Origin of the sequence: Kitasatospora sp. NPDC085879 (genome assembly GCF_040686255.1) — a bacterium.
Classification (GTDB): Bacteria; Actinomycetota; Actinomycetes; order Streptomycetales; family Streptomycetaceae; genus Kitasatospora.
In genome coordinates this window covers 1-111,561 of the sequence record NZ_JBFBJZ010000010.1, presented here as the reverse complement: position 1 = coordinate 111,561, position 111,561 = coordinate 1, and the positions used below count along the sequence as shown (strand labels likewise).

The window sequence follows — 111,561 nt, the reverse complement described above, 5'->3', positions numbered from 1 at the left end:
TACACCGTGATCGCCGCCGACGGCACCCGGCCCGCCTGGGCCCCCGGCAGCTTCGACCGCGTCCTGGTCGACGTGCCCTGCTCCGGACTCGGCGCGCTGCGCCGCCGCCCCGAGGCCCGCTGGCGCCGCCGCCCCGAGGACCTCGCAGGCTTCGGCCCGCTCCAGCGCGACCTGCTGCGCGGCGCGATCCGGGCCGCGCGGGTCGGAGGCGTGGTCGGCTACGCCACCTGCTCGCCGCACCTCGCGGAGACCCGCGCGGTCGTCGACGACGTGCTGCGCGGCGAGAGCGGCGTGGAGTGGATCGACGCCCGTCCGCTGCTGCCCGGCCTGCCCGCCCTCGGCGACGGCCCGGACATCCAGCTCTGGCCGCACCTGCACGGCACCGACGCGATGTACCTCGCACTGCTGCGCCGCACCGCCTGACGGCCGCGCACCGTCCGGGCGGGGAATTCATCCACCGCCCGAACGAAATCCTGGACAGCGGCGGCCGGGGTGGCCGAGGGTGGGAGCCATGGAGTTCACCCACCTCGGCCGCACCGGCCTCACCGTCTCCCGGCTCTGCCTCGGCACCATGAACTTCGGTCCGCACACCGAGGAGGCCGACGCCCACCGGATCATGGACACCGCCCACGAACTGGGCATCAACTTCTTCGACACCGCCAACGTCTACGGCTGGGGCGAGAACAAGGGCCGCACCGAGGAGATCATCGGCAGCTGGTTCGCGCAGGGCGGCGGCCGCCGCGAGAAGACCGTCATCGCCACCAAGCTCTACGGCGACATGGGGGAGTGGCCCAACGAGGGCCGGCTCTCGGCGCTCAACATCCGCCGCGCCGTCGACGCGAGCCTCAAGCGCCTGCAGACCGACCACATCGACCTGTACCAGATGCACCACATCGACCGGGCCACTCCGTGGGAGGAGATCTGGCAGGCGATGGAGGTGCTGACCACCCAGGGCAAGATCATCTACGTCGGTTCGAGCAACTTCGCCGGCTGGCACATCGCCCGCGCCCAGGAGACCGCCAGGGCCCGGAACTTCCTCGGCCTGACCAGCGAGCAGTCGCTCTACAACCTGCTGGAGCGCAGCGTCGAGCTGGAGGTCCTGCCCGCCGCGCAGCACTACGGCCTCGGCCTCATCCCGTGGTCCCCGCTGCACGGCGGCCTGCTCGGCGGCGTGCTGCGCAAGGAGCGCGAGGGCGTGCGCCGCGCCTCCGGCCGGGCCGCCGAGACCCTGGAGCAGCACCGCGAGCAGATCCAGGCGTACGAGGACCTCGCCGCCGAACTCGGCCACGAGCCCGGCGACGTGGCGCTCGCCTGGCTGCTCTCCCGTGAGGGCGTCACCGCGCCGATCGTCGGCCCGCGCACCCTGGAGCAACTGCACGCGGCCAACCGCGCGCTGGAGGTGACGCTGGACCAGAAGACCCTGGAGCGCCTCGACGAGATCTTCCCGGGCCACCGCACCGCCCCGGAGGACTACGCCTGGTAGCGCGCCTGGTCGTACGCCTGGCAGACGGCGACCGGCGGCAAGGCCCGGCCGAGGCCCGTCCCCTCCGCGGGGGCGGGCCCCTTCACTGCGCGAGTTATTGACGGTCAATCTAATACGGTCTACGGTCTCGGCAGACCCCACCCGAGCGACCGAGGAGCCGACCCTCATGGCGACCACCGCGCGCAAGGCCACCACCGCCGTCCTGGAGGAGCGCGACCGGCAGCGCCGGCGGACCGCCGAACGCCTCCTCGCCTCCTCCGCCAAGCTCTCCTTCGACCCGCTCAAGGACGTCGACTGGGACGTCCGGCCCGTCCCCGGCGCCTACTACATCGCCCCGCAGCGGATCTCCCTCTACGGCACCGACCTCTGGGAGCGCCTCAGCGAGGAGCAGCGGATCGAACTCAGCAAGCACGAGGTGGCCTGCGTCGCCAGCGTCGGCATCTGGTTCGAGGAGATCCTCATGCAGATGCTGCTCCGGCACGCCTTCGACCGGGACCCGACCACCGCGCACGTCCAGTACGCGCTGACCGAGATCGCCGACGAGTGCCGACACTCGGTCATGTTCGCCCGCATGATCGCCTGGATGGGCGCGCCCGCCTACGGCCCGGGCCGCCTCGCCCACGAACTCGGCCGGGTCTTCAAGGCGATCTCCACCCACAGCCAGACCTTCGGCGGCACCATGTACGTCGAGGAGATCCTGGACGCCTTCCAGCGCGACATGATGGCCGACGAGTCGCTGCAGCCGCTCTCCCGCCAGGTCGCCCGGATCCACGTCATCGAGGAGTCCCGGCACATCACCTACGCCCGCGAGGAACTCGTCCGCCAGGACCTCGGGCCGATCCGCCGCCGGATCGAGCAGCTGCTCATGGGCATCGTCATCCACGTCGCCACCACCCACCTGATCAACCCGCGGGTGTACGCGGCCGTCGGCATCGACCCCAAGGAGGGCCGCCGGGCCGCGAAGCGGAACCCGAACTGGCGGGCCGCCAAGACCGAGATGGCCGCCAAGGTGGTCGGCGTGCTGGACCGGGCCGGACTGGTCGGACGCACCAACCGCTGGCTGCTGCGCGGCGCCGGCATCCTCTGACGGCCGCCGCCGGGCCTGCGACAATCCGTGCCCAACATGGGTGAAGAGCGGAGCAGTTGAAGTCGGAGGGTGATGGATGGCTCCGGCCGGCCGGCAACTCGGCGTGTTCCGCGAGCGGTTGGCGCCGAGCAGTTGGTGACGGGCGGGTGGCGCCGAGCGGTTGGCGAACTCTCCGTGACGGCCGCGGCGGGCCGGAGCCGGACCGCCGCGACGGCCCGGCGCACCCGACAACTCAGCGTGCATCACCGGCCGTTGGCGGCACTCTCCGTGACGGTCGGACGGGTCCGGGGCCGGCCGTCCGCGGCCGGCGGAGCGCGCTGCCGCATCGCAGCGCCTCGGGCGCGGCGTTAGAATTCTGCCGACGGTTCTGATAACGCGACGGCGATCCGGCCCGCGGGTGCAACGGCTGCGGCTACTGCCCGCCCCACCTCGACACGGGCTGAAAGGCGGCCCGTGATGCACCGTGACACTCTCCGGGGCCGGCCACTGGCTCCCCCCGACAAGGGGAGGCTGCCCTCGCCGGCGGTGCGGGCCGCAGTGGCCCGGCGCACGTGGGCCGAGGTGCGGACCGACGGCCTTGCCGCCTCGCTCGTCGGCCAGGTCTCGGCGGACGCCCTGCGGGACACGGTCGAGGTGCTTGCCGCCTTCCACACCCGGCACACCTTCTCACCGCTCATCGACGGGGCGGCCGACGAGATCGCAAGCCGGCTGGTGGCGGCGGGCTGCCCGGACGTCGCCAGAACGACCTGGTCCAACCTCGGCCACAGCGCCGACAACGTCATCGGCACCAAGCCCGGCACGACGGCCGGCCGGCCCGTCGTCATCCTGTGTGCCCACTACGACAGCCGCGCCGAGATTCTGGACGACGCTACGGCACGCGCCCCAGGGGCCGACGACAACGCCAGCGGGGTCGCCGCCGTGCTGGAGGCGGCGCGGCTGCTCGCCCCGGTCGCGCTCGCGTCCACCGTCCGGTTCGTGGCGTTCTCCGGCGAGGAGCAGGGCCTTTGGGGGTCTGCGGCCTACGCCGAGGAACTCCACGCCGCAGGCCCCGAGGTCCACTGCATCGTGAACCTGGACATGGTGGGCAGGCCCCCGTCGGACGGCTCCGTCACCGTGGAGCGCGACCTGGGCAACGAGGTGCCCGGCAACGACGCCGCTTCGCAGGCGTTCGGCGCGGTCATGGCGCAGGCAGCCGCCGACCACACCGACCTGCCCGTCCTGCTCGGGCCGATCTACGCCAGTGACTACATGCCCTTCGAGGCCCTCGGCGACGTGGCCATCGGCGCGTACGAGGGCGAGGGGAACCCGCACTACCACCGGACCTCCGACACCCCCGCCACCCTCGACTACGGCTACCTCGCCGACGTCACCAGGTTCACCGTGGCGACCCTGCTCGCCGACGTGCTGGACGCCTGATCCGTGCCCGGCCGGCTGCCGAGCGCGCCGGAGGGCGGAAGGCCGCAGGCGCACGATGCGGCCCGGCCTGCGCGCATGCGCGTCCGGGCCCACCGGCTGGGCGGGGCGTCCGGCCGTGCGTCAGAATGATCATTGTGCAGCCGATCAGCCACCCGGTCCCCTACTACGCGCAGTGGGAGTCACCCGACCTCGTCCCCGACATCCTGGCCGGCACCGTCCTCGCCGAGGACGACCCGCGCTGGGAGGAGTCGGGCGCGCCCGACCGGGAGGAGTACGCCTACTGGTCCTGGCGGGCCTGCGGGATGGCCTGCCTGCGGATGGCGCTCGACCACTGGTGGGGCGTCGCCCCGCCGATCGTCCGGCTCGCCGAGGAGAGCCGCGAGGCCGGGGCCTACATCCGGCACCCCGACGGGCGGCTGGACGGGCTCGTCCACGCCCCCTTCGCCGGCTACGTCCGCAAGCGGTGGGGCCTGTTCGCGGACGCCCGCTCGCCGCTCCCCGCCGCCGACCTGCGCAGCCACCTCGCGGCCGGCCGGCTGCCGATGATCTCCGTCCACCCCTCGATCCGCACCCTGGAACCCGCGCCGTCCAGGACCGGCGGCCACCTGGTGCTCGCCGTCGGCGCCGACGACGACGCCCTGCTGATCCACAACCCGTCCGGCTTCCCCGGCCAGTCGCAGCAGCACGCCCGGGTGCCCTGGTCCGAGCTCGACCGCTTCTACGCCGGCCGCGGCATCGTCCTCGGCCCGCCCACCCCCGGCCGCGCCGAGTGAGACCGTGGCCGGGCCGAGTGGGACCGCAGCCGGGCCGAGTGGGACTGCTGCCGAACCGGGCGGAGCCCCCGCGGGGCCGCGGTCGTCCCTACCGTGAGCTTTCCCGGCGCCCGCCCCGGCCCGCTGCTAGCGTGGCCGCGCCCCGGGGCCCGGCCGGCCGTGCGGGCCGCGACCACCCCGGGAGGCTGCCGTGACCAGTGCCGAACCGCTGCCCGACGCGCCGCTGTTGCGCGCCCGCACCGTGGACGTGGTGCGCGACGGCCGGTACCTGCTGCGGGACGTCTCGCTCACCGTCGAGGCCGGCCAGCACTGGGCCCTGCTCGGCGCCAACGGCGCCGGCAAGTCCACCCTGCTCGCCCTGCTAGGCGCGGTCTCGCACCCCACCCACGGCGAGGTCCACGTGCTCGGCCGACGCCTCGGCCGGGTCGACATCCGCGCCCTGCGCACCCACCTCGGGCACGTCAACCCGCGCCATCCGCTGCGCTCCCCGCTGCCCGTCCGCACCGTGGTGCTGACCGGCCTCACCAACAGCATCGAGCCCGAACCCCGCTGGCGGCCCACGGCCGAGCAGGCCGCGCACGCCGAACACCTGCTGGACACCATGGGCATGGCTCACCGCGCCGACGACCCCTGGACCACCCTCTCCCAGGGCGAACGCGGCCGCGCCCTGATCGCCCGCGCCCTCATGCCGCAGCCCCGGCTGCTGCTGCTCGACGAGCCCGCCACCGGACTCGACCTCACCGCCCGTGAACTCCTCCTCGGCAGCCTCGACCTGCTGCGCCGCCGTCACCCCGGGCTCGCCACCGTGCTCGTCACCCACCACCTGGAGGAGCTGCCGGAGACCACCACGCACGCCCTGCTGCTGCGCGAGGGCGGCTGCGTGGCGGCCGGACCGGTCGACGAGGTCGTCACCACCGACCTGATCAGCGCCTGCTTCGGACACCCCATCAGCATCGCCCGCCACGACGGACGGTGGACCGCCCGCGCGGCCAGGACCACACCGGCCGCCCTGTGAGCGGCGGGCCCGGGAAGACCGTCAGACCGGCGCCTCGATCCAACTGATGCACCGGTGCTGCCAGTCCCAGTCCTTGCAGAGCCGGCCGGAGGCCCGCACCACCGGGTCGTCGCGATCCACGAACCGGGTCACGATCGTCCCGTCCTTGATCTCCGAGATCCCGACCTGGCGCTCCAGGTCGATCTTCAGCCGTTGCGCCAGCTCGAGGCCGGTGATCGCGTACCTTCCCTTCGCCTCCGGATACTTCTCGAAGACCTCCCTCACGGCCTCGAAGAAGGCGGTGTCCCGCTCGGCGTAGACCTGTTGTCCTGTCGTCATGCTGCGCTCCTCGCTCGGCGGGCCCCGCCGCGGCACCGCGGCCGCACGCCACCACCCGCGCAGCGAAGTTCCGCGCAACGGAGTTCCGCGCAGCGAAGACCCGCGCAACGGAGTTCCGCGCAACGGAGTTCCGCGCGGGCGGGACGGGGGTGCGGTGGAACGGTGAGGTCCGGGGTCGTCACGGCAGACCCTCCGGTTCCCTCCCCTTCCATGCTGAACCGCCCGTCCCCGGCCCGCCAGTGCTCAGCTCGCTGTCGGCAGGCCGATCGGGTTGAACTGCGGGAGCTCCGCCCGGCAGGCCGTGGAGATCGGGCGCAGGGCGGCCGCCAGCTCGTCCAGCTCGGCGCGGTGGAATCCGTCCCAGACCCGCGCGGCCGCCAGGTCCGTGACGGCCTCCAGCGCGCGGTGCCGGGAGCGGCCCTCCGGGGTGATGCCGCCGTCCTGGTGCAGCCAGCCCCGCTCGACCAGCCGGGCGGTGGCGGCGTCCCACTGCTCGTCCGTCCAGCCGCGGTGCGGCTGCAGCACCTCGCGGCGGGTGTCCAGGGCGCAGCGCAGCACCAGGGCCTCGCAGCCGTCCAGGTCCTCCGAGACCAGGGCGGCGACATGGCCGTCACCGCGGTGCTCGCGCAGCACCGTCGTCGCCTGCCAGAGCCGGCCCAGCCGGCCGTCCGGGCGGGGCAGCGCCGCATTCGCGGCGGCCAGCACCCGGCCGCAGCAGTCCAGGCCGTCGACCGCGCGCTCCAGCAGCTCCACCGAGCGGTCGACCAGATCCGGCTTCACCGTCTCCAGCACCCGCTCCAGGGCCGCGGTCGCACCGGCCGCCCGCGCCTCCAGCGCGGCCTCCGGCGAGGCCCGGTGCCAGATGTCGGGCAGCGCCCGCTCCACCATCGCCGGCGCGAAGTTGAAGAACGCGGCGACCACCGGAGCCGCGTCCACCGGGCCGAGCGCCGCCGCCCGGCCGCCGAAGTAGCCGCGCCAGTACCCGCGCAGACCGACCGCCTCGTAGGCGGCCCGCCCCTCGGGGGAGAAGTAGGTGAGGGCGTGCACCGGCTCGAAGAGCCACCACAGGGCACGGGCGGGATGGACGTGTTCAGCCACGGACTGACAGCCTCTCTGGAACCTCACGGCTCCCGACGCGGGCCGAGGCCGCACGCGGTGTGCTGCCGGCGCCCCCCTGAGCGAACCTGCTGTGATGCGGACCTGCTGTGATGCGGGTCACCCGGGAGCCTCGGCGTTCCCCTCCGTCCACCGCTTCACGCGATGATGGGAGAAGGTGGCCGCAGACCACCGCCCGCACCGAGCTGTGAAGGTACCCGGATATGGCGCAGATCAACCCCAGCATCCTCTCCGCCGACTTCGCCCGCCTGGCGGACGAGGCCGAGGCCGTCCGCGGCGCGGACTGGCTGCACGTGGACGTGATGGACAACCACTTCGTCCCCAACCTCACGCTGGGCGTGCCGATCGTCGAGTCCCTCGCCAAGGCCACCGACACCCCGCTCGACTGCCACCTGATGATCGAGCAGCCCGACCGCTGGGCCCCGCAGTACGTCGAGGCCGGCGCCGGCTCGGTCACCTTCCACGTCGAGGCCGCCGCCGCGCCCGTCCGGCTCGCCCGCGAGATCCGCGCCAAGGGCGCCCGCGCCTCGATGGCGCTGCGCCCGGCCACCCCGATCGAGCCGTACGAGGACCTGCTTCCCGAGCTCGACATGGTCCTCATCATGACCGTCGAGCCCGGCTTCGGCGGCCAGGCCTTCCTCGACATCATGCTGCCCAAGATCCGCCGCACCCGGGAGCTGATCTCCAAGCACGGGCTCGACCTGTGGCTGCAGGTCGACGGCGGTGTCGCCCCGTCCACCATCGAACGCTGCGCCGAGGCGGGGGCCGACGTCTTCGTCGCCGGCTCCGCCGTCTACAACGCCGCGGACCCGGCCGAGGCCGTCCGCGCCCTGCGTGCCCAGGCCGAGGCGGTGACCGCCACCGCCCCCTGGGCCTGCCGCCACTGAGGGGCGGGCACCGGGCCCGGTGCACGTACCCGGTCCGAGCCCTGGGCAGCCGCGGTGCCGAGGGCGGCCCGGACGGCGGGAACTGACGGCCCGTAGAGTAGAGGCCCAAGATCGACCGGGGGAGGGGCCTTGGGGGCCAGCGGGGACGAACGGACAGCCGGCGTGACAGCTCCGGCCGGGAGGATCCCGGAGCAGACCCGTGGGACGGGGCCGGCAGCGCCCGGCGCGCACGGGGACACCGCGCGCCGGGCCGCCGAGGACCGGGCCGCCGCGGACCAGGACGCCGGCGAAAGGGCCGGCGGGGAACGGGCCGGGGCGGAGCCGGCCGAGACCGGCCGGAGCCGCCGCAGATTCCTGCGGGCGCTGCTGGTCGCCGGCGTCGGCGCCGCCGCGGTCGGCGGCGCGATGATCGAGGACGTCCTGCCCGGCGGGGACCGGCTGCGCCGCGCCGTCGGCATGACCGGCCCGGACGGGACCGTCCCCGCCGTGGAGCCAGGGCCGGTCCGCACCGTCCAGCTCGCCTCCAAGGCCCGCGGCCGGCGCATCGAACTCAGCATCGTCTCCCCGCCGGGCAGCGCGCCCGGCGCCGACCTGCCGGTCTGCCTGGCCCTGCACGGCCGCGGCGGCTCGGCCGCCGCCCTGCTCGACCTCGGCCTGCCGCAGTTCCTGGCCGCCGCCACCGCCAAGGGCGTGCCGCCGTTCCACCTCGTCGCGGTGGACGGCGGCGAGACCAGCTACTGGCACCGCCGCACCCCCGGGGACGACCCGATGGCCATGCTGCTCGACGAGGTCCCCGGCTGGCTCACCGCCCGCGGACTGGCCGCCCCCACCGGCGTGCTCGGCATCTCCATGGGCGGCTCCGGCGCCCTCCAGTACGCCCGCGCCCGGGACGGCGGACTCGCCGCCGCCGCCCTCCTCAGCCCGGCCCTCTTCACCTCCTGGAGTGCCGCCCGGCCCGTCGACGCCTACCAGGACGAGGCCGACTGGCTCGCCCACGAGCCGCTGCGCCACCTCGACCGCCCGCTCACCCGCCGCCTCGCCGTCTGGTGCGGCACCGAGGACCCGTTCTGCCCGGCCGCCCGAAAGCTCGCCGACCGGGCCGCCGAGACGCACTTCCCGCGCGGCGCCCACACCGACGGTTTCTGGCGCCGCGTCCTCCCCGACGCCACCGCCTTCCTCGGCCAGGCCCTCGCCCGCCGCCCCTGACCAGGCCGCCGTTCCCGACCCGGGCCGGTTCCCCTTGCGCCTCCCGGCCGCCGGCCGGGGCGCGGGGCATACTCGCGGCATGAGCAACCTCGACCTCCGCCCCACGGCCGCCCGCTGCGGCGGCGAGGCCTCCGAGGGGCCGGTCAAGCAGCTGGTGACCGGCCGCCTGGTGCCGCTGGGCGAGTCCACCGTCGTACGCCGGCTGCTGCCCACACTCGGCCGGCGGATGGTCGGTGCCTGGTGCTTCGTCGACCACTACGGGCCCGACGACATCGCCGACGAGCCCGGCATGCAGGTGCCCCCGCACCCGCACATGGGCCTGCAGACCGTCAGCTGGCTGCACGAGGGCGAGGTCCTGCACCGCGACAGCCTGGGCAGCCTGCAGACCGTCCGGCCCCGCGAACTCGGGCTGATGACCTCCGGCCGGGCGATCTCGCACTCCGAGGAGTCGCCCCGCGACCACGCCCGCCTGCTGCACGGCGCCCAGCTGTGGGTCGCCCTGCCCGACGCGCACCGGCACACCGAACCCGCCTTCGAGCACCACGCCGAGCTGCCGGAGGTCACCGCGGGCGGGCTGCACGCCCGGCTGATCCTCGGCACCCTGGACGGCGCGGCCTCGCCCGGCACCACCTACAGCGCCCTGGTCGGCGCCGACCTGGCACTGCGCGAGGGCGCCGCCCACCGGCTGCCGCTGGACCCCGGCTTCGAGTACGCGGTGCTGTCGATGACCGGCAGCGCCGACGTGGACGGCGTCCGCGTCGAACCGGGCTCGATCCTCTACCTCGGCTGCGGCCGCCGCGAACTCCCGCTGCGCGCCGTCACGGACGCCGCCCTGCTGCTCCTCGGCGGCGAGCCCTTCGAGGAGAAACTCGTCATGTGGTGGAACTTCGTCGGCCGATCCCGTGAGGAGATCGAACAGGCGCGCCAGGACTGGGAGGGAGGCGTTCGGTTCGGCGAGGTGCACGGCTACGGCGGTGATCGCCTGCGGGCTCCGGAGTTGCCGGCGCTCCCTCTGAAGCCTCGAGGGCGTGAGCGCTGACCTGCGGAAATGGTGCCTGGCACTTCTCTCCTGTGGGGAGCCGAGAGGCGGCTCGCCCTGTTCTCGACCGCGGTGAGGCGCCGTCCCAAGCCGCGCCGAGTCTCGCGTTCGGACTCGTGCGGCAGGGTGTGGTCATGACGGCCTTCGCCCGGTGGACGTGCCCTCGGAGTCGGTCAGCAGCTTGACCTCGCCTGCGCCTGGGCCCGCATGTTGTCCATCAGGTCCGGGCCGTCGATGCCGTTCGGGAAGCCGGGGGAGTTCTCGACCTCGGTCGTGGTGGCGAGCGAGCAGCCGACGAAGATGGAGCTGCCGAACAGCATCGGCTTCAGCTGGGCGCGCGCGGTGTAGAGGGCGGCGGTGTACCCGGCGGGGCCGGAGCCGATGATGACGACCTAGCGCACGCCGGTGTTCTCGCTTACTTGGCGTCGATCTCGGCGATCAGGCCCTCGATGAGGCGCTTGATCTCGTCGCGGATGGGGCGGACCGCCTCGACGCCCTGGCCGGCCGGGTCGTCGAGCTTCCAGTCCAGGTACTTCTTGCCGGGGAAGTACGGGCAGGCGTCGCCGCAGCCCATGGTGATGACGTAGTCGGACGCCTGGACGGCGTCGGTGGTCAGGACCTTCGGCTTCTGGTCGGAGATGTCGATGCCGAGCTCGGCCATCGCGGCGACCGCCGACGGGTTGATCCGGTCTCCGGGCATGGAGCCGGCCGAGCGGACCTCGACGCGGTCGCCCGCGAGGTGGCGCAGGAAACCGGCCGCCATCTGGGAGCGGCCCGCATTGTGGATGCAGACGAACAGCACGGACGCGGAAGCGGTGGTGGGCATGGCTCTTCCTTCATCGCGGCCCGCGGCGGGGCGCGGCGCATCTCAGGCCCGGCAGGGCCGTGTGCTTGGGATTTCCCCCGACGACCGCTAACGTATCAGCCCATGGTGATGTCAGTCGACAGTGACGTGTTGAAGGCCCTGGCCGACCCGCTGAGGATCCAGATCCTCGCGCTGCTCGCCAGGGAGGCCTTGTGCACGACCCACCTCGTCGAGGAGACCGGCGCCCGGCAGACGAACCTGTCGAACCACCTCAAGATTCTCCGGGACGCGGGGCTGGTCGACACCGAGCCCTGCGGCCGCTTCACCTATTACTCGCTCCGCCCCGACGCCATCGAGGCCGTCGCGGCGGAGTTCGCCGGGCTGGCCGCCACCGCCCGCGAGGCGGCAGGCCGCAAACGCTCCTGCTGAACCCCCCTACAGCCCCCATCCGGCGGCCTGTCCCGCCCTGTACGAGGAGTGTCCTTGAGCGTCATGGACGAGGCGAGATCCGAGACTGACCCCGTGAGCCATGCAACTGCGGAAGGCCCCGACGAGCCGCTGGCGGTCGAGCCGCCCGCGGTGCCGCTGCTGAACCGGGCGGCGGCCGAGCTCGTCGGCACCGCGGCCCTGGTCGCGGTCGTGGTCGGCTCCGGTATCCAGGCCACCGAGCTCACCCAGGACGTCGGCCTGCAGCTGCTCGCCAACTCCCTGGCCACCGTCTTCGGCCTCGGCGTCCTGATCCTGCTGCTCGGCCCCGTCTCCGGCGCGCACTTCAACCCGGTCGTGACGCTGGCCGAGTGGTGGTCCGGCCGGAAGGATCCGAAGGGTCTCGGAGCGCGGGAGGTCGCCGCCTACATCCCGGCGCAGATCGCCGGTGCCATCGCGGGTGCGGTCCTCGCCGACGCGATGTTCGGCCAGGCCCTGGTGAAGTGGTCAACCCACGACCGCTCTGCGGGACATCTGCTGCTCGGCGAGGTCGTCGCCACCGCCGGCCTCGTCCTGCTGATCTTCGGCCTGGCCAAGAGCGACCTGCTGCGGTTCGCCCCCGTCGCGGTCGCCTCCTACATCGGCGCCGCGTACTGGTTCACCTCCTCCACCTCGTTCGCCAACCCGGCCGTCACCATCGGCCGGGCGTTCACCGACACCTTCGCCGGCATTGCGCCGTCCTCGGTGCCCGGGTTCATCGGCATGCAGTTGATCGGCGGGGTGGTGGGTCTGGTGTTGGTGGCGCTGATCTTCACGCACCGCGCGGGCCGCAAGGTCGACGCTTCGTGAGCGCCGTCCGGCGCGCCCAGGTCCTGGTCGTCGGAGCTGGCCAGGCCGGCCTCGCCGCCGGGTACTACCTGCGGCGCGCCGGACTGGACTTCGCGATCCTCGACGCCTCCCCGTCGCCCGGCGGCGCGTGGCAGCACTACTGGGACAGCCTCCGTCTGTTCTCCCCGGCCGCCTACTCTTCACTGCCCGGCCGACCGATGCCGGGCCAGACCGGCAAGGAATGGCCCGACGCCGACCACGTCGTGCAGTACCTGACCGAGTACGAGAAGCGGTACGAGCTGCCCGTGCACCGCCCCGTGCACGTCCGCGCCGTGGAGACCGCCGCAGACGGCGGCCTGACGGCCCGTACCGACGATGGCACCTGGCACACCCGTGCCCTCGTCAGCGCCACCGGCAACTGGTGGCGGCCCTTCGTCCCGGCCGTCCCCGGCCGCGAATACTTCACCGGCCGCCAGCTCCACACCCGCGACTACCGCCGGGCCGAGGACTTCACCGGCCGACGGGTGGTCGTCGTGGGCGGCGGCAACTCCGGCGCCCAGATCGCCGCAGACCTCACCATCCCCCAGCCTTCGGCCGGGGGTGCCCCCATAGCCGCCGCCGTCCGTTGGGTCACCCGCCGACCCGCCCGCTTCCTCCCGGACCACATCGACGGCCGCGCCCTGTTCGAGATCGCCACCCGTCGCGTCCAGAACGGTGGCGAACGGATCTCCGACCTCGGCGACATCGTCGCCACCCCGCCCGTCCGTGAGGTACGGGACGCTGGCCTCCTCGCCGACCACCGCATGTTCCTGGCCCTCACCGCGGATGGCCCGCAGTGGGCCGACGGCACCGTCTGGCCTGCGGATGCCGTGATCTGGTGCACCGGCTTCCGCCCCGCCCTGCACCACCTCGCCCCGCTCGTTCTGCGTACCGGTGAACGCGGCCGGATCGCCACCGTCGGTACCCGAGCGGAGACGAACCCGCGCATCCACCTGCTCGGCTACGGCGACTGGACCGGCCCGGCCTCCGCCACCCTGATCGGCGTCGGCCGGACGGCCCGCACCGCAGTCCAGGAGATCAGAGACCGGCTGAGCTGAGCCCTCACGCGCGTGCCACCGTGCGGAGGCGATCCGGACTCCCCAAGGGATCAGATCGGGTCTCCGGCGAACCATTCGACGCGCGATGGGTGGACGGCCGCACACAGTGGCTGTCCTCGGTATCGGTAACACCAAGGCGGGCGACCAGCCACCCCGAACGTGCGGCAGCGGTGAGGACGGCCGGGTCGCCGATCGAGTGACACCTCCCTGACCGACGACCACGACTTGGCGCATGTACTGAGCTGTTGGTCATCTCCGGGAGCGATCTAGGCTGACAACAGCCCCGGGGGTCGGATCCGCATGAGGAGCAGCGATGCATGAGGGCCGGGAGCTTGCCGAGGCTCAGCAGGAACACTGGCAGCAGACGTACGGAGCCCATCCCGGCATGTACGGCGACCAGCCTTCGGACCCGGCGGTTCACGCTGCCGAGACGTTCCGGGCCGCAGATGCGGACGACGTGCTGGAACTGGGTGCCGGCCATGGCCGTGACGCGCTGTTCTTCGCCCGCTCGGGGTTCACCGTGCTGGCCACCGACTTCAGCCCTGTGGGCCTGAACCAGCTCCGCGCGCAGGCCAGCGCCGAGGGCCTGGCCGAGAAGGTCACCACCGCAGTGCACGATGTGCGCGAGCCACTGCCGCTCGCCGACGCCTCGGTGGGCGCCGTGTTCGCACACATGCTGCTGTGCATGGCGCTGTCCACCAAGGAGATCCATGCCTTGGTCACGGAAGTCCGCCGAGTCCTGCGGCCGGGCGGCGTCTTCGTCTACACCGTCCGCCACACCGGCGACGCCCACTACGGTGCGGGCGCCGGATACGGCGACCACATCTGGGAACACGGTGGCTTCGCCGTCCACTACTTCCCCCGCCACCTGGTCGACGAGCTCGCCGAAGGTTGGACCCTCACCGACGTCCACCCCTTCGAGGAAGGGGACCTGCCGCGTCGCCTGTGGCGCATCACCCAGACCCTGCCCCGGTGATCAGCACTGCACCGCCCGCGTGGGTGGTCGACGGCGCCTGCTCTACGCCCCGGTGCGCCACCGCCTCTGCCACCAATCCGGTCGTCCGTGACGCGACAGACGTCTGCCGTATCAACAACCGGCGACTGATGCCCCCGATCTCGACGCCGGACGACTGGAAGTCTGTGAGACGGGCATCCTGGCAACCTCATGGGCGTCCAGGCGCATGCGGGTCGACGGAGAGGACCGGTGACCATGGCCAAAAGCGGGCCGCTGGATCGGCAGGTGGTCCACGACGAGCTGGAGCGTGCACGCTCGGAGTTCCACCAGCTGGTGGAGGCGGCGAGTACGGACGACCTCGCCCGGCTCACCCGCGGCACGCGGTGGACGAACGAGCAGCTGCTGTGGCACATGCTGTTCGGCTTCATCGTGGTGCGGGCGCTGCTGGTGCTCGTCCGCCTCTTCGGGCGCCTGCCGCGCGGCGTCAGCCGGGCATTCGCACGCGTACTGGATACGGCGACCGTTCCGTTCGACCTCGTCAACTATCTGGGGCCGTGCGGGGCGGTGAAGGTCATTGGTCCCCGGCGGATGGGCGCCCAGTTCGACCGCGTCATCGCCGCCCTGCACCGCGGGCTGGACCACGAGTCGGACGCCGATCTCGCTCGCGGCATGCACTACCCCGTGCGTTGGGACCCCTTCTTCAAGGACTACATGACCCTCGCGGACATCTACCGCTACCCCGCCCTGCACTTCGACTTCCACCGCCGCCAGCTCACCCTCGACGACCGACGCTGAAATCCCGACCCATGGCGGTCGGACCTGACGAGGTCAGTCGACGATCGGGCAGCGGCGCTCGATCAGGAGGACGTCGCGCCAGACGCCCTGGTGGCGGCCGATGCGTTCGCGGGTGCCGATCACCCGGAAGCCGGTCCGGGCGTGGACGGCGAGGCTGGCGGTGTTCTCCGGGAACACGCCGGACTGGATCGTCCAGATTCCCGCCTCCTCCGTGGACGCGATCAGCGCCCGCAGCAGCCGGCCGGCGACGCCGCGGCCGCGGGCGTCGGGACGGACGTAGACCGAGTGCTCCACCACACCTGCGTAGGCGCAGCGATCGGAGACTCGGCTCGCCGCGATCCAGCCGAGGACGCGGTCGGTGCGGTCGACGGCCACGAAGCGGTGCTCGGCCAGTCTGGCCGCGTCGAACGCCTGCCAGGTGGGTGCAGCGGTCTCGAAGGTGGCGATGCCCTCGTCGATGCCGGCCTGGTAGATCGCCAGGACCTGGTCGGCATGCTCGTCGGTCATCGGTACGACCCGGGTGTCAGCAGCCACGATCGTCCTCCTGGGGCAGATCGGTGCGGGGCTCGGCGAGGATGGCCGCGACGGCTGCCGGAAAGACCGTCAGACAGGCGCGGTTCACCTGGTAGCGGGTGGATGTGCCCTGCTTCTCGGGGAGGACGAAGTGCACCTCTGCGAGGACCTTCAGGTGGTGGGAGACCGTCGACTGGCCCACCGGCGAGCGTTCGACGATCTCGCCGACGCTCATCGGCCGGCCTTCGGCCGCGAGCAGGTGCAGCAGCTGGATGCGGGTGGGGTCCGCGAGTGCTTTGAACCACGACGCGTACAACTCGGCGGCCTCGGCATCGACAACGGTGCTGGTGCAGTTCGACTGGTTCATCGATAATCGACGATAGTCGATCGAGTAAACCTTGGGAACGCCTGCTGCCGCCTCAGCCCGTGGCGGCGGTGAGCATGCCGGCCATGGCGGCGAGCACGCTCGGGGCGACGCGGTAGTACACCCAGGTGCCGCGCCGCTCCGAGGTGAGCAGGCCGGCCTCGCGGAGCTTCTTGAGGTGGTGGGAGACGGTGGGCTGGGAGACGCCGACGTCCTGGATGTCGCACACGCACGCCTCGCCGCCCTCGTGGGAGGCGACGCGGGAGAAGAGCCGCAGGCGGACCGGGTCGGACAGGGCCTTGAACATCGCCGCCATCCTGACCGAGTCCTCCTCCGAGAGTGGGGCGGAGGTCAGCGGCGGGCAGCAGGGTGCAGCGGCCTCAGGTTCGAGCAGTGGAAGGTTGACCACCTCAAGATTCGACATGCATCTATGTTGACACTTGCCGAATCACATCGGAAGGGCGGCCTACTGTCGGCCCAGCCCGCACAACGACGCCGAGAAGAGGCTGCGCTGCCACTCCAGGCCGACGTCGGCGAGCAGCGAGTGGGTGCGGGAGAGGCCGCCGCGGTGCAGCGGTGCACCATCGCCGCCCAAGGCGTCCAGGCTGCGCAGGTACGGCACGTCGGGCCGGTGGCCGGTGGCGAGGATGACGGCGTCGGCGTGCTCACGCCGCCCGTCCCGCCACAGCGGCGTTCCGCCGTCCGCGGCTGTGAACAGCGGCCGCCGCTCCGGAGCGCGGGCTCCAGTGCGGCGCGGTAGGCGCCAGTGTCGAAGGCGGGCGCGGTCGGCGGGCGTCGCAGCCGGCGCGTGACGGGTGGCCTCTTGATTCGACAAGCACCTATGTTGACGTCCATCGAATCAGGTGCCATGCTGGCCGCACAACAGGACATCGACAAACTTCGAAACAAGAGACCCTTGGAGGCAGCCATGACCGAGCACACCACCGACGACCGCGCCACCAGCTGCTGCACCAGCGGCCCGGCAGAGACGCACCACATCCAGCAGCCCGCGGCCGCCACCCCCTGCTGCGGCACCGCCCAGGACGCCGCTGCTGCCGGAACCTGCTGCGCCCCGGACGCCAAGCGCGAGGCCACCGGCGCCGGCGCCGGTTGCTGCTGATCCGGCCCTTCCACAGCCAGCCACCCTCCTACCGACCGCGGAGAGCCGAGATGACCGAGAACACCCTTGAGGACCTGCCCGTCGCCGTCATCGGCGCCGGACCGATCGGCCTCGCCGCCGCAGCCCACCTGATCGAGCGCGGCATCGAGCCCCTGGTGCTGGAGGCCGGATCCTCGGCCGGAACGGCGGTCCGCGAGTGGGCGCACGTGAGGCTCTTCTCGCCGTGGGCGGAGCTGATCGACCCGGCCGCCGAGAAGCTCCTCGCCCCGACCGGCTGGACCCGGCCCGACGGCAAGGCCTACCCGTCCGGCGGCGACTGGGCCGAGCAGTACCTGCAGCCCCTCGCCGACGTGCTCGGCGACCGCGTCCGCTACAACGCCCGCGTGACCGGCGTCGCCCGCGCCGGCCGGGACCGCATCGTCGACTCCGGCCGGGACGAGCAGCCCTTCACCGTCCACGTCGAGCACGCCGACGGCCGCGAGGAGCGCATCCCTGCCCGCGCGGTGGTCGACGCCTCCGGCACCTGGTCGACCCCCAACCCGCTCGGCGCCAACGGCCTGCCCGCTCTCGGCGAGCGAGCCGCCAACGGCCGCATCTCCTACCGCGTCCCCGACCTTGCAGACCCGGCGGTTCGGGAGCGGTTCGCCGGCAGCCGCACCGCCGTGGTCGGCACCGGCGCCTCGGCGTTCACCGCTCTCGCCTACCTTGCCGACCTCGCGGAGGCCGAGCCCGGCACGCACGCCGTCTGGGTCCTGCGCCGCGGCATCAACGGCAGTACGTACGGCGGCGGCGAGGCCGACCAGCTGCCCGCCCGCGGCGCCCTCGGCCTGCGCGCCAAGAAGGCCGTCGACGACGGACACGCCACCGCGCTCACCGGCTTCCGCACCGCCGCCGTCGAGGCCGACGGCGACCGCCTGGTCCTCGTTGCCGAGGGCGGCCGCCGCAGCGAACCCGTCGACCAGGTCGTCGTCCTGACCGGCCTGCGCCCGGACCTGTCCTTCCTCTCCGAGGTCCGACTCGGCCTCGACGAGCGTCTCCAGGCACCCACCGCCCTCGCCCCGCTGATCGACCCCAACCAGCACTCCTGCGGCACCGTCTACCCGCACGGCGCAGGCGAGCTCGCCCACCCCGAGAGCGACGTCTACCTGGTCGGCATGAAGTCGTACGGCCGCGCGCCGACGTTCCTCGCCATGACCGGCTACGAGCAGGTCCGCTCCGTCGCCGCCCAGCTCGCCGGCGACCACGAGGCCGCTGCCCGCGTCGAACTCACCCTCCCCGAGACCGGAGTCTGCGGCGGCGCAGGCCTCTTCGACGAGCCTGACGCGGCACAGAACGGCAGCGGTGGCTGCTGCTCGGTCCCGGCCGCGCCGCAGCTCATCACCCTCGGCGCTCCCGCCACCGAATCCTCGTCGTGCTCCACCAGCGGCGGGTGCTGACTTCTCACGTGACCACCACTCACCTCAGCGGGGCCGCGACCGGAACAGGGGACCGGTCGCGGCCCCGCGCCGCCCTGTGCATCACCCAGATCACCGGCTGGGGCGTCCTCTACTACGCCTTCCCCGTGCTCGCCCCGCGCATCACCGCCGAGACCGGCTGGAGCACGCCGCAGGCCACCGCCGCGTTCACCGCCGCCCTTCTCCTGTCGGCTCTGGTCGGTATCCCCGTCGGCCGCATCATCGACCGCCACGGCCCCCGCAGGGTGATGACCGCGGGCTCCGCCCTCGGCGCCGTCGCCCTCGTCGGCATCGCGCTCGCCCCTGACCTGCCCGTGTTCTTCGCCGCCTGGCTGCTCGCCGGCACCGCCATGGCCGCGACCTTCTACCGGCCTGCCTTCACCGCCCTGACCCGCTGGCACGCACCCGACCACGCCCGAGCCCTCACCACCGTCACCCTCGCCGGCGGACTCGCCTCCACCGTCTTCGCCCCCGTCACCGCCGCCCTCCCCACTCACCTCGACTGGCGGACCACGTACCTCCTCCTCGTCACCGCCCTCGCCGCCCTCACGATCCCGCTGAACGCACTGGCCCTGCGTCACCCCTGGCCCCAGGCGCCTCGCGCGACAGTGCAGCCCATCGGCCACGGTGGGAGGAGCAGCCCTGCGCCGGCCCGCATCAATTACTGGCTTGAGGCCGGTCGCCGGCGCTGAGCCATGACGACGTGACCCTGAGCCGCCCAGGAAGATCAACTGTGGTCGAGTCGCCGGGAGTGGCCCCGAATGCGCGCGCCGGGGCCGGGCCGGCCGGGCGAGGGGCAGCCGGCTGCCGGGAGGCTCGGCGCGTTGACAGGCATCCTCACGCAGCGTGTCGGATAGTGAACGGGCCGGAATCGCTCGCGGGATGGGACGCTGATGGATCGTTATCCGCCGATCGCCGATCACGGGCTGGTGGGCGACCTGCAGACCGCCTCCCTGGTCTCCTCGCAGGGCGTGGTGAACTGGTTCTGCTCGCCGAGGTTCGACTCGCCGAGCGTGTTCGCCTCGCTGCTCGACCACGATCGCGGCGGGTACTTCCGGCTGGCACCGGAGCACTCGGACGTGACGTGCAAGCAGCTCTACTATCCGGACACCGGTGTGCTGGTCACGCGGTTCATGTCGCCGGACGGCGTCGGCGAGGTCGTCGACTGGATGCCGGCCAACGTCAGCCGCACACCCACCGACCGCCACAGCCTGATCCGGGTGATCCGCGCGGTGCGCGGCACCGTGCGCTTCGTCCTGGAGTGCCGGCCGCGGTTCGACTACGGCCGGGCCGACCACGAGCTCGATCTGCGGCCGCAGGAGGCGGTCTTCCGCGCACCCGGCATCACGGGCCACCTGCAGTCCAGCTTTCCGCTGGAGCGGGACGGGCAGGACGTCCGCGGCACGGTCACCCTCGGTGTCGGGGAGTCGGCCGCAGCCGTGTTCACCACCTGCGATGCCGGCGGTGAGGCGCCGCCTCCCCTCACGGTCGAGGACGTGACGGCGCGGCTCTGGCAGGAGGTGGACTTCTGGCAGAAGTGGCTGCACACCTCCCACTACCGGGGCCGCTGGGCCGAGATGGTGAACCGCTCGGCCATCACGCTCAAGCTCCTCACCTACCACCCCTCCGGTGCCCCGGTCGCCGCGGCCACCATGGGCCTGCCCGAGCAGGTCGGCGGCGAACGCAACTGGGACTACCGCTACTCGTGGGTCCGGGACGGCTCGCTCTCGGTCCGTGCACTGCTCGACCTCGGGTTCGTGGAGGAGGCGTCCTCGTTCACGAAGTGGCTGGGCGACCGGATGCGGGACAGGGCGGACCTGCCCGGTGAGCGGCTGCAGATCATGTACCGGGTGGACGGCGACCCGCATCTCTCCGAGGAGATCCTCGACCACTGGGAGGGCTACCGGGGGTCGCGCCCGGTCCGGGCCGGCAACGCCGCCGCCGACCAGTTGCAGCTGGACATCTACGGCGAGTCCCTCTACGCCATGGCCGAGGGCCTGGACGTCGGCGTGGAGCTGGGATACCACGGGTGGAAGGGCCTCGCCAGGACGCTGGACTGGCTGTCCGACAACTGGGACCGCCCGGACGAGGGCATCTGGGAGACGCGCGGCGGGCGCAACGACTTCACCTACAGCCGGGTGATGTGCTGGGTGGCGTTCGACCGGGGCATGCGGCTGGCGACCGAGCTCAGCCGGCCCGCCGACATCCCGCGGTGGCGGGCCGCCCGCGACAGCATTCTCGAACAGGTCATGGACAAGGGCTGGAGCCGGAGCGAACAGGCCCTCGTGCAGCACTACGGCGGCGACGTCCTGGACGCCTCCCTGCTGCTGATCCCGCGGGTGGGGTTCCTCGCCGCGAAGAGCCCGGGCTGGCTCTCCACCCTGGACGCGATGGAGCGCAAGCTCGTCTCGGACAGCCTCGTCTACCGCTACGACCCGGCGGCCTCGCCGGACGGTCTGCGCGGCTCGGAGGGCACCTTCAGCCTGTGCACCTACCTCTACGTCGACGCCCTCGCGCGTGCCGGGCGCGTCCGGCCGGCGCGCTACACCTTCGAGAAGATGCACACCTACGCCAACCACGTCGGCCTGTTCGCCGAGGAGATCGGGCCGAGCGGTGAGCAGCTCGGCAACTTCCCGCAGGCGTTCACCCACCTGTCGCTCATCATGGCGGCGTCGACCCTGGACGAGGCCATTGACCGGCCGCGGGGCTGACCCCGCGCCCGGGGGGCCGGTCGCGGCCGTACAGAGCCTCGCCGAGTTCCGTCGCCTGTACGCGCGCCTGCGGGCACGGGCGGTGGAGGCCGTGGAGGCGGCCGGCGCGACCGGCGCGGCGGTGACGCGCGACGTCGGCCCGGCGGGCGTGCGCGGGGCTCTGGCGGCCATCACGCCGGACACCGTCCGGCACGCGGCGGCGGAGGTCCGTTCGGGTCTGACCGTGTCGCTGTCCTCCCCGATCGAGACCGCCGCCGCACCCGACAACCCGCACCCGGCCGGCCACCGGCTCACCAGCCGGCCCGAGAGCGAGGCGGCGGACACCGGACTGCACTTCGCCACCGACCACTTCGCCATGAACGTGCACGGCGACGCCGACAGCCATCTCGACGCGCTGTGCCACGTCGTCTGGGACGGCACCCTGTACGGCGGCGTCCCGGCCGACACGGTCACCGCGGACGGCGCCACCGCGCTCACCGTCGGGCTGGCCCGCAACGGCATCGTCGGCCGCGGTGTCCTGCTCGACATTCCGCGGCTGCGCGGCGTGCCGTGGCTGGAGCCCGGTGACCACGTCACCGCCGACGACCTGCTCGCCGCCGAGGCCGCGCAGCACGTCCGGGTCGGCACCGGGGACATCCTGCTCGTCCGGGTCGGCCACCGCCGCAGGCGGGTCGAGGCGGGGCCCTGGGACGCCGCGCGCAGCCGGGCCGGCCTGCACCCGTCGGCGATGGAGTTCCTGGCCGAGCGGCGGGTCTGTGCGCTCGGCAGCGACGGCAACAACGACACCGCCCCCAGCGCCACCGAGGGTGTGGCCTTCCCGGTGCACGTCCTCGGGGTCCACGCCCTCGGGCTGCACCTCATGGACTACCTGCAGTTCGAGGAGCTGGTACCGCTCTGCGAGCAGGAGGGCCGCTGGTCCTTCCTGTGCGTGGTCGCACCCCTGCGGCTGCCCGCGGCCACCGGCTCGCCGGTCAACCCGATCGCCGTCCTCTGACGGTCCGTCCACCGTATTCGGCCCCGCGTCCCCCAACACGACCCTAGGTGACCACCATGGCAGGAACCAGCGAGCACTACGACGTCATCGTCATCGGCACCGGAGCGGGCGGCGGCACCCTCGCCCACCGCCTCGCCCCCACCGGCAGGCGCATCCTCATCCTGGAACGCGGCGACTACCTGCCCCGCGAGCGGGACAACTGGGAGTCCACCGCGGTCTTCGTCAAGGGCAAGTACCGCGCCCCCGAGTTCTGGTACGACAAGCACGGCGAGGCGTTCCCGCCCGAGGTCAACTACTACGTCGGCGGGAACACGAAGTTCTACGGCGCCGCGCTCTTCCGCCTCCGCCCCCAGGACTTCGGCGAACTGCACCACCACGGCGGCATCTCCCCGGCCTGGCCGATCCGCTACGAGGACCTGGAGCCGTACTACACCCAGGCCGAACACCTGTACCTGGTGCACGGCCGTCACGGCGAGGACCCGACCGAGGGGCCGGCCAGTGCCCAGTACGCCTACCCGCCGGTGCAGCACGAGCCGAGGATCCAGCAGCTCAGCGACGACCTGGAGAAGCAGGGCCTGCACCCCTTCCACCTGCCCATCGGCGTGAACCTCACCCAGGACGGCGACGGCCGGGCGACCCACGAGAGCGTGTGCATCCGCTGCAACCGGGTCGACGGCTTCCCCTGCCTGGTCCGGGGCAAGGCCGACGCCCAGGTCGTGTGCGTCGACCCTGCCCTGGAACACGACAACGTCACGATGGTCACCGGCGCGAACGTCCGCAGGCTCGAGACCGGCCCGACCGGCCGCAGCGTCGACACGGTGGTCGCCGAACTCGCCGACGGGACGGTCGCGGAGTACTCCGCCGACATCGTGGTGGTCGCCTGCGGTGCCGTCAACTCCGCCGCGCTGCTGCTCCGGTCGGCCGACGACCGGCATCCGGACGGCCTGGCCAACAGCTCCGGCGTAGTGGGCCGCCACTACATGCGGCACAACAACCTCGCCCTGATGGCGGTCTCCAAGGAGCCCAACGACACGCAGTTCCAGAAGACCCTCGCCCTGAACGACTGGTACTTGGGCGCGGACGACTGGGACTACCCGCTCGGCGGCATCCAGATGCTCGGCAAGTCCGACGCCGACCAGATCCGGGGCGAGGCGCCGCGCTGGGCGGGCATGGCCTCGCCCGACCTGCCCTTCGAGGTGCTCGCCCACCACGCGGTGGACTTCTGGCTCTGCGGCGAGGACCTTCCGAACCCCGACAACCGCGTCACCCTGGACGCGGACGGCGGCATCCACCTCGCCCTGGACGAGAAGAACAACGTCGAAGGGCTGAGGAGGCTGCAGCACAAGCTCCGCCAGATGCTCGGCCGGCTCGGCATGCACGAGCACCACCTGCTGCCGCACAGCCTGTACCTGCACAAGGGCATGCCGATCGGCGCCACCGCCCACCAGGCCGGCACCGTACGCTTCGGCACCGACCCGCGGAGCTCGGCCCTCGACGTCGACTGCCGGGCCCACGACCTCGACAACCTCTACGTCGTGGACACGAGCTTCTTCCCGAGCATCGGCGCGGTGAACCCGTCGCTGACGGCCATCGCCAACGCCCTGCGGGTCGCCGACCGCATCGCCGAGCGCCTCGCCTGACCATCGCCCGCGCAGGACGAGGGCGAGCGGCCGGACCGATCGGCGACGGCCTCGCGGAGAGCCGGCCGGACGCGATCGACGAGCTCGACGCCCGCGTCCTCGCCCTGGTGCTGGCCGGTCTGACCGACCAGGCCGCCGCCAGCCAGCGGCATCTCCCGTCGCACCGTCCAGCGCCGGGTCACGACCTGATGTCCCGGGCCGGCGTCGAGGCCCGCATCCAGCTCGGCTGGCAGGCCGCCCGCCGCGGCTGGGCGTGAACCCCGCCCCGTCCCGGCCCGACGGGCGGTCAGGAGTCCGTGTCCCCGCCCGGGCCGGGGCGCCGTCCTCCACCGATGCCCTGCGGGTCCGCCGTCTCGGCGTCGGCCCGGCGGGGCGCATCGGCGAACTCCCGCTCGACCGCGTCCGCGAGCAGCGCGAGCTCGGCCCGCAGAGCCGGCAGGCACGCGTCGGGCAGGGTCTCCAGGAGCCCCTCCAGCATCGCCCGCAGCCGTCGGCAGACCTGGACCGAGCCGGCGCCGTAGTCGCGGATCTCCGTGACGGCGAGCCGGAGGTAGTCCTCCCAGGACCGGCCCGGCACCACGAGCCGGGGCGGGCCGCCGCCGTCGCCGAGCACGTAGTGGCTGCGGAGCCCGACCCGCCCGACCGCGTGCAGGAACGTCTCGACGTGGTTGAGCACCTGCACCGCGGTGGTGGGGTCGTTGACCGCCGGGGAGAGCGCCCTGATGGCGATGTCGACCAGGATGCGCAGGGCGAACGCGGGGTCCTGCTCGATGGTCCGCTCCACTCCGAGGGCCAGGCGCCCGGCCACCTCCCGCGGGTCGGGTGCCGAGGTGGTGCCGTGGACCTCGAAGACGACGGCGCCGGGCGACACGAAGTCGCCCACCACGTGGGCCATGACGAGGACGCAGTCGTGCCGGGCCGCCAGCGACACCAACCCGGCCGCGTCGAAGGCCTGGATCACCCCGCCCCGCTGGGTCCGGATCCGGGTCGCCGACCCGCCCGGCAGGAGAGGGCCGGGCTCTCGCACGGCCGCCTCCCGGACTCTCGCCGCGGCGCGGTGCAGCACGTTCTCGCCCATCCGTCCCACCAGGTCGGCGATCGCCACCGGGCGCAGGTTGTGGGTGAACCGGTTGAGGTAGATCAGCAGGAGCAGCAGGCTGACGGAGACGGCGATGCCGGCCAGCGTGACGCCGAGGTTGGGGACGGAGTCGGACTCGATGCTCCGCAGCAGCGTGTAGGCGAACGAGAACGTGCCGGTGAAGGTGGCCAGCACGGCCTTCTGCAGCCGGTCGCGGTACCACAGCCGCATGTAGCGCGGGGACAGCGTGCCGGTGGCCTGCTGGATCACCAGGACGCCGATGGTCACGACGAAGCCGAGCAGCGCGATCATCGAGCCGACGACGGAGCTGAGGACGCTGCTCGCGGTCGTCGCGGAGTAGTCCCAGGTCTTCGGCAGCCACGACGCCCCGTCCGCGGCGGTCGCGGCCTCGGCCAGCGCGACACCGAGCACGAGCCCGAACAGCGGAACGATCCACAGGCTGGCCTTGGCGTACTGCCGCAGCCGGAACCTGGCCGCCCAGGTCGTCATGCGGGGCCCAGCAGCACGGCGGTGTCGTCCGGCGACAGGGTGGCGGGCCGCGACTCGGTCACCGGGTCCAGTTTGCCGTCGGTGCGGACGACGAACAGGATGACGTGGTCCGGCGGGATCGGACGGGAGGCCGGTTGCACGTGGAAGCGGTCACCCTGCGCGTAGCGGTCCGCCAGACGGTGCCGGACGAGGTCACGGCCGAAGAGGATGTCGCCGCCCGTGTACGGGGCGACCACGCCGTGGCTGTCCTGCGGCGGCCCCACCCGGTAGACCGGCCCCTGGACGTTGTCCTTGACGACGACCGAGGCGAGCGCGTTGAAGTCGTCGTCGTCGGTGAGCAGGAACACCGCGGTGACGCCCTCCAGACGTGCCCGCGGGTTGGTGGCGGTCGCCAGCATCTCCCCGTGCGCGAGTTCGAGGCCGGCCGCCCTGATCCGTTCGCGTTCCTCGTCCAGGCCCGCCCACATCAGCACGTCGAGGCCCGCCGACCCCAGGGCCCGGCCCAGGCCGACCACCCACGGGTCGCCGCCGACCAGGAGCGGCCGGGTCCGGCTCGGCCGGACGACGCCGAGGCGCCGGGCCACCGGCCCGGCCGTCAGCGCGTAGACCAGGACCGTGCCCACGATCACGAGGAAGGTGATCGGGAGGATCTTGGAAGCGCCGGGCAGGCCCTTCTCCACGAGGGTGGCGGCGAAGGCGGACGCGGTCGAGGCGGCCACGATGCCGCGCGGCGCCATCCACCCGATGAAGCCCCACTCGCCCGTGGTGAGTCCCGTGCCGTGGGCGGCCGCCCACGCGACGAACGGCCGGACGAGGAGGACGAGGACCGCGATCAGGATCAGCGAGGGCACCAGCACGGGCACCACCGACGAAGGGGGGACGGCGGAGGAGATGGAGATGAACAGCAGGCCGATGATCAGCTGAACGAGTGTTTCGAGGAAGGGCCGGCGGGCCGGCATGTCCAGGCCCGGCAGGTTGGCGACCGCGAGCCCCGTGACGATCGCCGCGATGAGGCCGGTGTCGTCCCGGGCGATGTCGCAGCCGGCGGAGACGACGACCACCGTCGCCAGCTGCGCCAGCGTGCCGAGCGTCTCGCCGAGCCGCAGCTTGCGCAGCGCCAGCCAGAGGATGCCGGTGCCGACGGCGCCGCCGGCGAGGCCGACACCCATGCTGATCAGGAACTGTCCGATCTGGTAACCCCGACCGATGTCGATCCGCCCCGTGGTCGCCACGGCGTGGAAGACGACGGCCCCGAGGATGCCGCCGATCGGGTCGGTCAGCGTTCCTTCCCAGATCAGGATGCGCCGCACCTTGTCGGTCGGCCGCACGAACTCCATCAGCGGCCCCACGACGGTCGGGCCCGACACGACGAGGATCACGCCGATCATCGCCGCCACCCGCAGTGGGATGCCGAACAGCGCCGGGCCGATGCCCGACACGGTGAAGAACGTGACCAGGATGCCGATGACCAGCAGCCGTCCGACGATCGCCCGGGTGCGGCCGGTGAGATTGCGCAGGTTCAGTCCGAGGCCGGCGTCGTAGAGGATCACCGCGACGGACAGCGACACCAGCGCGGGGAAGTCCGGCCCGACGAGCCGTGCGGGATGGATGACGTCGGTCAGGGCGCCCGCGGTGAACCCGACCGGCAGCAGCACGATCAGGGCGGGGACGCGCAGCTTGTTCGCCAGGACCTGCGAACCGGTGGCGAGGGCGACGGTCAGGGCGATACCCAGCAGGATCTCTTCGTCGGTCACAGCCGCCTCCCTGTCGAGCGCCCGGGGCACCGTGGGATTGAATCGCATGTCGCAGATCTGCACTGCCGTGCCCGGGCAGACACGGCGACCGTCACTCGATCGGCTCAGCGAACCCCACCGAAGGTGGTTCGTGGGTGGATCACTGTCCGTCGGGGTCCTCGAACCGGGCGATGGCGGCCTCGGCCTGACGCAGAATCGTCTCGGCGTCGCCGTCCGCGTCCAGTGTCACGCCGGCCTCATCGGCCTGCAGGGGTTCGAGCGCCTGGTACTGGGAGTCGAGCAACGCGCTCGGCATGAAGTGGCCGTGGCGACGCGAGAGGCGGGCGCGGGCCTCGGCCGGGGTGAGCGCGAGGTGCAGGAAGAAGACGCCGGGGCCGGCCGCGCGGAGGATGTCGCGGTAGCGGCGCTTGAGGGCCGAACAGCTGATCACCCTTCCGGTGGGGGTGAGGCAGGTCTGCCGGATGACGTCGGCGACGGCGTCCAGCCATGGTCTGCGGTCGGCGTCCCCCAGCGCGGACCCGGCGGTCATCCTGGCGATGTTCGCCTGGGGGTGGAGGTCGTCGCCCTCCGTGAACGGGACGCCGAGTCGGTGGGCGAGCCGCCCGCCCACCGTGCTCTTACCGGCTCCCGAGACGCCCATGACCACGACGACGGTGCGGCCGTGTCCGTGATGTTCCACCTGTCACCTCCGATCTCCACGGCCTTCCGCGGGGCCTCTGCGGTCGATCCTGCGTTCCTGGCCGGGCTCGAGCTCCCCGAGGCGCTGTCGGGTCGACGAGGCTCACCCGTCCGGCCGAACGCCGGGCTGCGGTGGTGCCACCCGGGCCGGGGGTTTGCCCCGGCTGCCGATCGCTGGTGGGATCGCGGTATGAGCGGCATGAGCGGTGCGGACGACGGGCCCGCCGGGGCGCCTGCGACGGCCGGCCGGATCCTGCTGCCGTACCCGCCCGACCGGATCGGCGGTCTGCCGCACGTGCCGGTCGCGGTGTGGGACGGCCACGGTGAGGCGCCGCCGCAGCAGGTCCTGGACACGGTGGAGTTCTTCGTCATCCCCTACACCCGTGCGGCGGCCGCGCTCCCGCTGCTGCCCCGGATGCCGCGGCTGCGGGCCGTGCAGAGCCTCTCGGCGGGAGTCGACGACCTGCTGCCCGCGGTACCGGCGGGGGTGGCGCTGTGCAACGCCAGAGGGGTCCATGACACGAGCACCGCCGAGCTCGCGGTCACCCTGGTCCTGGCGTCGCTGCGCGGGGTGCCGGGGTTCGTTCGGGCGCAGGACGCCGGAGTCTGGCGGGGCGGGCCGTCCGCGTCGCTGGCCGACCGCACGGTCCTGGTGGTCGGGTACGGTTCGATCGGTGCGGCCGTCGAGGAGCGCCTCGTGCCGTTCGAGTGCGAGCTGCTGCGGGTGGCCCGCAGTGCCCGGACTGCCGCCCGCGGGCCGGTACACGCCCTGCAGAGCCTTCCGGAGCTGCTGCAGGCCGCCGACGTCGTGGTGCTGACCGTTCCGCTGACGGAACACACCCGCGGACTGGTCGACGCGCGTTTCCTGGCCGCGATGCGGGACGGCGCGCTCCTGGTCAACGTGGCGCGGGGCGCGGTGGTGGACACCGATGCGCTCCTCGCCGAGTTGCAGCGCGGCCGGCTGGCCGCGGCCCTGGACGTCACCGACCCGGAGCCGCTGCCCCACGACCACCCGCTGTGGCGAGCGCCCAACACGCTGATCAGCCCGCACGTCGGCGGCAACAGCGCGGCGTTCCTGCCGCGTGCCATGCGGCTGATCCGTGCCCAGGTCGGACGCTTCCTCGCAGGCGAGCCCCTCGAGAACGTGGTCGCGGGCCCCGGCGCCTGACCGGTCGGCTGTCCACCCGCGCCACTGCGCCGTCCGGGTGGCATCGCCGCGCCCGACCGGGGGGTACCGCGCGTCCCCGATCGCATGTGCGGCCCCGGCGGGAATGGTGGTCGGTCGGTAGTGGTGTGCGGCCGACGACAGGAGAGAGCTGTGGCTTCAGCGGCGGATGGGCAGCGGTGGCCGATGCCGCAGCTCCTCAAGGGGCAGAAGGCGCTGGTGACGGGAGCCAACTCCGGTATCGGCCGGGCGACCGCGATCGGTCTGGGCCGGGCGGGCGCGGACGTGGTCGTCAACTACGTCTTCGGCCCGGAGACGGCGGACGACGTCGTCCGGGAGATCAAGTCGTTCGGGGTGCAGGCCTACGCCCACCAGGCCGACGTCTCCGAGGAGGACCAGGTCGTCGGGATGGTCGGGCGGATGGTCGAGGAGTTCGGCACGATCGACATCATGGTGGCCAACGCCGGGCTGCAGCGGGACGCCGCCATCGCCGACATGACGGTCGAGCAGTGGCACAAGGTTCTGGACGTCAACCTCACCGGCCAGTTCCTCTGCGCCCGCGAGGCCGCGAAGGAATTCGTCCGCCGCGGCGTCGTCCCCGAGGTCTCCCGCTCCGCCGGCAAGATCATCTGCATGAGCTCCGTCCACCAGATCATCCCCTGGTCGGGCCATGTGAACTACGCCGCGTCCAAGGGCGGCGTCCTGATGCTGATGCAGACCCTCGCCCAGGAGCTCGCCCCGAAGGGGATCCGGGTGAACGCCGTCGGACCGGGCGCCATCCGCACCCCGATCAACAAGTCCGCCTGGGACACGCCCGAGGCCGAGACGGCCCTGCTGCAGCTGATCCCCTACCGGCGGGTCGGCGACCCCGAGGACATCGCCGACGCAGTGACCCTGCTGGCCTCCGACCTCATGGACTACGTGGTCGGGACCACGCTGTACGTCGACGGTGGGATGACCCTCTTCCCCGGCTTCGCCACCGGAGGCTGACCCTTGATGCCCGCGCCGACGACCGCCCGGACGAACACCCACCCGACGCCGAGGACGGCAGCCGCACCGGCCCGCCGACCGATCCCGGCGGCCACGCCGTGCGCACCGGGAGTGAGATGAGCGCGGTCGCCGCCCTGCTCGCCGACTCCACGCCCGCACAGCTCCTGCCCGCGCGGGAGATGATGGCGTTCACCCTCGCCTCCCACATCATGCTCGTACCGTTCGGTGTGGCACTGCCGTTCATCACGCTGGTGATGCACCACCGCGGTTTGAAGCGCAACGACCCGGTGGCGCTCCTGCTGGCCCGTCGGTGGTCGGCCGTGATGGCCGTGCAGTTCGCCATCGGCATCGTCACCGGCACCGTGCTCTCGCTCGAGTTCGGCCTGCTGTGGCCGGGCATGATGGGCCGCTGGGGGGACGTCTTCGGCCTCGGCTTCGGCGTGGAGGCCTGGGCGTTCTTCCTGGAGGCGATCCTGATCGCCATCTACCTGTACGGCTGGCGCAGGCTGAAACCGCGCACCCACTTCTGGCTCGGTGCGCCGCTGCCACTGGCGGCGCTGATGGGCGCGTTCGGGATCATCGCCGCGAACTCGTGGATGAACACCCCGCAGGGCTTCACCCTCGACTCGGACGGCAACCCCGTGGACGTCACCGTCCAACAGGCGGTCTTCACCCCGATGTTCGGCCCGGAGTACTGGCACTTCGTGGTCGCCATGTTCCTGACCGCCGGGTACGTCGTCGCCGGCGTGTACGCGGTGGGCTGGCTGCGAGGCCGCCGCGACCGCTACCACCGGCTCGGCTTCACCGTGCCGTTCACCGTCGCCGCGATCCTCACGCCGATCCAGTTCTTCCTCGGCGACAACATCGCCCGGCAGATCTACCACAAGCAGCCGATCAAGTTCGCCGCCGCCGAACTCGTCTGGAACACCGGCGACCACGTTTCCGAGTACCTCTTCGGCCGCCTCCAGGAGGACGGCACCGTCAAGGGCGGCCTCAAGATCCCCCAACTCGACTCCATCCTGGCCGGGTTCAGTCCCGACACCCAGGTCACCGGGCTCAGCTCGGTGCCCGCTGCCGACCGCCCCACCGCCACCCAGGCCACCATCGTGCACTGGGCCTTCGACATCATGGCCACCATCGGCAGCCTCCTCATCCTGCTCGCCCTCTGGTACGCCTGGTGCTGGTGGCGCCGCCGCGACCTGCCGAAATCCCGCTGGTTCTTCCGCTGCGCCGCCGTCGCCGGCGTTGCCAGCGTGATCACCGTGGAGTGCGGTTGGATCACCACCGAGGTCGGCCGCCAGCCCTGGATCGTCTACCAGTACATGCGGGTCTCCGACGCCGTGACCCCCACTGCGGCCGCCTCGCTGTGGACGATGTTCGGCATCGTCGCCGTCGTCTACCTTCTGATCTTCGGTGCGTTCCTCGCCGTGCTGCTCAAGATGCGCACCCGCTGGCGCCTGACCGACTCCGGTGCCGTCACGGCATCCGCCGAGGGGCCCGAGAGCGACACCCCGTACGGCCCGCGGGCCGAACACGCCGCCGCGGCCACGGACACCGGCCGAGAACCGGGGAGCGAGCCGTGACCGCCACCGTCGTCGCGTGGATCCTGCTGATCGCGGTCGCCGCCTACGCCTGCGGCGGCGGCGTCGACTACGGCGCGGGCTTCTGGGACCTGCTGGCCGGCGGCGCCGAGCGCGGCAGCCGTCCGCGCCGGCTGATCGACCACGCCATGGCCCCGGTCTGGGAGGTCAACAACGTCTGGCTGATCTTCGTCCTCGTCGTCATGTGGACGGGCTTCCCGGTGTTCTTCCAGACGGTGTTCACCGCGCTCTGGCTGCCGCTCGCGCTCGCCGCCGTCGGCATGGTGCTGCGCGGTGCCGGCTTCGGCCTTCGCAAACCCAGCCGGCGCCTGGCCGCACGGCGCGTGTACGGCGCGGTCTTCGCGATCGCCTCGCTGGTCACACCGTTCTTCTTCGGCGCGGCCGTCGGCGCCGTGGCCTCCGGTCGCATCGCCCCCGGCACCACCGCCTCGGCCGACGCCTGGGCCAACACCACCTCGATCCTCGCCGGCCTGTTCGCGGTCGCCGCCACCGCCTTCCTCGGCGCCGTCTTCCTCACCGTCGACGCCCGCCGGTTCGGCGCCGACGACCTCGTCGGCTACTTCCGTCTGCGCGCCTGGATCGGCTGCGCCATGGTGTCGGCCGTCGGCGTGATCGGCCTGAGCGTCACCGACCCGCACGCGTCGTACGTCCACCACGGGCTCACGCACGGGATCGGGCTCGTCCTCGTCCTCGCGGCCGTGGCCGCTCTGGCGGTGACGGCGATCCTGGTGGCCGGTCCCGCGGCCGGCTGGACGCGCTACTCGGCGGTGGCCGTCGTGGCGCTGACCGTGGCCGCCTGGGGTTTCGCCCAGCGGCCCTACCTCGTGCCGACCTCGCTCACCGTGCAGCAGGGCGCCGGGGCCAGTGCACCGCTCCAGTGGATGATCATCGTCGCGGCCGTCGCCCTCGTGTTCATCGGTCCCGCACTCGTCGTCCTCTACCGCCTCGACACGCACGGCGTGCTGGAACCCCTCACCGACCAGGACACCGAGACGTGACCGTGCCGCGCCCGGCGGACGGCGAGGGCCGGCCGTAGCATCCACGAGCTTGCACGGGCGGGGGCGCGTATCCCCCGACGGGGGGTGCTCGTTGTGCCGCCCGGGGTCGCGCCGTGCGATCCCGGGAACGGGGAGAAGCGGATCGTGGGAGTCGGGAAGTGCGGCACCGCGCGGGGACGTGGCCGCAGTGTGCTGGTGACCGGCGCGACCGGCGGGATCGGCCGGGTCACGGTCCTTCACCTGGCGTCCCGGGGATGGGACGTGATCGCCGGTGCCCGTGATCCGGCGAAGGCGGCCGACCTGACGGCGCACGCCGAGCGGGCGGGGGTACGGCTGCGCACCGTCGTGCTGGACGTCGCCGATCCGGCGTCGTGCCGGCAGGCCGTGGACCAGGCCGAGGAGATGACCGCTGGCGGCCTGTGGGCGCTGGTGAACAACGCCGGTGTGCCGCAGGCCGGGGCCGTGGCCGACGTCGGCGACGAGCAGGCCCGCCACGTGCTGGAGGTGAACCTCCTCGGCGCGGCCCGCCTGTGCCGTCTGGTCCTGCCCGCGATGCACCGCCACGGCAGCGGACGGATCGTCAACATCTCCTCCGGGCTGGGCCGGGTCCCTTGGCCGATGGGCGGCTGGTACAGCGCCGCGAAACACGGCCTGTCGGCCCTCACCCACTGCCTGCGCGTCGAAGCCGCCCACCTGGGCGTGCAGGTGTGCCTGGTCGAGCCGGGCGCGTTCGCCACCCCGATGCTCGCCACCGCCACCGCCGACCTCGCCGCCGTCCGCACCCCGGGCGCCCCCGGCTACGATCGCACCACCGCCCTGTTCAACGCCGTGGACCGCCGTGTGCCCGGCCCCGAACCCGTTGCGCGCACCATCGAGAAGTGCCTGACCGCGACCCGCCCGCGGCCCCGCTACACCGTCGGCCGCGACGCCCGCCTCCTCGTCCCCCTCCACTCCCTCCTCCCGCTGCGCGTGACCGACCTGCTCAAGCACGCCGTCTGCGGCCTGCCCCGCACTGCGGCCACCCGCACGCAGCGGGCCGTCCCCGACGGAAGCACCGCGGCCCGCCCACCCGAGCCCGAGCCCGAGCCCGAGCCCGAGCCCGAGACCGCGGCCACCGCCCGCAGCGCCGCACCGCCGACGGAATGCGCGCCGTGACTCCCTACAGCCGCATCACCCGCGCCACCGCCCACCTGCCCGAACACCGCCAGAGCACCCGCGCGATCGAGGAACGGATGCGCCGCAGCAGCCCCGGCCTGCGCATCCCCGACGGCCTGATCGAGCGGACCTTCGGCCTGCGCGAACGCACCCTCGCGCGCCCCGAGGACCTTCCCTCCGACCTCGCCGCCCGCGCCGCGACCGGTCTCCTCCACCAGGCCGGCCTCGACCCCGGAGACATCGACCTGCTGCTGTTCGCCGCCGTCAGCGCGGACGTCCGCGAACCCGCCAACGCCCACATCGTCGCCGCCAAGACCCGCCTCACCTGCCCCGCCTTCGACGTCTCCAACGCCTGCAACGGCATCCTCAACGCCCTCCAGGTCGCCGACGCCCTCATCCGCACCGGCCAGCACCGCCGCGTCCTCGTCACCTGCGGCGAGACCCTCACCCGCCTCTCCCGCTGGCACCTCACCCGCGCCACGCTGCGCACCGGCCTGACGTCGCTGACGGGGGCGGACGCGGGGGCGGCCCTGCTGCTGGAGGCGTCCGACGTGCCGGGCATCAGGGCGTCGGCGTTCTGGGCCAACTCGGAGGGCTGGCCGGCGGCGACGTTGTTCGATCCGCACCACGCGCCCGGCCAGTCCCAGGGCCTGCACGTCGACTCGGACCGGCTCCTCGCCTCGTTCCTCGGCCTGGACGAGCAGGCACGCCTGTGGCTCAAGGAGCAGCGGGTGGACGTCCGGGCGCTGGACCTGCTGTGCGTCCACCAGCCGTCGGTGCCGTTCGCGGACACCTTCTGCCGCCGCATGGGCGCCGACCCCGCCCAGGTGGTCGCCACGTTCCCGACGATCGGGAACGCCGCCGCGGCGAGCCTGCCGCTGCAACTCGCCCTCGCCACGGAGCAGGGACGCCTGCGTCCCGGCACCGAGGTCGCCCTGTTCGGTCTCGCCAGCGGTGCCAGCGCAGGGGTGATGCTGCTGCGTTGGTGATGACGACCGCCCAGGCCTCCCGGCCCTCGTCCACCCGGCCCCGGTCGGGCGCCATGCGTGGCCTGCGCCGACGGGCCGTGCACCGTCGCCGGGGAGGCGGGAGCCGCAGACCGACCTGCGGCCGCTCCCACGCGAGCCCCGCGGCCGGGAGCGCTGACCGGTCGTCCGGTGGACCGCCGATCGGCGGTGTGACGGGGCGTCCGGAGTGACCGGGCGGGTCGGCCTCCCGAGTGCGGCGGGCGGGCGCGCTTACGCTGGCCTGGTCGTCCACCGGGTGGGCCCGGTGCCCACGTCCTGACGGGAGTGCAACGGTGGTCTCAGCTCCGTCGGGCCAGGGCGCGGCACCGTCCAGACGGCAGCGTTTCCGGGCCTGGCTGCTCGAAGGCATGGCGGACACCGCCAAGCAGCACCCCGGCCCGCACGCCGAACTGCCGGAGGAGCACGGCCAGCGCTGGTGGCGGGTGATGTGCCTGACCGGCCTGGACTACTTCTCCACCCTCGGCTACCAGCCCGGCATCGCCGCCCTCGCGGCCGGCCTGCTCTCGCCGGTGGCGACCATCGTGCTCGTGCTCGTCACGCTCTTCGGCGCCCTGCCGGTCTACCGGCGGGTCGCGAAGGAGAGCCCGCACGGCGAGGGTTCGATCGCGATGCTGGAGCGGCTGCTGAGCTTCTGGCAGGGCAAGCTCTTCGTGCTGGTGCTGCTCGGCTTCGCCGCCACCGACTTCCTCATCACCATCACACTGTCGGCCGCCGACGCCACCGCCCACCTGGTGGAGAACCCGCACCTCCCCAGCAGCCTGCAGGGCCGCGAGGTGCTCATCACGCTGCTGCTGATCGCGCTGCTCGGCGCCGTCTTCCTGAAGGGGTTCGGTGAGGCGATCGGGGTCGCGGTCGTCCTGGTCGCGGTCTACCTGGCGCTCAACGTGGTGGTCGTGGCGACCGGCCTGTGGCACGTGCTGACCGATCCGAACCTGATCACCGACTGGACCCACGCGCTGACCGCCGAGCACGGCAATGTGATCGCCATGATCGGGGTCTCGCTGATCACCTTCCCCAAACTGGCCCTCGGCCTCTCCGGTTTCGAGACCGGCGTCGCCGTCATGCCGCACATCAAGGGCGACCCGGAGGACACCGAGGAGAAGCCGGTCGGCCGGATCCGCGGCGCGCGCAAGCTGCTCACCACGGCCGCCCTGATCATGAGCGTCTTCCTGATCACCAGTAGCTTCATCACCACTCTGCTCATCCCCGCGCCCGCATTCGAACCCGGCGGCGCGGCCAACGGGCGTGCCCTCGCCTACCTCGCGCACGAGTACCTGGGCAGCGCCTTCGGCACCGTCTACGACATCTCGACCATCGCCATCCTCTGGTTCGCCGGCGCCTCAGCCATGGCCGGCCTGCTCAACCTGATGCCCCGCTACCTGCCGCGCTACGGCATGGCCCCGCACTGGGCGCGGGCCGTCCGGCCGACCGTGCTGGTGCTGACGGCGGTGGCCTTCCTGGTCACCTGGATCTTCGACGCCAGCGTGGACAAGCAGGGCGGCGCCTACGCCACCGGTGTCCTGGTGCTGATCAGCTCCGCTGCCGTCGCGGTCACCATCGCCGCGCACCGGGCCGGGCAGCGCCGGCTGACGGTCGGCTTCGCGGTGATCGCCGCGGTCTTCCTCTACACCACCGGGGCCAACATCGCCGAGCGCCCGGACGGTGTGAAGATCGGTGCCTGCTTCATCGCGGCCATCATGATCATCTCGCTCGCCTCGCGGCTCGCCCGCGCCTTCGAACTGCGGGTCACCGACGTGGCCATGGACACGCTCGCCGAGCGGTTCGTCCGCGACGGCACCCACCGCGAGATCCGGCTGATCGCCAACGAGCCGCACCGCCGCGACCTCGCCGAGTACCGCGACAAGATCCACCAGATCCGCTCGGACAACGCCATCCCAGCCGAGGACGACCTGGTCTTCGTCGAGGTCACCATCCGCGACCCCTCCGACTTCGAGGCGGAGCTGCAGGTGCGCGGCGAGGTCCTGCACGACCGCTACCGGGTGATCACCCTGGAGCACTCCAGCGTGCCCAACGCGCTCGCCGCGCTGCTGCTGCACATCCGGGACGCGACCGGACAGCAGCCGCACATCTACTTCGAGTGGACCGAGGGCAACCCGTTCGCCCAGTTCCTGCGGTTCTTCCTGTTCGGCCAGGGCGAGGTCGCGCCGGTCACCCGCGAGGTGCTGCGCGAGGCCGAATCCGACCCGGCGCGCCGCCCGCACGTCCACGTCGGCTGACCGCGGACTGCTGCCCGCTGACCCGGGGACCGGGGCTCAGGCCGCTGGGGCCCAGGCCGGGGTGCGGCCGTGGACGTGCGGGCGGCGCAGCGGACTGCAGAACCTCGCGGAGCGGGCGCGGGGCGTGGGCGGCGGCTTCGAGCTGTCCGTCCCGCAGGACGGCGGCGCCCGACTGGTGTGGTCGGCGCCGCTCGTCCTGCGCTGAACGGGCGTCCGCAGCCCGCCCCGTCCGTGCGGCGGTCAGCGCCGCTCGCGGCCGAACTCGCAGCGCAGCGCCCGGTCGACGCCCATCAGCCGGATCACCCGGGACGGCTGGCGGGGGATCGCCCGCAGGATCACCGAGGCGTCCGCGGCGCAGCGGCCGTTCAGCCGCAGGAAGAGCTCGACGCCGGAGCTGTCGCAGAAGGTCACCCCGGCGAGATCGAGCACCAGCTCGCCGCCTCCGCGCTCCAGCAGCGGCAGGAGCCGCGGCTCCAGTCGGCCGGCGGAGTGCAGATCGAGCTCGCCGCGCAGGGCCACCACGGTGCGGCGGCCGGGGAACTGGCGGCTGACCGAGGCGATTCCGGCCTCGGTGTGCGGTGCGGGAACGGGCAAGGAGGCCTCCTGTGCGATGCGGCTCGAGCAGTCCGCCGCCGCCTGGCGTCCTCGCAAACTCCGGCGGCGGCGGACCGGCTGACACTTCATCAGATCGACGGTGCGGCGGGCGAGGGCCGAAGGTCCCGGCTGCGGGCCGGATCGGCGGCAACCCTGGGCGGAGCGGCGGCAACTGAGGGACGGACACCATCCCTCACCTCCACGGAGTCGCGCCATGTCCGATCCTTCGCACCGCCGTCCCGCCACCCGCCGCCGGCTCGCCCTCGCGGGGGCCGGAGCGGTGGCCGTCCTCGGTCTGGGCGCCGTGCCGCTGGCCCTGCACGCCGGTGCCTCCACCGGCAGCGCGTCCAGCGGCGGCGCGTCCACCGGCACGGCGTCCACCGGCGGTTCGGCGGCGGCCGATCTCGCCCACGCGGTGCTGCCCGCCAAGGACGGGTGGGCGGCCGAGGGCGCCGGCACCACCGGCGGCCGGTCCGCGGACGCCGCGCACACCTTCACCGTCTCGACCCGCGCCGAGCTGGCGAAGGCGCTGACCGCCGGGCCCGCGGGGGCGCCGCGGATCATCAAGGTCAGGGGCGTGATCGACGCCAACACCGACGACGCCGGGAAGGCCCTCGGCTGCGAGGACTACGCCGCCGGCACCGGCTACTCGGCCGCCGCGTACGCCAAGGCCTACGATCCCGCCGTCCGGGGCCGGACCAGGCTCCCGTCCGGCGGCCAGGAGGACGCCCGTCGCGCTGCCCAGGCCAAGCAGGCCGCGAGGGTCGTCCTGACGGTGCCCTCGCACACCACGATCGTCGGGGTGCCCGGCACCGGCGCCGGCATCACCGGCGGCAACCTGACGGTGCGGAACGCCGAGGACGTGATCGTCCGCAACCTCGCCCTCACCGACGTCCGCGACTGCTTCCCGCAGTGGGACCCGACCGACGGCCCCACCGGCAACTGGAACTCCGCCTACGACGCCGTCTCGCTGCGCGGTGCCACCCACGTGTGGATCGACCACAACACGTTCTCCGACGCACCGCACCTCGACTCGGCCAACCCGACCCGGTTCGGCCGCGAGTACCAGGTCCACGACGGGGCACTGGACATCACCAACGCCTCCGACCTGGTCACCGCGTCCTACAACCGCTTCACCGACCACGACAAGACGATGCTGATCGGCAGCAGCGACAAGGACACCAAGCTCCGCGTCACCCTGCACCACAACGTCTTCCAGGGCGTCGTGCAGCGCGCCCCGCTCGCCCGCGTCGGGCAGATCCACCTCTACGACAACTACTACGACACCGCGAAGCTCGACGGCTACACGCACGGGTACAGCGTCAACTCCCGGGCCGGAGCGCAGATCGTGGCGCAGAACAACCACTGGCGGCTGTCGTCCGACCGGAAGGCCTCCCAACTGCTCAGCGGTGACGGCACGGGAGCCTTCGCGGGCAGCGGAAACCTGGTCAACGGCGGCGTGGTGGACCTGGTCGCCGCGTACAACGCCGCCAACTCCAGGAAGATCAGGGCGACCGTCTCCTGGCAGCCCGCCCTCGCCGCCGGGCTGGAGCCCGCCGCGGCGCTGCCCGAGCAGCTGCCGCGGAAGGCCGGCGCCGGCGTGCTCACCGAGAGCGGCGGCGCCGCCACCGGCGCGGCGAGCGGCCGTACCCTGACGGTCGCCGCCGACGGCTCCGCCGCGTACCGCACCGTGCAGTCAGCGGTGGACGCGGCCGCGCCAGGGGACACCGTCCTGATCGCGCGCGGCACCTACCGCGAGACGGTGAACGTGCCGGCCTCGAAGAAGGGGCTGACCCTCAAGGGCGCCACCGGGAACGCCGAGGACGTGGTCCTCACCCACGACAACGCGGCCGGCACCCCGCGGCCCGGCGGCGGAACGTACGGCACCGAGGGCAGCGCCACCCTCACCGTCTCGGCGAACGACACCACCGTCACCGGCCTCACCGTGCAGAACACCTTCGAGCGCGCCGCCCACCCGGAGACCACCGCCACCCAGGCCGTCGCCCTGGCCGCCCGCGGAGACCGCCAGCAGTACCTGAACTCCCGTTTCATCGGGCACCAGGACACCGTGCTGAACTGGGCGCCCACCGCCACCGGCCAGTACCGGCAGTACTTCCGGAACTGCTTCGTCGCGGGCGACGTGGACTTCCTCTTCGGCAACGCCACCGCCGTCTACGACCGGGTGAACATCACCCTGCGCGACCGCGGCGCCGCCGCCGGCGGCAACAACGGCTACCTGGCCGCGCCCAACACCGACGCGGCCAAGCCGTACGGGATCCTCGTCACCGACAGCACGATCACCAGCACCGCCAAGGCCGACACCTTCCACCTCGGCCGCCCCTGGCGGACCGGCTCCACCGCCGTCGGCCAGTTCGTGGTCCGCAACACCGTGCTGCCCGCCGCGGTGAAGCGGACCGCCCCCTGGACGGACATGGGCGGCTTCTCCTGGAAGTCCGCCCGCTTCGCCGAGTACGCCGACTCGGGCCCGGGTGCCGCCGTCACCGCCGGCCGCCCGCAGCTGACCGCCGCCCAGGCCGCCACGTACACCGCCCGGGCCTACCTGGCCGGCACCGACGGCTGGAACCCGGTCGGCTGACCGGCCACTGACGACACCTCGGAGAGCCCCTCGGAAACATCCACGCCGCCGCGGCAACCTTCCTCCGCCGGGCGGCAACCAGGGAGCGGACACCGGCCGGCCCGCCCTCGCGGGCGCGGCGGTCCGGTGCCGGGCGGCCCCCGCGTCGGCGGGGCCACGCGCCCTCCCTGTCCCGACAGTTGCCAAGGAATCGTGAGACGTGAGCAAGCGAGCGATACGCCCCAAGCGCGGCAGGATCGCGGCCCTGGGCGGCGTGGCCGCCCTGGTGACCGCCGGCATCGCGGGCGGCCTGTGGGCCGGCGCGGACGCGGCGGCCCCGGCCCCGGCCACCGGTGGCTCCTACACCCTGGTGAGCGCCGCCGGAGGACTCTGCCTGCAGGCGCCCGCGGAGGGCGCCGGGGCCCAGCTGGCGCAGCAGAACTGCGGGGCCCGGGGCCAGACCTGGCGGCTGGCCGCCGCCGACGGCGGCTACCGGCTGGTCGCCGCCGGCACCGGCCTCTGCGCGGGTGTCCGGGACGCCGAGTCCGGTGCGGGCGCGGCCGTGCAGCAGGAGGCCTGCGACCCGGCGGCCGCCTCCCAGCGCTGGACGCTGACGGCGGTCGAGGGCGGCCACCGGATCGTCAACACCGGCAGCGGCAAGTGCCTGGCGGTCAAGGACGGTTCGACCGCGGCCGGCACCCCGGTGCAGCAGAACTCCTGCGACTCGGCCGCCGCCAAGCGGTGGACCTTCAAGGCGGTCACCGGAACCCCGGCCCCCACCGCGAGCTCCTCCGCGAGCACCACGGCCACCACGAAGCCCACCGCGACGGCCAAGCCCACCGCGACCGCCACCGCCAAGCCCACTGCCACTGCCACCGGCGCCACCGGCACGGTCCCGGCCTGGCCGGTGCCGCAGGGCGCCGATGTGCCGCTGACCGAGACCCGGAAGGTCGCCACGCTCTTCGACGGCGGCGGCCGCCGCTTCGTCGGCAAGGGTGGGCTGGGCACCGGCGGCCAGTCCGAGAACCAGCCCGCGATGTTCGAACTCGCCGACGGCGCGGTGCTGCAGAACGTGATCCTCGGCGAGCCGGCCGCCGACGGGGTGCACTGCAGCGGCAGCTGCACCCTGCGCAACGTCTGGTGGGAGAACGTCGGCGAGGACGCGGCCACCTTCAAGGGCACCTCGGCCTCCCAGGTGATGACCGTCGACGGCGGCGGTGCGCGCGGCGCCGCCGACAAGGTCTTCCAGCACAACGGCCCCGGAACCTTCGTGATCAAGAACTTCCGGGTGGAGGACTTCGGCAAGCTCTACCGCTCCTGCGGCAACTGCAAGACCCAGTACCCCCGCCACGTGGTGATCGACAACGTGATCGCCACCGCCCCCGGCAAGAGGATCGTCGGTATCAACGCCAACCTCGGCGACACCGCGAGGATCACCCGGCTGACCGTCGTCGGCGACAGCGGCAAGAAGATCACCGTCTGCCAGCGCTACACCGGAGTCACCTCGGGCGAGCCCGAGGAGTCCGGCAGCGGGCCGGACGGCGCCAACTGCCGCTACACCGCAGCCGATGTGACGTACCGTCCCTGAACCGCCGTCCGGCCCGGCCGCCGCGGGAGCGCGTTCGGCGTTCCTGTGGCGGCCGGGGCGGCGGCGCCGCTACGGTGTGCGCCATGGGGTTGGGATCTTGGTGGCGCGGCTCCGCCGCGGCCGCCCGCAGACAGCAGGGCGACACCGCGCCGCTCTCCGAACAGGCCGTACTCGCCGCGGTGGCCGATCGGTTGACGGAACTCAGCGGCGACACCTGGACGTTCGAAGGGGACCGGGTCACCGGCCCGGGCGGCACCGCGGTGGCCGTCGGCGCCCCGCACGGCGAGGGCCCGGCCCACCTCGACCTGATCCTCCTGCCGGACGCCGGGCGGCCGCAGCAGAGCGCGGTGCGGGACTGCGTGTCCGGCATCGAGGCGGGCGCCGAGCCGGCACTGCGCCGGGCGGTCGAGGTCTGGGCCGCCACGACCGGCGTCACCCTGCTCGAACTCCTCGCCCACAACGGGCGGTTCGCCGGCCACCTGCACCCCGACGACGCGGACGCGCTGCCCGGCTGGCACGCCGTGCACGGCGGAATCGTCGGCTGGGGTGCCGGCGACCGGCAGGGCGCCGTCCAGGACTGGATGCTCGCCCGGCCGGTCCTGCCGCGGCTGGCCGCCGCTCTCGCGGACGGCTTCGACCGGGACCGCCTGGTCGGGATCTCGCTGCTGTTCGGCGGCGGGGCCGGCCGGGAGACCGCCGAGGTCCGGGTCGACGGCGAACTGCACGAGCAGGCCTCCAAGGAGCTGCTCGCCCTGGACTGGCCGCGGGTCGCCGAGGGCACCGCGTACGCCAGGACCTTCGTGCTGCTGGTCCGGCCTAAGGGTCGCTGAGCGCCGCGGCCACCGCACGGCCACCCGCTCGTAGGGGCTCAGGCTCCCGCGAGCGGGTAGACGTGCGCGCCGTCCGGGCCCGGGTAGCCGGGTAGCCAGCGGGCCAGCACCAGGCCGGACGGGTGGAACATCGGGGTGGGCAGCGCGTCCACCGGGAACCGCTCCCAGCCCGCGCAGCTGTGCGGCTCGGTGACGAGGGCCGGAGCGTCGCTCGGCGGGGCGAGGACGGCCGCGGTCAGCCGGGGCCGGCCCAGCTCGTGGTCGAGCAGCACGGCCAGCACCCGCATCCGCGCGGCGGGCAGCACGATGCCCGTCTCCTCGGCGAGTTCGCGGGCGGCGGCCTCCTCGAAGGACTCGCCGGTGCCGTCGACCTTGCCGCCGGGCAGGCTCCAGGTGGGCGGCTCCCCGGCGGTGGTGCGGCGGCCGACCAGGACCCGGCCGTCGGTGGTCGGGACGATGACGCCCGCGCCGATGATCGGGCCGGTCACCAGGCGGCCTTGGCGTAGTCCTTGAGGAAGCAGCCGTACAGGTCCTCGCCGAGCTCGCCGCGGACGATCGGGTCGTAGACCCGGGCCGCGCCGTCGACCAGGTCGAGCGGGGCGTGGAAGCCTTCGTCGTGCAGCCGCATCTTCTCCGGGTGCGGGCGCTCGTCGGTGATCCAGCCGGTGTCGACGGCGGTCATCAGGATGCCGTCGGTCTGGAACATCTCCTGGGCGCTGGTGCGGGTGAGCATGTTCAGCGCGGCCTTGGCCATGTTGGTGTGCGGGTGGCCGGCGCCCTTGTAACCGCGGCTGAACACGCCCTCCATGGCGGAGACGTTGACGACGTACTTGCGGCGGGCGGGGGAGGCGGCCATCGCCGACCGCAGCCGGCTGATCAGGATGAACGGCGCGGTCGAGTTGCAGAGCTGCACCTCCAGCAGCTCCATCGGGCCTACCTCCGAGACGGTCTGCACCCAGCTGTTGGTGGACGCGAGGTCCGGCACCAGGCCGCCGGCGTCGATGGCGGTGCCCGCCTCGATCCGGGCCGGCGAGGCGGAGCCGGTGACCAGGGCGAGCGAGGTGACGTCCTCGGCGGTGATCCGCTCGCTGCCGCCGGTGGCCTGGCCGGGCAGCGCCGGGAGGTCCACGCCGCCGCTGCCGAACCGCCCGATCACGGTGGACGGGGGCAGCACGCCGGCCGGCAGCGGGGCCGACTCGGCGGCCACCAGCTGGCGGTACGACTCCGGCGGGCGGCGGACGGTCTGTGCCGCGTTGTTGATCAGGATGTCCAACGGGCCGTCCGCGGCGACCTCGTCGGCCAGCGCCATGACCTGCGCCGGGTCGCGCAGGTCGATGCCGATGATCTTCAGGCGGTGGATCCACTGGTCGCTGTCCGGCATCGCCTTGAAGCGGCGGATCGCATCGTTGGGGAAGCGCGTGGTGATCGTGGTGTGTGCGCCGTCCCGCAGCAGGCAGAGCGCGATGTACATGCCGATCTTCGCGCGGCCGCCGGTGAGCAGCGCACGCCGCCCGGTCAGGTCCGCACGCGCGACGCGGCGGGCGTGGTTCAGCGCCGCGCAGCTGCGGCACAGCTGGTGGTAGAAGGCGTCGACCTCGACGTACCGCTGCTTGCAGGTGTAGCAGGAGCGGGGGCGCTCGAGGATCCCGGCGATCTCGGTGGTGGTCTCGGTGGTGAGGCCGAAGGCGCCGGCCGTCTCGTCGTCGATCCGGCCGGGCGCGCCGGTCGCCGTCCGTGCGGTGACCGCCCGGTCGTTCGCGGTCTTGCGGGCGCGGGTCTCCTGCCGGCGGCGCTGCTTCAGCGTGCGGAAGACGCCGCCGACGGCCTGGCGGACGGTGATCGCGTCCGGGTGGTCCACGTGCAGGGTGTCGAGCTCCGCGAGTACGTCCAGGCACATGGCCAGGCGCTCGGGGTCGATACCCGGGCCGAAGTCGACCTCCTGGTCGTCGTCCTGCTCGATCTGGATCTGAGTGTCCGGGCCCGCCGTCATGCCTGTTGCCGCTTCCCGTTGTGCGCCGCCTGTACCGGCGAATGCTACGGGAGTGCGTGGAATCCACGCGAAAGGTAATGGCTGAAAAGCGCTTGCGATGGTTACCGATGGCTCGTAGTGTAAGAGATGCACCGGCAATCCGGCCATTACCGACGGGAGTGGGGCATGACGACCTGGCACGACTGGCAGCGCAGCTGGGACCGGCAGCAGGAGTGGTACCTGCCCGACCGCGAGGAGCGGTTCCGGGTGATGCTCGACCTGGTCGAGGCCACCGCCGGCCCGGCGCCGCACGTCCTCGACCTGGCCTGCGGCACCGGCTCGATCAGCGAGCGGCTGCTCGCCCGCCTCCCGGGGGCCGTCTCGGTCGGCGTGGACGTCGACCCGGCGCTGCTCGCGATCGCCCGCGGCCACTTCGCCGACGAGCCGCGACTCACCCTCGTCACCGCGGACCTCAACGACCCGCACTGGGCGAAGCGGCTGCCCGACGGCGAGCCCTTCGACGCCGTGCTGACCGCCACCGCGCTGCACTGGCTCACCACCGACGCCCTGGTGCGGCTCTACGGCGATCTCGCCCAGGTGGTCCGCCCCGGCGGGCTCTTCCTCAACGCCGACCACATGCCGCAGCCGGACACGCCGCTGCTCAACGCCGCGGACGCCGCCCGGCAGCGCGCCCGCCAGGAGCGGGAGCGTGCCGAGGGCGTCCTGGACTGGGCCGGCTGGTGGCGGGCCGCCGCCGCCGACCCGGCGCTCGCCGAGGCGGTCGCCGCCCGCTTCGCGATCCACGGCGAGCACGCCGACGGCGACAGCCACCCCGCCGAGTGGCACGCCGCCCGCCTGGTCGAGGCGGGCTTCCGGGAGGCCGGGGTGGCGTGGCGCTCGGTCAGTGACGCGCTGGTCGCAGCGGTGCGCTGACTGGCAGCTCGTCCAGCTCGATCCCGAAGTGCTCGCGGTAGGCGGCGAGCGCCTGCTCCGCGGTCAGCTCCCGCTCGCTGCGTGAGCCGTCCGCGCCGGTGCGGATCAGCCGGGTGCCGGCGAGGGTGATCCGGCCCTCGGCGGTCAGCCGCGAGCAGGTCGTCGACCGGGTGAAGTGCGAGTCCGGCGAGGTCGCCTGCCACCAGCAGGTCGGTCCGAAGTCCGCCAGCGCGTACGGCCGCAGGTCCAGCCGGTACTGCGGATCGCCGTCCATCAGCACGTCCAGCCCGGGGCCGTGCTCGGCGAGCGTGAACCGCCCGGCCGGGTCGGCCTGCGGTCCCCGCTCGTCGAGCCGCAGCGGGTGGTGGCTGAACCGGCCGAAGCCGACGTCCACCAGCCAGGGCCCGTCCAGCTCGACCCGCAGCGCCATGTGGTCGAACGGCGGACCGACCCGGCCGTCCTTGCCGAACACCCGTGCCGCCAGCAGCTCCACCCGGTAGCCGAGCGCCCCGAGCAGTGCGGCGAAGGCGCCGTTGAGCTCGTAGCAGAAGCCGCCGCGCCGCCGCTCCACGAGCTTCTCCCAGAGCGCCTGCTCGGTCAGCACGATCGGCTCGCCCCGCGCGACGCTCAGCGTCTCGAACGGCACCGCGGAAAGGTGCGCCAGCTGCAGCGCGCGCAGCGCCGCCGCGTCCGGCTGCCCCGGCCGCGGCAGGCCGATCCGGTCCAGGTAGGCCGCCACCTGTCGCCCGTCCACCTGTTCTCCTCTTCGTCCGTGCGCGGACGGCCCGTCAACCGGGCCGGCCATCGCGGTCCTGACACCTCGTCCGAAACCAACGACGAAAAAATGTTTGAGATTCCTGTTATCCCCTCCCGCCCCACGGATCTCCCAGGTGTCGGCAAGCACCAATCCTCCGAGGGCCGACGAGGAGAGACACGTGTCACGCAGGAAGACGTCGCACCGTCGCCGAAATCGCCGTGGACTGATGTTCACCGCAACCGCCGTCACCGCGGGACTCATCGCGGGAGCCTTCACCATCGGCTCCGTGATGGAGGGCGGCAAGCCGCTCCGGACCTCCGCCGACGCGGCCATCGCCCAGGAGCTGGACCCCTCGCCCGCCGCCGGCCCGCTCCACAACGAGGCGCCCGCCCCGGTCACCTCCATACCCAAGGACGACCCGGCCCGCGGCCTGGTCTACGGCGGACTCGTCCCGGCCGCCAGCGGTGACAAGTGCGTCGGTGTCTACAAGGTCGACAACCAGGGCCTGTGCACGCACGGCCCGGACGCCCCGCCGCGCGGCGTCGACGTCCACAAGAACACCGCGCCGGCGGTGGCCACCACCGAGCAGCCCGCCGACCTCACCCCGCCCGCGGCCGCCGCCGCACCGTCCGCCTCGGAGCTGCTGAGCGACGCTCCGCCCGTGCTGGACCTGCAGAGCGGCAAGGCACTCGGCGGTTCCGCCGCGCCCGCCGGCACCCCCTCGGCCGGAGCGGGGGCCGCGGCCGAAGGCTCCAAGGTGGTCTGCGACGGCGACGGCTCGACCGGCAACCGCGTCCAGGTGATGTACGTCCACGCGCCGGGCAGCGACCGCTTCGCGCAGTACCTCGCCTCCTTCAAGAAGTGGGCGGCGGACACCGACACCATCTACAACGCCAGCGCCCAGGAGACCGGCGGCGTCCGGCACATCCGCTTCGTCACCGAGGCCGACTGCACCGCCTCGGTGCTGAACGTCGAGCTGTCCGCGGCCTCCCTGCAGGAGTTCGGCGCCACCAACAAGGCGCTGGCCGCCCAGGGCTTCAACCGCAAGGACCGCAAGTACATGATGTTCGCCGACGCGAACGTGTACTGCGGCATCGGCACCTTCAACGGCGACGAGCGCCCCGGCCAGGACAACCTGTCCAACTTCGGCCCGTCCTACGGCCGCACCGACAACGGCTGCTGGGGCGGCTCCACCGCCGCCCACGAGCTCGGCCACAACCTCGGCGCCGTCAACAACAGTGCCCCGCACACCAGCAAGGGCGCGCACTGCGTCGACGAGTGGGACATCATGTGCTACTCCGACTCGCCGTACTACCCGAAGATGCAGACCCTCTGCCCGAACCGGGCCGAGGACGACCGCCTCGACTGCAACCACGACGACTACTTCAACACCAGCCCGCAGCCGGGCAGCTACCTGACCACGCACTGGAACATCGCCAACAACCAGTTCCTGTTCGCGAACGGCGGCACCAACCCCAACCCCAACCCGACGCCGACCCCGAGCCCGACCTCGGCCGACCCGACCAAGTCGCCGACGCCGACCCCGAGCCCGACCAACCCGACGCCCACCCCCAGCCCGAGCCCGACCGGCGGCACCACCGCGCCCAAGGTGACGGTCGGCCAGATCACCGCGAACTCGGCCGTGCTCAGCTGGACGGCTGCCACCGGCGCCACCGGCTACGACCTGCAGGTCAACGGCCGCTCCATCGCGACCGTCACCTCCACCGTCGTCCGCCTGGTCAACCTCAAGGCCGACACGGAGTACAAGGTCGCCGTCGCGGTCAAGGACGCCTCCGGCAAGACCGCCAAGCCCGGCCGCACCACCACCTTCCGCACCGCCAAGGAGGCCGGCCCCGCGCCGACCAAGCCCGGCACCCGCTACCTGATGATCAACAGCCTGACCGGCCAGGCCGCCGACATGTGGGGCGGCTCCACCCGCGACGGCGCCGTGCTCATCGGCTACCAGCGGCACGGCTACTCCAACCAGCAGTGGCTCTTCGAGGACACCGGTGACGGCTTCCTGCGGATCCGCTCGGCCCGCTCCGACAAGTGCCTCCAGCTCGGCGGCCAGGCCGTCGCCGGCCAGTACGTGATGCAGGAGCCCTGCTCCACCGCCGACAACCAGAAGTGGAAGATCGACTCCGCCGGCAGCGGCTACGCGCTGACCGCCAAGGGCTCCTCGCTGGTCCTCGGCACCAGCAAGCGCTGGTACTACGGCGGCTGGCTGCTGGAACTGCAGCAGCCCAGCGGCCAGTCCTACCAGAACTGGACCATCCAGGCCGCCTCCTGACGAGGCGCCCCGGGCCCGGTGGGGCGGGAGTCTCCCGCCCCACCGGGCCGCCCCCGTCCCGCCCGGCCCGACCAGGAGCCACCGTCATGCGCCTGCGCACCATCACCGCCGCCACCGCCCTCACCGGACTGACCGTGCTCGGCACGGCCCACTCCGCGGCCGCCCACGGCGACACCATCGCCTTCACCGTCTCCAGCCTGGCCGACGGGCACCTCACCGCCGTCGCCACCTGGGAGAACGACCACGACCCAGTGGACGAGAAGGTCGCCGGCACCCTGAGCGCCACCGCGCAGGACGGCCGCGCGGTCGGTCCCTGGCCGCTGGTCGCCGTCGCCGACAAGCCCGGCACCTACACCACCGCCCGCCAACTCCCGCCCGGCCACTGGAAGGTGGTCGTCGAGTCGGGCTTCCCCGCGCTCGGCCGCGGCGAGGCCGAGTTCGACGTCACCGCCGTGCCCGGCACCGCGCCCAGCAGCGGCCCGGTGGCCCCGGTCGGCACCCCGTCCGCCGGCGCCTCCGCCGAGCCGGTCCGGACCACCGAGGCCACGGCGGACTCCGACAGCGCCTGGACGTGGGCGGTCGCCGGCGCGGTGGTGCTGGCCGCCGCCGCGGCCGCCGGCACCCTGCTGCTCCGGCGCCGCCGCGCCGCCCGCTGAGGCCCGTTGAGGCACGTACCGCCCGTGCCGGGCCGGCCGGCTGCGGCGCCCCGCCACCGGGCCCGCCGCAGGCCGGGGGCCGCTCCGCGCGTCCGGGCCGAACGTCTCCCGCCGGATACAAGGGCGACAAGTCGCCTCGTCTATCTGTCGACAGCTGGCCACGGCCGACGGGTTGTGCCGTCCCTGCCACCACGGGCCACCATGAAGACATGGACACCGACACGATCGTCCGCACCCGCCGGGCCCTGCACGCCGTCGCCGAGACGGTCCTCGCCGGGCCGCAGTACCGGGAGAGCGGCACCATCCGACTGCGGGCCTACCCCGGCGGCTTCGCCACCAGCGCCGAGCCGTTCCTGCAGGTCATCGGCGACCAACTGATAGCCCCCGGCCACCACCTCGTCCTCCGGCGCACCACCTGCGCCGCCCTCGCCGCCGCCGTCGGTGTCCAGCCCGGCCCGCCCGAAGGCCTCTACCACGACGGCTCCGGCGCCGCCGCCGACGACCCCGTCGACACCGACCCGCAGGCCGCCCAGTGGATCGCCCACTGCCTCGGCGCCGGCGACACCGCGCTGCGCCGCCTCGCCCCGGACGAGGAACCGGTGCTCTGGCCCGAGCACTTCGACATCGGCATCACCGTCGACGAGGTCAACTACGGCGTCTCCGCAGGCGACTCCTACCAGCCCGAGCCCTACGCCTACGTCGGCCCGCACACCGCGCGCACCGGCCCGTTCTGGAACGCCCCGTTCGGCGCCGCCCGTACCGTCCGCGAACTCGGCGGCGCCGACGCCCTCACCCGCTACTTCGACGAGGGCCGGCGGCTCGCGGCCGACTGAGCCGGCCCGCCCGAACGGGCCTCCCGGCGGTAGCGGTCCAGCACGTCCTGACGCAGCAGCGCCCCGAACCCGGCCGCCTCCAGCCGCAGGCCCAGCTGCGCCTCCGTGCCGTTCAGCGCGGCCGCCGCCGACGGCAGGTGCCAGTCGTGCGCGGCCAGCGTGTCCAGCAGGAAGCCGCGCCGCACCTGCGCCTCGGAGAGCCGGAAGGTCTTCAGGTAGGCGATCCGACCGTCCTCGTCCGTGATCGTCTCGCCGATGTGGTTCTCCCGGCCGGGCCGGAACTCCGGCAGGAACCGTCCCAGGGTGAACCGTCCCATCCGCCGCACCGGCCGGATGCGCAGCTCTGCGGCGAGCAGTCCCGCCGCCATCGTGCCGTCGTGGAACTCGGCCCAGGCCCGCTCCTGTTCCTCCACCGCCGCCCGCAGATCGGCCGGCGTGCGGACGCCCGGGCCCGGGATGCTCGCCCGGAAGTCCGGCACCGGGGCCGACAGCAGGGCGTAGTGGTGGATCAACTCGCCGAACAGGTCGTGCACCAGCGTCGGGTGCAGCGCCCGGTAGTCCTCCGGATGCGGCACCGCGAAGGCCGCCGCCAGGGCGTCCGCGGTGTACACCAGCACCCCGCACTGCCCGCGGTGGATCTCGAACACCCGCAGCGCGTCCGCCAGTCCGCGCACCTCGGCACCCCGGTACGCCTCCTCGGCCCGCGGCGAGAGGCCGGCCCGCACCGCCCGCTGCGACCACTCCTCCCACACGATCGTCGGCCCGCCGAAGTGCAGCGCCAGATAGCCCTCCAGGGCCAGGTGCAGCGGCAGGAACCGCAGCCGGTTCGAACCCTCCCGGCGGGCCGTCCGCCGGTGCGGGCGCACCGGGACGCGCGCCGGCGGCTGCTCGCCCAGCGAGGTGCCGTACGCGGCCGCGGAACCGTCGTCCGTCCAGTCCGCGACGAAACCGTGCGGCACATAGGACACGTAGTGGGTGCGGGGGCCCAGCGACACCGGCGTGTACGCGTCCCCGTACACCCGGCGGTGCAGCCGCAGGTCGACGACCGGCTCCTCGCGCAGCAGCGGCACCAGCCGCACCCCGCCCCACACCTGGGCGGGGCCGGTGGCCAGGCCGGTCAGGTCCAGCGTGCTCATCGGGGTCCCTCCCCGTCGTGGTGCCCGCGCGCCGCGCCGCCGGCCGCCAGGAAGGCCGCCGTCCGCTCGGCCAGGTACGCGGTCAGCTCGGCCAGGCCGGTGCGGCCCTCCGCGAAGCGGGCGATCCCCACCAGCGGCACCAGGTCCTCGGCGTCCCGGATACCCGCGGTCGGCACCCCCGGTGCGAGCCGGCGCACGTCGAAGCCGTCCGCGTCCCAGACCGGGCTGAGGTGCACGATCCGGGTCGCCCCGTCCGGGTCCAGCCGGGTGCGCCACACCCGCAGCACCTCGGCGGCCAGCCCGGGCGGGGCGTTGTCCCAGCCGTCCGAGACGACGACCAGCTGCTCGGGGCCGGTCTCCAGGGCGTCCAGGATCCGCCGGCCGAGCGGGGTCGCCCCGGACGGCCGGGCGAGCAGCGCGTCGGTGCGGCCCGAGGTCCACCGCGCCGTGTACTCCCCGGCCAGCACCGCCAGCAGATGGTGGCAGGCCAGCGCCACCGCCAGCGGCCGCCGCCGCTTCTGCCCGGAGCCGTACGAGGAGAAGCTGTCGTCCAGTACCGCCGCCACCCGGCCCCAGCTGCCCGCGCGGGCGCCCGCCGTCCGCCGGGCCGCGGCCTCCAGCGCCGCGGTCAGCTCGGCCCGGCGGGCCACCCGATCCGCCACCGGCAGGCCCAGCACGTAGCCGGCCAGCCGGGTCAGCGGCATCCGCGTCAGATCCGCCGCCACCGCCGACGCCCCGGCGTCGCGCGCCGACTCCTGCAGCCGCAGCCGCTCCAGCCGGGTCATCCGCGGAGCGATCCGCTCCAGGAAGGCCGCCCGCGGGATGCCGTGCTTCGCCGCGAACCCCTCCGCGACGGTGTACGGCAGCTCGTACACCGCCGACTTCTGGTAGTGCGCGCGCCGCCAGGCGTCCAGCAGCGGCGTCTCGAAGTGCCCGTTCCGCGCGTCCGACGTGCCGCGGAAGGCGAAGTCGCCCAGTTCGGGGCCGGGCGGGGCCAGGTGCGCGTGCCGCAGCGCGGTGCGGAAGCCGCCCCGGTACTTCACCGCGTCCAGCGCCGGGTCCGGCCGCGCCGCGATCCAGTCCCGGATCAGCGCCCGCGTCCGCCGGTTGTTCACCCCGGCCCGGCGCAGCTCGCCGAACAGCCGGTACACCCGCTGCGGCGGCATCAGCGCCAGGCGTCGCGAGATCAGCCGGCCCTCGGTGCGGCGCTGCTCCGCGGTGGCGTCCCGGGCGGACTCCAGCAGCCGGCGCACGATCAGCGCCGCATTGTGGTCGTTCACGTCCAGCGCCAGCACCGCGGCGTACAACTCGCGGTAGTTGCCCAGCATGTAGGCGTGCAGGAAGTCCAGCGAGAGGCGCTGCTCGGCCGCGTCCGCGTGGAACTCCCGCTGGCCGGTCGCCGTCACCGCCGCGTTCACGAACAGCAGCACGTCCTCGGCGGCGACCAGATCACCCAGGGTCTCCATGGCCCAGCCCCTCGTCGGTGCCTCGTCGATGTGGAGGCCGGCCGGGGAATGGGGGCACGAGCTGCGAATTATCGCTGTAGAGGCGCCTTCCGGAAGTCGCACCGGAGTCCCGCGGCCGGCCGGACGACGGTAGCAGACCGCCGGAGGGTGCCTCAGCGGCTTTTTCGGCGGCCCGGGCCACGGCTCTTGTTGACGAATCGTCAGCAAGTTCTGCGCAGTGTATTGACGGTGTACCGCCACAGATCTACAAGAGAAAGGAGCTCCGGCGCCCCCGACCTGCCCGGAGCGGCGAACGTGCGTCTTCTCGAACCCCTCACCGAGGAAGAGGCCCACCCATGCGACCGTCCAGCCGCCCTGCCCTGCTCGCCGCCGCCGTCCTCGCGGCCTGCGCCGCTGTCGCCGCCCCGGCCGTCCCCGCCGCCGCGACACCCGGGACGGCCGCCGCCGTCCCGGTCCTCACCGCCGGAGGCGCCGACGGCGCCGCGGTCGCGGAGGGCGACGCGCTCGCCGCACCGCTCGCCACCGGCACCCGGGCCACCTTCTACTCCACCGCCACCAGCACCACCGGGGTCACCTGCGCCACCTCGCAGTTCACCGCCAAGGTGCTGAGCAACCCCGCCGCACCCGGCACCGCCACCGAAGCCCTCACCGGCATGGCCTTCGGCTCCTGCACCAGCAACGTCACCGGCGTCACCTCGGTGAAGAGCCTCACCGTCGGCAACCTCCCGTACACCGTCGCGGTCGACGACGGCGCCGGCCTCCCCGTCACCCTCACCCCCGGCACGGCCGGACCGATCCAGGCGAACGCCGTGCTCGCCACCTGGTTCGGCACCATCACCTGCACCTACCAGCTCAGCGGCGCGTTCACCGGCACCGCCGACAACACCGCCCACAGCCTCGCGTTCCACAACGAGCACTTCGCCAAGAGCGGCGGCTCCGGCCTGTGCCCCGCCGACGGCTACTTCTCCGCCACCTACGGCCCCGTCACCGACTCCAGCCTGCCGGGCAGCCCCGCCGTCCACATCAACTGACCGACCACCGCCCCGGCGGGCCCGCGGCCACCCGCCACGGGCCCGCCGGGGCCCCGCACCCGGGACGGCACGCCGACCGGCCGGCGATCAGGCCACGGCTACGCGTCGGAGCCGTTGCGGCCGCCCGCGCGGCCCGTCCAGGTCGGCTCGACCACCGCCCAGTCGGTCTGCCACTCCTCCTCGGCCCGCCGCTGCAGTCGGCTGCGCCGCACGCTGTAGCCGACGGCGCAGGCCAGCGCCGCGCCCGCCCAGCCGCCCAGCACGATGAACCCGGTGGTCGCCACGATGTCCGAGGTGGACCGCGGCCCGGCCGTGGCCCGCCCCGCGTTGTCCACCCACACCTGGACCTTCGAACCCGGCCCGGCCGAACTCGGCACCGCCGCCTCCTCCGTCACCGTGTGCCCGGCCGGATACGTCCACGTCGCCATCGCCCGGTAGCCGCCCGCCGGCGCACCCGAGGCGCTCAGATCCGCCTGCTGCGGCTCACTGCGGACCACCGCCGGCACCCGGTGCAGCCGGGCCGCCGCCTGCGCCGCATCGTGCTGCGCCGACCAGTACAGCAGCAGCGCCGCCGCCCCCGCGCCGACCGCCGCCACCACCACGGCCAGCCACGCCGCCAACAGGGCACGACTGCGCGACCGGTCCACCGGCCGCCACAGCGGCCCGGCGTTCGCGCCGACCGCAAGCCGCAGATGCACCACCAGGCGCCGCCACCGGGCATGCCCGCAGCGGCCGGGGAAGTGGGTGCGCATAGTACGCCTCCTACCGCCGGCTTCGGACTCAAGCGTCTCTCCAACCGGCCCCACCGGCACCCCGCCACGCGCACCCCGCCACGAGCACCCCCACTCGGCCCACTCCCACCTGCGGCGACCACCGACACCGCCGCAGGCGGTCACTCAGGGCACATGAGGGTGGCTCCGCACGGGCGGTGCAGGCTCCTCCGCTCCACGGCCGCACCCGCCGTCCGCCCGCCGCGCCCGTCGGCACGGCTGCCCGGCCCGCGGCGGCGGTGCATGCTGGAGGCGGAAGCCGCACCCTGTCCGCCGCCCGGCCGCCGAGCCGGGAGGCCGTGCCGACGGGAGGCCACAGTCGATGGCTGCCGATACCGGGACGAGCACCGGGACCACCACCGCCTGGGTCGTCGACCACCCCGCCCCTGCCGCCGACCGCCCGCTGCGCCGGGTGGAACGGCCGCTGGAGCCGCTCGGCCCGCGCGGGCTGCTGCTGGAGGTCCGGGCCTGCGGGGTCTGCCGGACGGACCTGCACCTCGCCGAGGGCGACCTCGCCCCGCACCTGCCGGGCTGCCCGCCGGGCCACGAGATCGTGGGCCGGGTGGTGCGCGCCGGGCCGCAGGCGGAGGGCTTCGCCGCGGGGGACCGGGTCGGTGCGGCGTGGCTGGCCGGGACGTGCGGCGTCTGCCGGTACTGCCTGTCCGGGCGCGAGAACCTCTGCCCGGACTCCCGCTACACCGGCTGGGACGTGCCCGGTGGCTACGCCGGCCATGCCGTGGTCGACGCCGACTACGTCTACCGGCTGCCCGAGGGTCCCTCCGACGAGGAACTCGCCCCGCTGCTGTGCGCGGGCATCATCGGCTACCGCGCGCTGGAACGCGCCGAACTCCCGCCCGGCGGCCGCCTCGGCCTCTACGGCTTCGGGGCGTCCGCGCACCTGACCGCCCAGCTGGCGCTGGCCCGCGGGGCCCGGGTCCACGTCCTCACCCGCTCCGCGGACGCCCGCCGGCTCGCCCAGGACCTCGGCGCCAGCTCCGCCCGCGGCGCCGACGACAGCCCGCCCGAGCCGCTCGACTCGGCGATCCTCTTCGCACCGGTCGGCGACCTCGTCCCGGTCGCCCTGGCCGCCCTCGACCGCGGCGGCACCCTGGCCGTCGCCGGGATCCACCTCACCGACATCCCACGGCTCGACTACCGCCAGTACCTGTTCCAGGAGCGGACCCTGCGCAGCGTGACCGCCAACACCCGGGCCGACGGCCGCGCCTACCTGGCCGAGACCGCGGCCCACCCGCCCACCGTGCACGTCCGCCGCTACCCGATGAGCCGCGCCCCCGAGGCCCTCGCCGACCTCGCCGCCGACCGTGTCACCGGAGTCGCCGTCCTCGTCCCCGACTGACCATCGACGTTCCGGCACGACGTCCGGGCCGGGCTTCCGGGCGATGGTTCGTGAACGGGCCGTTGGGCCCTACCGTTGGGGGCGGGGAGGGGCAAGGATCGGGGCACGGCAGTTGGGAGGCGGACATGGGGCACCGTTCGGTGGAGTCGGTGATGAGCCGGGACGTCGTCCGGGTGATGCCGGCGACCGGATTCCGGGAGATCGTGGCGGTGCTGGCCGAGTTCGAGATCACGGCGGTGCCGGTGGTGGACGGCGAGGACCGGCCGGTCGGCATCGTGTCGGAGGCGGACCTGCTGCGCACGCTGGCCGCGCAGGACGACGGCCTGCCGGCGGGCGGCGGTCCCGGCTGGGAGGGTGCCCTCGACGACGGCCGTGCCGCGGTGACCGCAGCGGAGCTGATGACCGGCCCGGTGGTGTGCACCGCCCCGGAGGCGAGCGTGGTGGCGGCGGCCCGGCTGATGACCGGGCACCGGGTGAAGCGGCTGCCGGTGGTGGACGCGGACGGCCGGCTGGTCGGCCTGGTCAGCCGGGGCGACCTGCTGCGGGTGTTCCTCCGCGAGGACCGGCTGATCCACCGCGAGATCGTCGAGGAGGTGCTCGGCGCGGTGGACGGCGTGAGCCCCGCCCTGGTCGGTGTGGAGGTGGTGCAGGGCCGGGTGGTGCTCAGCGGCACCATCGACCCGCCGCAGCTGGCCCCGCTGGTGGTCCGGCTGTGCCGCTCGGTCGACGGCGTCGTCTCGGTCACCGACCGGACGGGCACCGGGCCCGCCGAGCACGACCGGGTGCCCGAGCCGGTGCTCTGACCCCGGTGGCCCGGCCCGCGGAGCCGACCCGCCGCCGAGCGCGGCCCCCGCTCAGCCGCGCAGCGCGGCCAACAGCGCGCAGGTGAACACCGCTGTCACCCAGGTCCACAGCACCGACAGGGCGACGTGCGCGGCGGTGCGCAGCCGGTCGCCGCGCCACAGCTTCGGGGAGAAGACCGCGAACTCGAAGAGCCAGCGGATGCCCCAGAAGAGGGTCTGCGCGGTGAGCAGGGCGGTGCCGAGGCGGCCGCCGGCGAGCAGGTCGGGGGCGAGCAGCAGCGGCAGCAGGCCGAGAACGGCGCAGGTCAGCCCGATGAAGAAGAGGTGGGCGTAGGAGACCTGACGGGTCAGCAGGGTGGTGCCGGCCAGGTCGGCTGGCCAGCCGATGAGCCGCGGCAGTACCGCGTGCAGGGCGCCCATGCCGATCAGGGCCGCGCCCACCAGTCGCAACTGGCCCTCCAGGGTGAGCAGCTGGCTCACTGCGTGCCTCCGCTCCGCAGGTCGGGTCCGGGCGCCGCGAAGGCGAAGGCGGTGACCAGGCCGCCGATCCGGCGTTCCGCGACCGGGTGCAGGCCCGCACCGGCCGCGGCCGCGAGCCAGTCGTCGCGCCGGAAGAAGTGCCAGGCGCCGGGGCCGAACACCGCCGTGTTGGCGGCGTCCCGCAGGTGTTCGACCAGCACCAGCCGCCCGCCGGGGCGCAGCACCCGGGCGCACTCGGCGAACAGGGCCCGCCGTTCGGCGGGTCGGCGCAGCTCGTGGGCGGCGAAGACCAGGAACACGGTGTCGGCCGAGCCGGTGGCGGCGGGCACCTTCTCGGGGCGTCCGGCGGCCGTGCCGGGGACGGGCGGTACGAGGCGGCGGGCCCTCCGGATCGAGCCCTCGGTCATGGTCGCCGGGTCGTAGAGGTCCACCCGGCGCTGCGGGTGCCCAGGCCAGCGGGCCGCGAGCGGCCGGCTGGCCTCGTCCAGGCCCGAGGAGACGACCAGGTGGTCGCCGGGTCCGGCGGGCAGCAGGTCGTCCAGCCAGCTGAAGGCGTGCAGCTCCGAGCGGTCGTACACCCACCAGCTCGCGGCGATGCTGCTCGCCAGCAGCCCCGCCGCGGTGGCGGCCCCGGCCCGGGCGAGCCGGGCGGCCGGCCCGGGCAGCCTGCGGGCGAGCGCCCAGCCGGCGCCGGCCGTGAGGCAACCCGCGGTGTACATCGGCCAGTTGTACCGGACCACGGCCCGCGCCCCGGACGGGCGCGGCACACGCGGGTCACCGCTGCCCGGCGTCACAGCTCGGCCCCGTTCTCGGCGCGGCGGTAGCCGGCCTCCCAGCCGTACTCCAGGTCGGCGACGTGGAAGGCGTTGGCGAGGACGGGCCGGCTGCCGGCGAAGGGGCCGTGGTCGAAGAAGGTGGGCGGGGTGGGCAGGTCGACCGCGACGGGGGTGGGCTCCCAGTGCGTCCGGGTGGCCTTGACCACCACGATCGAACCCGTCTCCGGCTCGTGCTCGAAGGTGTAGGGCAGCGGCCCGGCGAACCGGCGGGCGTCCTTCGCGGTGGCGAACGGGCTGCCGGCGGGCAGGTCCGCCGGGGCGCTGCCCAGGTCGGCCCGGACGTGCAGGTCGGCGCGGCCGTCCCGGCTGACGATCCGGAACTCCAGGGTGTCGCCGACCACCCGGCTGCCGATCCGGGCGAGCCGGTAGTGGTAGCGGGAGAGCAGGTTGCCGCCGAGGGTCATGATCCGGCTGTCGGTGTCGCTGCGGAGGATCTTCAGCCCGCGCATGGTCCGCCCGCCGGGGGTGCGGAAGCGGGTGAAGATCCGGTACCCGGTGAGGATCCGGTCGGTGCCGAACCCGGCCGGCAGGAAGGCCGGCCGCAGGTCCCGGGTGTCCACCAGCGCGGCGGCCACGAAGCCGTGCTCGGTACCGGCCGGGTCGGTGTACGTGTCCAGGGCGAGGCCGGGCGGCAGCAGCGGCTCCAGCACCTGTGGCGGCAGGGCGTAGGTCAGCACCAGGGAGTGCGCGAACCGGGTCCGCATCGGGACGGGATGGCGTTGCAGCAGGTGCCTCATGCGAGGGTTCCCCCGTTCGGTCCGGTGCGGACGACCCGCACCACGCCCCAGATCGCAGAGCGGTCCTCGGCGGCGAGCCCCGGGCCGGCCGGGCCCGGCTCGCGGAGGCTGCGGAGCACGGCCACGCCGCCCGGCCGCACCGCGTGCTCGACCGCGGCGCGCAGCCGGCGGGCGAAGTCCGGCCCGGGCCCGTCCACCACGTTGGAGAGCGTCACCGCGTCGTAGGCGCCGGCCGCGGAGCGCTCCAGGTGTTCGACGACCTCGCCGAGCACCAGTCGCACCCGGCGGCGGTCGGCAGCCGGCACCGCGGCGGCGCCTGGGCGTTCGCGGCCGAGCAGCAGCCGCCACGCCCAGTCGTTGCCGGCGTTGGGGTGGCGGGCGACGGTCCGGGAGATGCGGCGGAGCAGCACGGTGTCGAAGCCGCGCGGCAGGGCGCAGCGGAAGCCCGGCCGCAGGGCCGCGGCGAGCGCCCCGGCCGGCCGCAGTGCGGCTCCGGCGAGCAGGCGGAGCCCTGGGCCGTCGAATCCGTCCGTCCAGCGGCGGTGCTGCTCGGCGGGGTCGTCGAGGCACAGGAAGTCCGTCACGGCGGCGGGCCGCCAGGTGGGCAGCAGGGCGGCCGCGGCTCCTCGGCCGAGGCCGGCCAGCCGTTCGGCGGTGCCGGTCAGCGCGGGTGCGCCGTCGTGCAGGCGGGTGCGGGCGTAGGCGAGCTGGACGGGGTTGAGGTCGAGCGCGGTGACCTCGTACCCGGCGGCGGCCAGGGCGGCCGCGGTGTCGCCGGCGGAGGCGATGCACAGCACGCGGGCGCCCGTCGGCGGGAACACGGCGAGTTCGACGGCCGGGTCCTCGTACATTCGGCCGAACAGCACGCGGGGTCGTCCGGCGGGCCCGGCGAGTATGCGGCCGGCGCTCCACGGGGTGGCCGCCAGAGCGTCGGTGCGGGCCGGTGCGGCGTCCGTGCCGGCCGGTACGGCGTGCGTCGTGGCGCCCGGTGCGGCGGGGGAGGGGTTCACCGGGCCACCGCCCACCGCGGTGCGCGGGTCTCGGCGCCCCTTGCGGCGACGAGCCAGATCAGCGCGAGAAAGGCGATGTCCTGCACGACCAGCCGCCCGGGCTCGGCGATGTGCTCGGCGCCGAAGACCAGCCCGCCGGTGTTGAAGCCGGTCACCAGCGCGGTCTGGACGGCCGCCGCCGCGTACGGGCGGTGCCCGAGCAGGACCCACACGCCGAGCGCGACCTCGGCGAGTCCGATGGTGACGAGCAGTGGTGTGACCGCGCCGGCGGGCAGCAGCGGCACCCCCTCGACGATGGCGCGCTGGTCCGCCCGGCCCGGGAAGACCTTGCACCAGAAGCCCTCGTACCACCACATCAGCGCGACTGCGGCGGCCGGGAGTCGTGTGGTCCGGATGCCGGCCACGAGCCCCCTCTCCTCCCCTTGCCGCTCGCGCGCAGGCGCGGCGGCACCGGTCCGGGTGGGTCCCGGACCTCGTGGGCAGGATCATGCCGGATAATTTGAACGCGTTCAACTAGGTCTTGGGCGGGGCCGGTTCGTAGCTTCCTCCAAGGCCGGGCGGCGGCCTGCCGGCACGACTTGTGTGGATCTTCAGGATTTCCGGGTGGACTGGCGTTCGCCCCCGGGTATCGATGAGCATTGACGGTTGGGTGCGGGGCGCCCGAGTGCGCCCGGCGGCCCCGCCGCAACCGCACCCCAGGTGTACCTACCGCCCAGCCAGAGAGCCCTTTCATGCGTTTCCTGAACGACCTCAAGCCCGCGTACGACCTCACGTACGACGATGTCTTCATGGTCCCCAGCCGCTCCGCCGTGGGCTCCCGGCAGGGCGTCGACCTCTCGTCCCACGACGGCACCGGCACCACCATCCCGCTGGTGGTCGCCAACATGACCGCGATCGCCGGCCGCCGGATGGCCGAGACGGTGGCCCGCCGCGGCGGCCTGGTCGCCATCCCGCAGGACATCCCGATCGAGGTCGTCTCCGAGGTGATCGGCTGGGTCAAGCGCCGCCACCTGGTGCACGACACCGCGCTCACCCTCAGCCCCGGCGACACCGTCGCCGACGCGCTCTCCCTGCTGCCCAAGCGTGCGCACGGCGCCCTCGTCGTGGTCGAGGACGGCAAGCCCGTCGGCGTCGTCACCGAGGGCGACTGCCACGGCGTGGACCGCTTCACCAGCCTCGCCGAGGTGATGTCCCGCGACCTGCTGCTGCTCGACGAGAGCATCGAGCCGCGTGCCGCCTTCGACCGGCTCAACGAGGCCCACCGCAAGCTCGCCCCGGTGATCGCCGCCGACGGCAGCCTGGTCGGCCTGTTGACCCGCCGCAACGCGCTGCGCGCCACCCTCTACACCCCGGCCGTCGACGCCAGCGGCAAGCTGCGGATCGCCGCCACCGTCGGCATCAACGGCGACGTCGCCGGCCGCGCCAAGGCGCTGATGGAGGCCGGCGCCGACGTGCTCGTCGTCGACACCGCGCACGGCCACCAGGAGTCGATGATCAGCGCCCTGCAGGCCGTCCGCGGCCTCGATCCTCAGGTGCCGATCGTGGCCGGCAACGTGGTCTCCGCCGCCGGTGTCCGCGACCTCGTCGCCGCGGGCGCCGACATCCTCAAGGTCGGCGTCGGCCCGGGCGCCATGTGCACCACCCGGATGATGACCGGCGTCGGCCGGCCGCAGTTCTCCGCCGTCCTCGAGTGCGCCGAGGAGGCGCGCCGTCTGGGCAAGCACGTCTGGGCGGACGGCGGCGTCCGGCACCCGCGCGACGTCGCCATGGCGCTCGCCGCCGGCGCGTCCAACGTGATGATCGGCTCCTGGTTCGCCGGCACCTACGAGTCGCCCGGCGACCTGCAGACCACCGCCGACGGCCGCCAGTACAAGGAGAGCTTCGGCATGGCCTCGGCCCGTGCCGTGCGCAACCGAACCTCCGAGGAGTCCGCCTACGACCGCGCCCGCAAGGCGCTGTTCGAGGAGGGCATCTCCACCTCGCGGATGTTCCTCGACCCGGCCCGCCCCGGCGTCGAGGACCTCATCGACTCGATCGTCGCGGGCGTCCGCAGCTCCTGCACCTACGCCGGCGCCTCCAGCCTCGAGGAGTTCCACGAGAAGGCGATCATCGGCATCCAGAGCGCGGCCGGCTACGCCGAGGGCAAGCCGCTGCACTCCAGCTGGGCGTAACGGGACCGGGCGTAGCGGAGCCGGACTAAACGGAGCCGGGCGTCAGGGAGCCGGGCTTAGAGAGCCGGGCGAAACGGTTCTGCGGCCGGGCGCTTCTCACTCCACCGGGGTGAGCAGCGCCCGGCTCACCATGCCGACCGAACGGGACAGTGCGGCGGCCACCGCGTCCTCCACCAGCGGCGCCTGCCGTAGCTCCCAGAGCGCCAGCACGCTCGCCCACGCCGCGTCCCGGGCCCGGTCGATGCTCCACACCCCGACCACGTGCAGCAGCCGGTCGGCCGCGTGCAGCTCGTCCGGGCAGGGCAGCAGTTCCTCCCGGACCTCCGCCTCCACCTGCGCCAGCAGGTCGTTGATGCGGTGGTAGTCGGCCCGGACGTCCTCCGGCTCGTGGCCGAGCAGCCGGCAGGTGTCCAGCACGGACAGCGGCAGGTCGTGCTCGATGTGCGCGTTCATCCCCGCCAGCGCGAACTGCAGCGGGTGGATGCCCGCCCGGCCGCGCAGCTCGAACAACGGCCGCCAGCAGTGCGCCGGCCGCCGGCCGCTCGCCGCGGCCTCCACCGCCTCCAGGTAGCGCGCCGCGAACACCGCGTCCAGCTCGGACATCCCCGCCGGATCGGCGAAGAAGCGTTCCGTGAGCCGCTCGGCGACCAGCCGGGTCACCCGCAGGTACATGTCGTTGAACACGCCGACGCCGTCGCCGGCCGGGAGAGTCTCCTGCAACCACTGCATCCGGTCGATCACCTGGTCGACCGTCAGGGCCTCGCTGATCGTCATGGCGTGCGCAGCCTTCCGCATCGGGCCGGTGGATCATCCGGGCGGATCGTCTGATGATAGGTCAGTGTGCGACGCATGCCCAGAAGCCGCGCCCGGTGAGTCCCGCGCGCCCCGGCGCACACCCGGCCGCGACCCGGTGGCCGCGAAGTCCGGCGGGCGGGACGTCCGGCTGGTACTTGTCGAGGGGAGCGGTCCTTGACCACGACGAGGGGACGGACAACGGATGAGCCGCCTGATCCTGGCGATGCAGACCTCCATCGACGGCTACGTCGACAGCAGCCTGCCGGACGCCGCCTGGCAGCTGTGGAACTGGGGTCCCGACTGGCCGTGGAGCGAGGACCTCCGCGCGTCCTTCAACCGCCTGCTCGCCGAGGCCTCCGGCATCCTGCTCAGCCGGCCGATGGCCGACGACGGCTACCTGGCGCACTGGGCCCGGGCGGCGGAGCAGCACCCCGACGACCCGGACTGGGCGTTCGCCCGGGCCGTCGGCGCGCTCCCCAAGTTCGCGGTGAGCCGCGCCGGCCGGCCCGCGCAGGACTGGCCACGCACCACCGTGCTCAACGGCGAACTCGCCGACACCGTGGCACAGGCCGGGAAGCTCGCGGGCGGAGGCCTGGTCTGCTTCGGCGGCGCCGGCCTCGCCTCCGCCCTCCTCCGGGCGGGCCTGGCCGACGAACTCCGGCTGTTCACCAACCCCGGCTTCGCCGGCACCGGCCGCACGATCTTCGGTCCCTGGCTGGCCACCCGCACCTACCGCGCCGCCACCTCCACCGCCCACGCCTGCGGTATCGCGGAGACCCGCTGGGTGCGCTGACGGAGCACGGCCCTGCGGTGCGGGGCTCCGGCCCGCGGCGCTGCCCCGTGCCCCGCGCCGGGCCGTGGTCGAGGCGCGCGGCGGGCCGCCCTACGACCGGGGCCGTAGGGCCAAGGGACCCGGGGTACCCCGGCCGGCGGCCGATCCGCCCGGGACCGGTGCGGCGCCAGAGTGAGGCCATGGACACCGCCGCTGCACCGGCAGCCACCGACCGCCCGCAGATCCCGCCCGTCGCCGTCGTCACCGGAGCCTCCCGGGGGCTCGGCCTGGAACTCGCCCGCGCCCTCGCCCGGGACGGCTGGCAGCTGGTGATCACGGCCCGGAACACCGCCGAACTCGCTGCCGCCGAGGCCGAACTCGCCGCCCTCACCAAGGTCGCCGCTCCGGCCGGCTCGGTCGTCGACGACGACCACCGCGAACGCCTCGCCGAGGCCGCGGCCGCCCTCGGCGGTGCCTCCCTCCTCGTCAACAACGCCTCCACGCTCACCGGCTACGAGTTGAACGGCGCGCCGCTGCCCGCCCTCGCCGACTTCCCGCTGCCCGGCCTGCTGGAGACCTTCGAGGTCAACGTGCTCGGTCCGATCGCCCTCACCCAACTGCTGCTGCCCCAGCTCCGGGCCCGCCGCGGCGCCGTCATCGACATCAGCTCCGACGCCGCCGTGGAGGCCTACGCGGGCTGGGGCGGGTACGGCGCGTCCAAGGCCGCCCTGGACCACGCCTCCGCCGTGCTCGCCGCCGAGGAGCCCGAGGTCGCCGTCTGGGCCGTCGACCCCGGCGACATGCGGACCCGGATGCACCAGGAGGCCTTCCCCGGCGAGGACATCTCCGACCGGCCGCTGCCCGCCACCGTCGTCCCCGCGCTGCTCGGCCTGATCCGCGACCGGCCCGCCGCCGGCCGCTACCGCGCCGCCGACCTGCTGACCGAAGGCGTGCCGCGTGCAGACCCGTCGACCCCGGCGGCCGCCGCCGCGCCGACCCCGGCCGGTGAGTGAGATGGCGACCGCCGTGGACACCGGCTACGACTTCACCGTGCCGCCCGAACTCTCCGCCCGGGCGCCCGCCGAGGCCCGCGGCCTGACCAGGGACGGCGTCCGCCTGCTGGTCGGCCGGCGGCAGGGCACCGTCACCTCCCACCACCGCTTCGCCGACCTGCCCGACCTGCTCCGCCCGGGCGACCTGCTGGTGGTGAACAACTCCGCCACCCTGCCCGCCGCACTCACCGGCACCCTCCCGGACGGCGCACCCGTCGCCCTCCACCTGTCCTCCGCCCAGCCCGACCCGCGCGGCCGCCACCTCGTCGAACTGCGTCGCCCCACCGCACACGCCACCGCCCCCTGGGAGCCCGGTACCTCACCCGCCCGGCCCGGCCTGCGGGTCACCCTGCCGGGCGGCGCGAACGCCGAACTCACCGCGCCGTTCACCGCCCGGCTCTGGTACGCCCGACTGACCCTGCCCGGCGAACTCACCGGCTACCTCGCCCGGCACGGCCGCGCCGTCCGGTACGGCTACGTGGACCGGGACTGGCCGATCGAGGCCTACCAGACGGTCTTCGCCGACGTCCCCGGCAGCAGCGAAATGCCAAGCGCGGCCCGCCCGTTCACCACCGACACGGTGGCCCGGCTGGTCGCCCGCGGCATCCTGGTCGCCCCGATCACCCTGCACACCGGCGTCGCCTCCCCCGAGGCGCACGAGGCACCGTACGCGGAGCGCTACCGCGTCCCGGAATCCACCGCGCGGCTGGTCGATCACGTCCGCGCCGCCGGCGGCCGGGTGATCGCCGTCGGCACCACGGCCGTCCGCGCCCTCGAGTCGGCCACCGGTCCGGACGGCCGCCTCGGCGCCGCCGACGGCTGGACCGACCTCGTCATCACCCCCGAACGCGGCGTCCGCACCGTCGACGGCCTGCTGACCGGCCTCCACGAACCGCTCGCCTCCCACCTCCTGATGCTCGAAGCCGTCGCCGGCCGGCCCCTGCTCACCCACTGCTACGCCGAGGCCCTCGAACACCGCTACCTCTGGCACGAGTTCGGCGACGTCAACCTGCTCCTCCCGTCCTGACCCCGGCGTCCTGCGCCACCGGACGGTCCTGCGCCACCGGACGGTGCTGCGGCGCCGGTGGACCTATGGGCGGGCGCGCGCTGCGAGCGGCAGCGGGCAGCAGGGTGTGGCGGCACACTCGGCCAGGTCGTCGCGGCCGGCGGAGACGGCCGCCGAGAGCAGGGAACGGACCTCCGCCAGCCCGGCGATCCGGGCGTCGATCTCGGCGATCTTCGCATCGGCGCGGGCCCGCAGACCGCCGGAGCCGCGCCGGCGGCCGCTCCCCGGCAGCAGCTCGGCGACCTGCCCGCTACGCAACGGTCCCCCGTTCATCGGTCCGCCGCTCATCGGCCCGTTCCGGAGGCGGCCCGCGCCCGTTCGGCGAGGGCGTCCAGCACCGCCTGCCGGTCGGGCGGCACGCCGATCTCCATCACCAGCCGGCCCCGAGCGTCGGTCTCGAAACGGAACGAGAAGAAGGAGCAGCAGGCCTGCTCCCGCGCGGCCAGCTCCCGGGCACGCGGCTCCACCGCCCTGTCCAGGAGCAGTCGGACGAGGCCCGGCCCGGCCCGTTCCACTCCGGCCGTCGCACCGGCGAACAGTGCATCGAACTCGGCCACCCGCAGCGGCCGCTCCACGGTCGGCAGCGTGCACTCCTGCGGCACCCAGGTCATCGGCCCGACCTCCGTCCGCCCCCGATCGTCGCCCCTGTTCGGGCGGCCACGCTCTCGACGGTAACCCCGTACCCGGGTACCGGTTGCAACCCGGCAATCGTCCGACAAGCCGATGAACGGTCAACTGTCGAGGTTGTCCACAGGCTCGTAGCCCTGTCCTGCCGGGCCACTACGGTGGCGATCGACCACCGCCGGACCGAGCAGACTGAGAGGCTGCGACATGACCAGCCGTGCCCTGGACGTCCTCCGCACCAGCCCCGAGGCGGCCGAGCTTGCCGCCTACCCGTTCAATGTCGACCTCGGCCGCGCCGACCACCTGGAGGCCGTCCATCTGGCCTCGGGCACGCCGATGGCGCCGTGGGCCGGCGACGACACCGGCGGCACGTACTTCCACTGCGCCGGCGGCGGGGTCCTCTACGCCTCCTCCGACGGCGCCGCCGGGCTGATCGCCGACAGCATCGACGAGGCGCTCGAGACGCTCATCGGACTTCACTGCTGGCACGATCTGCTCCACCACCTCCCGCCGGACGCGGACGATGCCACCCTCACCGCAGCCGTCACCGAGGCGGAGGAAGATTTCGCCGAGTACTACGGCGCGGGGCTGGACGCCGACCGGCGCAGGCTGCTCGGCCTCCTGGGGTTGCGCGAGCAGGCGCCGGCCGCGCTCGTCCGCCGCCTGCACGATGCCTTGCTGCGCACCGAACCCGATTTCCTGCTGCTCAACTCGGCCGAGGGGTTGGCCCACGCCCTGCTGGACGGGCTGCCGCGCCGGCCGCTGTGGGAGTCCGTGCTCGCGCCGGGCCGCTCCGACCTGGCGGCGCTCCGGTCCGACCCGGGCGTCCTCGCGGCCGTCGCTGCCGACCCGGCCCGGCGGGCCGGAGTGCTGTGGGCCGCCCGGTACGACCCCCGGGCGGACGACCTCCCGGCCCTGCGAGACCTGGCGGCCGCCGGCTTCGGCGCGGACCCGCCCCTTTCGGCCGCGGCCTTCACCGAGCCGGGCGTGCTCCCGGACGGCGTGCCGCCCGATCCGGCCGACGCGAATCCGCTGATCTGGACGGCGCTCGCCCTCCGGCAGGGCCGGACCGAACTGGCCCGGGCCGCACTGATCCGCCTGCTGGACGACGCCGGTCCGCGCGACGCGGCGCTGCTTGACGGGCTGGCGGCCCAGTTCGGGCGGATCGGTGACCACCGGCAGGCCGCGCGTGCCCGGCACCTGTTCGCCGCGCTTCAGGACGATCCGTCCGAGCGCGCCGCCGCGCTCGCCGACCTCGCGGCTCACCGGCGCCGCGCGGGCGACCCGGAAGAGGCGGGCCGCGCCCTGCGGCAGGCCGCGGCGCTGCTCACGCACGCGCCCTCGGCACCGCCCGGGGGAGGGGCATCGGCAAATGCCCTGTTCGTGCTGGAGCAGAGCCACCGGCCCCGGCCCGACCCCGGCGCGCTCCGTGCGGTGGCCGACCAGTGCTTCCGGCTGGCCGAGGTCAGGGCGGCCGCCGCGGGCGTCGACCCGACCGGCGACGTGTACGCAGTGTTGGCAGGCACCCTGCCGGCTGCGCCTGCGGACGCCGGAACCGAGCGGCACTCGGACGGCGAGGCGGCGGGCGCACCGGCCGGGCCGGGGTGACCGAGCGCGAGTCGCGGCGTCGGCGGGCCTACTCGGTGTCGGCGGGCACCGTCACGATCGGGCACAGTGCGCGGTGCAGCAGGCCGTGCGGGACGGAGCCGAGCCGCAGGCCGGTGAAGCCGCCGCGGCCGCGGCGGCCGACGACCAAGGCCAGCGCGTGTTCGGAGGCCGCGGCGAGCTGCTCGACGGGGTGGCCGGTGACGACCTCGTGGGTGAGCCGGACGTCGGGGTAGAGGGCGGTGCGGCCGGCGGTGGCCGCGTGCAGCTGCCGCTGGATCTCGCGTACTGCGGTGGCCTTGTCGATCGGCAGGATGGTCGGCGCCTGCCACACCCAGACGGCGCGCAGCTCCGCACCGCGCCGGGCCGCCGCGTCGAAGGCGTGGTCGATGGCGGCCACGGAGCCCGGGCTGCCGTCCACGCCGACGACGATGTACGGCGGGTCCTGGACGACGTGCTCGACGCCACGGACGACGACGACCGGGCAGGATGCCTGGGCGGTGACCGGCACGGTGACGGAGTAGGTGCTGAGCAATTCCTCGACCCGGGAGAGCCCCCGGGAGCCGAGGACGATCATCTCGGCGTTCGCGGCCCGCCGGCACAGCACCTGCCCGGGCTGGCCGTCCGCGAGGACGATGCTGACGTCGAGCCCCGAGTACCGCTCCTCGACCGCGAGCCGGGCCTCGCCCAGTGCCGCCTCGCCCGCCTCGTGCATGGCGGTGCGGTACTGGCCCTCGTCGAATCCGCGCGCGTCGCGGCTGCTCGGCGGGACGGCGTGCACCAGGCGTAGCGGCAGGCCTCGGCGGACGGCCTCGTCGGCGGCCCAGGCGAGGGCCGGCGAGGCGGGGTTCTCCGCGTCGACGCCGACCACGATCTGGTGGCTTCCCACGGCTGACGTCATGGATCCTCCAGCGGTGTCCCGAGCAGGACGGCGGCGGCCGACAGCACTGCACGGCGTCCGACATGCAGCGACGGGAAGGGGCTACCCGCTTCTCGCGGATCCTGATTGCGCGGTGCACGGTTTTGGCCGCTACCCCGCGTCTTCCTGGGGCCCTTCCCGTCCATTCCAGGACACCACCACCTCCCGGATTGCGCGAGCCGCCACGCCCTGTCACCGCCGCAAGTCCACCGGCGTAGCCTGACCGGCATGGACGAGGAGCCGAGCGACCGGCCGTTCGATCAGCCGGACCGCCCCGGGGGCGACGGCCGTGACGAGGGCGGCGAGCCCGCCTGCCTGCTGGCGCGGCTCTGCCCGTCCTGCGACGCGGTGCCGGATCCCGGTGCCGCAGCGTGCTGGCGCTGCGGCACCGACCTGCGGGAAGGGCGCTAGGCCGGCGTCAGCCCGCCTCGGCGCCGATCTCCCGGAGGAAGGCCTCGACGGCACGGAGGTACTCCTGCGGCCGGTCCATGCTCGGGAGGTGCGCGGCCCCCTCGACGGCGGTGGTGCGGCCGTCGGGCACGGCGGCGGCGAGGTCGTCGGCGATCGCGACGAGGTCCGGTGAGTCCAGGGCGCCGTTGAGCGCGAGCACCGGCACGCCGATCTCCTTGGCCCGGGCGGCGGTGTCGGGGACGGACACGCTGTGGTCGACCTCGTCGGCGGTGTGCTTGGCCAGCGTCCGCCAGGCCATCTCCTTGACCCGCCGGACGACCTCCGGGTCGACCTCCTCGAGGCCGCGGTGCGGGCCGGCGGCGATGCGGGCGAAGCCGTCCACCCAGCCCTGGATGTCGCCGGCTGCCATCGCGGCGGCTTTGCCGGCCTCCAGCTCCAGCAGCCACGGGTCGTGGAACTCCGGAAGGCCGGTGCCGCCGCCGCTGACCACCAGGGCCCGGACCAGATCCGGGTGCTCCAGGGCGGTGTCGACGGCGATGTTGGCGCCCATCGAGGTGCCGACCAGGACGGCCGGGCCGGTGCCGAGGTGGCGCAGCAGAGCCGCGAGGTCGTCGGTCTGCCGGAACGGCACGGTGGCGTTGGCGGACCAGCCGTGGCCGCGGGCGTCCGGCGTGATCACCCGGTGGCGGCGGGCGAGTCGGGGCACCAGCTCGTCGAACATGGTGTGGTCCATGAAGCCGGCGTGCAGCAGGACCACGGGCAGGCCACTGCCGGTGTCGCGGTAGGCGAGCGGGCCGTCGTGGGAGGGGAAGGTCGCGATGTTCGAGGCGTCATTCATGACAACCAAGGTGCCATAGTGAGTCCATGGTGACAACTAGGTTGTCATTTTTTCCGGTCGATGTGGCACCCCGGGTGTCATGATGGCCGGGTGACCGAGACAGAGCCCCCGCAGCCGCCCGACGACATCGCCCCGCGCCTCATGGAGGTGTTCGCCCTGGTGGGCCCGCTCTACCGGCGGGTGCAGCGCAAGATCGAGCAGGACGCCCCGCTGCAGGGGCTGTCCGTCGGGGTTCGCGCCGTCCTGGACCTGCTGCGCGAGAACGGGCCGATGACCGTCCCGCAGATGGGGCGCGCCCAGTCGCTGAGCCGCCAGTTCGTCCAGCGCATGGTCAACGACGCCGCGGCCCGGAACCTGGTCGAGGCCGTCCCCAATCCGGCCCACCAGCGCTCCTCGCTGATCCGGCTGACCGAGGAGGGTCTGGCGGCCATCACCGCCGTGACCGCCCGCGAGTACGCGCTGCTGCGGCAGGCCGGCGGAGACCTGACGGCGGCCGACGTCGCCACCTGCGTCAGGGTGCTCGCCCGGATGCTCGCGCTCTTCGACGACGTCGACGTCGACTGACCGGCCGGACGCACGGGCCGGACGCACGGGCCGGACGCACAGGCTGGGCGTGCAGGCCGGACACCGGTCGGCCGAGGCGGAAAACCGCTCGCCCGAGGTGCCTCCGACGGCCTAGCGTGCGCCGGATGCACACCGGGTGCACACCGTGAAGGGGGAGCGATGACGATCCATCTGGTCGGCGGGGGCCGCGACGAGGCCTGGTACGCGGAGCTGTACGGGCCGTTCCTGGCCGAGGCCGGGCCGGAGCCCGAGGTGGCCTGCCTGCTGCTCGACGAGGGCGACGTGCCGGAGCAGTTCGAGCGCTGGTCGGCCGCGCTCGCCGCGGCGGGGGCCTGCCGTCCGCGGGTGGTGCCGGTGCTGCCGGGCGCCGGCTTCGATCCGTCCGCGCTCGACGGGGCGGACGCCGTCTTCGTCGGCGGTGGCCTCACCCCGGAGTACGCGGCGGCCCTGGCCGGCCCGCTCGGTCGTCGGCTGGCCGAGCGGCCGCTGCCGTACGCCGGCTTCTCGGCCGGTGCGGCGATCGCGGCCGAGCGCGCGGTGGTCGGCGGCTGGCTGTCCGACGGGGTGCCGGTCTGCCCCGAGGAGACCGCCGAGGACCTCGCGGAGATCGAGGTCCGCGACGGACTCGGGCTGCTCACCCCCGCCGTCGACGTGCACGCCGCCCAGTGGGGCACCCTCGGCCGGCTCGTCGAGGCGGTCGCCCGCGGCGCGGTGCCGTACGGCCTCGCGATCGACGAGAACACCGCCCTCACCGTGGACGGCACGACCGCCCGGGTGCGCGGCGCCGGGCGGGTGCACCTCGTCCGCCCGGACGGCGACGGGGCCGCCGCCGTCCGTTCCTACCGTGCGGGGGAGGACCTGCCGCTCTGACCGGGCAGCGGTCGCGCGTTCACTCGTAGCGGTACAGGAGCGCGTCCCGCTCGGCCTGCTCGATCTGTTCGATCGTCAGCTCCGGGTCCCGTAGGTGGGAGAGGGTGACCTGGGCGGAGGTCGGCTGGGCGTCCTTGGCGAGCCACTGCTCGGGCTTCCACGCGAAGCTGCGCAGGAAGGCCTTCGGGCAGTGGCCGTACACCTCGTCCACCTCGACCACGATGGCGCTGCGCGGCGGCTTGCCGACCGCGGTCAACTGCGTCAGCAGCCGTTCGTCGGTGCTGACGCAGGCCCGGCCGTTGACGCGGAGCGTGGTCTCCCGGCCCGGTACCACGAAGAGCAGGCCCACCCGCCCGGTCTGCACGATGTTCTGCAGGCTGTCCAGGCGCTTGTTGCCGGTGGCGTCGGGGATCGCGAGCGTCCGGTCGTCCAGCACCGCCACGAACCCGGCCGGGCCGCCGCGCGGCGACACGTCGCAGCGACCGTCCGCGTCCGCGCTCGCCACCATCACCAGGGACGAGCAGCCGATCAACTCCCGGGCCACGTCATGGATCCGGTCCACCTGCTTGCGACGGGCGTGGTCACCGGGCTGCTCGTACACCTCCCGCAGCTCGACCACCTCCCGTACGGCGGAGGACTGCAGGGCGTCGAAGAGGCGGCCGGTCGCCGCGGGCTGTGTGATCACATACCGGAAATCTAGCCGAGCACCGCCCGCCACGGAACGGCATTTCCCGCGCGGGCTGCCACCCCGGACGGCGCCGACCCGCCCCGCTGGACCGGGCCGGCCGCGCCGGTGGACCGGGCCGGCCGCGCCGGTGGAGCGTCCAGCAGGCGGGTCAGCGCGCGGTCGCGCCGCCCGCCGGTGCGACCAGCGCCCACACCGTCTTGCCCGCCCCGGCCGCGCCCGGCAGCCAGCCCCACTCCGCCGCCAGTGCGTCGACGATCGCCAACCCGCGCCCGCCCTCGGGGAATTCCTCCGCGATCCGGGCCGCCTCGGCCGGCCCGTGGCCGCCGTCCGGGTCGGACACCTCCACCAGCAGGCCCGGAACGCCGTAGCACAGACGGATGTGCACCCGGTCGCCGCGGCCGTGGGCGTGCACCACCGCGTTGGTGGCGAGTTCGGACAGCACCAGGCAGCCGTCCTCGGTGAAGTGCCCGGCGGTACGGGCGTCCCACGGCTCGCAGACCGCCATCAGATCGCGCAGCCGCCGGCGCGCCTCCCGCACCGAGGCCCGACGTCTCGGCAGCCAGAACTCGAGCCGCCCGCCGAACCCGTCCGCCCCGCCCGTCGTCGCAAACGGCGGCCGCTCGGTGGCGGGGCGGGCGGGGACGTCGTACATCAGGGCACTCCAGCGGTCACGGGCCGGCGCGATCTGCGCCTGTCCGTCACAAGATTCGTCCTGCGGCGATACGCTCGGTAGTGCTCGGCGCTCAACAACGGGCGCTGTAGGCCGGGGGAGGACGCCGATGGCTTCGACACGTGACCTGGACCCTTCGTCGTCCGTGCTCGGCTTCTTCGGCTCGGAACTCCGCCGCTTCCGCGAGGCCGCCGGACTCACCCAGGACCGGCTCGGCGAGGTCATCAACTACACCGGCTCACTCGTGGGGTTGATCGAGACCGCCCGCCGCAAGCCGTCCCGGGAGTTCACCGAACGCTGCGACGCGGCCCTCGGCACCGACGGCGCCCTGGCCCGCATCTGGCCGCTGTTGAACCGGGCGGTGTTCCCGCCGTGGTTCCGCGGCTTCGTCGAGCTGGAGGCGACCGCCACCTCGATCCGCAAGTACCAGGCCCAGACCGTGCCGGGACTCCTGCAGACCGAGGAGTACGCGCGGGCCCTGCTGCGCAAGGGCCTGGTCGGCGAGAGCGACGAACGGGTCGAGGAGGGCGTCGCCGCACGGCTCGGCCGCCAGACCATCCTGGACGGCCCCGACCGGCCCTACCTCTGGGTGATCCTCGACGAAGCCGTTCTGCGCCGACCGGTGGGCGGACCGGAGGTGATGAGGCAACAGATGCTCCGGTTGGTCGAGTGCGCGCGGCACCCGCGGGTGGTCGTCCAGGTCCTGCCTTTCGCCAGCGGCGAGCACACCTCGGTGGAAGGGCCGCTCACCCTGCTGTCGTTCGCCGAGGGGCCCGACGTCGCCTACGTCGAAGGCCCGAACTTCGGCCAGGTCATCGACAATTCGAGCGATCTGGCGCTGTGTGTCTTGGCGTACGATCACCTCCAGGCCGACGCCCTGCCGCCGAGTGCGTCGCTGGCCGTGATCGAAGCGGCGATCGAGAAGGGGTACGAAGCGTGAGCAACACACCCGATCTGTCGGCCGCGATCTGGCGGAAGTCGACGTTCAGCGGAGGTACGGGCGGTGACTGCGTCGAGGTCGCCGACGGCTTCGACGGCCTCGTGCCGGTGCGGGACAGCAAGGACCCGGCGGGGCCGGCGCTGGTGTTCACCGCCACGGCCTGGCAGGCGTTCGTCGACGCGGTCAGATCGGGCCGCTTCGCGTGACCGTGCCCGCTGCCGCCCTGCCCGGCCCGCGGACCGGACGGGACGCTCAGGAGACCGCGGGCCGCCCGTAGTGCAGCAGGACGACGCCGTTGCCGAAGGTGCGGGTCTCCATCAACCGCAGCGGCCGGTCCGCCTCGGCGGCGGGGAAGAGCGGCTTGCCCCGGCCGATCAGCACCGGGTGGACGAGGATGTGGTATTCGTCCACGAGGTCGTGCTCCAGGAAGGTCGCGGCGAGGTCCGCGCCGCCGAGCGCGAGGTCCCCGCCGGGCTGCGCCTTGAGTTGCTCGATCTCGGCCGGGACGACCTCCCGCCGGATCTCGGTGTTCCAGTCGGCGTGCTCCAGGGTCCGGGAGAAGACGATCTTCGGCATGGACCGCCAGATTCCGGCGAACTCGGCGACCGGCCCGGCGTTGGCCGGGTCGGCGTCCGCGGTCGGCCAGTAGGCGGCCATCAGCTCGTGCGTGACCCGGCCGCCCAGGAAGCCGCTCATTCGCCGCAGCACGTCGTTCATGTACTGGTGCAGTTCCTCGTCGACCAGGTGCCAGTCGATCCGCCGGTCCGGCCGCTCGAAGTAGCCGTCCAGGGACACCGACATCATCAGGACGATCTTCCGCATTGCGCACCTCTCGGCTCCGCACGCCAGGACCGCCCCATGCTGGCATGCGGCCCCGCTCCGGCCCGGCAATCCCGGTGGCGGCGTGTCAGGCGGCCGCTCTCACGGCGCGGTCTCCGCGGCCACCCAGTCCAGGTACGCGTCCGAGCCCGCCACCACCGGCACGGCCACCACCTCCGGCGTCTCGTAGTCGTGGTGCGCGCGGAGGAAGGCGGTGAGCCGGTCCGCCAGGTCGGCCCGGGTCTTGAAGTCGATCCGCCACTCGGGGGCCGACTGCACCTCGCCGTCCCACCAGTACACCGAGCCGATGGGATACACCTGGGCGCAGGCGGCCAGCCGCTCCCGCACCACGAGTGCGGCCAGGACGCGGGCCTTCTCCTCCGCGTCATGGGTGGTGGTCACCACGAGGACGTCACGCTTCGTCATGCCGCCGAGCCTACGCGGGGCCGCCCCCGCCGGCCCCGCCGCGGCGGACGGCCGGGCCGGTGGGCGCGGGGTTCGTGGGGACGGCGCCGGCGGGACGCCTGGTTCGTCGGGACGGTGCCGGCTCAGAGGCCGGGGATCTGCCGTGCCGCGAACGCCTGGCGGACGGACTCGGCCGCGCTCGCGCCGTACATCCGGCGCGCGGTGTCCACGGTCGCCAGGGCGGCGGCCGAGAAGGAGGTGTCCGGGGCGAAGGAGAACTGGGCGTTCACGATGATCCGGTCGGCCACGCGGGCGCCGAGCGCCTTCCGGATGTCGTACAGCGCCTGCGACCAGATCTCGCCGTCGGCGTGCACCTCGCCGACCTTGTCGCCGTACACCTTGCCGGTGTCCAGGCGCCGCAGGCAGTGCACCGGGCCCGGGGTGTAGCCGGTGGAGTCCCAGTCCGCCACGCAGGCCTCCGGGGTGCGCGCCGCCCAGCCGTACTTGGCGTCGGCCGCCGCGCCGACCGCCACCGCCAAGTAGTCGCCGAAGGCCTCGCCGATCGCCCCCGCCTCCGGGGAGGAGCCGAATCCGGGCACCTGCGCCTCGTGCACCGCGTGCCCGTACTCGTGGACGATCACCTCGGCGTCCTCCGCGTCGTCGACGCCGCCCTTGCCGAAGCGGATCTCGTCCTTCTTGTCGGTGAAGAAGGAGTTGTCCGAACCCCACTGGTTGATCCGCACCGGCTGCGGCCGGGCGTTCGCTCCCGGCAGCTCGCTGCCGAAGCCCAGGCTCTGCAGGTACTCCTGCGCCTCGTCGACCCAGAAGTACGCCATCACCTGCTCGAACCGGTCGGAGTCCCGGGTGTAGCGGAAGTCCCCGGCGGCCGAGAACGCGGGCGCCCCGGTCTCCGAGCGGACGACCGCCCAGCGGCCGGACAGGTAGCCGCTGCCGTCCAGGTTCCGCAGGGCGACCTGGGCATACGCCGAGGCGGGCACGGCCGAGGCGGCGTCCTTGGCGTCCGCCAGGGCTTCGTCACCCGAGGACTGCACCGGATTGACCATGAAGACCTGGCCGACCGGACCGGCGGCGGCCGGAGCGGGCTTGGCGGCAGCAGGCACGGCACCGACGCCCGCCACCGCGGCGAGGACGGCGGTGGCGGCGGCAGTGGTGGCGGCGAGACGTGGCGCACGGACGGAACGGGGCACGGTTCCTCCAGAACGGGTCGAGGGTTGCTGCGGGATCATTCCGTACCGTCGCACCCCCTGGCCAGAGGTCGGAACCGGTGGATTTCCCGGCCGCCGCCGGAAATCCTGCGCCGAAGCGGCTCATCGGCCGCAATCCCTGCACCAGGGGGAGCGGGCCGCCGCGCGCGGGCACACCCATCGGAGAAGCATGGAGGCGAGCGCCGATGCGATCACTCCGCCCGGGTCGACGCCCTGGCCGAGCGCACCGGCGGCGACGCCTTCTTCCTCACCGAGGTCCTGGAGTCCCCGCAGGAGATGCCGGCAGGTGTCCGGGCCGCCGTTGCCGCACGCCTGGAAGCCGTCGGAGCCGAGACCCGCCGGGCCGTACGGACGGCCGCCGCACTCGGCACCCGCTTCGCTCTCGACACCCTCGCCCGTGTCCTCGGCACCACCCCTGCCGACCTCCGCCCCCGGCTCGCCGACGCCGTCGACGGCGGGCTGCTCGCCGAACTCGGCCCGGACACCGGCGCATTCCGGCACGACCTGCTGCGCGAGGCCGTCCAGGCCACCGTCCCCGCCGCCGACCGCGCCGACCGGCACCGGCGGATCGCCGACGCGCTCGCGGCCGACACCCGGACCGACCCTGCCGAGACCGCCCGCCACCTGCTGCTCGCCGGTCCCGAACACCGCCAGCCTGCGGCCGCCGCGGCCCGCCGGGCCGGCGACCGGGCCGCCGCCCTGCTCGCCTTCGAGGACGCCGCCCACTGGTACGGACGCAGCGCCGAGGCCGACCCGGACTCCGACCCCGCCGAACTCCAACTCGCCCTCGGTGAAGCCCTGCTGGGCGCCGGAGAGACCGCGGCCGCCCGCGCCGCCCACCTACGCGCCGCCGACCATGCCCGCACCGCCGGCCGCCCCGACCTGCTCGCCCGCGCCGCCCTCGGCCTCGGCACCGGCCCGGTCGGATTCGAGGTCGCCCTCCTCGACCGCGAGCAGCTCGCCCTCCTGGCGGAGGCCCGTACAGCTCTCACCACGGCACATCCCGAGGAGCGACGGGCCGCCGGTCGTCCGGCCGCGGAGGCGGCGGCGAAGGCCGACGTCGCCCAGGACCGCGCAGGGTGGTTCGAGAGCCGTCGGAGCACTGCGCTGCTGGCCGAGGTCACGGCGCGGCTCTCGGTGGCCGCCGCGCTGGTGGAGAGTGACGAGGACCGGGTGGCGCTGGCCGAGGAGGCCGTCGGGTGGGCGCGGGCAGCGGAGGATGCCGCGGCGCTCGGGTCGGCCCTCGCGGCGCTCTGTGACGCCCGCTCGGGGCCCGACCACTGTCGGGTGCGGGCGGAGTGGGCGGCGGAGATCGTGGCGCTGGCCGGGGCGGCGGGCGATCCCGTCCTCGAACTCCTCGGCCGGCGGCTCCGCCTGGTCTCGCTGCTGGAGACCGGCGAGTCGGCCGCCGCCGATGCCGAGACCGCCGCCTTCGACGCGCTCGCCCGCTCGCTGCGGCGTCCGCTCTACGGCTGGTACGCGCCGCTCTGGCGCGGCGCCCGGGCGCTGCTGGAGGGCCGCCACGACGACTGCCGCCGCGAGCTGGCCGAGACCGAGGCGGTCGGCCGCCGGGCGGGCAGCGCGAACGCCGCGATGCTGGCGGCCACCCAGCGCTGGTGCCTGCTCGCCGCCGAGCGGGACACCGCGGGGCTGGCCCGGCTGATCGAGGGGTCGCCGCCGCTGGACCATGAACCGGGCGTCTGGCCGAGGGTGGCCCTGGCGCTGCTCGCCGCCCAGTTCGGTCGCACCGAGGAGGCCGCCCGGCGGCTCGCCGCCGTCGCGCCCGCGCTGCCCGGGGCGCCGCGGGACAGCGAGTGGCTGCCGATGCTCGCCCAGGCCGCGGAGACCGTCGGCCTGCTCGGCGCGCACCCGGTCGCCCGGCAGACCGCCGGTCCGCTGTACGCGGCGCTGGCCCCGTATGCCGGGCTCTTTGCGGTCGAGGGCATCGGGGCCGCCGTTCGCGGGCCGGTCGACCACCACCTCGCGCTGCTCGCCGCCGCGGCCGGCGACCCTCCGGCGGCCGAGCGCCATGCGGCCGCCGCCCGCGCCCTCGCCGTCGCCGCGGGCATGTCCGCCCTCGCCCCCGCCCCTGCACCGCGGCCACCCCGGCCACCCCGGCCCCCGGGGGCGCCGGACGGCGACGACCCCGCCGTGTTCCGCTTCGACGGCGGCCGCTGGCTGCTGCGCTACGCGGGCCGTGAGGCCGGGCTGCCGGACAGCAAGGGCCTGCGCGACCTCGCGGTGCTGCTCGCCCGTCCCGGCAGGCCCGTCCCGGCGCTCGACCTCGCCACCGCAGTAGGCCCGCCCGTCGGCCCGCCCGTCGGCCCGCCCGTCGGCCCGCCCGGCGGCTCGGTACAGGGGCTCCACCGGCCCGCCGACACCGGCGAGTTGGTCGATGCCACGGCCCGAGCCGCCTACCGCCGCCGGCTCCGTGAACTGGCCGCCGAGGCCGAGGAGGCGGACGCCGCCGGGGACGCCGAGCGCTCCGCCCGGCTCGCCGTCGAACAGGACGCGCTGCTCGGCCAGCTGTCGGCGGCGTACGGGCTGGGCGGCCGGGTGCGGCGCACCGGCTCGGCGGCGGAACGGGCGCGGACGGCCGTCACCGCGCGGATCAGGGCGGCCGTGGCCCGGATCGGCTCGGTGCATCCCGAACTCGGCCGGCACCTGGCGGCCGCCGTCCGCACCGGCACCTTCTGCGAGTACCGGCCGGAGCAGGCCCCGCCGTGGCGGCTGTGAGCGCGGGTGGCCGGGCGTGAGACCGGACCGCACATCGTGCCGTCCGGTCTCACGCCCCAAGGGCAGAAGCAACCGCCCGAGGAGGACGCCATGACCACCACGACCACCACCACGACCGCCGCCGCCGCCCCCGACGAGGAGACCGTCCGCCGGCTCGCCGCCCTCCTGGTGGACTTCCTGCAGACCGGCGTCCCGCCGCAGGGACTCTTCACGCCCGACGTGTTCTGCGACCTCACCGTGCCGCAGTGGCGGCTGCAGGCCGCCGGCCCGGACGGGGTGGCCGCGCTGCGCCGGGCCGGGCACCCGGCCCGGGGCGCCGTGCCGCGCAGCCGGGTCGACCGCACGCCGACCGGCTTCACCATCGAGGTCGAGGAGCGCTGGGAGTCCGGCGGCGACCACTGGTACTGCCGCGAACTGATGCGCGCCGACGTCCGGGACGGCGCCGTCGCGGAGATCTCGGTCTACTGCACCGGAGACTGGGACTCGGCGCAGCAGCGCCGCCATGCCGAGGAGGTCCGGCTGCTCCGCCCGTGAGGCACCGCGGTTGACACGCGGTCAGGCCGTGCCGGGCCCCGCAGCCGGGGCCCGCCGGCCTATTCCCGTGACCGGCCGGTCGCCGAGTGAAACAGACCACAGCCCGACCCCCTGCTGCCGGGCCGCCGATCATGGCAGAATGACGGCAGTAGTAGTGACGTTCAGCGCACTCCGGGGTCGGTGAAAATCCGAACCGGCGGTTACAGTCCGCGACCCGTCCGCAGCCAGCGGCCGGTTGACCAGGTGAAATTCCTGGACCGACGGTTAAAGTCCGGATGGGAGGCGTGCGCGGCGGACGAGCAGGTCCACGTCCCGGCAACGGGTCGTGGCGGTGAAGAGGTGCAGGAGAGCTCTCCTCGGCAGTGCTGCCGTGGGTCAGGGCCCCGCTCCTCGTCGTGCTGTCCGCGTCATCTCCCATGCCGCCCCGGAGTCCGCGCCCCTAAGCGCGAGGAGAACCCGGGTGTTCACCGGCATCATCGAAGAGCTCGGCGAGGTCGTCTCCATCGAGGAGATCGGCGACTCCTCGCGTGTCCGCCTGCGCGGCCCGGTGGTCTGTTCCGGTGCGAAGCACGGCGACTCCATCGCGGTCAACGGCGTCTGCCTGACCGTCGTCGACAGCCCCGAGGAACTCGCGGCCGGCACCGGCGAGTTCAGCGCCGACGTGATGGCCGAGACGCTGCACCGCTCCAGCCTCGGCGCGCTGAAGCCCGGTTCGAAGGTCAACCTGGAGCGGGCCATGGCGCTCGGCGCCCGGCTCGGCGGGCACCTCGTCCAGGGCCATGTCGACGCCACCGGCGAGCTGCTCTCCCGCGCCCCGGGCGACCTCGACGCCGACGGCAACCCCCGCTGGGAGGTACTGCGCTTCTCGCTGCCGCAGTCCATCACCCGCTACCTGGTGGAGAAGGGCTCGATCACCGTGGACGGCGTCAGCCTGACGGTCGTCGACGCCGCCCTCGACTCCTTCAGCGTCTCGCTGATCCCCGCCACCCTCGACCTGACCACGCTCGGCACCAAGGCCGTCGGCGACCCGGTCAACCTCGAGGTGGACGTCCTCGCCAAGTACGTCGAGCGCCTGCTCGACACCCGCACCCTGCCCGACCACCTCACCCGGGACGCCTCGTGAGCGCGCTGACCGGGGTCGCCTTCACCGCCTTCGGCGAGCCGGTGAAGTGGGCCGACATGATCGGCAACCTGCTGGGCCTGACCGCCCTCGCCCTCGGCTGGCGCCGCTCGGTGCTCAGCTGGCCCGTCCAGCTGCTGTCCGGCGCCGTCCTGGTCACCGCCTACCTCGGCGGCCACGTCCCCGGCCTGATCGGCAAGCAGCTGATCGTCATCGTCACCGCCGCCTGGGGCTGGACGCAGTGGCAGCGCGGCCGGCGCGCCACCGGCGAGATCGCCGTCCGCTTCGCCTCGTGGACGGAGCGCGCCGCCCTGGCCGGAGCCACCGCCGCCGGCACCGTCGGCCTCGCGCTGCTCTTCCGGGCCTATCCGGACCTGTCCTGGAGCCCCTGGTCGGACGCCTACATCTTCGTCGGCACCCTCGCCGCGATGTACGCCCAGGCCCGCGGCTGGATCGAGTTCTGGTTCGCCTGGATCGCCGTCGACATCGTCGGTGTCCCGCTCGCCTTCAACAGCGGCTACGCCTTCTCCGGCCTCACCTACAGCATCTACTTCGTGCTGGTGCTGCTCGGCCTGCGCGCCTGGTGGCAGAGCACCCGTACGGCCCGTCCTGCAGTCACCAAGAACCCCCAGGGAGTCACGGCATGACCATCCAGCACTCCGACGACGACCTGGTGCTCGACCCGGTCGAGCGCGCCATCGCCGACATCGCCCTCGGCCGCGCCGTGATCGTGGTCGACGACGAGGACCGCGAGAACGAGGGCGACATCGTCTTCGCCGCCTCCGCCGCGACCCCCGAACTCCTCGCCTTCACCATCCGCTACAGCTCCGGCGTGATCTGCGTCCCGATGACCGGCGAGGAGCTCGACCGGCTCAAGCTGCCCCCGATGACCGCCGTCAACGAGGACCGCAAGGGCACCGCGTACAGCATCTCGGTGGACGCCCGGGACGGCGTGGACACCGGCATCTCCGCCGCCGACCGCGCCCGCACCATCCGGCTGCTCTCCTCGCCCGGCACCGAGCCCGCCGACCTCACCCGCCCCGGCCACGTCTTCCCGCTGCGCGCGGTGGACGGCGGCGTGCTCGTCCGCCCCGGCCACACCGAGGCCGGCGTGGACCTCGCCCGGCTGGCCGGCCTCGCCCCGGCCGGCGCGATCGCCGAGGTCGTCAACGACGACGGCACCATGGCGCGGCTGCCCGAGCTGGTCGCCTTCGCCCGCGAGCACGGCCTCGCGATCATCTCCATCGAGGACCTGATCGCCTACCGCCGCCGCACCGAGCTGCACGTCGACCGGGCCGCCGTCACCGCGCTGCCCACCGAGTACGGCGACTTCACCGCCGTCGGCTACAAGGGCACCATCGACGGCGTCGAGCACCTCGCGCTGGTCGCCGGCGGCCTCGACGCCGACGGCCGCCTCCCCGAGGGCGAGGACGTCCTCGTCCGGCTGCACTCCGAGTGCCTCACCGGCGACGTGCTCGGCTCGCTGCGCTGCGACTGCGGCCCCCAGCTGCAGGCCTCGCTGCGCCAGGTCGCCGAGGCCGGCCGCGGTGTCGTCCTCTACCTGCGCGGGCACGAGGGCCGCGGCATCGGCCTCGCCCACAAGCTGCGCGCCTACGAGCTGCAGGAGCAGGGCCGCGACACCGTCGACGCCAACCTCGACCTCGGCCTGCCCGCCGACGCCCGGGACTACTCGATCGGCGCGCAGATGCTCGCCGACCTGGGCGTCCGCTCGCTGACCCTGCTGACCAACAACCCGCACAAGCAGAACGCGCTCACCGAGTACGGCCTCAAGGTGAAGGGCCGGCTGCCCGTCGAGGTCCGGGTCGGCGAGCACAACGAGCGCTACCTGCGCACCAAGCGGGACCGGATGGGCCACGACCTGCCGTGGCTCGACTCCGACTCCTGACACACCCCTTGCACGACCACCCGCACAGCCTTCGAGACAGAGGAAGTACGCACGTGAGCGGCCACGGAGCCCCCGAGCTGAGCATCAAGAACTGCGCCGACCTGCGGGTCGCGGTGATCGCCGCACAGTGGCACGACCAGGTCATGAACGGCCTGCTGGACGGCGCCCACCGCGCCCTGAAGGAGCTCGGCATCGAGGAGCCGACGGTGCTGCGCGTGCCCGGCACCTTCGAGCTTCCGGTCGCCGCCAAGCACCTCGCCGAGCGCGGCTACGACGCCGTCGTCGCCCTCGGCGTGGTCATCCGCGGCGGCACCCCGCACTTCGACTACGTGTGCCAGGCCGCGACCTCGGGCCTCACCCAGGTCGCCGTGGACACCGGCGTGCCGGTCGGCTTCGGTGTGCTCACCTGCGACAACGAGCAGCAGGCGCTGGACCGTGCCGGCCTGCCCGAGTCCGCCGAGGACAAGGGCCACGAGGCGGTCACCGCGGCCGTCGCCACCGCCGTGGCGCTGCGCGGCGTCAGCGAGCCCTGGCGGTAGGACGGGGGAGGGGCAGTGATTGTCCCACCGGACTGTCCACGGTCCGGAACTGTTTACCGTCGGTCAGCCCGCACCCCGTATGGTGAGGTCATCATGGCTTCGAAGACATTCGAGGAGCTCTTCGCCGAGCTCCAGCAGAAGGCCGCCAACGGCGACCCCTCGTCCTCCCGCACCGCGCAGCTCGTCCAGCAGGGCGTCCATGCGATCGGCAAGAAGGTCGTCGAGGAGGCCGCCGAGGTGTGGATGGCCGCCGAGTTCCAGTCGGACGAGCAGACGGCCGAGGAGATCTCGCAGCTCCTCTACCACCTTCAGGTGATGATGATCGCCCGCGGGCTGACGCTCGACGACGTGTACGCCCACCTCTGACCGCAGCCGTGTCAGTGACCCCTCCCACAGTGAAGGACTCATCTCCCATGCTCCGCATCGCCGTTCCCAACAAGGGTTCTCTCTCGGGTCCCGCGGCGGAGATGCTGCATGAGGCCGGCTACCGCCAGCGCAAGGACCCGAAGGAACTCGTGCTGGTCGACCCGGAGAACCAGGTCGAGTTCTTCTTCCTGCGGCCGCGCGACATCGCCGTGTACGTCGGCTCCGGCCGGCTCGACGTCGGCATCACCGGCCGTGACCTGCTGCTCGACTCCGGCGCGGACGCCGAGGAGGTGCTGGCCCTCGGCTTCGGCGGCTCCACCTTCCGCTTCGCCCGCCCGGTCGGCATCCAGGTCCAGGACGTGCAGGGGCTGGAGGGCATGCGGATCGCCACCTCCTACACCGGCCTGGTGGAGCAGCACCTCGCCGAGCGCGGGGTGAAGGCCACCGTCACCAAGCTGGACGGCGCGGTCGAGACGGCCGTCCAGCTCGGTGTCGCCGACGTGATCGCCGACGTCGTCGAGACCGGCACCAGCCTGCGCAACGCCGGCCTGGAGGTCTTCGGCGACCCGATCCTGATCTCCGACTCGGTGGTGATCCGACCCAAGGGCTCCGTCGAGGACGCGGGCGTCGAGCAGTTCCTGCGCCGCCTCCAGGGCGTCCTGGTGGCCCGCCGGTACGTGCTGATGGACTACGACATCCGCGCCGAGAAGGTCGGCGACGCCGTCGCGCTCACCCCCGGCCTGGAGTCGCCGACCGTCTCGCCGCTGCACACCGAGGGCTGGGTGGCCGTCCGTTCCATGGTGCTCCGCAAGGAGGCCCAGCGGATCATGGACGACCTGTGGGCGATCGGCGCCCGCGCCATCCTGGTCACCAACATCCACGCCTGCCGCCTCTGACCGAAACCACTCAGGGCGGGGGCCGGCCGGCCCCCGCCCCGCGTACTGGAGCCACCCCGTTGTCCACCCCCGCCGCCGTCCTGCCGGTGACCTGGGCGCCTCGCCGCAACCGCTTCGTGCTGCTGCCGCTCTGCGTCGTCCTGGTGATCGTCTTCACCGTCCTCGCCTTCATCCTCCCGGCGAACTGGCACACCAACGACCGCGCCATGATGGTGGCCAGCGGCCTGGCCTTCGCCGCCGTCGGCCTGATGCTCGCCCGGCCCAAGGTGAGCGCCGACGCCGACGGCGTCACGGTGGTCAACTTCGTCCGCAGCCGCCGACTCGCCTGGGCGGAGATCGTCCGGGTCAACCTGCGGGCCGGCGACCCCTGGGTGATCCTCGACCTCGCCGACGGCACCTCGCTCGCCGCGGTCGGCATCCAGCCCGCCGCCGGCCGTGAGCAGGCGATCACCGCCGCCCGCACGCTGCGCGACCTCGTCGACGAGCACGGGACGGCGCGTCGCTGAACCCCCACGGGGCAAGATCCCTGCCCTCGTTCGGTATCGTCTACGCTGGTGAAGGCTGGTAAAGCCAGGGCAAAAGCGCCCGCCACCCCCGAACCGACCTGAGGAGTGAATCTCCCCATCCATGGACGATCCGTCCGGTAGTACCTGCGCCGCGCTGCCTCAGCCCCCCGGAAGGCAGACGGCCCGATGATCACCGCCTGGCTGCTGCTGCTCGCGGCCTTTCTGCTCATCCTCGCGAACGGCCTCTTCGTGGCCGCCGAGTTCGCCTTCGTGACCGTGGAACGCGGCAGCGTCGAACGCGCCGCCAAGGCCGGCGACACCCGCGCACAGAGCCTCTCCAGGGCCCTGCGGCACCTCTCCTTCCAGCTCTCCGGAGCCCAGCTCGGCATCACCATCACCTCCCTGGTGGTCGGCATGCTCGCCGAGCCGGCCGTCTCCGTGATCCTCTCCCCGGTGTTCACCGCGATCGGCCTGTCCGACGCGGCCGCGCGCCTCACCGCCGTCGTGGTCGGCATGGTCGGCGCCACCGTGCTGCAGATGGTCATTGGCGAGCTCGTCCCGAAGAACTGGGCGATCTCCCGCCCGCTGCAGGTCGCGTACGCCGTCGTCAGCCCGCAGCGCGCCTTCTCGGCCGCCTGCCGCCCGCTGATCAGCTTCCTGAACGGCTCCGCCGACCGCATGGTCCGCGCGCTGGGCATCGAACCGCAGGAGGAGCTGGGCCACGTTCGCACCCCCGCCGAACTCGTCGCCCTGGCCCGGCACTCGGCCCGCGCGGGCGCCATAGACCAGCAGTCCGCGACCCTGTTCCTCCGCACCTTCGGCCTCGGCCGGCTCACCGCCGAGTCCGTGATGACCCCGCGGGTCGACGTGGTCGCCCTGCACCACGACGCCACCGCCGCCGACGTGGTCAACCTCGTCCGCGCCACCGGCCTGTCCCGCTTCCCGGTGTACGTCCACAACCTGGACGAGGTCACCGGCACCGTGACCCTCAAGGACGCGCTCGCCGTCCCCGAGGACCGCCGCGGACACACCCGGGTCGCCCACCTCACCGCCCCGCCGCTGCTCGTCCCCGAGACCCTGCCGGCCGAGCAACTGCTCGACCGGCTGCGCCGCCAGCAGCCGATGGCCGTCGTGGTCGACGAGTACGGCGGCACCGCCGGCGTCGTCACCGTCGAGGACATCGTCGAGGAGATCGTCGGCGAGGTGCAGGACGAGCACGACCCCGCGGACGTGCCCGACCTGCGGCCGATGGCACCGGAGAACGGCCTGCCCGTCTGGGAGGCCGACGGCCTCACCCGCACCGGCCAGCTGGAGAGCATCGGCCTGCAGGCCCCCGACGGCCCCTACGAGACCCTCGGCGGCCTGCTCGCCGACCTGCTCGGCAAACTGCCCGCCGTCGGCGACACCGCCGACCTGCCCGGCTGGCGCTTCACCGTGCTCGCCGTCGACCGCCACCGCACCGGCCGGGTCCGCATCCGGCGGACCGATCCCGGCCTCGCGGGCGACGACACCGCCGCGGACGGGGGGAAGAACCGATGACCGCGCTCCAACTGGCCGCAGCCGTCCTGCTGCTGCTCGGCAACGCGTTCTTCGTCGGCGCCGAGTTCGCCGTCATCTCGGTGCGCCGCAGCCAGATCGAACCGCTCGCCGAGGCCGGCAACCGGCGCGCCCGCACCGTGCTGCACGCGCTCTCCAACGTCTCCGCGATGCTGGCCGCCGCCCAGCTCGGCATCACCGTCTGCTCGCTGGGCCTCGGTGCCCTCGCCGAGCCGACCATCGCCCACCTGCTGCACGACCCGTTCCACGCGGTCGGCGTGCCCGAGTCGATGATGCACCTGCTCAGCTACGCCGTCTCGCTCGCCGTCGTGGTCTTCCTGCACATGGTGGTCGGCGAGATGGTGCCCAAGAACATCGCCCTCGCCGGCCCGGAGAAGGCCGCGCTCTGGCTCGGCCCGCCGCTCGACCGCCTGGCCCGGATCCTCCGCCCCTTCATCGCCTTCCTCAACGCCTTCGCCAACGGCATCCTGCGGCTGTTCAAGGTCGACGCCAAGGACGAGGTCGAGTCGGTGTTCAACAGCGAGCAACTGCTGCACCTGCTGGCCGACTCCGCGGACGCCGGCCTGCTCGACGAGCAGCGCCAGGAACGCCTGGAGGACGCCCTGGAACTCGGCGAGCGCCCGGTCACCGAGGTGCTGCTGCCGTCCGACCAGCTGGTCACCGTGCCGCTCGGCGTCACCGCCCGCGAGATCGAGCGGCTCGCCGTCCGCACCGGCTTCTCCCGCTTCCCGGTGGTCGACGCCGGCGGCACCGTCCTCGGCTACCTGCACGTCAAGGACGTCCTCGACGTGGAGGACCCGGACGCGCCGATGCCCGACCGGCTGCGCCGCCCGATCCCGGAACTGCGGGCCAAGCTGCCACTGGACGACGCGCTCGGCGCCATGCGCCGGGCCGCCGCCCACCTGGCCGCCGTGGTCGACACCGACGGCCGCCAGCTCGGCCTGGTCGCCCTGGAGGACCTGCTGGAGGAACTGGTCGGCGAGGTCCACGACCCGGACCACCGCAGCGCCGCCCTGTAGCGGCCGCACCCCGCACCGCCGGCCCCGCGCTCACCGCGCGGGGCCGGCGTGCTTCTCCCGTCCCCCGTAGACGGCGAAGACCGCGGCGGAGGCGAGCTCCACGGCCGCGGCGGCCGCCAGTGGCAGCGCCGGGCCGGCCCGCAGCAGCAGGGCGCCGAGCGCCGCCCCGCCGCACATCACGACCACGGCGGCGGCCTGCCGCTCGCGCGAGTCCATCTCGGCGTGCACCCGCAGCAGGCCGGTCAGCCCGCGGGTGAGCACGGTGGTCGGCAGGTCCGGGGCGGCGATCCGCAGCGCGATGGCGTTCCGCCAACCCATCGCCAGGGCCATCACGGCGAGCACCGCCAGCGCCCGGCCCGAGGGCAGGTCCTGCTGCTTCTCCACACCGGTCGCGGCCACCGCACCGACCGCCAGCAGCATCCCCACACCGGCCACCGCGACCGGTGTCCACAGCTCCCCGCGCCGCCGCACCAGCCCGTCGTTGATCAGGTGGCCGAGCAGCGCGCCCAGCGAGAACGCGGCGAGGCCCAGCCCGGCGCCGACCACCGACACGTGCGCGCCGCCCAGCCCGAAGCCCAGGAAGAGGATGTTGCCGGTCATCACCGCGGTGTAGACGTGGCCGAGGCCCAGGAAGCTCGCGGCCTCGACCAAGCCGGTGACGGCGGTCATCAGGAGCAGCGCCACGGTGTGCGGGTCGGGGCGCCGGGTCGTCGCGGGCACCCTTGTTGGTACCAGCCCGGGGCACGGGAGGGGCGGCGACCGGGCCGCCGGGGCCGGGCCGCTCACCGGAAAGGCTCAGCCGGTGCGGCCGTCGATGAGTTCGCCGTACGCCTGGAGCAGGTCCGGCAGGCGGAGGGTGGCGAGGTCCTCCCGGCTGGGGAGGTCGCGGAGGGCGCTGAGCCGCAGATCGCGGTAGGCGCAGGACTTCTCGTAGAGGGTGCGGATGAACCGGCCGTTGCCGAGCTCGTCTATCCAGCCCTCGGAGACCACGTGGCCGCAGATCGAGGCGAGTTCCTCCGCCGCGTCCTCGTCCCAGCCGTCACCGCCCGTCAGGGCCAGGCTGCGGCCGATCTCGGTCAGCTCGCCGGGGCGGTAGCTCGGGAAGTCCACTCTGGTGGTGAACCGCGAGTTGAGACCCGGGTTGGCCGCCAGCAGCCGGTTCATGCCCTCCGGGTAGCCGGCCAGGATCACCACCAGCCGGTCCCGGTTGTCCTCGGCCCGTTTCAGCAGCACCTGCAGGGCCTCGTCGCCGTAGGCGTCGCCCTTGCTGTAGCCGGAGTTGGAGAGGCTGTACGCCTCGTCGATGAACAGCACGCCGTCCAGCGCGGAGTCGATCAGGTCGTTCGCCTTGACCGCCGTCTGCCCGAGGAACTCGCCGACCAGATCGGCCCGTTGGGCCTCCACCAGGTGGTCGCCGGAGAGCAGGCCGAGGGCGTGGAAGACCTGGCCGAGGATCCGCGCGACGGTGGTCTTGCCGGTGCCGGACGGCCCGGAGAAGACGAAGTGTCGTTTCGGCGGCTGCACCGGCAGCCCCCGCTCGGCCCGCAGCCGGGACATCCGCAGCTGTGCCGAGAGCGCCCGGACCTGGCGCTTCACCGGGTCCAGGCCGACCATCCGCTCCAGCTCGGCGAGCGCCGCGTCGAGCTCCTGCTGCAGGCTCACCCCGGCGGCGCCCACCGCGGCCGGCCCGCCCGCGGTGTCGGCCTCGCCGGGCGCCCGCGGGGCGGCGGCCGGCACGGCCTCGGCGGCGCCCGAGCGCTCCGCCACCGGCTCGGCGGCGGCCGGCGCCGCGGCACCGGAGGGCTCCGCCCGCCCCATCGCCTCGGCGAGACCGGCGAAGCCGAGCGTGTCGAAGCCGGGCGTGTCGGCGAGGTCGGAGGGCTCCCCGAAGCCGGGCGGCAGGACGAGCGGGGCGATCGCCTCCGGCGCCGTCTCCACGGTGTCCAGCAGGTCGGGGCCGTCCGGCCCGTCGAAGTCCTCCGTCGCGTCCGCCAGGTCGAGCAGGTCGTCCAGCACCCCGTCCTCGGCGGTGATCGCGGCGAGCCGCGTGGCGGTGTCCATGAACGCCGGGTCCGCCCGGTGCACCGCCCGGTACAGCGGCAGCGCCGCGGCGCTGCGGCCCGCCCCCTCGTACGCCCGGGCCAGCCAGTAGCGCAGCTCCTTGCGCTGCGGCTGCTCGGAGCGGCAGCGGGCCAGCGAGGCGGCCAGCGGGGCCTGCGCCTGCGCGCACATGTCGAGCCGGACCCGTGCCATGCCGCCGAACAGGCCGGCCTCGATGCCGAGCAGCGGGTCGTCGAGCAGCCGGTCGGTGTCCCGGATCAGCTGCTCCCAGTCCTTGACCAGGTAGGAGCGGCAGGCGTGCAGGAAGCGCACCGACGGGTCCTCGTCGACCGGCGGGCAGTCCGCCAGGGCGCGGTCGAGCTCGGCGAGGTGCCGGCCGTCCAGCCAGTGCGAGGCGTGTGCGAGGGCCAGGTCGCGGGTGTCCTCCAGCACCGGCTGCACCCACCAGCCGAGCCAGTACCAGGAGCTGAGCGGGCGCCGGTGGCGCAGCCGCTGCTCGCCGAATCTGGCCCGGTGGCGGTGCATGGCGAGCAGCGCGCCCGAGGTGTCGCAGCGCAGTGCGTGCAGGCCCAGCCAGGCGTCGGCCATGCCCGGATCGAGCCGGACGGCCGCGCGGAACTCCTCCTCGGCGCGGGCGTAGGAGCCCGCCGCGTAGGCGTCCATCGCCCGCATCCAGGCCCGGTCGGCCTGCCTGTGCGGTCCTGTGTCGCCCGAACCGTTGCCGCTGTCCACCGTCACCCCACGCCCCCCGCAGTGTGCATCGAGGCCCGGTCGGCCGACGGATCGCCGGACGGACCATCCGTCAGATCGCGCAGCCCCCGGGGCGCATACGCGCCTGCCTGGAATCGTACCGGGGCGGAGCTGATCCGGAAGGGTGCCGCGCCGGGTCAAATATCCGTGGCAGCGCGGGCGTTGAGGGGCCGGCGACGAGGTCGCGGACGCAGAACGGCATCTCCGGCTCACGGGGGAACAAGCCGGAGATGCCGTGTCGAGAGGTTGCGAGATCAACCAATCTCGCGACGCCATGAACTTAAATCCTGGCGATACCCCAGGTCAATAGGGGGATGAGGGCTCACCGTGGGTGCACCGGACGATCCTCCCGGTGATCCCGTCCACCGCCACGTCGGCGTGCGGCCGGCTCGGATCGGCGGCGAAGTGCGCCCGCTCGGCACGGATCCAGCTCTGCCAGAACGCCGCCAGTTCCGGGCCGTCCCGCAGCAGCCCGCGGGCGTTCGCGGACGCGGCGTCAAGCTCCATCCACAACAGCTGGGCGAGGACCGGGCGCACCGCGCGCCGCCCGGCGCCGACCCCCTCGACCAGTACCACCGGGGCGGCCGGCACCGTGCGCTCCGTCCCGAACCGGTGCCGCGCCCAGTCGTAGACCTGGTACGAGGCGTCCTCACCGCGCGCGAACGGCGCCAGCACCTGGTCGTGCAGCCGCCCCGTCCAGCCGAAGGGCTCCTCGTGCGTGGCCAGGTCGTCCAGGTGCACCACGGGCGCCCCGCCGAGCTCCGCCGCCAGCTTGTCCGCGAAGCCGGTCTTGCCCGAGCCCGCGTGCCCGTCGACCGCGACCAGCCGGACCGGGCCCAGGGACGGCGGCAGCGCCGCCAGCCGGATCGCGAGATCACCGAGTTCCGTCATGCCGCCAGCCTACGGCGGCGCACCACCGGGAACGGAGCACCTCGGGAGCGGGCACGCGCGCTGTCGCCCGGGCGCGGCCCTCCTGCGGGCGGCAGCCCGGCGCGGCGCCGTCAACCCGGCCGACCCGTGGATCACCCGCCGGTCCGCGGCGCGGCCGGACCGTGCCCCGTCCGGAGCGGTGGGCGTCGCGCGTCGGTGTCCGGGCACGTCGGAGCCGCACTCGGCGGGCACGGGGGACCCGCCGAGCGGCGTGTGCGTGCGGGGAGACGGCGGTGCCGCACGGGCTTGGACGGCCGGGGCCGCGGGGGCGGCCGGCGGTCGGGCGGCACCCCGCCGGGGGGAGTGCGCCGGGCAGTACCGCCCCGGCGCCGGGGTCACGTCCGCCGGGTGGTCAGCGCCGGCCGGAGCGGGAACGCTGCGCGGGGATCCGCACGGGGCCGTCGCCGGGAGCGCCGGCGTGCGAGAACGGCTGGGTGCGCCAGTCGAGTTCGGAGGGCAGGGAGAGCAGCGCGGCCAGGCCGGCGCCCGCGTCCTCCGCCGGCTCCTCGCACTCGGCGAGCTCGTCGGTCGGCGCGCCGGTGCCCGGGCAGAGCGCCGCGGAGAAGGGGTGCCAGGCGGTGGGCAGCACGGCGTGCTGCGGGAGCCGCTCCTCGTCGCCGATCAGGGCGATCGGGCGGTCGCAGGCCGGGCAATGCACCCGGACGATCTCCCACGTGTCGGCCTCGCCCGGGTCCACCCCCAGGGTGTACTCGAACGCGGTGCGTTCCTCGTCCTCGCTGCGCGGACGCTGGTCAGTAGCAGGCATGTGATCCCCCTCGGATCGGGCCGGGCCTTCGTCGGACCCGGCCACCACCAGCATTTCCCGTCGACGGGGGGTCATAACCCTGCACGGCGGCGCACGGTGATGCACGCACTGTGGCCTTCGCCACATTCCCGCGGCATGTGCCGCCGGGCCCGCCCCCCGTGCGCCCCCGGACGCCGCTCCGGCCCCGGGGTGCGTGGCCGCGGACGGCGTTCCGACGCGGTGGCGACGCGGCCCCGCACCATCGAGTAGGTTTGCGCGTTGTGGAGGATCTCGACCAGCGCATCGTCCAGCTGCTCCTGCAGGACGGCCGGATGAGCTACACCGACCTGGGCAAGGCCACCGGCCTGTCCACCTCGGCCGTGCACCAGCGGGTGCGCCGCCTCGAACAGCGCGGGGTGATCCGCGGCTACACCGCGATCGTCAACCCCGAGGCCGTCGACCTGGCGCTCACCGCCTTCATCTCGGTCAAGCCCTTCGACCCGAGCGCGCCCGACGACACCCCCGAGCGGCTCGTCGGCCTCCCGGAGATCGAGGCCTGCCACAGTGTCGCCGGCGACGAGAACTACATCCTCAAGGTCCGCGTCGGCGCCCCCGGCGACCTCGAGGACCTGCTCGCCCGCATCCGCTCCGCCGCCGGCGTCTCCACCCGCACCACCGTCGTCCTCTCCACCCCGTACGAGGCGCGACCCCCGAAGCTCTGACGGGGCGCCCCCGGGGTGCAGACTGGGCCCATGACCGAACGCACCAACCGCACCGTGCTGCTGCGCGGCGGCAACGTCTACAGCCCCGCCGACCCCTTCGCGACCGCCATGCTGGTCGAGGGCGAACACATCGCCTGGGTCGGCAGCGACGGAGCCGCCGAGGCGTACGCCGACACCGCCGACGAGGTGGTGGAGCTCCACGGCGCCCTGGTCACCCCGGCCTTCGTCGACGCCCACGTGCACGCCACCTCCACCGGCCTCGCCCTGACCGGCCTCGACCTCACCGGCTGCCCCACCCTCGCCGAGGCCCTCGACCGCATCGCCGCGGCCGCCCGCACCACCGACGGCGTCCTCATCGGCCACGGCTGGGACGAGAGCGGCTGGCCCGAGGGCCGCCCGCCGACGCTCGCCGAACTCGACGCCGCCACCGCCGGCGCCCCCGCCTACCTCTCCCGCACCGACGTGCACTCGGCGCTCGCCTCCACCGCCCTGCGCGCCCTCGCCGCCGGCCTCGCCGACCTCCCCGGCTTCGACCCCGACGGCCCGCTCAGCCGCGACGCCCACCACGCCGTGCGCCGCACCGCCCTCGCCCACCTGACCGCCGCTCAGCGCCGCACCGCCCAGCGGGCCACCCTCGCCCGGGCCGCCGCCCTCGGCATCGGCGCACTGCACGAGTGCGCCGGCCCGGACATCTCCTCCGAGGACGACCTCGTCGAACTCCTCGCCCTCGCCGCGGAGGGCGAAGGACCCGAGGTCTTCGGCTACTGGGGCGAACTCGGCGGCATCGACACCGCCCGCCGGCTCGGCGCGGTCGGCGCCGGCGGCGACCTCTTCGCCGACGGCGCGCTCGGCTCCCGCACCGCGTGCCTGCACGCCCCCTACCGCGACGCCGGCACCCCCGACGCCCCCGTCACCGGCACCGCCTACCTGACGGCCGAGCAGATCGCCGACCACGTCGCCGCCTGCACCGCGGCCGGGCTCCAGGCCGGCTTCCACGCCATCGGCGACGCCGCGGTCGACGCCGTCGTCCAGGGCGTCCGCGCCGCCGCCGACCGGGTCGGCCTCGACCGCGTCCGCGCCCTGCGGCACCGCGTCGAACACGCCGAGCACCTCGACGACAAGTCCATCGCGGCCTTCGCCGAACTCGGTCTCACCGCCTCCGTCCAGCCCGCGTTCGACGCCGCCTGGGGCGGGCCCGAGGGCATGTACGTCCAGCGGCTCGGCGCGGAACGGGCCGCGGCCCTCAACCCCTTCGCGGCCCTGCTCCGGGCCGGCGTCCCGCTCGCCTTCGGCTCGGACGCCCCGGTCACCCCGCTCGACCCGTGGGGCACCGTCCGCGCCGCCGCCTTCCACCGCACCCCGGAGCACCGGATCTCCGTCCGGGCCGCGTTCACCGCCCACACCCGCGGCGGCTGGCGGGCCCTCGGCCGGGACTCCGACGGCGTCCTGGTACCCGGCGCCGTCGCCAGCTACGCCGTCTGGGACGTCGACGACCTGGTCGTCCAGGCCCCCGACTCCCGCGTCGCCGGCTGGTCCACCGACCCCCGCTCCGGCACCCCCGGCCTCCCCGACCTCACCCCCGGCCACCCCCTCCCCACCTGCCTCCGCACCGTCGTCCGAGGCCGCACCGTCCACCGGGCCTGAGCGACCGCACCACGCGCAGCGACGCCAGCTGCGCGTGGTGCGGTGCGAAATCCGGACAGGCGCCGGCCCTCCGAACAAGGCGAAGCCACATCAGGTGCCCCCACGCGCCTTTGTTCTTCGCCCGGTCCCCCAAGTAAGCCCGGTCCGTCCGCAGGCGTAGGGTGAGTACGAAACCGTTTCGTTCCTTGCCGTTCGCCGGGAGGTCGCCATGACGCCGGACGCCGAGCCGAAGGTGCGCCGCAGCCGTCTCTCCGAGGAGCGCGAGCGCGAGCTGTACGAGGCCGTGATCGAGCTGCTCCGCGAGGTGGGGTACGACGCGCTGACCATGGACGCGATCGCCGCCCGCACGCGCTCCAGCAAGGCCACCCTCTACCGCCAGTGGAACGGCAAACCCGAGCTGGTGGCGGCGGCCCTCCGCAGTTGCCGTCCGATCACCGCCGCCGACGTCGACACCGGCACCCTCCGCGGCGACCTCCGCGAACTCCTCCGCCTGCGCTGCGCGACCTCCCTCCGGGACGCCGCACTGATGCGCGCCCTCGGCCAGGCGATGCACAAGGACCCGGACCTGCTCCGCGCCTTCCGCACGCTGGTCGTCGAGCCGGAGACGGCGGCCCTCGCCGCGATGCTCGGCCGCGGCGTCGACCGCGGCGAACTCGCCCCGGACTGCCCTGCCGCGCCGTTCGTCCCGCACATGGTGCTCGGCGCGCTCGCCGCCCGTCCGCTGCTGGAGGGCGTCGAGGCGGACCCGGAGTACCTCGCCCGCTACGTCGACGCGGTGGTCCTCCCCGCCCTCGGCCTCTGACCCCACCCCCCACAGCCACTCCCTCCCCCCCAGGACGGACATGCCACCCGCAGACCCGCCGCCATCCGCCTCCCGGCCGCAGACAGTCCGCCCGCACCCCGTTCGCCCCCACCCGGTTCGTGAGCTGCTCCTCATCGCCGCGCTGTACACCGTCTACCGCCTGGGCCGGGTCGCCGCGGAGGGCCACGTGCCGCGGGCGTTCCGCAACGCGGCCGACGTGTGGAGCCTGGAGCGCACCCTTCACCTGCCGGGCGAGGCGGACGTCCAGCACGTGCTGCTCCACAGCGACCTGCTGGTGCACGCCGCGAACGCCTTCTACGCGACGGTGCACTTCCCGGCGACGGTGCTCTTCCTGCTCTGGACGTACTGGCGCCGCCCCGGCCACTACGTGTGGATACGCCGGGTGCTCACCGTCCTCACCGGCGCCGGCCTGGCACTGCACCTGCTGCTGCCGCTGGCCCCGCCGCGGATGCTGGAGGCGACCGGGCTCGTCGACACGGCCCGGGTCTACGGGCCGGCGGTGTACGGGGACCCGGCCACGGACAGTCTCTCCAACCAGTTCGCCGCGATGCCGTCGCTGCACGTCGGCTGGGCGCTGACGGTCGCGGTCGGCCTGATCGCGGCCACCCGCTCCCGCCGGCGCTGGCTGTGGCTGCTGCACCCGGCGGTGACCTTCCTGGTCGTGGTCGGCACCGCCAACCACTACTGGCTGGACGGCCTGGTGGCGATCGCCCTCACCGGCGCGGCCCTGCTGCTGCTCCGCCCGCCGACCGACTCCGCGGCGCCGCCGCCGCTGCGGCTGCCCGGCCAGCGCCGTGCCACCGCCCCGGTCCGACCGGTGCCGAACCCCGCCCCCGCCCCGGCCTCCTGACCGTCCGGGCGGGTCCCGTCCCGCACCCCCCGACCATCCGGAGGCACACTGATCCGGGGTACCGTCTTCGGACGGCCCCCCACCAGGGCGGACCGACGGACCAGGCGGTACAGCCAGAGGGATGGTGCACAGGTGGCACTGCCGGTGGAACAGGAGCGGCCGGTGGCGGACGAGGCGGACACCGCCGCGCGCCCGCGGCCCGAGCGGGCCGATCGCCCCGGGCGGCTCGCCCGCATCCGCGCGGGCCTGCCGAGGACGGGCCTGGCCGTGCTCGCCGGCCTGCTCATGGTCGCCGCGTTCCCGCCGTACGACCTGTGGCCGCTGTCGATCGTCGGCGTCGCGGCGCTGTCGCTGCTGACCCGAGGCCGCACCCTCCGCCAGGGCGCCTGGACGGGCTTCGCCTTCGCCCTGCCGTTCTTCCTCGGCCTGCTCGCCTGGCTGCGGGTGGTCGGCTGGGACGCCACCGTCGGCTTGTCGGTGATCGAGGCGCTGTTCGTGGCGGCGCTCGGCGCGGGCCTCGCGGCGACCTCCCGGCTGCGTACCTGGCCGCTCTGGGGCGCCTGCCTCTGGGTCACCCAGGAGTGGGCCCGGGACCGGCTGCCGCTCGGCGGCTTCCCGTGGGGCCGGCTCGCCTTCGCCAACACCGCCAGCCCCTTCACCCCGCTGGCGGCGCTCGGCGGCGCCCCGCTGGTGACCTTCGCCGTGGCGCTCTGCGGCACCCTGCTGGCCTGGGCCGTGCTGCGGCTGCGCCGCGGCCCCCGGCGCTCGCCGAAGGCCGCCGCGCTGGCGGGCCTCGGCGCGGTGGCCGCGCTGCTGGCCGGCCTGGTCGTCCCGGTGCCGACCGCGGGCGCGGACACCGTCAAGGTGGCCCTGGTCCAGGGCAACGTGCCGCGCCCCGGCATGGACTTCCTGGGCCGCCCCATGCAGGTCCTCGACAACCACGCGAGCGAGACCGAGAAGCTCGCCGCGGACATCGCCGCCGGCCGCGCCCCCAAGCCGGACATCGTCATCTGGCCGGAGAACGCCTCCGACCTCGACCCGTTCTCCGAGCCGGCCGCCTACCAGCGGATCGACCAGGCCGTCCGGGCGGTCGGCGTGCCCACCCTGGTCGGCGCCCTGGTCGACGGCCCGGACGCGCAGCACGTCCAGAACGAGGGCATCGTCTGGAGCCCGGTGACCGGCCCCGGCGCCTCGTACACCAAGCAGCACCCGGTGCCGTTCGGCGAGTACGTGCCGTTCCGCGCGGAGCTGTCCAAGGTGATCGAGCGCCTGCAGCGGGTCGCCCGCGACTTCTACCCGGGTGACCACAACGGCGTGATGCAGCTGGGCCCGGCCCGGATCGGCGACGTCATCTGCTTCGAGGTGGCCTACGACGAGATCGTCCGCGACACCGTCACCGACGGCGGCCGGGTCATCGTCGTGCAGACCAACAACGCCACCTACAACCGCAAGGGCCAGACCGAGCAGCAGCTCGCCATGAGCCGGCTGCGCGCCGTGGAACACGGCCGGGCCGTCCTGATCGCCGCCACCAGCGGCATCAGCGCGGTCATCGCCCCGGACGGCTCCGTGGTCTCCCGCACCCAGGAGCTCACCCCCGCGGTGCTGAACGCCACCGTCCCGCTGCGCGACTCCCGCACGGTGGCCGACCGGGTGGGCGCCGCGCCGGAGTGGGTGATGGCCGTCGCGGGCCTGCTGGCCTGCGGTGTCGTCGCGGCCGGTGCGGTCCGCCGGCGCCGCTCGGGCGGAACACCCGAGGACGCGGAACCGTTGAACCGGGTGGTGCCGTAGTCACGGCCGGAGCGTCCGGCCGGTGGGAGAGCACCGCGACGGAGTGGATTCGTACGTGTCCGAGCAAGCCTCCCCGGTCCGGCCCGCACGCCGCAGCACGCTGCGCCGGGTGCTGCCCCTGCTGGTCGCCGGCTGGCTGGTCCTGGAGATCTGGCTGCTGACGGTGGTCGCCTCGGTGGCCGGCTGGTTCAGCGTGCTGGTGCTGCTGCTGGCCGGCGTGTTCATCGGCGGCTGGCTGATCAAGCGGGCGGGCCTCAAGGCCTTCTCCGCGGCCGTCGAGCAGAGCCGCGACCCGAAGCCGCGCCAGGCACAGACCGCGACGACCCTCACCGTCCTGGCGGGCGTGCTGCTGATCGTGCCCGGCTTCCTGTCGGACGTGCTGGCGCTGACGCTGCTCTTCCCGCCCACCCGGGCGCTGTGGCGGGCCGGTGCCCGCCGGGCGGCCCGCGGTGTGCTGAACTCGACGGCGCCGCTCGGTGAGGACCGCTTCGCCGACGCGATGCGGCTGCAGGAGCAGCTGCGCATCCACCGCCCCGGCGGCACGGTGATCCAGGGCGAGGTGGTGGAGCCGGGCGCCGGTCCGCGTCCGGACACCGAGTACCGCCCGCCGATCACCGACTGATCCGCACAGCCTTCCCCGACGCCCCCGGGCCGCCCGCCCGGGGGCGTCGGCGTGCCGGCCGCCGTCGGTGCGCGGGCATGCCGAAGGGCCCGGACGGATCGTCCGGGCCCTTCGCGGTTGTCGGTGCCGCCCCCCAGCAGCGCCGGGGGAGGACCTCACGCGCTCTTGCGGCTGTCGCGCGGGTGCACCGCGAGGTTCATGCCACCTGACCGGAGCACGGCCAGCCGTTCGGCCAGCACCTCCTCCAGCTCCTCGCGCGTCCGACGCTCCATCAGCATGTCCCAATGGGTGCGCGTCGGCTTGGTCTTCTTCTCCTCCGGCTCCTCGCCGTCGAGGAGCACGGCCTCCTGGCCGCAGAAACGGCACTCCCACACCGAGGGGATCTCCGCCTCCACGGAGAAGGGAACCTCGAAGCGGTGTCCGTTCTGACATGCATACTCGACGGTCTGGCGGGGAGCCAGATCGATACCACGGTCGGTCTCGTAGCTAGTGGCCCCGAGTCGCGTGCCGCGGAGAGCTCGCTCGCTCATGAATCGTGCCTCCCGGGCTTATGGCCCACAGGACTAGTGGTCGCTGTCTTCGTCGTTCGGTCAACGCTCGGCCGTCGACGAAGATTCCCGTCCGGGGACATGCGTCGCCTGTCGTGCCGCCCACGTTTGTACCCATCAGCGCCCGATTTGTCACATCTGATTGGGGATGTCACCCTGCGTACCACTCCTGGCGCACACAGCGATCACCCGGACGACCCACCGGGGGCTCCACGAACGGACGCCCGGCGGTCCGCGGGACCGGCCGCCGCCGGGCCCGCGGACGGCTCACCAGACCGGGCGCGGCCGGACCGTCCCGGCGTCATTCCCGAGCTCCACGCCGAGCTCCTCCGCCCGGTCGGTCGCCGCGGCCGGCGCCGGGGCCTCCGTCCGGGTGTCGCGGTGCGGCAGCAGGGCGATCACCGCGTCCCGGAGCTGGGCGGGGGCGTCCTCGTCCAGCGGGTCCACGGTGGCCGGCACCTGCAGCCGGACGGGGGCGGCGCCGCCCACCCGGGCGTAGCCGCGGCCGGCCGGGGTGTGCGCGGCGGGGGTGATGTCGAGCGCGGCGCCGAGCGCGGCCCGGCCGAGGTGCGGGGTGACGGGGCCGAGCAGCACCTTGGTGCGGGTGGCGGCCCGGACGGTCGGGCGGAGCCGGTCCATCGCCTCCACGTTCTCCGCGATCACCACGGTGACCCGGGCGGCCCGGCCGTGCCGGAGCGGGATCTCCAGCAGGTCCTGCGGGTCGGGACGCTCCTCGGCCTGGGCCAGCTCGCTGAGCTCGGTGGGGTGGTCGAGCAGCAGCCACAGCGGCCGGGTGGCCTCCTCGGGGGCGGCGACCCCGCTGTGCCGGGCCGCGTTCAGCAGCCCGAGCCGCCGTTCCGTCTCCTTGGCCGCCCACTCCAGCGCGGCGACCGCGCCGTGCAGGCTGGTCTCCACGGTGTGCACGCCGGGCCGGTTCACCAGGCAGGCGTGCTCGCCGGTGCCGGCGCCGTCGATCACCACCAGGTCGCCGTGCGGCAGCGCCTGCAGCGCGACCGAGCGCAGCAGGGTGGTGGTGCCGGACCCGGAGGACCCCAGGACCAGCAGGTGCGGCTCGGCGGTGCGCGGGCCGACCCGCCAGACGACCGGCGGCTGCTGGGCGATCGTGCCCGCCTGGTTGACCGGGATGGTGCGGCTGCTGCCGAGCGCGTCGGTGAAGCCCAGCACGATCTCGCCGGGCGCGGTGACGAAGCGCTGCGCGCAGATGTCGGTGGCCAGCGGGGCGAGCGCGGTGACCCGCAGCCGGTTCGACTCCTCGTCCCAGTCGAAGCGGTACTCGCGGGCCCGGCCCGCCTTGCCCTGGACGACCTGCTCGATCCGGGCCCGGGCGGCCGGCTCGGTGTCGGTGAAGTACGCCGGGTAGGCGATCTCCAGGGCGGCGAGCCGGCCGTCGGAGTCGAACTCCCAGCCGCTGAAGGCGTTCTTGTACTGCCCGTCGAGGGTGTAGAGCGGGCTCATGTCGTCCGGCCCGGCGAGGTACGGCGTGAGGGCGGCGTACAGCGCGGCGAGCTTGAGGTCGCCGGCGTCCGGCTCGGGGTCCGGTGCGGCCTTGGGCCGCCGGCCGGTCCAGGCGGCGCTCGCCATCAGGGCGACCAGGGTGAACAGCAGGCCGTGCGGCAGCAGGAAGACGCCGAGCGCCAGGGCGGCGGTCAGGAACAGCGTGGGACCGCGCCGTTCCTTCGGGGTCGCGGCCCAGCGGCTCTTCGTCCATTCGAGGTGGTGGCGCAGCCCGCGGCCGATGAGCGTGAGCGGCGCGAACATGTCGGCGGCGTGGTCGCCTGCGGTGCGGGCGAGGTCACGTCCGCGGCTGAGATGGCGGGTGAGGGACATGGCGGGCTCCCCGAGCGGTGGGACAGGGGTGGGAAGAGGCCGGGCCCGGGGCGGTGGGGTCCGCTCCCGGGCCGCGGCCGAACCGTGGAAGTCAGAACTTGATGCCGCCGATGAGGCTGGCCAGTGTCGCGCCGCCGGCGGTGATGCTCGGGGCGATCGAGGAGCCCGCGACGTAGAAGCCGAACAGCGCGCACACCAGGGCGTGCGAGACCTTGAGCCCGTCCCGGCGGAAGAAGAGGAAGGCGATGGTGCCGAAGAGGACGATGCCGGAAATGGAGAGGATCACGTGGTCAGCTCCTCGTGAGGGGGGTGGGGACAGCGTTACCGAAAGTGTCTTAATCGTGACAAAAAGTAATAGATGATGGAACGTGGCAAACGGATGGATCTGCTCCCGTCCGGTGCATCGGAGGTATGCGTACCGAGCCCCGGCCGTGCGCTCCAAGGCGTCCCCCCACGCGGTGATCGCCCTCGGCGGAACCGGTAAATTCGCTCGAACGGATGCGTGACCCCGGGACCGGGACGGGCCGCGGCCCCGGTCCGCTACGGTGCGTACCGTTATTCGCGCACCCGAGGTGCGCCCGGCAGCGCAGTCAGGAAGGGCCGCTCATGACCGACGACACCCCGCAGACCCCCGACGCCGAGGTCGTGGCGGTGGCCGGCAAGCTCTTCGACGCCGCCCGCGCCGGCGACGCCGACCTGCTCGCCGCCTACCTGGAGGCCGGCGCCCCCGCCGAGCTCACCAACGAGCGCGGCGACAGCCTGCTGATGCTCGCCGCCTACCACGGGCACGCCGCCGCGGTGCAGGCCCTGCTGAAGCACGGCGCCGAGGCCGACCGGGCCAACGACCGCGGCCAGACCCCGCTCGCCGGCGCCGTGTTCAAGGGGCACGACGAGGTGGTCACCGCCCTGCTGGACGGCGGCGCCGACCCGACCGCCGGCACGCCCTCCGCCCTGGACACCGCCCGGATGTTCGGCAAGGACGCACTGGTCGCCCGGTTCGAGAGCCGCTGACCGCCCCCCGTAGGCTGGGTGACCATGGCGAACACCTCGAAGACCTCGGACATGGAGCTGCGCACCACCGGCTACGGACACCCGGACGCGGCCAAACTCGCCGCAGAGGTGCAGCAGGAGTACGTCCGCCGCTACGGGGACATCGACCAGACGGCGATGCACGAGGACCACTTCGACGCGCCCTACGGCCTGTTCGTGGTCGGCTACCTCGACGGCGACCCGGTCGCCTGCGGCGGCTGGCGCGCCAAGGAGTCCGACGCCGACGGGCTCCGCGACGGCGACGCCGAACTCAAGCGGATGTACGTGGTCGAGCGGGCCCGCGGCCGAGGCCTCGCCCGCGCCCTGCTGCGCCACCTCGAGGCGACCGCGCGCGAGGCCGGCCGCACCCGACTCGTCCTGGAGACCGGCACCGAGCAGCCCGAGGCGATCGCACTGTACGCCTCGGAGGGCTACCTGCCGATCACCAAGTTCGGCTACTACAAGCACTCCGAGCAGAGCGTCTGCATGGGAAAGCCGCTCGACGGCTGACCGCGAGGTGGTGGACCATCGGCGGGTGGACCCGAACGACGACCTGCCCGCCGAGCCACCGATCCGCGAGCTCGCGGCCCAACTGGCCGCCGTGGACGGGATCGTGGGCGTCTGCCTGGGCGGCAGCCGGGCCCGCGGCACGCACCGCCCCGACTCCGACACCGACCTCGGCCTCTACTACCGCGGCACGCCGGACACCGGCGCACTGCGGGAGTTGGCCGCGCGGACGGCTGACGGCCCGGTGGAGGTCACCGAACCCGGCGGCTGGGGGCCGTGGGTGGACGGCGGCGCCTGGCTGCTGATCGGCGGCGCCCGGGTCGACTGGATCTACCGGGACATCGACCGGGTGCGCCACCACGCGGCCGAGGCCCGGGCCGGCCGCTACGAGACCGGTGTCCAGCCCGGGCACCCGCTCGGCTTCGCCTCCCACGCCTACCCGGGCGAGCTGGCACTGGGCCGGGTGCTGGCCGACCCGACCGGCGAGCTGACCCGGCTCCGGGCCGAACTCGCCCCGTACCCGCCGGCGCTCGGCGCGGCGCTGGTGGCGGCGGCCCGCTGGGAGGCGCCGTTCACCCTGGCCAACGCCGCCAAGGCCCCGCACGACATCGCCTACCTGCACGGCTGCCTGTTCCGGGTGGTCGGGCTGCTGGCACACGCCCTGCACGGCCGGGCCGGGCGGTGGCTGGTCAACGAGAAGGGCGCGGTGGACGCGGCCGGGCGGCTGCCCGGGGCGCCCGAGCGCTTCGCCGAGCGGGCACACGGGCTGTTCCGGGCCGGGGCCGCCGCCCTGGCGGAGGCCGCGGCGCTGACCGCCGAGGTGGTCGCCGGCGGTCAGCCGGCCGCGCGGGTCACTTGAACCAGTAGCGGACGCCGCCGTGGTGCGAGCAGGTGCCGGAGAAGGTCGCGGAGAAGGACGCCGTCCCGTCGTTGCACTCGGCCGTCTCGCCGCTCGACGCCGGGCTCACGCCGAGGTCCCAGCCGCAGGCGCCGGTGGTGTGGTGGGCGCAGTGGTGCGCGGCCGCGGTGGTGGGCGCAGGCTGGGGGGCGGCGGTCGTCCGGGCCGGCGCGGTCGTCCGGACCGGGGCGGGCGCGGCGGTGCGCGCGGGCGCGGGTGCCGCGGCGGTGGGCGGGGCGGTGCTCGGGGCGGGGCTCGGTGTCGGCGATTCGCTCGGGGACGCGGCCGGGGATCCGGCGGGCGACGGGGCCTCGGAGGAGGCCGGCGCGGTCGGCGCCGCCGAGGCCGCGGCGGGCGGGGGAGCGGCGGTGCCGGTGGTGGTGTCCGCCGGGTCGCATGCGGTACCGAACAGGGCGAGGGCGAGGAGGCCGGCTGCGGGCAGCAGTCTTCGGCTCGGGACGGTTGCAGTCACGGGCGGCCAAGTTACGGCAGCCCGCCCCGGCGGTGGACGGATTTTCGGATTGTCCGACCCGGCGGGCAGCAGGGGGTGTACAGCGGCCGCCGCCGGCTCAGATCACTGTGCGCCAGTAGTACGAGGAGTGACACGTCCCCGATGTGACCGGCAACCCTGTGCCGACCTGCCTCGCTGACCAGCGATCACTGGTGATCGACCGTCAGCGTTGTGCGCTGCCGGCTGCTGAGATCTTCTACGGCGCGTACCTCTGCACGCCCGACGAGATCCTGGTCGCCGGCCCGCTGGGGGAGGAGGCGCGGGCGCGGAAGGGCTGGATCGTGGACAGCTTGCCTGCTGTGGCGCTCCGAGGTCTGAGGCCTCTCCGAGGGACACGAGGGTCGTCACAGCCTGTCGCGGCCTCCTTCGGTCTCGATCGGCTCGCGCCCGTCGCCGGGACACCGTGTCGTTGTGCACACGGACGTATCGGTGCGCACGGAATCGGCTGCACCGGACCCTCAACGGTGAAGAGGAAGACGGAGCATGTCGATACGCGGATTCGCAGCGGGCCGCCGGCGCCGTGCGGCGGCTCTCGCCGCAGCGGTGATCTGCTCGACGGCGGTGACGGTGCCTGAGCTCGCCGGGGCCGACGGTATGCCGTCACCGTCGGTTCCCGTCCCCCAGCTCGACTGGAGTCCCTGCGTAGTCGACAGCCCGTTCGACTGCGCCACCGCCGAGGTACCGCTGGACTACGGCAACCCCGGTGGTCGCACCATCGGCCTGGCAGTCGTCCGGCGGGTGGCGACCGACCCCGGGCGGCGCATCGGCACCCTGTTCGTGAACCCCGGCGGCCCCGGTGGCCCCGGGACGGTGCAGGTGCCCCAGAACTACGAGGACCTCCCGCAGGAGGTGCGGGAACGGTCCGACATCGTCAGCTGGGACCCCCGCGGAGTCGGCAACAGCACTGCGGTCGACTGCTTCGGCGGCCCTGAGGAGGCCGCCGCCCGGGCAGCGACCAGACCGGCAGGGTTCCCGGTGGGCGAGCAGGAGCGGGCGAGCTGGATCGCCGCGTACAAGGAGCTGGGCGAGGGCTGCGAGCGGCGTGACCCCGAGCTCCTGCGCCACGTGTCGACCGCCGACACCGCCCACGACCTCGACCGGCTCCGCCAGGCGGTGGGCGAGCCGCAGCTCAACCTCGGGGTCTCCTACGGCACGATCCTCGGGGCGACCTACGCGAACCTCTACCCCGACGAGGTTCGCGCCATGGTCCTGGACAGCAACATCGACCCGCAGGCCTGGACGAACCACGGCTCGGACGACGCCCGGCTGCCGACCTTCCTGCGGATGGGTTCGGACGTGACGGCCGCGGCGACCCTGGACGAGTTCCTCACCCTGTGCGGGTCCACCACCACCGCGCACTGCGCCTTCTCCGCCGGCGGCCCGGAGGCGACCCGGGCCAAGTTCGACCAGCTGATGCAGCGGCTCCGGACGCAGCCGGTGGGCGCGTGGACCTATGCCGCCACGGTTGGCGACGCGGTGAACAGCCTCTACATCGCCAACCCCGGCTGGGCCGACCTCGCCGGCCGGCTCCAGGAGCTGTGGGAGGGCCGCGCCCCGGAGCCGTCCACCCCGCCGCCCCCGCCGCCGGCCCCGAATCCGACTCCGTACAGGGTGACGAACAAGGGGGCGCCGTCCTCTGCGGCGACAGCCCCAATCCGCGTGACCCCGCCGTCTACCACGAACTGGAGGAGGCCGCCGCCGCCCGTGCGGGCGACGCCGGATGCTTCTGGACCTGGGCCGCGGAGCCGTGTTCCACCTGGCCGGCCCAGGCCGCCGACCGGTACAGCGGCCCGTGGAACAACCCCACGGCGAACACCGTCCACGACCCCTCCACTCCCTACACGAACGCGCAGGCCATGGCCAAGGAGCTGGCCAACGCCCGCCTGCTCACCAACAACGGGTACGGGCACACCGTGCTGTTCAACCCCACCAGCTGCATCCAGGCGCACGAGAGCCGGTACCTCGTCGACGGCACCCTCCCGCCGCCCGGAACCGTGTGCGAGGCGGACACGTCGCCCTTTTCCCTGTCCAAGCCGCACGGCGGCGTCGCCGCCGGCGGGGGCGGGATGGCGGGCACCGTCTCCTGAACCGACGCCGACACCGTCTCCCGCAGGTGGGAGCCGTCAGGAGTGCCGCAACCACCCGAAGGAAGTGCTCTCGGTCACGCCTCCACCGGTGCGGCGACCTCGCCGGTGCGCCGGAGCTTCTGCCAGCGCAGTCGGCCACCGGTCACCGCGGTGATCGCGGACTGCAGCAGGACGATGTACATCAGCTGCCGGTAGACCAGCTGCTGGGTCGGCAGGCTGATCAGGTGCCAGGGCTTCTCGCGGTCGAGCTTGAAGGCGTACCAGGACAGCACGGCCTGGATCGCCAGGAAGCCGCCGAAGCTGGTGAGGGTCAGCTGGGCGTCCGCGAAGAACACGCCGTACAGCAGGAAGATGTCGACCAGCGGCGCCAGCAGCGGGGCGACCACACCGAACATCACGACGATCGGCAGCCCGAGGCGGCCGAAGCGACCGGCCGGCCCGCGGGCGGTGACGGCGCGGCGGTGCTTCCACATCGCCTGCATCGAGCCGTAGCTCCAGCGGTACCGCTGGGACCAGAGCTGCTGGAGGCTGGCGGGGGCCTCCGTCCAGGCGCGGGCGCGCTCGGCGTAGACGACGCGCCAGCCTTCGCAGAGCACCGCCATGGTGATGTCGGTGTCCTCGGCGAGGGTGTCGTCGCTCATCCCCCCGACCGCCTGCAGGGCCTCCTTGCGGAAGGCGCCGACCGCGCCGGGGATGGTCGGGATGATGCCGAGCATGTCGTACATCCGGCGGTCCAGGTTGTGGCCGAGGACGTACTCGATGTGCTGCCAGGCGCCGATCAGGGTGTCGCGGTTGCCGACCTTGGCGTTGCCCGAGACCGCGCCGATCCCCGGGTCGCCGAAGGGCTGGACCAGCTCGCGCACGGTGGACGGCTCGAAGACGGTGTCGCCGTCCATCATCACGACGATGTCGTGCGAGGCGGCCGCGATGCCGACGTTGAGCGCGCTGGACTTGCCGCCGTTGACCTTGCGGATCAGCCGGACGAACGGCAGGTCCATCTCCTCGACGATGTCCGCGGTGTCGTCCGAGGAGCCGTCGTCGATGACGATGACCTCGATCGGGTAGTCGCTGGCGGCCAGCGAGTTGAGGGTGTTGGCGATGCACTCGCGCTCGTTGTAGGCCGGGACGAGCACGGTGACCGGCTCGGTGACGGGCTCGCCCCAGAGGTCCAGCCGCTTGGCGCGGCGGGCGTGGATCGGAGCGAGGACCAGCATCAGCGCGAACCGGCCGAAGTTCAGGAAGCCGACCACGGCCAGCAGCGCGATCAGCACCGGCAGGGTGCGCACTCCCAGCTGGGTGGCCCAGATGTAGCCCCTGCCCGCCCACAGCTGGAAGCCGTGCACCGGCGTGGTGGCACTGGAGGCGCCGAGTGCCTCGGTGATGGTGGCGAAGCGGTAGCCGTCGGCCTTCAGCTTGTCGATGAGCACGCCGAGCGCCTCGACGGTCTGGGAGCGGTCGCCACCGGCGTCGTGCAGCAGGATCAGCTCGCCCGCGCCGGGCTTGGCCGGCACCGCCTCCTTGACGATCGCGTCCACACCCGGACGCTTCCAGTCGTCGGTGTCGTGGTCGATGAAGGCGGTGACGTAGCCCTGGGCGCCCAGGTACTTGATCACCGGGTAGCTCCAGTCGTCCAGCGCGGCCGAGTTGGAGGAGTACGGCGGGCGGAACAGCGAGCTGTGCACCCCGGCGACGCCGGCCAGTGCCAGCTGCGTCTGGGCCATCTCCCAGCTGATCCGGGCGTGCGACTGGAACGCCAGGTCGGGGTGGGTGAAGCTGTGCAGGCCGATCTCGTGGCCGCCCGCCACGATCTTCCGGATCAGGTCCGGGTTGCGGGCGGTCATGGCGCCGGTCACGAAGAAGTCCGCGTGGACGTGGCGGGACTCGAGGATCTCCAGGATCTTCGGGGTCCACTCCGCCGAGGGGCCGTCGTCGAAGCTCAGGACGACTGTGCGGTCCGGGATGCTGTAGCTGACCGGGTGGTCGTTCCGGTCGCCGCGGGCGTCGATGATCGGGCCGCCCTTGAGCAGGTCCGTCGGCACGGTCGTCTTGTCGGCCGAGTCGGCGACCCGGGCGTCGTGGAACACCTCGTTGGTGGCCAGCCCGCGCAGGACGATGAGCAGGAGCAGGCACGCCAGCAGGGACAGCGGCATGAAGAAGCGCAACGGCGGCGCGGCCAGTCGGCGCGGCCTCCGCACGGACTGCCGGCGGCGCTGGTGGCGGGACATTGACGCTCCTGGAGATGGGTGGTGCGGCGGTTCAGCGGTGCTCGGTCTACCGGCCCGAGGGCGTCGACGGCGCGTGCGACGGGGTGGGTGACGGCGACATCACGGGTGTGGGCGACCGGGCGGGCGGCTGCGCAGACCGGACCGGTCGACGAACACCGGTGCGGGAGCGGCCTCTTCGAAGCCCGGCTCGCGCACGTCGGGCTGTGGCAGGTGCGCCGATCCGCGCTCGATGGAGGTGATGACTGGGCGCACCGTGCGACGCCTTTCAGTACGTGGACCGCGGGAGCGTACGGCGAACGTTAGTGCACCGGCCTGAATCGAATTGGGTTCGATGGGTTGGTTTGGCCCGATCTGGCGGGGGGTTGTAATCGGATCGAGATGCCGGTCGGCGCGGACCGGAAGGATGCCGGCGTACACGCACCGATGGCCTCGGACTCCGTCCCTCCGGATCCGGACGGGCGCGCGCCGGAGGAGCATGCGCGTCCCGTTAGGATGACCCCCTCATCTGATCAGTGCGCACGTGTGATCGGTACGCCCCAAGGAGCCCGCGTGAGTCAGCCCCGCCGCAGCCCTCGTCACCGCGCGTGGAGCGTGCTCACCCTCCCGACCCTGCTGTGCGTGCTCACCGCCTGTTCGAGCGGTCCGGCGTCCGGTGGCGGCGACGGCGCCGCCGCCACGGCGAAGGGCGGGTCCGCGACCAGCGCCTCGCCGACCCCGACCGGCCCGCCGGGAACCCTGTTCGACAGCTTCCACTACACCGGTCCCACCGACCCCGCGCTCACCGCCCACGGCTGGGAGATCCGCACCGGCGAGGGCGGCCCAGGGATCAAGGACACGTGGTCCGACGCCGGCGCGAGCTTCCCCGCCGACACCACCGCCCAGGGCAGCCGGACCCTGCAACTGCAGGCGTCCACCGACGGCACCCAGAAGGGCACCAAGCAGGCCGAGATCCAGAGCACCGGCACCAAGCTCTTCAACGGCACCTTCGCCGCCCGGGTCTACCTCAGCGACAAGCCGGCCGGCGGCAAGAACGGCGACCACGTCGTCCAGTCCTACTTCCCGATCTCCCCCGCGGACGACTCGGCGAACTACAGCGAGCTCGACTACGAGTACATGCCGAACGGCGGTTGGGGTACGCCGGGTCCGCAGCTCGACACCACCAGCTGGTTCAAGGCCGATCCGCCGGACCGGGTCACCAAGCCGCACAAGCAGCGCTTCGGGGGCTGGCACATCATGATGGTCACCGCCGTGGACGGGAAGGCCACCTACTCCATGGACGGCAAGGAGCTGTTCACCAGCACCGGCAAGTACGTTCCGCGCGAGAAGATGGACGTCCACTTCAGCAACTGGTTCATCGACCTGCTGCCGTCCCTCGGCGGACAGCGCACCTGGAACCTGAAGATCAACTGGTTCTACTACAAGGACGCCGCGGCCGTCTCCTACACGGACGTCCAGAAGACGGTGGACGGCTTCTACAGCGCCGGCACCGACTTCGTGGACACCCTGCCGAAGTCCTGAGCCCGGCCCGAACGACGAAGGACGGGTCCGACCCCCGGCCCGTCCTTCGCCGTAGGCGCCCGGTTCAACGAGTCGTTGTGGAAACCCGCACTGGCGGCGGGCGGCGTAATCCCGGTTCCCCTGGGGACATCGGCACGCCAGCGCGCCCCGGGACAGAATGCACGCGCTCAGGCGGCCGATGGCTCCCACCTGGAAAACCGCAGGTGGGAGTCATCGGGAGAGCTCCATCAGATCAGCGTGCGTCACTCGATCCCCACGGATCGGACAGGTCAGCGCTGCAGGGTGAGGACGCCCGGCCGCCACGGCAGTCGGTCGTAGGGGCCGGTCGCGGTGGGGGACTTGCCCTGGTAGAGGAACTGCAGGTTGCAGGGGTCGATGGTCATGGTCTGGTCGGGGTTGTTGCGGACCAGGTCGCCGTGGCTGATGTCGTTGGTCCAGGTGGCGCCGCTGTTGGCCTTGCCCGCGAAGGGGTTGCTCTCGGTGGCGGCCTGCGGGGTCCACGAACCGCTGAGGCTGGTGGCTGTGAAGGAGCGGAAGTAGCGCCCGTTCGCACCCTGCGCCTCAACGATCATGAGGTACTGGCTCTGATCCTTGACCTTGTAGACCTGCGGCGCCTCGAACAGGTTGTTCACCGTGTCGCTCATGACGGTGGTGTAGGACGAGCCGAAGCTGCCGGGGAAGTTCCCGATCGGCATGCTCGCGCGGTAGATGTTGCCGTTGTCGCCGGCGAAGAACAGGTACATGTTCTGGCCGTCGGCGATCAGGGTCTGGTCGATCGGGCCGGTGCCGGAGTTGGGGATGCTGCCGGTGAACAGCGGCTGCGGCGCGGACCAGCCGTTGGGGTTGGTCGGGTCGCTCGACGTGCGGTAGATGAACGGCCACTGCCCCCACTGGTACGCCAGCACCCAGATCTTCTTGGGCGCGAAGTAGAACAGCGTGGGCGCCACCGCGGCCTGGCCCATCCCGCTCTGCCCGGCCGACGCCATGTCCGACCAGTTCGTGAACGGGCTGAACATCATCGAGCCGTACGACGATCCCGACACGTTCGACGCGTAGACCACGTGCTTGCCGTTGTACACCACGTTCGTGAAGTCCTTCACCGACGCCCACCCGTTCGCCGGCTGCGCCAGCGCACCCGTCGAGGACCACCGGTACGTCGACGGAAGGGTACAGGTGCCGCCCGTCGGCGTCGGCGTCGGCGACCCGGACAGGCCGGTCCACTTCTGGTTACCGCCGCCGTTGCACGTCCAGATCTGCACGGCCGTGCCGTTGGCCGTGCCGGCGCCCGAAACGTCCAGGCACAGCCCGGACTCCACCCCGACCACCGTGCCGTCGGCGTTCACCCGCCACTGCTGGTTCGCGGCGCCGCTGCAGGACCAGATCTGCACCCGGGTACCGTTCGTGGTGCCGTGGCCCGCAACATCCAGGCACTTGTTGCCGTACACGGTCAGCTGGTTGCCGGACGTCAACGTCCACAGCTGGTTGGCCCCGCCCGAGCAGTCGTAGATCTGCAGGGACGCGCCGTCGGCCTGGCTGGCGTTCTGCACATCGAGACACCGACCGGAACCGACACCGCGCAAGGCGCCGGTGGTGGCGGCCTGGGCCGGGTTGGCGCCGAGCACCGCCGCCAGTGCCGCCACGGCCGCGACCGCGGCGGTGAGCAGCACGGACAGCCGCCTGCGGCTGGAACCTCGTCCGCGCATGGGACCTCCTCTGTCAAAGGCTGGAACTGTCATGGGACTCTCTTGTCGCTCACCTGTGGTGCTGACCTACGCGCGCCGGCGCCGTCCGGCGGGGGCACGCGCCTGCTGCGACTCAGCTCACCGGAAGTTCCAGTGCTGGTTGGCGCCGCCCCAGGAGTCCCAGATCTGGACGGCGGTGCCGTTGGCGGTCTGGTTGCCGGGGGTCTCCAGGGCCCGGCCGCTGGCGACGTTGGTCAGGGTGTAGGAGCCGT

113 protein-coding genes, 4 pseudogenes and 1 riboswitch (1 of these 118 only partly in view) are annotated in these 111,561 nt (G+C 73.7%); of the genes and pseudogenes, 73 read left to right on the top strand and 44 right to left on the bottom strand.

The features are described 5' to 3' along the window. From AB0P35_RS10735 to AB0P35_RS10710, 6 genes are all read left to right on the top strand, one after another. A protein-coding gene (locus AB0P35_RS10735; protein ID WP_363509245.1) for a transcription antitermination factor NusB crosses the window boundary here: on the top strand, positions 1-423 show its 3' portion. The gene continues 1,008 nt to the left of window position 1, outside the view; only the last 423 of its 1,431 coding nucleotides appear in the window; the start codon falls outside the window, past its left edge; it ends in the stop codon at positions 421-423. Positions 424-511: 88 nt separating this feature from the next. Next, positions 512-1,483, top strand: coding sequence for an aldo/keto reductase (locus AB0P35_RS10730; protein WP_363509242.1), 972 nt, complete (start codon positions 512-514; stop codon positions 1,481-1,483). A gap of 166 nt (positions 1,484-1,649) precedes the next feature. Further along, on the top strand, positions 1,650-2,570 hold the full coding sequence (locus AB0P35_RS10725) for a diiron oxygenase (RefSeq protein WP_363509239.1): 921 nt from the start codon (positions 1,650-1,652) through the stop codon (positions 2,568-2,570). Positions 2,571-3,026: 456 nt separating this feature from the next. Further along, positions 3,027-3,986, top strand: coding sequence for a M20/M25/M40 family metallo-hydrolase (locus AB0P35_RS10720; RefSeq protein WP_363509236.1), 960 nt, complete (start codon positions 3,027-3,029; stop codon positions 3,984-3,986). A gap of 125 nt (positions 3,987-4,111) precedes the next feature. Then, the gene (locus tag AB0P35_RS10715) at positions 4,112-4,759 is read left to right on the top strand and encodes a C39 family peptidase (protein WP_363509233.1); all 648 of its coding nucleotides are present in this window, start codon (positions 4,112-4,114) and stop codon (positions 4,757-4,759) included. A gap of 190 nt (positions 4,760-4,949) precedes the next feature. Then, positions 4,950-5,774, top strand: a complete 825-nt coding sequence (locus AB0P35_RS10710) for an ATP-binding cassette domain-containing protein (RefSeq protein ID WP_363509230.1) — start codon at positions 4,950-4,952, stop codon at positions 5,772-5,774. 21 nt (positions 5,775-5,795) lie between these two features. On the opposite strand, the gene AB0P35_RS10705 is transcribed toward AB0P35_RS10710, so the two are convergent. Both AB0P35_RS10705 and AB0P35_RS10700 read right to left on the bottom strand, forming a co-directional pair. After that, positions 5,796-6,092: a hypothetical protein gene (locus AB0P35_RS10705; protein WP_363509227.1), complete on the bottom strand. Its 297-nt coding sequence runs from the start codon at positions 6,090-6,092 to the stop codon at positions 5,796-5,798. Positions 6,093-6,335: 243 nt separating this feature from the next. Next, positions 6,336-7,190, bottom strand: coding sequence for a hypothetical protein (locus tag AB0P35_RS10700; RefSeq protein ID WP_363509224.1), 855 nt, complete (start codon positions 7,188-7,190; stop codon positions 6,336-6,338). Between the two features lie 221 nt (positions 7,191-7,411). Between AB0P35_RS10700 and rpe the strand changes: the two genes are divergently transcribed. The 3 genes from rpe (at position 7,412) to AB0P35_RS10685 (ending at position 10,340) form a co-directional block, all read left to right on the top strand. After that, positions 7,412-8,095 (top strand): ribulose-phosphate 3-epimerase, encoded by a 684-nt coding sequence (gene rpe / locus AB0P35_RS10695; protein ID WP_095871888.1) that lies wholly within the window; start codon positions 7,412-7,414, stop codon positions 8,093-8,095. A gap of 162 nt (positions 8,096-8,257) precedes the next feature. After that, a complete protein-coding gene (locus tag AB0P35_RS10690) occupies positions 8,258-9,301 on the top strand; it encodes an alpha/beta hydrolase-fold protein (RefSeq protein WP_363509221.1) in 1,044 nt (347 codons plus the stop codon). Positions 9,302-9,380: 79 nt separating this feature from the next. Next, a complete protein-coding gene (locus tag AB0P35_RS10685; RefSeq protein ID WP_363509218.1) occupies positions 9,381-10,340 on the top strand; it encodes a pirin family protein in 960 nt (319 codons plus the stop codon). Positions 10,341-10,473: 133 nt separating this feature from the next. Here AB0P35_RS10685 and AB0P35_RS10680 read toward each other — a convergent pair. Continuing rightward, positions 10,474-10,726: pseudogene (locus AB0P35_RS10680) on the bottom strand (thioredoxin-disulfide reductase); the annotation flags it as partial. Between the two features lie 29 nt (positions 10,727-10,755). Further along, positions 10,756-11,166, bottom strand: coding sequence for an arsenate reductase ArsC (locus AB0P35_RS10675; protein WP_363509215.1), 411 nt, complete (start codon positions 11,164-11,166; stop codon positions 10,756-10,758). 102 nt (positions 11,167-11,268) lie between these two features. On the opposite strand from AB0P35_RS10675, the gene AB0P35_RS10670 reads away from it, so the two are divergent. From AB0P35_RS10670 to AB0P35_RS10650, 5 genes are all read left to right on the top strand, one after another. Further along, positions 11,269-11,574, top strand: a complete 306-nt coding sequence (locus AB0P35_RS10670; RefSeq protein WP_363509212.1) for a metalloregulator ArsR/SmtB family transcription factor — start codon at positions 11,269-11,271, stop codon at positions 11,572-11,574. 93 nt (positions 11,575-11,667) lie between these two features. Then, positions 11,668-12,420, top strand: a complete 753-nt coding sequence (locus AB0P35_RS10665; protein WP_363509209.1) for an aquaporin — start codon at positions 11,668-11,670, stop codon at positions 12,418-12,420. Beyond that, positions 12,417-13,496 (top strand): ArsO family NAD(P)H-dependent flavin-containing monooxygenase, encoded by a 1,080-nt coding sequence (locus AB0P35_RS10660; RefSeq protein WP_363509206.1) that lies wholly within the window; start codon positions 12,417-12,419, stop codon positions 13,494-13,496. Before AB0P35_RS10665 ends, AB0P35_RS10660 begins: the two co-directional genes overlap by 4 nt. 313 nt (positions 13,497-13,809) lie before the next feature. After that, positions 13,810-14,472 (top strand): class I SAM-dependent methyltransferase, encoded by a 663-nt coding sequence (locus tag AB0P35_RS10655; protein ID WP_363509203.1) that lies wholly within the window; start codon positions 13,810-13,812, stop codon positions 14,470-14,472. Between the two features lie 234 nt (positions 14,473-14,706). Beyond that, positions 14,707-15,246: a DinB family protein gene (locus tag AB0P35_RS10650; protein ID WP_363509385.1), complete on the top strand. Its 540-nt coding sequence runs from the start codon at positions 14,707-14,709 to the stop codon at positions 15,244-15,246. Between the two features lie 33 nt (positions 15,247-15,279). On the opposite strand, the gene AB0P35_RS10645 is transcribed toward AB0P35_RS10650, so the two are convergent. The 4 genes from AB0P35_RS10645 to AB0P35_RS10630 are packed head-to-tail and all read right to left on the bottom strand — an operon-like array spanning position 15,280 to position 16,958. After that, complete coding sequence (locus tag AB0P35_RS10645) at positions 15,280-15,753, bottom strand: N-acetyltransferase family protein (RefSeq protein ID WP_363509382.1); 474 nt, start codon at positions 15,751-15,753, stop codon at positions 15,280-15,282. A 16-nt stretch (positions 15,754-15,769) separates the two neighbouring features. Beyond that, positions 15,770-16,126 carry a metalloregulator ArsR/SmtB family transcription factor gene (locus tag AB0P35_RS10640; protein ID WP_363509200.1) on the bottom strand — a complete coding sequence of 119 codons (357 nt, stop codon included), beginning with the start codon at positions 16,124-16,126 and terminating at the stop codon, positions 15,770-15,772. A 52-nt stretch (positions 16,127-16,178) separates the two neighbouring features. After that, entirely contained in the window at positions 16,179-16,547 is a 369-nt protein-coding gene (locus AB0P35_RS10635; protein ID WP_363509197.1) for a metalloregulator ArsR/SmtB family transcription factor, read from the bottom strand. A gap of 42 nt (positions 16,548-16,589) precedes the next feature. After that, the gene (locus tag AB0P35_RS10630) at positions 16,590-16,958 is read right to left on the bottom strand and encodes a hypothetical protein (RefSeq protein WP_363509194.1); all 369 of its coding nucleotides are present in this window, start codon (positions 16,956-16,958) and stop codon (positions 16,590-16,592) included. A gap of 93 nt (positions 16,959-17,051) precedes the next feature. Here AB0P35_RS10630 and AB0P35_RS10625 point away from each other — a divergent pair, with 93 nt between their 5' ends. From AB0P35_RS10625 to AB0P35_RS10595, 7 genes and pseudogenes are all read left to right on the top strand, one after another. Then, on the top strand, positions 17,052-17,243 hold the full coding sequence (locus tag AB0P35_RS10625; protein ID WP_363509191.1) for a hypothetical protein: 192 nt from the start codon (positions 17,052-17,054) through the stop codon (positions 17,241-17,243). Positions 17,244-17,293: 50 nt separating this feature from the next. Further along, positions 17,294-18,679: an NAD(P)-binding domain-containing protein gene (locus tag AB0P35_RS10620; protein ID WP_363509188.1), complete on the top strand. Its 1,386-nt coding sequence runs from the start codon at positions 17,294-17,296 to the stop codon at positions 18,677-18,679. Between the two features lie 8 nt (positions 18,680-18,687). After that, a pseudogene (locus AB0P35_RS10615) lies at positions 18,688-19,296 on the top strand (MFS transporter); the annotation flags it as partial. A gap of 294 nt (positions 19,297-19,590) precedes the next feature. Then, positions 19,591-21,408, top strand: a complete 1,818-nt coding sequence (locus AB0P35_RS10610; protein WP_363509185.1) for a glycoside hydrolase family 15 protein — start codon at positions 19,591-19,593, stop codon at positions 21,406-21,408. A 91-nt stretch (positions 21,409-21,499) separates the two neighbouring features. After that, positions 21,500-22,402 carry a cyclase family protein gene (locus AB0P35_RS10605; protein WP_363509379.1) on the top strand — a complete coding sequence of 301 codons (903 nt, stop codon included), beginning with the start codon at positions 21,500-21,502 and terminating at the stop codon, positions 22,400-22,402. Positions 22,403-22,458: 56 nt separating this feature from the next. Beyond that, complete coding sequence (locus AB0P35_RS10600) at positions 22,459-24,042, top strand: GMC family oxidoreductase (RefSeq protein ID WP_363509182.1); 1,584 nt, start codon at positions 22,459-22,461, stop codon at positions 24,040-24,042. A gap of 107 nt (positions 24,043-24,149) precedes the next feature. Further along, positions 24,150-24,299 carry a hypothetical protein gene (locus AB0P35_RS10595; protein ID WP_363509179.1) on the top strand — a complete coding sequence of 50 codons (150 nt, stop codon included), beginning with the start codon at positions 24,150-24,152 and terminating at the stop codon, positions 24,297-24,299. 29 nt (positions 24,300-24,328) lie between these two features. On the opposite strand, the gene AB0P35_RS10590 is transcribed toward AB0P35_RS10595, so the two are convergent. The 3 genes from AB0P35_RS10590 to AB0P35_RS10580 form a co-directional block, all read right to left on the bottom strand. Further along, the gene (locus AB0P35_RS10590; RefSeq protein ID WP_363509176.1) at positions 24,329-25,630 is read right to left on the bottom strand and encodes a DUF2254 domain-containing protein; all 1,302 of its coding nucleotides are present in this window, start codon (positions 25,628-25,630) and stop codon (positions 24,329-24,331) included. Next, positions 25,627-27,384, bottom strand: a complete 1,758-nt coding sequence (locus tag AB0P35_RS10585; RefSeq protein WP_363509173.1) for a cation:proton antiporter — start codon at positions 27,382-27,384, stop codon at positions 25,627-25,629. The genes AB0P35_RS10590 and AB0P35_RS10585 overlap by 4 nt, the downstream gene beginning before the upstream one ends. Before the next feature lie 139 nt (positions 27,385-27,523). Further along, complete coding sequence (locus tag AB0P35_RS10580) at positions 27,524-28,024, bottom strand: gluconokinase (RefSeq protein ID WP_363509376.1); 501 nt, start codon at positions 28,022-28,024, stop codon at positions 27,524-27,526. Positions 28,025-28,252: 228 nt separating this feature from the next. Between AB0P35_RS10580 and AB0P35_RS10575 the strand changes: the two genes are divergently transcribed. The 8 genes from AB0P35_RS10575 (at position 28,253) to AB0P35_RS10540 (ending at position 37,441) form a co-directional block, all read left to right on the top strand. After that, positions 28,253-29,230, top strand: coding sequence for a 2-hydroxyacid dehydrogenase (locus AB0P35_RS10575; RefSeq protein WP_363509170.1), 978 nt, complete (start codon positions 28,253-28,255; stop codon positions 29,228-29,230). A 183-nt stretch (positions 29,231-29,413) separates the two neighbouring features. After that, complete coding sequence (locus AB0P35_RS10570; RefSeq protein WP_363509373.1) at positions 29,414-30,217, top strand: SDR family oxidoreductase; 804 nt, start codon at positions 29,414-29,416, stop codon at positions 30,215-30,217. Between the two features lie 116 nt (positions 30,218-30,333). Next, positions 30,334-31,800 carry a cytochrome ubiquinol oxidase subunit I gene (locus AB0P35_RS10565; RefSeq protein ID WP_363509168.1) on the top strand — a complete coding sequence of 489 codons (1,467 nt, stop codon included), beginning with the start codon at positions 30,334-30,336 and terminating at the stop codon, positions 31,798-31,800. Beyond that, complete coding sequence (locus AB0P35_RS10560; RefSeq protein WP_363509165.1) at positions 31,797-32,816, top strand: cytochrome d ubiquinol oxidase subunit II; 1,020 nt, start codon at positions 31,797-31,799, stop codon at positions 32,814-32,816. Before AB0P35_RS10565 ends, AB0P35_RS10560 begins: the two co-directional genes overlap by 4 nt. Positions 32,817-33,011: 195 nt before the next feature. Beyond that, positions 33,012-33,971, top strand: a complete 960-nt coding sequence (locus tag AB0P35_RS10555; protein ID WP_363509162.1) for an SDR family oxidoreductase — start codon at positions 33,012-33,014, stop codon at positions 33,969-33,971. After that, positions 33,968-34,960: a 3-oxoacyl-ACP synthase III family protein gene (locus tag AB0P35_RS10550; RefSeq protein WP_363509159.1), complete on the top strand. Its 993-nt coding sequence runs from the start codon at positions 33,968-33,970 to the stop codon at positions 34,958-34,960. Before AB0P35_RS10555 ends, AB0P35_RS10550 begins: the two co-directional genes overlap by 4 nt. A 386-nt stretch (positions 34,961-35,346) precedes the next feature. Continuing rightward, positions 35,347-37,236 carry an amino acid transporter gene (locus tag AB0P35_RS10545; RefSeq protein WP_257018930.1) on the top strand — a complete coding sequence of 630 codons (1,890 nt, stop codon included), beginning with the start codon at positions 35,347-35,349 and terminating at the stop codon, positions 37,234-37,236. A gap of 61 nt (positions 37,237-37,297) precedes the next feature. After that, on the top strand, positions 37,298-37,441 hold the full coding sequence (locus AB0P35_RS10540; RefSeq protein ID WP_363509156.1) for a hypothetical protein: 144 nt from the start codon (positions 37,298-37,300) through the stop codon (positions 37,439-37,441). Positions 37,442-37,476: 35 nt separating this feature from the next. Here the strand turns inward: AB0P35_RS10540 and AB0P35_RS10535 are convergent, their stop codons facing one another. Beyond that, the gene (locus tag AB0P35_RS10535) at positions 37,477-37,830 is read right to left on the bottom strand and encodes an STAS domain-containing protein (protein ID WP_363509153.1); all 354 of its coding nucleotides are present in this window, start codon (positions 37,828-37,830) and stop codon (positions 37,477-37,479) included. A gap of 214 nt (positions 37,831-38,044) precedes the next feature. Here AB0P35_RS10535 and AB0P35_RS10530 point away from each other — a divergent pair, with 214 nt between their 5' ends. The 3 genes from AB0P35_RS10530 to AB0P35_RS10520 all read left to right on the top strand — a co-directional run bounded on the left by AB0P35_RS10530 (position 38,045) and on the right by AB0P35_RS10520 (position 42,823). Continuing rightward, on the top strand, positions 38,045-40,426 hold the full coding sequence (locus AB0P35_RS10530; protein WP_363509150.1) for a pectinesterase family protein: 2,382 nt from the start codon (positions 38,045-38,047) through the stop codon (positions 40,424-40,426). A gap of 199 nt (positions 40,427-40,625) precedes the next feature. Beyond that, a complete protein-coding gene (locus AB0P35_RS10525; RefSeq protein WP_363509147.1) occupies positions 40,626-41,993 on the top strand; it encodes a pectate lyase in 1,368 nt (455 codons plus the stop codon). An 83-nt stretch (positions 41,994-42,076) separates the two neighbouring features. Further along, positions 42,077-42,823 (top strand): DUF6348 family protein, encoded by a 747-nt coding sequence (locus AB0P35_RS10520; protein ID WP_363509144.1) that lies wholly within the window; start codon positions 42,077-42,079, stop codon positions 42,821-42,823. Positions 42,824-42,861: 38 nt separating this feature from the next. Here the strand turns inward: AB0P35_RS10520 and AB0P35_RS10515 are convergent, their stop codons facing one another. Both AB0P35_RS10515 and AB0P35_RS10510 read right to left on the bottom strand, forming a co-directional pair. Beyond that, the gene (locus AB0P35_RS10515) at positions 42,862-43,311 is read right to left on the bottom strand and encodes an NUDIX domain-containing protein (RefSeq protein ID WP_363509141.1); all 450 of its coding nucleotides are present in this window, start codon (positions 43,309-43,311) and stop codon (positions 42,862-42,864) included. Next, complete coding sequence (locus tag AB0P35_RS10510; protein ID WP_363509138.1) at positions 43,308-44,813, bottom strand: SDR family NAD(P)-dependent oxidoreductase; 1,506 nt, start codon at positions 44,811-44,813, stop codon at positions 43,308-43,310. The genes AB0P35_RS10515 and AB0P35_RS10510 overlap by 4 nt, the downstream gene beginning before the upstream one ends. Positions 44,814-44,978: 165 nt before the next feature. Here AB0P35_RS10510 and AB0P35_RS10505 point away from each other — a divergent pair, with 165 nt between their 5' ends. Further along, positions 44,979-45,725 carry a class I SAM-dependent methyltransferase gene (locus tag AB0P35_RS10505; RefSeq protein WP_363509135.1) on the top strand — a complete coding sequence of 249 codons (747 nt, stop codon included), beginning with the start codon at positions 44,979-44,981 and terminating at the stop codon, positions 45,723-45,725. Here AB0P35_RS10505 and AB0P35_RS10500 read toward each other — a convergent pair. Next, positions 45,694-46,479, bottom strand: a complete 786-nt coding sequence (locus tag AB0P35_RS10500; RefSeq protein ID WP_363509132.1) for an arylamine N-acetyltransferase — start codon at positions 46,477-46,479, stop codon at positions 45,694-45,696. The genes AB0P35_RS10505 and AB0P35_RS10500 overlap by 32 nt on opposite strands. 229 nt (positions 46,480-46,708) lie before the next feature. Between AB0P35_RS10500 and AB0P35_RS10495 the strand changes: the two genes are divergently transcribed. The 3 genes from AB0P35_RS10495 to AB0P35_RS10485 all read left to right on the top strand — a co-directional run bounded on the left by AB0P35_RS10495 (position 46,709) and on the right by AB0P35_RS10485 (position 50,261). Beyond that, the gene (locus AB0P35_RS10495) at positions 46,709-48,772 is read left to right on the top strand and encodes an RICIN domain-containing protein (RefSeq protein WP_363509129.1); all 2,064 of its coding nucleotides are present in this window, start codon (positions 46,709-46,711) and stop codon (positions 48,770-48,772) included. 86 nt (positions 48,773-48,858) lie between these two features. After that, positions 48,859-49,428 carry a hypothetical protein gene (locus AB0P35_RS10490; protein ID WP_363509126.1) on the top strand — a complete coding sequence of 190 codons (570 nt, stop codon included), beginning with the start codon at positions 48,859-48,861 and terminating at the stop codon, positions 49,426-49,428. Positions 49,429-49,637: 209 nt separating this feature from the next. After that, complete coding sequence (locus AB0P35_RS10485) at positions 49,638-50,261, top strand: hypothetical protein (protein WP_095871858.1); 624 nt, start codon at positions 49,638-49,640, stop codon at positions 50,259-50,261. On the opposite strand, the gene AB0P35_RS10480 is transcribed toward AB0P35_RS10485, so the two are convergent. Next, positions 50,225-51,397 carry a hypothetical protein gene (locus tag AB0P35_RS10480; protein WP_363509123.1) on the bottom strand — a complete coding sequence of 391 codons (1,173 nt, stop codon included), beginning with the start codon at positions 51,395-51,397 and terminating at the stop codon, positions 50,225-50,227. The two genes, AB0P35_RS10485 and AB0P35_RS10480, sit on opposite strands and share 37 nt — an antisense overlap. Then, positions 51,394-52,863, bottom strand: coding sequence for a hypothetical protein (locus tag AB0P35_RS10475; protein WP_363509120.1), 1,470 nt, complete (start codon positions 52,861-52,863; stop codon positions 51,394-51,396). The genes AB0P35_RS10480 and AB0P35_RS10475 overlap by 4 nt, the downstream gene beginning before the upstream one ends. Positions 52,864-53,198: 335 nt before the next feature. On the opposite strand from AB0P35_RS10475, the gene AB0P35_RS10470 reads away from it, so the two are divergent. After that, a complete protein-coding gene (locus AB0P35_RS10470; RefSeq protein WP_363509117.1) occupies positions 53,199-53,894 on the top strand; it encodes a Tat pathway signal sequence domain protein in 696 nt (231 codons plus the stop codon). Between the two features lie 98 nt (positions 53,895-53,992). Here the strand turns inward: AB0P35_RS10470 and AB0P35_RS10465 are convergent, their stop codons facing one another. Continuing rightward, positions 53,993-54,646, bottom strand: coding sequence for a DUF3592 domain-containing protein (locus AB0P35_RS10465; protein WP_363509114.1), 654 nt, complete (start codon positions 54,644-54,646; stop codon positions 53,993-53,995). 340 nt (positions 54,647-54,986) lie between these two features. Here AB0P35_RS10465 and AB0P35_RS10460 point away from each other — a divergent pair, with 340 nt between their 5' ends. Further along, a complete protein-coding gene (locus tag AB0P35_RS10460) occupies positions 54,987-56,021 on the top strand; it encodes a zinc-dependent alcohol dehydrogenase family protein (RefSeq protein WP_095871853.1) in 1,035 nt (344 codons plus the stop codon). A gap of 125 nt (positions 56,022-56,146) precedes the next feature. Beyond that, positions 56,147-56,824, top strand: a complete 678-nt coding sequence (locus AB0P35_RS10455; RefSeq protein ID WP_363509110.1) for a CBS domain-containing protein — start codon at positions 56,147-56,149, stop codon at positions 56,822-56,824. A gap of 51 nt (positions 56,825-56,875) precedes the next feature. Here the strand turns inward: AB0P35_RS10455 and AB0P35_RS10450 are convergent, their stop codons facing one another. From AB0P35_RS10450 to AB0P35_RS10430, 5 genes are all read right to left on the bottom strand, one after another. Then, on the bottom strand, positions 56,876-57,304 hold the full coding sequence (locus AB0P35_RS10450; RefSeq protein WP_363509107.1) for a hypothetical protein: 429 nt from the start codon (positions 57,302-57,304) through the stop codon (positions 56,876-56,878). After that, the gene (locus tag AB0P35_RS10445) at positions 57,301-58,023 is read right to left on the bottom strand and encodes a class I SAM-dependent methyltransferase (RefSeq protein WP_363509104.1); all 723 of its coding nucleotides are present in this window, start codon (positions 58,021-58,023) and stop codon (positions 57,301-57,303) included. Before AB0P35_RS10445 ends, AB0P35_RS10450 begins: the two co-directional genes overlap by 4 nt. Positions 58,024-58,094: 71 nt before the next feature. Beyond that, complete coding sequence (locus AB0P35_RS10440; protein WP_363509101.1) at positions 58,095-58,877, bottom strand: DUF2071 domain-containing protein; 783 nt, start codon at positions 58,875-58,877, stop codon at positions 58,095-58,097. Then, positions 58,874-59,887: a hypothetical protein gene (locus AB0P35_RS10435; RefSeq protein ID WP_363509098.1), complete on the bottom strand. Its 1,014-nt coding sequence runs from the start codon at positions 59,885-59,887 to the stop codon at positions 58,874-58,876. Before AB0P35_RS10435 ends, AB0P35_RS10440 begins: the two co-directional genes overlap by 4 nt. Next, positions 59,884-60,291: a DoxX-like family protein gene (locus AB0P35_RS10430; RefSeq protein WP_218835703.1), complete on the bottom strand. Its 408-nt coding sequence runs from the start codon at positions 60,289-60,291 to the stop codon at positions 59,884-59,886. Before AB0P35_RS10430 ends, AB0P35_RS10435 begins: the two co-directional genes overlap by 4 nt. A gap of 327 nt (positions 60,292-60,618) precedes the next feature. Here AB0P35_RS10430 and AB0P35_RS10425 point away from each other — a divergent pair, with 327 nt between their 5' ends. Next, positions 60,619-62,058 (top strand): GuaB1 family IMP dehydrogenase-related protein, encoded by a 1,440-nt coding sequence (locus AB0P35_RS10425; protein WP_363509095.1) that lies wholly within the window; start codon positions 60,619-60,621, stop codon positions 62,056-62,058. Between the two features lie 96 nt (positions 62,059-62,154). Here AB0P35_RS10425 and AB0P35_RS10420 read toward each other — a convergent pair whose 3' ends face one another. Next, entirely contained in the window at positions 62,155-62,832 is a 678-nt protein-coding gene (locus AB0P35_RS10420) for a DUF5995 family protein (RefSeq protein WP_363509092.1), read from the bottom strand. A gap of 223 nt (positions 62,833-63,055) precedes the next feature. Here AB0P35_RS10420 and AB0P35_RS10415 point away from each other — a divergent pair, with 223 nt between their 5' ends. The 3 genes from AB0P35_RS10415 (at position 63,056) to AB0P35_RS10405 (ending at position 65,704) form a co-directional block, all read left to right on the top strand. Then, positions 63,056-63,646: a dihydrofolate reductase family protein gene (locus AB0P35_RS10415; protein ID WP_363509089.1), complete on the top strand. Its 591-nt coding sequence runs from the start codon at positions 63,056-63,058 to the stop codon at positions 63,644-63,646. 179 nt (positions 63,647-63,825) lie between these two features. Further along, positions 63,826-64,638, top strand: coding sequence for an SDR family oxidoreductase (locus tag AB0P35_RS10410; RefSeq protein WP_363509086.1), 813 nt, complete (start codon positions 63,826-63,828; stop codon positions 64,636-64,638). A 1-nt stretch (position 64,639) separates the two neighbouring features. After that, positions 64,640-65,704, top strand: coding sequence for an S-adenosylmethionine:tRNA ribosyltransferase-isomerase (locus AB0P35_RS10405; RefSeq protein ID WP_363509083.1), 1,065 nt, complete (start codon positions 64,640-64,642; stop codon positions 65,702-65,704). A gap of 63 nt (positions 65,705-65,767) precedes the next feature. Here AB0P35_RS10405 and AB0P35_RS10400 read toward each other — a convergent pair whose 3' ends face one another. Both AB0P35_RS10400 and AB0P35_RS10395 read right to left on the bottom strand, forming a co-directional pair. Beyond that, positions 65,768-66,016: a hypothetical protein gene (locus AB0P35_RS10400; protein WP_363509080.1), complete on the bottom strand. Its 249-nt coding sequence runs from the start codon at positions 66,014-66,016 to the stop codon at positions 65,768-65,770. Between the two features lie 11 nt (positions 66,017-66,027). After that, on the bottom strand, positions 66,028-66,354 hold the full coding sequence (locus AB0P35_RS10395; protein WP_363509077.1) for a hypothetical protein: 327 nt from the start codon (positions 66,352-66,354) through the stop codon (positions 66,028-66,030). Between the two features lie 220 nt (positions 66,355-66,574). On the opposite strand from AB0P35_RS10395, the gene AB0P35_RS10390 reads away from it, so the two are divergent. Then, positions 66,575-67,975, top strand: coding sequence for a hypothetical protein (locus AB0P35_RS10390; RefSeq protein WP_363509074.1), 1,401 nt, complete (start codon positions 66,575-66,577; stop codon positions 67,973-67,975). Positions 67,976-68,003: 28 nt separating this feature from the next. On the opposite strand, the gene AB0P35_RS10385 is transcribed toward AB0P35_RS10390, so the two are convergent. Beyond that, positions 68,004-68,873: a universal stress protein gene (locus AB0P35_RS10385; protein ID WP_363509071.1), complete on the bottom strand. Its 870-nt coding sequence runs from the start codon at positions 68,871-68,873 to the stop codon at positions 68,004-68,006. Positions 68,874-69,119: 246 nt separating this feature from the next. On the opposite strand from AB0P35_RS10385, the gene AB0P35_RS10380 reads away from it, so the two are divergent. After that, positions 69,120-69,302 carry a hypothetical protein gene (locus tag AB0P35_RS10380; protein WP_363509068.1) on the top strand — a complete coding sequence of 61 codons (183 nt, stop codon included), beginning with the start codon at positions 69,120-69,122 and terminating at the stop codon, positions 69,300-69,302. Between the two features lie 7 nt (positions 69,303-69,309). Here AB0P35_RS10380 and AB0P35_RS10375 read toward each other — a convergent pair whose 3' ends face one another. Next, the gene (locus tag AB0P35_RS10375; protein ID WP_363509065.1) at positions 69,310-70,140 is read right to left on the bottom strand and encodes an alpha/beta hydrolase; all 831 of its coding nucleotides are present in this window, start codon (positions 70,138-70,140) and stop codon (positions 69,310-69,312) included. Positions 70,141-70,230: 90 nt separating this feature from the next. On the opposite strand from AB0P35_RS10375, the gene AB0P35_RS10370 reads away from it, so the two are divergent. Continuing rightward, positions 70,231-70,704 (top strand): MarR family winged helix-turn-helix transcriptional regulator, encoded by a 474-nt coding sequence (locus AB0P35_RS10370; protein ID WP_363509062.1) that lies wholly within the window; start codon positions 70,231-70,233, stop codon positions 70,702-70,704. Between the two features lie 159 nt (positions 70,705-70,863). After that, positions 70,864-71,574, top strand: a complete 711-nt coding sequence (locus AB0P35_RS10365; protein WP_363509059.1) for a Type 1 glutamine amidotransferase-like domain-containing protein — start codon at positions 70,864-70,866, stop codon at positions 71,572-71,574. 19 nt (positions 71,575-71,593) lie between these two features. Here AB0P35_RS10365 and AB0P35_RS10360 read toward each other — a convergent pair whose 3' ends face one another. Beyond that, positions 71,594-72,259 carry an MSMEG_1061 family FMN-dependent PPOX-type flavoprotein gene (locus tag AB0P35_RS10360; protein ID WP_363509056.1) on the bottom strand — a complete coding sequence of 222 codons (666 nt, stop codon included), beginning with the start codon at positions 72,257-72,259 and terminating at the stop codon, positions 71,594-71,596. Positions 72,260-72,410: 151 nt separating this feature from the next. Next, positions 72,411-72,914, bottom strand: coding sequence for an ATP-binding protein (locus AB0P35_RS10355; RefSeq protein ID WP_363509053.1), 504 nt, complete (start codon positions 72,912-72,914; stop codon positions 72,411-72,413). Between the two features lie 127 nt (positions 72,915-73,041). Between AB0P35_RS10355 and AB0P35_RS10350 the strand changes: the two genes are divergently transcribed. Further along, positions 73,042-73,872, top strand: a complete 831-nt coding sequence (locus AB0P35_RS10350) for a helix-turn-helix transcriptional regulator (RefSeq protein WP_363509050.1) — start codon at positions 73,042-73,044, stop codon at positions 73,870-73,872. Next, positions 73,869-74,078 (top strand): DUF397 domain-containing protein, encoded by a 210-nt coding sequence (locus tag AB0P35_RS10345; RefSeq protein WP_363509047.1) that lies wholly within the window; start codon positions 73,869-73,871, stop codon positions 74,076-74,078. The genes AB0P35_RS10350 and AB0P35_RS10345 overlap by 4 nt, the downstream gene beginning before the upstream one ends. 46 nt (positions 74,079-74,124) lie before the next feature. Here AB0P35_RS10345 and AB0P35_RS10340 read toward each other — a convergent pair whose 3' ends face one another. From AB0P35_RS10340 to AB0P35_RS10330, 3 genes are all read right to left on the bottom strand, one after another. Beyond that, the gene (locus AB0P35_RS10340; RefSeq protein ID WP_363509044.1) at positions 74,125-74,694 is read right to left on the bottom strand and encodes a dihydrofolate reductase family protein; all 570 of its coding nucleotides are present in this window, start codon (positions 74,692-74,694) and stop codon (positions 74,125-74,127) included. A gap of 99 nt (positions 74,695-74,793) precedes the next feature. Beyond that, positions 74,794-75,117 (bottom strand): divalent-cation tolerance protein CutA, encoded by a 324-nt coding sequence (gene cutA, locus AB0P35_RS10335; RefSeq protein WP_095871831.1) that lies wholly within the window; start codon positions 75,115-75,117, stop codon positions 74,794-74,796. Positions 75,118-75,239: 122 nt separating this feature from the next. Next, complete coding sequence (locus AB0P35_RS10330; RefSeq protein ID WP_363509040.1) at positions 75,240-76,304, bottom strand: M4 family metallopeptidase; 1,065 nt, start codon at positions 76,302-76,304, stop codon at positions 75,240-75,242. 294 nt (positions 76,305-76,598) lie between these two features. On the opposite strand from AB0P35_RS10330, the gene AB0P35_RS10325 reads away from it, so the two are divergent. The 11 genes from AB0P35_RS10325 to AB0P35_RS10275 all read left to right on the top strand — a co-directional run bounded on the left by AB0P35_RS10325 (position 76,599) and on the right by AB0P35_RS10275 (position 87,501). Then, a complete protein-coding gene (locus AB0P35_RS10325) occupies positions 76,599-79,058 on the top strand; it encodes a hypothetical protein (protein WP_363509037.1) in 2,460 nt (819 codons plus the stop codon). A 90-nt stretch (positions 79,059-79,148) separates the two neighbouring features. After that, positions 79,149-79,592: a hypothetical protein gene (locus AB0P35_RS10320; protein WP_363509034.1), complete on the top strand. Its 444-nt coding sequence runs from the start codon at positions 79,149-79,151 to the stop codon at positions 79,590-79,592. Between the two features lie 163 nt (positions 79,593-79,755). Then, positions 79,756-79,883, top strand: a riboswitch (FMN riboswitch). A 169-nt stretch (positions 79,884-80,052) separates the two neighbouring features. Next, positions 80,053-80,715, top strand: a complete 663-nt coding sequence (locus AB0P35_RS10315; RefSeq protein WP_095871826.1) for a riboflavin synthase — start codon at positions 80,053-80,055, stop codon at positions 80,713-80,715. Next, positions 80,712-81,359 (top strand): nicotinamide mononucleotide transporter family protein, encoded by a 648-nt coding sequence (locus AB0P35_RS10310; protein WP_257018924.1) that lies wholly within the window; start codon positions 80,712-80,714, stop codon positions 81,357-81,359. Before AB0P35_RS10315 ends, AB0P35_RS10310 begins: the two co-directional genes overlap by 4 nt. Beyond that, positions 81,356-82,618 (top strand): bifunctional 3,4-dihydroxy-2-butanone-4-phosphate synthase/GTP cyclohydrolase II, encoded by a 1,263-nt coding sequence (locus AB0P35_RS10305; RefSeq protein ID WP_095871825.1) that lies wholly within the window; start codon positions 81,356-81,358, stop codon positions 82,616-82,618. The genes AB0P35_RS10310 and AB0P35_RS10305 overlap by 4 nt, the downstream gene beginning before the upstream one ends. Positions 82,619-82,671: 53 nt before the next feature. Continuing rightward, complete coding sequence (gene ribH / locus AB0P35_RS10300; protein WP_095871824.1) at positions 82,672-83,157, top strand: 6,7-dimethyl-8-ribityllumazine synthase; 486 nt, start codon at positions 82,672-82,674, stop codon at positions 83,155-83,157. 93 nt (positions 83,158-83,250) lie between these two features. Continuing rightward, positions 83,251-83,523: a phosphoribosyl-ATP diphosphatase gene (locus tag AB0P35_RS10295; protein ID WP_095871823.1), complete on the top strand. Its 273-nt coding sequence runs from the start codon at positions 83,251-83,253 to the stop codon at positions 83,521-83,523. A gap of 47 nt (positions 83,524-83,570) precedes the next feature. Then, positions 83,571-84,419, top strand: a complete 849-nt coding sequence (gene hisG / locus AB0P35_RS10290) for an ATP phosphoribosyltransferase (protein ID WP_095871822.1) — start codon at positions 83,571-83,573, stop codon at positions 84,417-84,419. Between the two features lie 59 nt (positions 84,420-84,478). Then, entirely contained in the window at positions 84,479-84,925 is a 447-nt protein-coding gene (locus tag AB0P35_RS10285) for a PH domain-containing protein (RefSeq protein WP_363509028.1), read from the top strand. Positions 84,926-85,111: 186 nt separating this feature from the next. Beyond that, positions 85,112-86,464, top strand: coding sequence for a hemolysin family protein (locus AB0P35_RS10280; RefSeq protein ID WP_363509025.1), 1,353 nt, complete (start codon positions 85,112-85,114; stop codon positions 86,462-86,464). Further along, the gene (locus AB0P35_RS10275; RefSeq protein WP_363509022.1) at positions 86,461-87,501 is read left to right on the top strand and encodes a hemolysin family protein; all 1,041 of its coding nucleotides are present in this window, start codon (positions 86,461-86,463) and stop codon (positions 87,499-87,501) included. The genes AB0P35_RS10280 and AB0P35_RS10275 overlap by 4 nt, the downstream gene beginning before the upstream one ends. Before the next feature lie 30 nt (positions 87,502-87,531). Here the strand turns inward: AB0P35_RS10275 and AB0P35_RS10270 are convergent, their stop codons facing one another. The 4 genes from AB0P35_RS10270 to AB0P35_RS10255 form a co-directional block, all read right to left on the bottom strand. Next, complete coding sequence (locus AB0P35_RS10270; RefSeq protein ID WP_363509019.1) at positions 87,532-88,221, bottom strand: YoaK family protein; 690 nt, start codon at positions 88,219-88,221, stop codon at positions 87,532-87,534. A gap of 75 nt (positions 88,222-88,296) precedes the next feature. Beyond that, a complete protein-coding gene (locus AB0P35_RS10265; RefSeq protein WP_363509370.1) occupies positions 88,297-90,234 on the bottom strand; it encodes an AAA family ATPase in 1,938 nt (645 codons plus the stop codon). Positions 90,235-90,615: 381 nt separating this feature from the next. Next, positions 90,616-91,203 carry a hypothetical protein gene (locus AB0P35_RS10260; protein ID WP_095871817.1) on the bottom strand — a complete coding sequence of 196 codons (588 nt, stop codon included), beginning with the start codon at positions 91,201-91,203 and terminating at the stop codon, positions 90,616-90,618. Between the two features lie 391 nt (positions 91,204-91,594). After that, positions 91,595-92,008, bottom strand: coding sequence for a hypothetical protein (locus tag AB0P35_RS10255; protein ID WP_144298573.1), 414 nt, complete (start codon positions 92,006-92,008; stop codon positions 91,595-91,597). A 260-nt stretch (positions 92,009-92,268) separates the two neighbouring features. Between AB0P35_RS10255 and AB0P35_RS10250 the strand changes: the two genes are divergently transcribed. The 6 genes from AB0P35_RS10250 to fxsA all read left to right on the top strand — a co-directional run bounded on the left by AB0P35_RS10250 (position 92,269) and on the right by fxsA (position 98,436). Beyond that, positions 92,269-92,709, top strand: coding sequence for an Lrp/AsnC family transcriptional regulator (locus tag AB0P35_RS10250; protein ID WP_095871815.1), 441 nt, complete (start codon positions 92,269-92,271; stop codon positions 92,707-92,709). Between the two features lie 30 nt (positions 92,710-92,739). Next, positions 92,740-94,353 (top strand): amidohydrolase, encoded by a 1,614-nt coding sequence (locus AB0P35_RS10245; RefSeq protein ID WP_363509014.1) that lies wholly within the window; start codon positions 92,740-92,742, stop codon positions 94,351-94,353. A gap of 232 nt (positions 94,354-94,585) precedes the next feature. After that, a complete protein-coding gene (locus AB0P35_RS10240) occupies positions 94,586-95,155 on the top strand; it encodes a TetR/AcrR family transcriptional regulator (RefSeq protein ID WP_095875263.1) in 570 nt (189 codons plus the stop codon). Positions 95,156-95,195: 40 nt separating this feature from the next. Continuing rightward, positions 95,196-96,026 (top strand): phosphatase PAP2 family protein, encoded by an 831-nt coding sequence (locus AB0P35_RS10235; RefSeq protein ID WP_363509011.1) that lies wholly within the window; start codon positions 95,196-95,198, stop codon positions 96,024-96,026. 132 nt (positions 96,027-96,158) lie between these two features. Continuing rightward, entirely contained in the window at positions 96,159-97,814 is a 1,656-nt protein-coding gene (lnt, locus tag AB0P35_RS10230; protein WP_363509009.1) for an apolipoprotein N-acyltransferase, read from the top strand. Positions 97,815-97,869: 55 nt separating this feature from the next. Next, entirely contained in the window at positions 97,870-98,436 is a 567-nt protein-coding gene (fxsA, locus tag AB0P35_RS10225; protein WP_363509006.1) for an FxsA family membrane protein, read from the top strand. 155 nt (positions 98,437-98,591) lie between these two features. Here the strand turns inward: fxsA and AB0P35_RS10220 are convergent, their stop codons facing one another. The 3 genes from AB0P35_RS10220 to AB0P35_RS10210 all read right to left on the bottom strand — a co-directional run bounded on the left by AB0P35_RS10220 (position 98,592) and on the right by AB0P35_RS10210 (position 101,118). Then, positions 98,592-98,966 (bottom strand): RNA polymerase-binding protein RbpA, encoded by a 375-nt coding sequence (locus AB0P35_RS10220; protein ID WP_030276069.1) that lies wholly within the window; start codon positions 98,964-98,966, stop codon positions 98,592-98,594. Positions 98,967-99,251: 285 nt separating this feature from the next. Beyond that, entirely contained in the window at positions 99,252-100,832 is a 1,581-nt protein-coding gene (locus AB0P35_RS10215; protein ID WP_363509003.1) for an FtsK/SpoIIIE domain-containing protein, read from the bottom strand. Positions 100,833-100,923: 91 nt separating this feature from the next. Beyond that, entirely contained in the window at positions 100,924-101,118 is a 195-nt protein-coding gene (locus AB0P35_RS10210) for a hypothetical protein (protein WP_095871811.1), read from the bottom strand. Positions 101,119-101,438: 320 nt separating this feature from the next. On the opposite strand from AB0P35_RS10210, the gene AB0P35_RS10205 reads away from it, so the two are divergent. Genes AB0P35_RS10205 through AB0P35_RS10195 form a run of 3 tightly spaced genes read left to right on the top strand, consistent with a single transcriptional unit; the run spans position 101,439 to position 103,227 of the window. Further along, the gene (locus AB0P35_RS10205; RefSeq protein ID WP_363509000.1) at positions 101,439-101,843 is read left to right on the top strand and encodes an ankyrin repeat domain-containing protein; all 405 of its coding nucleotides are present in this window, start codon (positions 101,439-101,441) and stop codon (positions 101,841-101,843) included. A gap of 51 nt (positions 101,844-101,894) precedes the next feature. After that, positions 101,895-102,371 (top strand): GNAT family N-acetyltransferase, encoded by a 477-nt coding sequence (locus tag AB0P35_RS10200; RefSeq protein WP_095875261.1) that lies wholly within the window; start codon positions 101,895-101,897, stop codon positions 102,369-102,371. A 25-nt stretch (positions 102,372-102,396) separates the two neighbouring features. Then, positions 102,397-103,227, top strand: a complete 831-nt coding sequence (locus tag AB0P35_RS10195) for a nucleotidyltransferase domain-containing protein (RefSeq protein ID WP_363508997.1) — start codon at positions 102,397-102,399, stop codon at positions 103,225-103,227. Here the strand turns inward: AB0P35_RS10195 and AB0P35_RS10190 are convergent. Next, positions 103,220-103,738, bottom strand: a complete 519-nt coding sequence (locus tag AB0P35_RS10190) for a hypothetical protein (RefSeq protein ID WP_363508994.1) — start codon at positions 103,736-103,738, stop codon at positions 103,220-103,222. The genes AB0P35_RS10195 and AB0P35_RS10190 overlap by 8 nt on opposite strands. 227 nt (positions 103,739-103,965) lie before the next feature. Here AB0P35_RS10190 and AB0P35_RS10185 point away from each other — a divergent pair. The 3 genes and pseudogenes from AB0P35_RS10185 to AB0P35_RS10175 form a co-directional block, all read left to right on the top strand. Beyond that, a pseudogene (locus tag AB0P35_RS10185) lies at positions 103,966-104,067 on the top strand (precorrin-6A synthase (deacetylating)); the annotation flags it as partial. 193 nt (positions 104,068-104,260) lie between these two features. Then, positions 104,261-104,959 (top strand): annotated as a pseudogene (locus tag AB0P35_RS10180) (alpha/beta hydrolase); the annotation flags it as partial. 356 nt (positions 104,960-105,315) lie between these two features. After that, the gene (locus tag AB0P35_RS10175; RefSeq protein ID WP_363508991.1) at positions 105,316-105,864 is read left to right on the top strand and encodes an alpha/beta hydrolase; all 549 of its coding nucleotides are present in this window, start codon (positions 105,316-105,318) and stop codon (positions 105,862-105,864) included. A gap of 74 nt (positions 105,865-105,938) precedes the next feature. Here the strand turns inward: AB0P35_RS10175 and AB0P35_RS10170 are convergent, their stop codons facing one another. Beyond that, a complete protein-coding gene (locus AB0P35_RS10170) occupies positions 105,939-108,089 on the bottom strand; it encodes a bifunctional polysaccharide deacetylase/glycosyltransferase family 2 protein (protein ID WP_363508988.1) in 2,151 nt (716 codons plus the stop codon). 549 nt (positions 108,090-108,638) lie between these two features. Here AB0P35_RS10170 and AB0P35_RS10165 point away from each other — a divergent pair. Beyond that, entirely contained in the window at positions 108,639-109,607 is a 969-nt protein-coding gene (locus tag AB0P35_RS10165; protein ID WP_363508985.1) for a glycoside hydrolase family 16 protein, read from the top strand. A gap of 269 nt (positions 109,608-109,876) precedes the next feature. Here the strand turns inward: AB0P35_RS10165 and AB0P35_RS10160 are convergent, their stop codons facing one another. Continuing rightward, the gene (locus tag AB0P35_RS10160) at positions 109,877-111,310 is read right to left on the bottom strand and encodes a non-reducing end alpha-L-arabinofuranosidase family hydrolase (RefSeq protein ID WP_363508982.1); all 1,434 of its coding nucleotides are present in this window, start codon (positions 111,308-111,310) and stop codon (positions 109,877-109,879) included. Between the two features lie 117 nt (positions 111,311-111,427). Continuing rightward, on the bottom strand, positions 111,428-111,547 hold the full coding sequence (locus tag AB0P35_RS10155; protein ID WP_363509366.1) for an RICIN domain-containing protein: 120 nt from the start codon (positions 111,545-111,547) through the stop codon (positions 111,428-111,430). Between the last annotated feature and the right edge of the window lie 14 nt (positions 111,548-111,561).

Coding starts and splice junctions, on each gene's coding strand:
- AB0P35_RS10730 (WP_363509242.1), top strand. CDS start 512: ATGGAGTTCACCCACCTCGGCCGCACCGGCCTCACCGTCTCCCGGCTC.
- AB0P35_RS10725 (WP_363509239.1), top strand. CDS start 1,650: ATGGCGACCACCGCGCGCAAGGCCACCACCGCCGTCCTGGAGGAGCGC.
- AB0P35_RS10720 (WP_363509236.1), top strand. CDS start 3,027: ATGCACCGTGACACTCTCCGGGGCCGGCCACTGGCTCCCCCCGACAAG.
- AB0P35_RS10715 (WP_363509233.1), top strand. CDS start 4,112: ATGATCATTGTGCAGCCGATCAGCCACCCGGTCCCCTACTACGCGCAG.
- AB0P35_RS10705 (WP_363509227.1), bottom strand. CDS start 6,092: ATGACGACAGGACAACAGGTCTACGCCGAGCGGGACACCGCCTTCTTC.
- rpe (WP_095871888.1), top strand. CDS start 7,412: ATGGCGCAGATCAACCCCAGCATCCTCTCCGCCGACTTCGCCCGCCTG.
- AB0P35_RS10685 (WP_363509218.1), top strand. CDS start 9,381: ATGAGCAACCTCGACCTCCGCCCCACGGCCGCCCGCTGCGGCGGCGAG.
- AB0P35_RS10675 (WP_363509215.1), bottom strand. CDS start 11,166: ATGCCCACCACCGCTTCCGCGTCCGTGCTGTTCGTCTGCATCCACAAT.
- AB0P35_RS10670 (WP_363509212.1), top strand. CDS start 11,269: ATGGTGATGTCAGTCGACAGTGACGTGTTGAAGGCCCTGGCCGACCCG.
- AB0P35_RS10655 (WP_363509203.1), top strand. CDS start 13,810: ATGCATGAGGGCCGGGAGCTTGCCGAGGCTCAGCAGGAACACTGGCAG.
- AB0P35_RS10650 (WP_363509385.1), top strand. CDS start 14,707: ATGGCCAAAAGCGGGCCGCTGGATCGGCAGGTGGTCCACGACGAGCTG.
- AB0P35_RS10645 (WP_363509382.1), bottom strand. CDS start 15,753: ATGACCGACGAGCATGCCGACCAGGTCCTGGCGATCTACCAGGCCGGC.
- AB0P35_RS10640 (WP_363509200.1), bottom strand. CDS start 16,126: ATGAACCAGTCGAACTGCACCAGCACCGTTGTCGATGCCGAGGCCGCC.
- AB0P35_RS10635 (WP_363509197.1), bottom strand. CDS start 16,547: ATGTCGAATCTTGAGGTGGTCAACCTTCCACTGCTCGAACCTGAGGCC.
- AB0P35_RS10625 (WP_363509191.1), top strand. CDS start 17,052: ATGACCGAGCACACCACCGACGACCGCGCCACCAGCTGCTGCACCAGC.
- AB0P35_RS10620 (WP_363509188.1), top strand. CDS start 17,294: ATGACCGAGAACACCCTTGAGGACCTGCCCGTCGCCGTCATCGGCGCC.
- AB0P35_RS10610 (WP_363509185.1), top strand. CDS start 19,591: ATGGATCGTTATCCGCCGATCGCCGATCACGGGCTGGTGGGCGACCTG.
- AB0P35_RS10600 (WP_363509182.1), top strand. CDS start 22,459: ATGGCAGGAACCAGCGAGCACTACGACGTCATCGTCATCGGCACCGGA.
- AB0P35_RS10590 (WP_363509176.1), bottom strand. CDS start 25,630: ATGACGACCTGGGCGGCCAGGTTCCGGCTGCGGCAGTACGCCAAGGCC.
- AB0P35_RS10580 (WP_363509376.1), bottom strand. CDS start 28,024: ATGGGCGTCTCGGGAGCCGGTAAGAGCACGGTGGGCGGGCGGCTCGCC.
- AB0P35_RS10575 (WP_363509170.1), top strand. CDS start 28,253: ATGAGCGGCATGAGCGGTGCGGACGACGGGCCCGCCGGGGCGCCTGCG.
- AB0P35_RS10570 (WP_363509373.1), top strand. CDS start 29,414: ATGCCGCAGCTCCTCAAGGGGCAGAAGGCGCTGGTGACGGGAGCCAAC.
- AB0P35_RS10565 (WP_363509168.1), top strand. CDS start 30,334: ATGAGCGCGGTCGCCGCCCTGCTCGCCGACTCCACGCCCGCACAGCTC.
- AB0P35_RS10545 (WP_257018930.1), top strand. CDS start 35,347: ATGGCGGACACCGCCAAGCAGCACCCCGGCCCGCACGCCGAACTGCCG.
- AB0P35_RS10530 (WP_363509150.1), top strand. CDS start 38,045: ATGTCCGATCCTTCGCACCGCCGTCCCGCCACCCGCCGCCGGCTCGCC.
- AB0P35_RS10520 (WP_363509144.1), top strand. CDS start 42,077: ATGGGGTTGGGATCTTGGTGGCGCGGCTCCGCCGCGGCCGCCCGCAGA.
- AB0P35_RS10510 (WP_363509138.1), bottom strand. CDS start 44,813: ATGACGGCGGGCCCGGACACTCAGATCCAGATCGAGCAGGACGACGAC.
- AB0P35_RS10505 (WP_363509135.1), top strand. CDS start 44,979: ATGACGACCTGGCACGACTGGCAGCGCAGCTGGGACCGGCAGCAGGAG.
- AB0P35_RS10495 (WP_363509129.1), top strand. CDS start 46,709: ATGTTCACCGCAACCGCCGTCACCGCGGGACTCATCGCGGGAGCCTTC.
- AB0P35_RS10490 (WP_363509126.1), top strand. CDS start 48,859: ATGCGCCTGCGCACCATCACCGCCGCCACCGCCCTCACCGGACTGACC.
- AB0P35_RS10485 (WP_095871858.1), top strand. CDS start 49,638: ATGGACACCGACACGATCGTCCGCACCCGCCGGGCCCTGCACGCCGTC.
- AB0P35_RS10480 (WP_363509123.1), bottom strand. CDS start 51,397: ATGAGCACGCTGGACCTGACCGGCCTGGCCACCGGCCCCGCCCAGGTG.
- AB0P35_RS10475 (WP_363509120.1), bottom strand. CDS start 52,863: ATGGAGACCCTGGGTGATCTGGTCGCCGCCGAGGACGTGCTGCTGTTC.
- AB0P35_RS10470 (WP_363509117.1), top strand. CDS start 53,199: ATGCGACCGTCCAGCCGCCCTGCCCTGCTCGCCGCCGCCGTCCTCGCG.
- AB0P35_RS10465 (WP_363509114.1), bottom strand. CDS start 54,646: ATGCGCACCCACTTCCCCGGCCGCTGCGGGCATGCCCGGTGGCGGCGC.
- AB0P35_RS10460 (WP_095871853.1), top strand. CDS start 54,987: ATGGCTGCCGATACCGGGACGAGCACCGGGACCACCACCGCCTGGGTC.
- AB0P35_RS10455 (WP_363509110.1), top strand. CDS start 56,147: ATGGGGCACCGTTCGGTGGAGTCGGTGATGAGCCGGGACGTCGTCCGG.
- AB0P35_RS10445 (WP_363509104.1), bottom strand. CDS start 58,023: ATGTACACCGCGGGTTGCCTCACGGCCGGCGCCGGCTGGGCGCTCGCC.
- AB0P35_RS10440 (WP_363509101.1), bottom strand. CDS start 58,877: ATGAGGCACCTGCTGCAACGCCATCCCGTCCCGATGCGGACCCGGTTC.
- AB0P35_RS10425 (WP_363509095.1), top strand. CDS start 60,619: ATGCGTTTCCTGAACGACCTCAAGCCCGCGTACGACCTCACGTACGAC.
- AB0P35_RS10420 (WP_363509092.1), bottom strand. CDS start 62,832: ATGACGATCAGCGAGGCCCTGACGGTCGACCAGGTGATCGACCGGATG.
- AB0P35_RS10415 (WP_363509089.1), top strand. CDS start 63,056: ATGAGCCGCCTGATCCTGGCGATGCAGACCTCCATCGACGGCTACGTC.
- AB0P35_RS10410 (WP_363509086.1), top strand. CDS start 63,826: ATGGACACCGCCGCTGCACCGGCAGCCACCGACCGCCCGCAGATCCCG.
- AB0P35_RS10405 (WP_363509083.1), top strand. CDS start 64,640: ATGGCGACCGCCGTGGACACCGGCTACGACTTCACCGTGCCGCCCGAA.
- AB0P35_RS10400 (WP_363509080.1), bottom strand. CDS start 66,016: ATGAACGGGGGACCGTTGCGTAGCGGGCAGGTCGCCGAGCTGCTGCCG.
- AB0P35_RS10395 (WP_363509077.1), bottom strand. CDS start 66,354: ATGACCTGGGTGCCGCAGGAGTGCACGCTGCCGACCGTGGAGCGGCCG.
- AB0P35_RS10390 (WP_363509074.1), top strand. CDS start 66,575: ATGACCAGCCGTGCCCTGGACGTCCTCCGCACCAGCCCCGAGGCGGCC.
- AB0P35_RS10385 (WP_363509071.1), bottom strand. CDS start 68,873: ATGACGTCAGCCGTGGGAAGCCACCAGATCGTGGTCGGCGTCGACGCG.
- AB0P35_RS10380 (WP_363509068.1), top strand. CDS start 69,120: ATGGACGAGGAGCCGAGCGACCGGCCGTTCGATCAGCCGGACCGCCCC.
- AB0P35_RS10375 (WP_363509065.1), bottom strand. CDS start 70,140: ATGAATGACGCCTCGAACATCGCGACCTTCCCCTCCCACGACGGCCCG.
- AB0P35_RS10365 (WP_363509059.1), top strand. CDS start 70,864: ATGACGATCCATCTGGTCGGCGGGGGCCGCGACGAGGCCTGGTACGCG.
- AB0P35_RS10355 (WP_363509053.1), bottom strand. CDS start 72,914: ATGTACGACGTCCCCGCCCGCCCCGCCACCGAGCGGCCGCCGTTTGCG.
- AB0P35_RS10350 (WP_363509050.1), top strand. CDS start 73,042: ATGGCTTCGACACGTGACCTGGACCCTTCGTCGTCCGTGCTCGGCTTC.
- AB0P35_RS10340 (WP_363509044.1), bottom strand. CDS start 74,694: ATGCGGAAGATCGTCCTGATGATGTCGGTGTCCCTGGACGGCTACTTC.
- cutA (WP_095871831.1), bottom strand. CDS start 75,117: ATGACGAAGCGTGACGTCCTCGTGGTGACCACCACCCATGACGCGGAG.
- AB0P35_RS10325 (WP_363509037.1), top strand. CDS start 76,599: ATGCCGGCAGGTGTCCGGGCCGCCGTTGCCGCACGCCTGGAAGCCGTC.
- AB0P35_RS10320 (WP_363509034.1), top strand. CDS start 79,149: ATGACCACCACGACCACCACCACGACCGCCGCCGCCGCCCCCGACGAG.
- AB0P35_RS10305 (WP_095871825.1), top strand. CDS start 81,356: ATGACCATCCAGCACTCCGACGACGACCTGGTGCTCGACCCGGTCGAG.
- AB0P35_RS10295 (WP_095871823.1), top strand. CDS start 83,251: ATGGCTTCGAAGACATTCGAGGAGCTCTTCGCCGAGCTCCAGCAGAAG.
- hisG (WP_095871822.1), top strand. CDS start 83,571: ATGCTCCGCATCGCCGTTCCCAACAAGGGTTCTCTCTCGGGTCCCGCG.
- AB0P35_RS10280 (WP_363509025.1), top strand. CDS start 85,112: ATGATCACCGCCTGGCTGCTGCTGCTCGCGGCCTTTCTGCTCATCCTC.
- AB0P35_RS10275 (WP_363509022.1), top strand. CDS start 86,461: ATGACCGCGCTCCAACTGGCCGCAGCCGTCCTGCTGCTGCTCGGCAAC.
- AB0P35_RS10265 (WP_363509370.1), bottom strand. CDS start 90,234: ATGCGGGCGATGGACGCCTACGCGGCGGGCTCCTACGCCCGCGCCGAG.
- AB0P35_RS10260 (WP_095871817.1), bottom strand. CDS start 91,203: ATGACGGAACTCGGTGATCTCGCGATCCGGCTGGCGGCGCTGCCGCCG.
- AB0P35_RS10255 (WP_144298573.1), bottom strand. CDS start 92,008: ATGCCTGCTACTGACCAGCGTCCGCGCAGCGAGGACGAGGAACGCACC.
- AB0P35_RS10245 (WP_363509014.1), top strand. CDS start 92,740: ATGACCGAACGCACCAACCGCACCGTGCTGCTGCGCGGCGGCAACGTC.
- AB0P35_RS10235 (WP_363509011.1), top strand. CDS start 95,196: ATGCCACCCGCAGACCCGCCGCCATCCGCCTCCCGGCCGCAGACAGTC.
- AB0P35_RS10220 (WP_030276069.1), bottom strand. CDS start 98,966: ATGAGCGAGCGAGCTCTCCGCGGCACGCGACTCGGGGCCACTAGCTAC.
- AB0P35_RS10215 (WP_363509003.1), bottom strand. CDS start 100,832: ATGTCCCTCACCCGCCATCTCAGCCGCGGACGTGACCTCGCCCGCACC.
- AB0P35_RS10205 (WP_363509000.1), top strand. CDS start 101,439: ATGACCGACGACACCCCGCAGACCCCCGACGCCGAGGTCGTGGCGGTG.
- AB0P35_RS10200 (WP_095875261.1), top strand. CDS start 101,895: ATGGAGCTGCGCACCACCGGCTACGGACACCCGGACGCGGCCAAACTC.
- AB0P35_RS10170 (WP_363508988.1), bottom strand. CDS start 108,089: ATGTCCCGCCACCAGCGCCGCCGGCAGTCCGTGCGGAGGCCGCGCCGA.
- AB0P35_RS10160 (WP_363508982.1), bottom strand. CDS start 111,310: ATGCGCGGACGAGGTTCCAGCCGCAGGCGGCTGTCCGTGCTGCTCACC.